This is a genomic window from Pedobacter sp. ASV1-7, from assembly GCF_040203335.1.
Taxonomy (GTDB): Bacteria; Bacteroidota; Bacteroidia; order Sphingobacteriales; family Sphingobacteriaceae; genus Pedobacter.
The window spans coordinates 807,399-922,741 of record NZ_JBEHBV010000001.1 but is presented as its reverse complement, the minus strand read 5'-3'; the positions used below and the strand labels follow the sequence as shown (position 1 = coordinate 922,741).

General features: G+C 37.4%; 90 protein-coding genes (2 of these 90 cut by a window edge). 38 read left to right on the top strand and 52 right to left on the bottom strand.

Going from position 1 to position 115,343, the window contains the following annotated elements; genetic code table 11:
- Both ABDJ41_RS04020 and ABDJ41_RS04015 read left to right on the top strand, forming a co-directional pair.
- A protein-coding gene (locus ABDJ41_RS04020) for a TonB-dependent receptor (RefSeq protein WP_349784449.1) crosses the window boundary here: on the top strand, window positions 1-1,860 show its 3' portion. It extends 201 nt beyond the left edge of the window; 1,860 of the gene's 2,061 nt are visible here — the last part of the coding sequence; its start codon lies beyond the left edge, outside the window; the stop codon is at window positions 1,858-1,860.
- A gap of 22 nt (window positions 1,861-1,882) precedes the next feature.
- Window positions 1,883-2,620, top strand: a complete 738-nt coding sequence (locus ABDJ41_RS04015) for a ThuA domain-containing protein (protein ID WP_349784448.1) — start codon at window positions 1,883-1,885, stop codon at window positions 2,618-2,620.
- A 5-nt stretch (window positions 2,621-2,625) separates the two neighbouring features.
- Here ABDJ41_RS04015 and ABDJ41_RS04010 read toward each other — a convergent pair whose 3' ends face one another.
- The gene (locus tag ABDJ41_RS04010) at window positions 2,626-3,213 is read right to left on the bottom strand and encodes an HPP family protein (protein ID WP_349784447.1); all 588 of its coding nucleotides are present in this window, start codon (window positions 3,211-3,213) and stop codon (window positions 2,626-2,628) included.
- A 297-nt stretch (window positions 3,214-3,510) separates the two neighbouring features.
- Here ABDJ41_RS04010 and ABDJ41_RS04005 point away from each other — a divergent pair, with 297 nt between their 5' ends.
- Window positions 3,511-4,458, top strand: a complete 948-nt coding sequence (locus tag ABDJ41_RS04005; RefSeq protein WP_349784446.1) for a hypothetical protein — start codon at window positions 3,511-3,513, stop codon at window positions 4,456-4,458.
- Complete coding sequence (locus ABDJ41_RS04000) at window positions 4,364-6,697, top strand: hypothetical protein (RefSeq protein ID WP_349784445.1); 2,334 nt, start codon at window positions 4,364-4,366, stop codon at window positions 6,695-6,697. Before ABDJ41_RS04005 ends, ABDJ41_RS04000 begins: the two co-directional genes overlap by 95 nt.
- Before the next feature lie 125 nt (window positions 6,698-6,822).
- Here ABDJ41_RS04000 and ABDJ41_RS03995 read toward each other — a convergent pair whose 3' ends face one another.
- The 8 genes from ABDJ41_RS03995 to ABDJ41_RS03960 all read right to left on the bottom strand — a co-directional run bounded on the left by ABDJ41_RS03995 (window position 6,823) and on the right by ABDJ41_RS03960 (window position 18,132).
- The gene (locus ABDJ41_RS03995; RefSeq protein ID WP_349784444.1) at window positions 6,823-8,082 is read right to left on the bottom strand and encodes an amidohydrolase family protein; all 1,260 of its coding nucleotides are present in this window, start codon (window positions 8,080-8,082) and stop codon (window positions 6,823-6,825) included.
- A gap of 28 nt (window positions 8,083-8,110) precedes the next feature.
- Window positions 8,111-9,247, bottom strand: coding sequence for a redoxin domain-containing protein (locus tag ABDJ41_RS03990; RefSeq protein WP_349784443.1), 1,137 nt, complete (start codon window positions 9,245-9,247; stop codon window positions 8,111-8,113).
- Between the two features lie 12 nt (window positions 9,248-9,259).
- Window positions 9,260-10,369 carry a redoxin domain-containing protein gene (locus tag ABDJ41_RS03985; RefSeq protein WP_349784442.1) on the bottom strand — a complete coding sequence of 370 codons (1,110 nt, stop codon included), beginning with the start codon at window positions 10,367-10,369 and terminating at the stop codon, window positions 9,260-9,262.
- A complete protein-coding gene (locus ABDJ41_RS03980) occupies window positions 10,369-11,766 on the bottom strand; it encodes a RagB/SusD family nutrient uptake outer membrane protein (protein ID WP_349784441.1) in 1,398 nt (465 codons plus the stop codon). Before ABDJ41_RS03980 ends, ABDJ41_RS03985 begins: the two co-directional genes overlap by 1 nt.
- A gap of 17 nt (window positions 11,767-11,783) precedes the next feature.
- A complete protein-coding gene (locus tag ABDJ41_RS03975; RefSeq protein WP_349784440.1) occupies window positions 11,784-15,296 on the bottom strand; it encodes a SusC/RagA family TonB-linked outer membrane protein in 3,513 nt (1,170 codons plus the stop codon).
- 25 nt (window positions 15,297-15,321) lie between these two features.
- Window positions 15,322-16,518: a FecR family protein gene (locus ABDJ41_RS03970; RefSeq protein ID WP_349784439.1), complete on the bottom strand. Its 1,197-nt coding sequence runs from the start codon at window positions 16,516-16,518 to the stop codon at window positions 15,322-15,324.
- A gap of 78 nt (window positions 16,519-16,596) precedes the next feature.
- Window positions 16,597-17,109, bottom strand: a complete 513-nt coding sequence (locus ABDJ41_RS03965) for an RNA polymerase sigma-70 factor (RefSeq protein WP_349784438.1) — start codon at window positions 17,107-17,109, stop codon at window positions 16,597-16,599.
- Between the two features lie 15 nt (window positions 17,110-17,124).
- Window positions 17,125-18,132: a FecR family protein gene (locus tag ABDJ41_RS03960; RefSeq protein ID WP_349784437.1), complete on the bottom strand. Its 1,008-nt coding sequence runs from the start codon at window positions 18,130-18,132 to the stop codon at window positions 17,125-17,127.
- Window positions 18,133-18,307: 175 nt separating this feature from the next.
- Here ABDJ41_RS03960 and ABDJ41_RS03955 point away from each other — a divergent pair, with 175 nt between their 5' ends.
- Complete coding sequence (locus tag ABDJ41_RS03955) at window positions 18,308-18,799, top strand: hypothetical protein (RefSeq protein ID WP_349784436.1); 492 nt, start codon at window positions 18,308-18,310, stop codon at window positions 18,797-18,799.
- Here the strand turns inward: ABDJ41_RS03955 and ABDJ41_RS03950 are convergent.
- Together ABDJ41_RS03950 and panB are read right to left on the bottom strand one after the other, a co-directional pair.
- Window positions 18,796-19,482, bottom strand: a complete 687-nt coding sequence (locus ABDJ41_RS03950) for an RluA family pseudouridine synthase (RefSeq protein WP_349784435.1) — start codon at window positions 19,480-19,482, stop codon at window positions 18,796-18,798. The two genes, ABDJ41_RS03955 and ABDJ41_RS03950, sit on opposite strands and share 4 nt — an antisense overlap.
- A gap of 2 nt (window positions 19,483-19,484) precedes the next feature.
- Complete coding sequence (panB, locus tag ABDJ41_RS03945; RefSeq protein WP_349784434.1) at window positions 19,485-20,300, bottom strand: 3-methyl-2-oxobutanoate hydroxymethyltransferase; 816 nt, start codon at window positions 20,298-20,300, stop codon at window positions 19,485-19,487.
- 309 nt (window positions 20,301-20,609) lie between these two features.
- Here panB and carA point away from each other — a divergent pair, with 309 nt between their 5' ends.
- From carA to ABDJ41_RS03915, 6 genes are all read left to right on the top strand, one after another.
- A complete protein-coding gene (gene carA, locus ABDJ41_RS03940) occupies window positions 20,610-21,722 on the top strand; it encodes a glutamine-hydrolyzing carbamoyl-phosphate synthase small subunit (RefSeq protein ID WP_349784433.1) in 1,113 nt (370 codons plus the stop codon).
- Between the two features lie 96 nt (window positions 21,723-21,818).
- Window positions 21,819-22,589: an ABC transporter ATP-binding protein gene (locus ABDJ41_RS03935; protein WP_349784432.1), complete on the top strand. Its 771-nt coding sequence runs from the start codon at window positions 21,819-21,821 to the stop codon at window positions 22,587-22,589.
- 7 nt (window positions 22,590-22,596) lie between these two features.
- Complete coding sequence (locus tag ABDJ41_RS03930) at window positions 22,597-23,688, top strand: ABC transporter permease (protein ID WP_349784431.1); 1,092 nt, start codon at window positions 22,597-22,599, stop codon at window positions 23,686-23,688.
- Between the two features lie 108 nt (window positions 23,689-23,796).
- Window positions 23,797-24,489, top strand: coding sequence for an aquaporin Z (aqpZ, locus tag ABDJ41_RS03925; RefSeq protein ID WP_349784430.1), 693 nt, complete (start codon window positions 23,797-23,799; stop codon window positions 24,487-24,489).
- Window positions 24,490-24,635: 146 nt separating this feature from the next.
- Window positions 24,636-25,931, top strand: a complete 1,296-nt coding sequence (eno, locus tag ABDJ41_RS03920) for a phosphopyruvate hydratase (protein ID WP_349784429.1) — start codon at window positions 24,636-24,638, stop codon at window positions 25,929-25,931.
- Window positions 25,932-26,065: 134 nt separating this feature from the next.
- Entirely contained in the window at window positions 26,066-26,365 is a 300-nt protein-coding gene (locus ABDJ41_RS03915; protein ID WP_349784428.1) for an FtsB family cell division protein, read from the top strand.
- Here ABDJ41_RS03915 and ABDJ41_RS03910 read toward each other — a convergent pair.
- On the bottom strand, window positions 26,362-26,973 hold the full coding sequence (locus tag ABDJ41_RS03910) for a trimeric intracellular cation channel family protein (RefSeq protein ID WP_349784427.1): 612 nt from the start codon (window positions 26,971-26,973) through the stop codon (window positions 26,362-26,364). The two genes, ABDJ41_RS03915 and ABDJ41_RS03910, sit on opposite strands and share 4 nt — an antisense overlap.
- Before the next feature lie 13 nt (window positions 26,974-26,986).
- Window positions 26,987-29,074, bottom strand: coding sequence for a hypothetical protein (locus tag ABDJ41_RS03905; RefSeq protein ID WP_349784426.1), 2,088 nt, complete (start codon window positions 29,072-29,074; stop codon window positions 26,987-26,989).
- A gap of 120 nt (window positions 29,075-29,194) precedes the next feature.
- On the opposite strand from ABDJ41_RS03905, the gene ABDJ41_RS03900 reads away from it, so the two are divergent.
- A complete protein-coding gene (locus ABDJ41_RS03900) occupies window positions 29,195-29,896 on the top strand; it encodes a L,D-transpeptidase family protein (RefSeq protein ID WP_349784425.1) in 702 nt (233 codons plus the stop codon).
- A 67-nt stretch (window positions 29,897-29,963) separates the two neighbouring features.
- Here ABDJ41_RS03900 and fabG read toward each other — a convergent pair whose 3' ends face one another.
- From fabG to sucD, 9 genes are all read right to left on the bottom strand, one after another.
- Window positions 29,964-30,707 carry a 3-oxoacyl-[acyl-carrier-protein] reductase gene (fabG, locus tag ABDJ41_RS03895; protein ID WP_121269277.1) on the bottom strand — a complete coding sequence of 248 codons (744 nt, stop codon included), beginning with the start codon at window positions 30,705-30,707 and terminating at the stop codon, window positions 29,964-29,966.
- A gap of 21 nt (window positions 30,708-30,728) precedes the next feature.
- On the bottom strand, window positions 30,729-31,799 hold the full coding sequence (locus tag ABDJ41_RS03890; RefSeq protein WP_349784424.1) for an agmatine deiminase family protein: 1,071 nt from the start codon (window positions 31,797-31,799) through the stop codon (window positions 30,729-30,731).
- A 21-nt stretch (window positions 31,800-31,820) separates the two neighbouring features.
- Window positions 31,821-32,696 carry a carbon-nitrogen hydrolase gene (locus ABDJ41_RS03885; RefSeq protein ID WP_349784423.1) on the bottom strand — a complete coding sequence of 292 codons (876 nt, stop codon included), beginning with the start codon at window positions 32,694-32,696 and terminating at the stop codon, window positions 31,821-31,823.
- Window positions 32,697-32,750: 54 nt separating this feature from the next.
- Window positions 32,751-32,954, bottom strand: a complete 204-nt coding sequence (locus ABDJ41_RS03880; RefSeq protein WP_349784422.1) for a cysteine-rich CWC family protein — start codon at window positions 32,952-32,954, stop codon at window positions 32,751-32,753.
- Window positions 32,955-33,166: 212 nt separating this feature from the next.
- Window positions 33,167-35,545: a ribonucleoside-diphosphate reductase subunit alpha gene (locus ABDJ41_RS03875; protein ID WP_349784421.1), complete on the bottom strand. Its 2,379-nt coding sequence runs from the start codon at window positions 35,543-35,545 to the stop codon at window positions 33,167-33,169.
- A 104-nt stretch (window positions 35,546-35,649) separates the two neighbouring features.
- Complete coding sequence (locus tag ABDJ41_RS03870; protein ID WP_349784420.1) at window positions 35,650-36,624, bottom strand: ribonucleoside-diphosphate reductase small subunit; 975 nt, start codon at window positions 36,622-36,624, stop codon at window positions 35,650-35,652.
- 386 nt (window positions 36,625-37,010) lie between these two features.
- Window positions 37,011-37,445: a septal ring lytic transglycosylase RlpA family protein gene (locus ABDJ41_RS03865; RefSeq protein ID WP_349784419.1), complete on the bottom strand. Its 435-nt coding sequence runs from the start codon at window positions 37,443-37,445 to the stop codon at window positions 37,011-37,013.
- A gap of 108 nt (window positions 37,446-37,553) precedes the next feature.
- Entirely contained in the window at window positions 37,554-38,033 is a 480-nt protein-coding gene (locus ABDJ41_RS03860) for a methionine-R-sulfoxide reductase (RefSeq protein ID WP_349784418.1), read from the bottom strand.
- A 158-nt stretch (window positions 38,034-38,191) separates the two neighbouring features.
- Entirely contained in the window at window positions 38,192-39,064 is an 873-nt protein-coding gene (gene sucD / locus ABDJ41_RS03855; RefSeq protein ID WP_349784417.1) for a succinate--CoA ligase subunit alpha, read from the bottom strand.
- 237 nt (window positions 39,065-39,301) lie between these two features.
- Here sucD and ABDJ41_RS03850 point away from each other — a divergent pair, with 237 nt between their 5' ends.
- Window positions 39,302-39,733, top strand: a complete 432-nt coding sequence (locus ABDJ41_RS03850; protein WP_349784416.1) for a hypothetical protein — start codon at window positions 39,302-39,304, stop codon at window positions 39,731-39,733.
- Here ABDJ41_RS03850 and ABDJ41_RS03845 read toward each other — a convergent pair.
- Window positions 39,730-40,416 (bottom strand): substrate-binding periplasmic protein, encoded by a 687-nt coding sequence (locus ABDJ41_RS03845; RefSeq protein WP_349784415.1) that lies wholly within the window; start codon window positions 40,414-40,416, stop codon window positions 39,730-39,732. The two genes, ABDJ41_RS03850 and ABDJ41_RS03845, sit on opposite strands and share 4 nt — an antisense overlap.
- 499 nt (window positions 40,417-40,915) lie before the next feature.
- Between ABDJ41_RS03845 and ABDJ41_RS03840 the strand changes: the two genes are divergently transcribed.
- The 13 genes from ABDJ41_RS03840 to ABDJ41_RS03780 all read left to right on the top strand — a co-directional run bounded on the left by ABDJ41_RS03840 (window position 40,916) and on the right by ABDJ41_RS03780 (window position 62,317).
- A complete protein-coding gene (locus ABDJ41_RS03840; protein ID WP_349784414.1) occupies window positions 40,916-42,136 on the top strand; it encodes an NUMOD1 domain-containing DNA-binding protein in 1,221 nt (406 codons plus the stop codon).
- A 125-nt stretch (window positions 42,137-42,261) separates the two neighbouring features.
- Entirely contained in the window at window positions 42,262-42,876 is a 615-nt protein-coding gene (locus ABDJ41_RS03835; RefSeq protein WP_349784413.1) for an RNA polymerase sigma-70 factor, read from the top strand.
- A gap of 79 nt (window positions 42,877-42,955) precedes the next feature.
- On the top strand, window positions 42,956-44,137 hold the full coding sequence (locus ABDJ41_RS03830) for a FecR family protein (protein ID WP_349784412.1): 1,182 nt from the start codon (window positions 42,956-42,958) through the stop codon (window positions 44,135-44,137).
- 182 nt (window positions 44,138-44,319) lie between these two features.
- Window positions 44,320-47,697: a SusC/RagA family TonB-linked outer membrane protein gene (locus ABDJ41_RS03825; protein WP_349784411.1), complete on the top strand. Its 3,378-nt coding sequence runs from the start codon at window positions 44,320-44,322 to the stop codon at window positions 47,695-47,697.
- A gap of 11 nt (window positions 47,698-47,708) precedes the next feature.
- A complete protein-coding gene (locus ABDJ41_RS03820) occupies window positions 47,709-49,226 on the top strand; it encodes a RagB/SusD family nutrient uptake outer membrane protein (protein WP_349784410.1) in 1,518 nt (505 codons plus the stop codon).
- A gap of 80 nt (window positions 49,227-49,306) precedes the next feature.
- Window positions 49,307-50,506 (top strand): thioredoxin family protein, encoded by a 1,200-nt coding sequence (locus tag ABDJ41_RS03815; protein ID WP_349784409.1) that lies wholly within the window; start codon window positions 49,307-49,309, stop codon window positions 50,504-50,506.
- Between the two features lie 47 nt (window positions 50,507-50,553).
- Window positions 50,554-51,714: a redoxin domain-containing protein gene (locus ABDJ41_RS03810; protein WP_349784408.1), complete on the top strand. Its 1,161-nt coding sequence runs from the start codon at window positions 50,554-50,556 to the stop codon at window positions 51,712-51,714.
- A gap of 56 nt (window positions 51,715-51,770) precedes the next feature.
- Window positions 51,771-52,307, top strand: a complete 537-nt coding sequence (locus ABDJ41_RS03805) for a hypothetical protein (RefSeq protein WP_349784407.1) — start codon at window positions 51,771-51,773, stop codon at window positions 52,305-52,307.
- 53 nt (window positions 52,308-52,360) lie between these two features.
- Window positions 52,361-53,977, top strand: a complete 1,617-nt coding sequence (locus tag ABDJ41_RS03800; RefSeq protein WP_349784406.1) for a sensor histidine kinase — start codon at window positions 52,361-52,363, stop codon at window positions 53,975-53,977.
- 144 nt (window positions 53,978-54,121) lie between these two features.
- Window positions 54,122-56,767, top strand: a complete 2,646-nt coding sequence (locus tag ABDJ41_RS03795) for a zinc-dependent metalloprotease (protein ID WP_349784405.1) — start codon at window positions 54,122-54,124, stop codon at window positions 56,765-56,767.
- A gap of 21 nt (window positions 56,768-56,788) precedes the next feature.
- A complete protein-coding gene (locus ABDJ41_RS03790; RefSeq protein ID WP_349784404.1) occupies window positions 56,789-60,139 on the top strand; it encodes a SusC/RagA family TonB-linked outer membrane protein in 3,351 nt (1,116 codons plus the stop codon).
- A 10-nt stretch (window positions 60,140-60,149) separates the two neighbouring features.
- Window positions 60,150-61,475 carry a RagB/SusD family nutrient uptake outer membrane protein gene (locus ABDJ41_RS03785; protein ID WP_349784403.1) on the top strand — a complete coding sequence of 442 codons (1,326 nt, stop codon included), beginning with the start codon at window positions 60,150-60,152 and terminating at the stop codon, window positions 61,473-61,475.
- A 95-nt stretch (window positions 61,476-61,570) separates the two neighbouring features.
- Complete coding sequence (locus ABDJ41_RS03780) at window positions 61,571-62,317, top strand: LytR/AlgR family response regulator transcription factor (protein ID WP_349784402.1); 747 nt, start codon at window positions 61,571-61,573, stop codon at window positions 62,315-62,317.
- Between the two features lie 6 nt (window positions 62,318-62,323).
- On the opposite strand, the gene ABDJ41_RS03775 is transcribed toward ABDJ41_RS03780, so the two are convergent.
- From ABDJ41_RS03775 to ABDJ41_RS03740, 8 genes are all read right to left on the bottom strand, one after another.
- The gene (locus ABDJ41_RS03775) at window positions 62,324-64,093 is read right to left on the bottom strand and encodes an ABC transporter ATP-binding protein (RefSeq protein ID WP_349784401.1); all 1,770 of its coding nucleotides are present in this window, start codon (window positions 64,091-64,093) and stop codon (window positions 62,324-62,326) included.
- Between the two features lie 2 nt (window positions 64,094-64,095).
- Window positions 64,096-64,872 (bottom strand): tRNA pseudouridine(38-40) synthase TruA, encoded by a 777-nt coding sequence (gene truA, locus ABDJ41_RS03770; protein WP_349784400.1) that lies wholly within the window; start codon window positions 64,870-64,872, stop codon window positions 64,096-64,098.
- Window positions 64,873-65,032: 160 nt separating this feature from the next.
- Entirely contained in the window at window positions 65,033-65,878 is an 846-nt protein-coding gene (locus ABDJ41_RS03765; protein ID WP_349784399.1) for a discoidin domain-containing protein, read from the bottom strand.
- A 42-nt stretch (window positions 65,879-65,920) separates the two neighbouring features.
- Window positions 65,921-66,913, bottom strand: coding sequence for a DUF6528 family protein (locus tag ABDJ41_RS03760; protein ID WP_349784398.1), 993 nt, complete (start codon window positions 66,911-66,913; stop codon window positions 65,921-65,923).
- 11 nt (window positions 66,914-66,924) lie between these two features.
- The gene (locus tag ABDJ41_RS03755) at window positions 66,925-68,475 is read right to left on the bottom strand and encodes a RagB/SusD family nutrient uptake outer membrane protein (protein WP_349784397.1); all 1,551 of its coding nucleotides are present in this window, start codon (window positions 68,473-68,475) and stop codon (window positions 66,925-66,927) included.
- Between the two features lie 17 nt (window positions 68,476-68,492).
- Window positions 68,493-71,804: a TonB-dependent receptor gene (locus ABDJ41_RS03750; RefSeq protein ID WP_349784396.1), complete on the bottom strand. Its 3,312-nt coding sequence runs from the start codon at window positions 71,802-71,804 to the stop codon at window positions 68,493-68,495.
- A 303-nt stretch (window positions 71,805-72,107) separates the two neighbouring features.
- Window positions 72,108-73,337, bottom strand: a complete 1,230-nt coding sequence (locus tag ABDJ41_RS03745) for a FecR family protein (protein WP_349784395.1) — start codon at window positions 73,335-73,337, stop codon at window positions 72,108-72,110.
- 48 nt (window positions 73,338-73,385) lie between these two features.
- A complete protein-coding gene (locus ABDJ41_RS03740) occupies window positions 73,386-73,982 on the bottom strand; it encodes an RNA polymerase sigma-70 factor (RefSeq protein ID WP_349784394.1) in 597 nt (198 codons plus the stop codon).
- A gap of 267 nt (window positions 73,983-74,249) precedes the next feature.
- On the opposite strand from ABDJ41_RS03740, the gene ABDJ41_RS03735 reads away from it, so the two are divergent.
- Together ABDJ41_RS03735 and ABDJ41_RS03730 are read left to right on the top strand one after the other, a co-directional pair.
- Window positions 74,250-74,717 carry a DUF4293 domain-containing protein gene (locus ABDJ41_RS03735; protein WP_349784393.1) on the top strand — a complete coding sequence of 156 codons (468 nt, stop codon included), beginning with the start codon at window positions 74,250-74,252 and terminating at the stop codon, window positions 74,715-74,717.
- A gap of 83 nt (window positions 74,718-74,800) precedes the next feature.
- Entirely contained in the window at window positions 74,801-76,660 is a 1,860-nt protein-coding gene (locus tag ABDJ41_RS03730; protein WP_349784392.1) for a DEAD/DEAH box helicase, read from the top strand.
- Between the two features lie 63 nt (window positions 76,661-76,723).
- On the opposite strand, the gene ABDJ41_RS03725 is transcribed toward ABDJ41_RS03730, so the two are convergent.
- The 4 genes from ABDJ41_RS03725 to ABDJ41_RS03710 form a co-directional block, all read right to left on the bottom strand.
- Window positions 76,724-77,071 (bottom strand): hypothetical protein, encoded by a 348-nt coding sequence (locus ABDJ41_RS03725; RefSeq protein WP_349784391.1) that lies wholly within the window; start codon window positions 77,069-77,071, stop codon window positions 76,724-76,726.
- Window positions 77,072-77,129: 58 nt separating this feature from the next.
- Entirely contained in the window at window positions 77,130-78,128 is a 999-nt protein-coding gene (locus ABDJ41_RS03720; RefSeq protein ID WP_349784390.1) for an NAD(P)H-dependent glycerol-3-phosphate dehydrogenase, read from the bottom strand.
- A 76-nt stretch (window positions 78,129-78,204) separates the two neighbouring features.
- Complete coding sequence (locus ABDJ41_RS03715; protein ID WP_349784389.1) at window positions 78,205-79,554, bottom strand: efflux RND transporter periplasmic adaptor subunit; 1,350 nt, start codon at window positions 79,552-79,554, stop codon at window positions 78,205-78,207.
- 32 nt (window positions 79,555-79,586) lie between these two features.
- The gene (locus ABDJ41_RS03710; RefSeq protein ID WP_349784388.1) at window positions 79,587-81,038 is read right to left on the bottom strand and encodes a TolC family protein; all 1,452 of its coding nucleotides are present in this window, start codon (window positions 81,036-81,038) and stop codon (window positions 79,587-79,589) included.
- 43 nt (window positions 81,039-81,081) lie between these two features.
- Between ABDJ41_RS03710 and ABDJ41_RS03705 the strand changes: the two genes are divergently transcribed.
- The 3 genes from ABDJ41_RS03705 to ABDJ41_RS03695 all read left to right on the top strand — a co-directional run bounded on the left by ABDJ41_RS03705 (window position 81,082) and on the right by ABDJ41_RS03695 (window position 87,192).
- Window positions 81,082-81,732, top strand: a complete 651-nt coding sequence (locus ABDJ41_RS03705; protein ID WP_349784387.1) for a polysaccharide deacetylase family protein — start codon at window positions 81,082-81,084, stop codon at window positions 81,730-81,732.
- Between the two features lie 230 nt (window positions 81,733-81,962).
- Window positions 81,963-84,728 carry a bifunctional aconitate hydratase 2/2-methylisocitrate dehydratase gene (locus ABDJ41_RS03700; protein ID WP_349784386.1) on the top strand — a complete coding sequence of 922 codons (2,766 nt, stop codon included), beginning with the start codon at window positions 81,963-81,965 and terminating at the stop codon, window positions 84,726-84,728.
- Between the two features lie 184 nt (window positions 84,729-84,912).
- Window positions 84,913-87,192, top strand: coding sequence for an aconitate hydratase (locus tag ABDJ41_RS03695; protein ID WP_349784385.1), 2,280 nt, complete (start codon window positions 84,913-84,915; stop codon window positions 87,190-87,192).
- Window positions 87,193-87,241: 49 nt separating this feature from the next.
- Here ABDJ41_RS03695 and ABDJ41_RS03690 read toward each other — a convergent pair whose 3' ends face one another.
- Window positions 87,242-87,685 (bottom strand): putative signal transducing protein, encoded by a 444-nt coding sequence (locus ABDJ41_RS03690; RefSeq protein WP_349784384.1) that lies wholly within the window; start codon window positions 87,683-87,685, stop codon window positions 87,242-87,244.
- A 34-nt stretch (window positions 87,686-87,719) separates the two neighbouring features.
- Window positions 87,720-89,057, bottom strand: coding sequence for a GH1 family beta-glucosidase (locus tag ABDJ41_RS03685; RefSeq protein WP_349784383.1), 1,338 nt, complete (start codon window positions 89,055-89,057; stop codon window positions 87,720-87,722).
- Window positions 89,058-89,190: 133 nt separating this feature from the next.
- Between ABDJ41_RS03685 and ABDJ41_RS03680 the strand changes: the two genes are divergently transcribed.
- Window positions 89,191-90,603 (top strand): alpha/beta hydrolase family protein, encoded by a 1,413-nt coding sequence (locus tag ABDJ41_RS03680; protein WP_349784382.1) that lies wholly within the window; start codon window positions 89,191-89,193, stop codon window positions 90,601-90,603.
- Between the two features lie 27 nt (window positions 90,604-90,630).
- On the opposite strand, the gene ABDJ41_RS03675 is transcribed toward ABDJ41_RS03680, so the two are convergent.
- Window positions 90,631-92,445: a MutS-related protein gene (locus tag ABDJ41_RS03675; protein ID WP_349784381.1), complete on the bottom strand. Its 1,815-nt coding sequence runs from the start codon at window positions 92,443-92,445 to the stop codon at window positions 90,631-90,633.
- 96 nt (window positions 92,446-92,541) lie between these two features.
- Here ABDJ41_RS03675 and rlmH point away from each other — a divergent pair, with 96 nt between their 5' ends.
- Window positions 92,542-93,015: a 23S rRNA (pseudouridine(1915)-N(3))-methyltransferase RlmH gene (gene rlmH / locus ABDJ41_RS03670; RefSeq protein ID WP_349784380.1), complete on the top strand. Its 474-nt coding sequence runs from the start codon at window positions 92,542-92,544 to the stop codon at window positions 93,013-93,015.
- Between the two features lie 510 nt (window positions 93,016-93,525).
- On the opposite strand, the gene ABDJ41_RS03665 is transcribed toward rlmH, so the two are convergent.
- The 7 genes from ABDJ41_RS03665 to ABDJ41_RS03635 all read right to left on the bottom strand — a co-directional run bounded on the left by ABDJ41_RS03665 (window position 93,526) and on the right by ABDJ41_RS03635 (window position 100,056).
- A complete protein-coding gene (locus ABDJ41_RS03665; protein ID WP_349784379.1) occupies window positions 93,526-94,065 on the bottom strand; it encodes a DUF5606 family protein in 540 nt (179 codons plus the stop codon).
- A 26-nt stretch (window positions 94,066-94,091) separates the two neighbouring features.
- Window positions 94,092-94,529 (bottom strand): peptidylprolyl isomerase, encoded by a 438-nt coding sequence (locus ABDJ41_RS03660; protein ID WP_349784378.1) that lies wholly within the window; start codon window positions 94,527-94,529, stop codon window positions 94,092-94,094.
- Between the two features lie 85 nt (window positions 94,530-94,614).
- A complete protein-coding gene (locus ABDJ41_RS03655) occupies window positions 94,615-95,613 on the bottom strand; it encodes a helix-turn-helix transcriptional regulator (RefSeq protein ID WP_349784377.1) in 999 nt (332 codons plus the stop codon).
- A gap of 34 nt (window positions 95,614-95,647) precedes the next feature.
- Window positions 95,648-96,208: a biliverdin-producing heme oxygenase gene (locus ABDJ41_RS03650; RefSeq protein WP_349784376.1), complete on the bottom strand. Its 561-nt coding sequence runs from the start codon at window positions 96,206-96,208 to the stop codon at window positions 95,648-95,650.
- Between the two features lie 29 nt (window positions 96,209-96,237).
- Window positions 96,238-96,942, bottom strand: coding sequence for an HmuY family protein (locus tag ABDJ41_RS03645; protein WP_349784375.1), 705 nt, complete (start codon window positions 96,940-96,942; stop codon window positions 96,238-96,240).
- A 43-nt stretch (window positions 96,943-96,985) separates the two neighbouring features.
- Entirely contained in the window at window positions 96,986-97,651 is a 666-nt protein-coding gene (locus tag ABDJ41_RS03640) for an HmuY family protein (protein ID WP_349784374.1), read from the bottom strand.
- Between the two features lie 29 nt (window positions 97,652-97,680).
- Window positions 97,681-100,056: a TonB-dependent receptor gene (locus ABDJ41_RS03635; RefSeq protein ID WP_349784373.1), complete on the bottom strand. Its 2,376-nt coding sequence runs from the start codon at window positions 100,054-100,056 to the stop codon at window positions 97,681-97,683.
- 353 nt (window positions 100,057-100,409) lie between these two features.
- On the opposite strand from ABDJ41_RS03635, the gene ABDJ41_RS03630 reads away from it, so the two are divergent.
- The 3 genes from ABDJ41_RS03630 to ABDJ41_RS03620 are packed head-to-tail and all read left to right on the top strand — an operon-like array spanning window position 100,410 to window position 103,076.
- On the top strand, window positions 100,410-101,237 hold the full coding sequence (locus tag ABDJ41_RS03630) for a heme/hemin ABC transporter substrate-binding protein (RefSeq protein WP_349784372.1): 828 nt from the start codon (window positions 100,410-100,412) through the stop codon (window positions 101,235-101,237).
- Window positions 101,231-102,277: a FecCD family ABC transporter permease gene (locus ABDJ41_RS03625; RefSeq protein WP_349784371.1), complete on the top strand. Its 1,047-nt coding sequence runs from the start codon at window positions 101,231-101,233 to the stop codon at window positions 102,275-102,277. The genes ABDJ41_RS03630 and ABDJ41_RS03625 overlap by 7 nt, the downstream gene beginning before the upstream one ends.
- Before the next feature lies 1 nt (window position 102,278).
- A complete protein-coding gene (locus ABDJ41_RS03620) occupies window positions 102,279-103,076 on the top strand; it encodes a heme ABC transporter ATP-binding protein (protein ID WP_349784370.1) in 798 nt (265 codons plus the stop codon).
- Here ABDJ41_RS03620 and ABDJ41_RS03615 read toward each other — a convergent pair.
- From ABDJ41_RS03615 to ABDJ41_RS03600, 4 genes are all read right to left on the bottom strand, one after another.
- On the bottom strand, window positions 103,053-104,093 hold the full coding sequence (locus tag ABDJ41_RS03615) for a LacI family DNA-binding transcriptional regulator (RefSeq protein ID WP_349784369.1): 1,041 nt from the start codon (window positions 104,091-104,093) through the stop codon (window positions 103,053-103,055). The two genes, ABDJ41_RS03620 and ABDJ41_RS03615, sit on opposite strands and share 24 nt — an antisense overlap.
- A 143-nt stretch (window positions 104,094-104,236) precedes the next feature.
- Window positions 104,237-105,913: a sodium/sugar symporter gene (locus tag ABDJ41_RS03610; protein ID WP_349784368.1), complete on the bottom strand. Its 1,677-nt coding sequence runs from the start codon at window positions 105,911-105,913 to the stop codon at window positions 104,237-104,239.
- A 38-nt stretch (window positions 105,914-105,951) separates the two neighbouring features.
- Complete coding sequence (gene xylA, locus ABDJ41_RS03605) at window positions 105,952-107,283, bottom strand: xylose isomerase (protein WP_349784367.1); 1,332 nt, start codon at window positions 107,281-107,283, stop codon at window positions 105,952-105,954.
- Between the two features lie 22 nt (window positions 107,284-107,305).
- Entirely contained in the window at window positions 107,306-108,781 is a 1,476-nt protein-coding gene (locus ABDJ41_RS03600) for a xylulokinase (protein WP_349784366.1), read from the bottom strand.
- Between the two features lie 292 nt (window positions 108,782-109,073).
- Between ABDJ41_RS03600 and ABDJ41_RS03595 the strand changes: the two genes are divergently transcribed.
- Complete coding sequence (locus ABDJ41_RS03595) at window positions 109,074-110,255, top strand: asparagine synthetase B (RefSeq protein WP_349784728.1); 1,182 nt, start codon at window positions 109,074-109,076, stop codon at window positions 110,253-110,255.
- Here ABDJ41_RS03595 and ABDJ41_RS03590 read toward each other — a convergent pair.
- The 3 genes from ABDJ41_RS03590 to lpxK are packed head-to-tail and all read right to left on the bottom strand — an operon-like array spanning window position 110,252 to window position 114,124.
- A complete protein-coding gene (locus tag ABDJ41_RS03590; RefSeq protein WP_349784365.1) occupies window positions 110,252-112,276 on the bottom strand; it encodes a putative porin in 2,025 nt (674 codons plus the stop codon). The genes ABDJ41_RS03595 and ABDJ41_RS03590 overlap by 4 nt on opposite strands.
- Window positions 112,276-113,091 carry a purine-nucleoside phosphorylase gene (locus ABDJ41_RS03585; RefSeq protein WP_349784364.1) on the bottom strand — a complete coding sequence of 272 codons (816 nt, stop codon included), beginning with the start codon at window positions 113,089-113,091 and terminating at the stop codon, window positions 112,276-112,278. The genes ABDJ41_RS03590 and ABDJ41_RS03585 overlap by 1 nt, the downstream gene beginning before the upstream one ends.
- Window positions 113,063-114,124, bottom strand: coding sequence for a tetraacyldisaccharide 4'-kinase (gene lpxK / locus ABDJ41_RS03580; protein ID WP_349784363.1), 1,062 nt, complete (start codon window positions 114,122-114,124; stop codon window positions 113,063-113,065). Before lpxK ends, ABDJ41_RS03585 begins: the two co-directional genes overlap by 29 nt.
- Before the next feature lie 115 nt (window positions 114,125-114,239).
- On the opposite strand from lpxK, the gene pruA reads away from it, so the two are divergent.
- Window positions 114,240-115,343: the 5' portion of an L-glutamate gamma-semialdehyde dehydrogenase gene (pruA, locus tag ABDJ41_RS03575; protein WP_349784727.1), read on the top strand. It continues 525 nt past the right edge of the window; 1,104 of the gene's 1,629 nt are visible here — the first part of the coding sequence; it begins with the start codon at window positions 114,240-114,242; its stop codon lies beyond the right edge, outside the window.

Genomic DNA, 115,343 nt, shown 5'->3' with positions numbered 1-115,343 from the left:
GCAATGAATACCATTTCCGGTGTCCGTATGGAAGAGCGTTCCCCTGGCAGTTACCGGCTATCCATCAGGGGAAGTTTATTACGTTCTCCCTTTGGAATTAGAAATGTTAAGATCTACTTTGATGACTTTCCTTTAACAGATGCAGGTGGTAATACTTATTTTAATGCATTAGATGTATCGTCAGCTCAAAGCATCCAGGTATTGAAAGGGCCTCATGGCAATATTTTTGGCGCCAACTCTGGTGGGGTAATATTGGTTCAATCTGCCGGTAGCATTCCCGATAGCACAGCATTGAACCTAAAACTTGAGGGCGGCTCTTATGGGACTTTCAGGGAAAATCTATCTTTAAACAAGCAGTTTAAAAATTACAGCTTTAATATCACTCAGGCCTATCAACGTAGTGATGGCTACCGAGACCATAGTGGAATGGATCGCAAATATTTCCAGACTACCCATAAATGGGATTATGCAAAGAACGCCGCATTAAAGGCATTAGTGTTTTATTCTGATTTACATTACAATACACCAGGAGGATTAACAGCGGAACAATTTGCTTTAAATCCTGAATTATCAAGGCCTGCTGGCGGCGCTTTTAAAAGTGCTATTGAGCAAAATGCAGGAATTTATAGTAAAACGATATATGGAGGTATTTCTCATGATTGGCAGATCAATGAAAAGTTTAAACATGTATTGGCAGTATTCTCTACATATACTGATTTTAAAAATCCTTTTATCACTAATTATGAAGAGCGTAAAGAGTTTACAATAGGTCTGAGATCTTATGTTGAATATCAACAACGCCTAACTAATGCAAATCTAAAATTCAACCTTGGGGTAGAAAGTATGCAGACAGCAACAGATTTCGACAACTATGCTAACAATTCAAGTATTAGAGGGGATCTTACAGTTGCTGATCAGCTAAAAGCCAGGTCTAATTTCGCTTTTGCACATTTTACTGCTGATTTTTTTGACAAGTGGTTATTGGAACTATCAGGTAGTGCTAATTTGTATGGTTATGGATATGAAAGTAGTTTTCCTGTTGTAGTTCCTAAAAAAACGAATAATTTCAATGTTCAGTTTGTACCAAGAGCTGCATTATCATATCTGATTGATCCACGTTTATCACTACGGGCATCAGTAAGTAAAGGCTACTCCCCTCCTACATTATCTGAAGTAAGGGCTTCAGACAATGTAATCAATGTAGACTTACAACCTGAACAGGGCTGGAATTATGAAACAGGGCTGAAATATCAGACTTTAAACAACAGGCTTTATGTTGATTTTACAGGATTCTTTTATAACCTTAAAAATGCCATCGTAATTCGTACAAACGATGATGGTTCAGATTATTTTATCAATGCAGGAGGAACTAAACAGTGGGGATTAGAAAGTACATTGGCTTTCTGGGCGATTCCAGTCAACGCTTCAAACTTTGTAAGAGGGCTACAATTCCGCAATGCATACACCCTAAGCCGATTTAAATTCGACGAATATCAAAATAAAGCAGCTGATTATTCTGGCAATGATCTGACAGGGGTACCTAAAAATGTTTTAGTGAGCAGTATAGACATACAGTTTCCAAAGGATTTCTATGCTTTCCTCCAACATAACTTTACTTCACAAATTCCACTGAATGATGCAAATACAGTTTATGCAAAGAAATATCACCTTTTACAAGCAAAAATTGGCTGTAAAAATCTGCGTATTGGAAAAACCCCAGTTGAACTTTTTATTGGAGCAGATAACCTTTTAAACGAAAGCTACAGCCTTGGCAACGACCTTAATGCAATGGGTGGCCGCTACTTTAATGCGGCTGCAAAACGCAATTTTTATGGAGGAATGGCAGTTATTATTTATTAACTTAGCCAGAAACCAAATAATTATGTCAAAGATTTTAACCTTCTTTTTAACTGCGTCTTTAATAATTGTATTTTTTGCAGCTCCTGTAAGTGCCAAGAAAAAAAGAATACTTGTTTTTTCGAAAACAGCCGGCTTCCATCACTCCTCTATTAAAGCTGGAGTAGCTGCAATTCAAAAATTAGGTTTGACAAATAAATTCGAAGTAGACACAACAATTGATGCTAAAAAATTCACTCCTCAAAACCTGAAAAAATATGCAGCAATTATCTTCTTAAACACCACTGGCGATGTATTAAATGACGAACAACAAACTGCTTTTGAAAAATATATTAAAAGTGGTGGCGGTTATGTAGGTGTACATGCTGCGACAGATACTGAGTTCGACTGGCCATGGTATGGTAAACTTGCTGGCGCCTGGTTTGTAAATCACCCAAAGGTGCAGGTAGCAACTTTAAACGTAGTAAACAGAAATACAATTTCCACTAAACACTTACCCGAGAACTGGATAAAAAAAGATGAATGGTATAACTTCAAAGATATCAACAAAGACATTAAAGTGCTGATTACCATTGACGAAAACAGTTACCAAGGCGGTAAGAATGCCCCTCAACACCCAATGTCCTGGTATCATGACTTTGATGGCGGACGTTCATTTGTTACTGCCATGGGACATGTTGAAGAGTCATATAGTGATCCGCTTTTTTTACAACATCTACTCGGTGGTATCCAATATGCAATGGGAATAAAAAAAATGGAGTAAATATTTTATACAGCGGCTTTCCTTATTGGCCGCTTTCTTTTTAATATAGGTTTGGAAGGATATTCTCTGTGTCTCAAATTATTAAATATCAATGCTACTGCAAATAATATAAGCACACCTGTTAATACTGGCGACAAAACATACAGGTAGCCTAGCTCTTCAATCTTTTTCCCACCAGTAACAGCGATTAATGCAGTGGCTCCCCCTGGTGGATGCAAAGTCTTAGTGATTTGCATTGCAACAATTGATAAAGAAACTGCCAGAGCACAGGCAAGCCAAATTTCATCTGAAATCAGTTTAGAAACAGTAACGCCAATTATAGCACACAATACATGTCCACCAATTAGATTACGAGGTTGTGCAAGTGGACTATTTACAAGTCCATATACCAATACAGATGAAGCCCCGAATGACCCAATCAGGAACAAATTATCGCTAGCCACCAGATATTGACTATTCAACAAGCCGATTAAGCCAATCCCTACAAAAGATCCAATAAAAGTAAGCACATGTTCCTTTGCATCTATTAATGTTTCACGGTATAAAATATACCTGGCTTTACGGTATTGTTTTCTTATGATCTTTTTTGGCATCTACTTCCCTATTTTGCCGCAAAAATAATACAATATCTAGTCATATACTAGTTATTCTTAAATAACTCCAGTTTTCTTTGGGGGAATCCATTACTCAACAGAATATTTATCAGTTATTTAGGTAAAAAGGATAGACAAATCCTCAATAAGCATGTAAATTAAAGCAATTCTGGCGAAGTTATTGATGCATTTCCAGATATGGTTATCGCCCCATCTTTTTTACGTATTCTTGCTATCTCCTGTCTGATTATTATAACAGTTTTTTGTAGTTCCTGTAATAAACCACAAGCTACAAGAATGGCATTTTATTACTGGAAACAGAGTTTTAAATTGGATGAAAAGCAAGAAGGCTTACTTAAAACAACAACATCCAGTAGGCTCTATACTCGTTTTTTTGATATTAAATGGGATAACAAAAAGCAAAATCCTTATCCCGAATCCATTATTAGCTTTAAGGATAAAGCTCCTTCTATTGAAATTATCCCGGTTGTATTTATTACCAATCAGACTTTTGAAAAGTCAGACCAATATGGTGTTGACAGCCTTGCAATAAAATGTAGTGACCTGATTAATCGTATTGCACTTAAACATGGAATAGATTACAAAACCATACAAATAGATTGCGACTGGACTTTGAGCACTAAGGACAAATACTTTAGTTTTTTAAAATCCTTGAAAACACTTAACACGAAAACATTAGAAGTTACCATCAGGTTACATCAGGTAAAATACCAGTTTAAAACCGGAGTACCTCCTGCAGATCGCGGTGTTCTCATGTTTTACAATATGGGACAATTATCTGCAGACTTAAATGTGCCTAATTCTATTTATAACCCGACAGATGCTCAAAAATATGTGAATAGCTTAAATAGTTATCTCTTGCCTCTGGACATTGCATTACCTGTATTTTCATGGGCGCTTCAAATAAGGGATCATAAAATAATTCAGGTATATGGAAAAATGGGCAGGGCTGAACTAAGCAATACAGAGGATTTTAGTCCGATGCCCCAAAAAGACACTTACAAAGCTATACGCTCCTTTTTTACAGGTGGCATTTATGTAAAAGCTGGTGACCTGTTTAAGCTCGAAGAAACAAATAAAGCATTACTCCAACAAGCGGCAAAACAACTTGCTGCTCATCTTAATAAAAATGAAAAAAGAACAATCATCTACTATGAGCTGGGCAATCTCAATTTATCAGCATTTAAAGCACAGGATTTCAAAGAAATTTCTGCTTATTTTTAGTCTCACCGGCCTTACTGCGGGTGGAATAGTGTGGGCATGTGCCGATTATGGCTATGATTATGAATATTCCAGTTTTACCCCTGAAGCATTTGTATCTAAAGAATATACACCATTCTTCTATGCTGAATATATTTCCTATTATGGAGAAACCTACCCTTTTGTCACCAATAACACTCGTTTTAACAATGTAAATATCGACGACTGGTATACCTACTTTAAGAAAAAGATTGATAAGAAGTCTTTGGGATATCTTTTAACAAAAGCCAGCTACGAGAGTATTGACTCAGTATATGATAACCTCAAAGGTAAAATAGCAGTTCTACCGGCTCAAATGCCGCAATTAAAATCTTTAAAATTAGACAGCAAGAAGGCCAACGCTTTTTTCGACTACCTGTTACTTGCTAAATCTGCCGAGGCTTTTTCCACTGCAGATGACAGCTATTACTGGGATCTAAAGGCCCCGGAAGCTCCGTCTATTAAGTTGGAGAAACCAATGATGGCGAGTTTTAAAAATGCAAAAGATCCATTTATTAAACAAAGATTATGGTTTCAAATGGTCAGATATTATTATTTCTTAGAAAAGGGAAATGCTGATGTATCAACCCAGACTTCAAAAACACTAAGCATATTTAACAGCTATAAAGATACTTTTCCAAAAAACATGATGTACTATCGTACTTTAGGCTATGTTGCAGGATGGTATTATAAAAAAGAGGACTATGCACAATCGAACTACCTCAATAGCTTGTGCTATAATTACTCATGGGAAACTAAAATCCCGGCAGAATGGAGTTTTCGTCCGCAGGAAGAAGGTGATTGGAACAAGACCTTAGACTTAGCAAAAAGCACAGCCGAAAAGGTTACGTTATGGCATTTACTAGGTATACACTATGACCCACAAAGAGCCATTCAGGAAATTATAAAATTAGACCCTAAATCAGAAAAGTTAGACCTTTTACTGGCTAGAGTTGTGAATAAGACAGAGTATTTCCTTGGAAGCATTTATCATACGGAGCCTGACTCAGCAGCGAAAGAAAGTTTAAAACAAAATACCGCTCTGGTGAGTGGCATCGCATTAAAGAACAATACTGGCAAACCCTATTTCTGGAACATGGCCGCAGGATATTTTAAAGTGATGAACCATGATTATGCAGCAGCAAGAAGTTTTTATAATACAGCTAAAAAGCAGCTTCCAAAAGGGGATAAACTTATCCTTGCTCAATATAAAATACTAGACTGGACTTTATATGTAAACGAACTTAAAAAGATTGATGCTAAAGTCGAGAGCCAGATCATAGAGCCTTTAAATTGGTTTTCGGATCTTAAAACAGGGAAGGATAGTGTTCCCTCATTGAGATTTTACAAAGCATTAAACGAGAGTATTGATAAGATTTCAGAATTATATAAAAAGCAGGGAGACTTTGTTAAGGCTAATGCTTTTAAAAGCTATGACAATTTCTATACGGATAATAGTAAAATAGAGCAGATGAAAGCTTTATTGCAAAAGGAACAAAAAACACCTTTTGAACAGGCTATGCTTCGTTATTACCCTTTCAACATGAGCGATCTTTATTACCATCAGGCACTTGTTCTTACCTATCAGGACAAAATTGATGAGGCCATAATGATGATGGAAAAATCCGATAGCCAGGGCTTCCTGATGCCTGCGAATCCGTTCAACATTAAAATAAATGATTGTCATGATTGTGACCATGCAAAGAAACAAAGCAAAGACATATATAGTTTTGATTTATTAAAAACCATACAAAGTATGAAAGCTGAAATAAAGCAAGGTAAAAACGTCTATAATAATGCGCTATTACTTGGCAATGTTTTTTATAACATTACGTTTTATGGTAATGCCAGATCATTTTATATGGCTAAAACAATGCAAGCCGAAGGTTCAACACCGTTTGAATTGCCAAGTGCTTTCAGGTCGATGTTGTTATCGAATAAAGTTTCTGAAAAGTATTACCTGGAGGCAGCCAATGCGGCTAAAACCAAGGAGCAGAAAGCAAAGTGTGTTTTTATGGCAAGCAAGTGTGAACGCAATGAAAGTTATAACAGGATTTATAATAAACCGGAAAATGCAAACGCAGGCTATTGGAATGTAGATATTGAACCCGTTTTCTTTGGAAAATACTTCTCTACTTTAAAGAGTCAGTACAATGATACCCAGTTCTACAAAGAGGCTTTAAAAGAGTGTGGCTATTTTAAACGCTATGATGATAAATACTAGATTGAAAAAAATATTTAGTCGCATACAATAATATGCTTTATTAAGCGTCTATATATTTGAGAGCGTTAATTTAGATGGGCGGGAATGACCGGTAGGGTTATTCCCGCTTCTTTTTTATAAGTATTTTACTTTTTAACGATTTCACCTTTCTGGATTACAAACTCTGGTTGATCAAAGGTTTCCAGAGATTTCGTCGGATCAGCATTGAGAATCAATAGATCTGCTCTTTTTCCTGCACGAACTACTCCCCTGTCTTTTAGTCCTGTTACCAAAGCACCGTTTAATGAAGCTGTTTGAATGACCTGAAGATTAGACATGCCACATTTAGCTGCTAATAGTTTCATTTCATCCAGCAAAGGAACACTTTCATTTTTTGAAGGAAAAATCCAATCTGTTCCAGCTACAATTTTTACTCCTAACTCATTTGCACGACGGGTAATCAGTGCTGCATTCATCATCTTGTTATTCTCTGCATGGAAAACAGTTGGGTCTAAGAAAGTACCACGCTTTTTCATTTCCAATAACATCTGATCACGAACATTAGTATCCAATTTCAATCCTTTATAGAGTTGCGCCCATGCTGCGCCTATTTCTATTGTATCACCTTTAATCTGCTGAAAAACCAGATCATTGGCATGCGACATACTATTTACATTAGATTGAGCGACATCCATTGGCTTGGAAGGGAATATAGCACCATGAGCCCAGGCCAATAATCCTTGCTGATGTGCCTCATTGGTAATTTCACGAATCAGCTCTTTGCTAAGACTTGCATATATTTTTATTCCTGTCACACCTGCTTTCTTTGCATCTGCAATTGCAGGTTTTACATCTGCTTTAGAGCGAATAGCCCGGTACCAGGGATTCTTACCTAAGTCTTCTTCACCCTTTCTACCCGCACCCATCATCGCAAAATATCCTGGTCCTGCAAACTGTGCAGCATAATATATATCAGGTCCAGGCACCTTACCATCCTGAACCTTCTTTTTACACTCAGCAAGGAAAGGTGCATTACCTGCCATATCTCTTACTGTAGTGATACCATGGACCAACAGATTCTTCATGATACTATCTGTTGTAGCATATGCCTTTTTAAGATCTGTTAAATCACCTGTTCCTAAATGCACATGCGAATCCATCAAGCCCGGAGTAATAAATTTACCTGTACAATCTATCACCTTTGTTTTGGCATTAATTGTTTTCGGCGCAGAAGCAGATATCGAATAAATCTTTCCGTCTTTTATCAGCACTGAGCCTTTAAACGGCTTAACATTCGCATCACCATCAATAATAGTCGCATTCTTTAACAAGATTGACACAGGAGTCTGAGCATAAACTGCTAACTGCCACAATAATAGTGACATCAATATTTTGATTTTAATCATCCGTTTATTTTTAAAAGTTTAGCCTGTTCTATTTTATAAATTTCTCAAGCGTCTGCTCCAATGCAGCCCCTCTTAAATTCGTCGCAATGATTTTTCCCTTGGGATCTATTAAAAAGTTAGCAGGAATCGCCTTAATTTCATACAGATTGTTTACACCGGCTTTCTTATCATTTAATAATTGTACCCAAGGCATTCCATCTTCCTGAACTGCTTTTCTCCAATCTGCTTCTTTAGCATCTAATGATACTCCTAGCACAGTAAAGCCTCTTGTTTTATAATTATCGTAAGCTTTTACTACTGTAGGATTTTCTTTCCTGCACGGGCCACACCAACTGGCCCAGAAATCTAATAAAACGTATTTACCTTTAAAAGAGGCTAAGTTAACAAGCTTTCCATCCAGGTCTTTTAACTCAAAATCAGGAGCCTGCTGTCCAACTGCAATTGACTTTAACCTGTTTACTTTTTGTTGAATCTGTTTCAGATAATAGCAATTCTGAACAGAAGGATCAAACTCTTTTAAAAAGATTTCCATTTTTGGGATATCATCAGTAGACATGGTATATAAACTTGCCATCACCGCTACAGGCATACTCTTACGATGTTTTGGAATAAGTGCCGTTATTTCCTCTTGCTTTTGCTTGAATAATTTATCCAGTTTATCTCCCGCAGCCTTTAATTTCGCCATATTTTCAGGAGTCTGCGCAATGTTATTATACAAATTGAACGCTTCATTATAAGGTTTAGTTGCAGCTTCAATAGCTTTATTTGCTTTTAAATTATCATATAATTTATTGTACTCATCACTACATGGAGATCCTTTGAGCTTAGTTAGCGTCATATTTTTCTCTTTAACTGTTGCCTGGATTTCAATTTCAGGGCTACACACAAAAAATGAGATTAAAGGTCTGTTCATGGATGGTCCGAGCTTACCTAAAGATGGTGCATGCAGGTAATAATACCGCATATCTCCGATCTCCATGTCTGCTGTAATTTTAAATTGACCATTCCGGGTCTGCGTTTTCATGATAACACTTTGGTCAACATTTAACAGCACCAACTCATTATTTTCAAAGTTTTGTATCTCTCCCTGAATAGTTACTTTTTTAATCTGTGCATTAGCACCTATAGCCAACAGAAGACATAAGCCTGCTATTATTTTTCTCATGATCAATCGCTCTTATTTTAAATTTGTATGTAATATTTCTTCCAATTCCTTTTCAGAAATGTTTTGTGCAATCACCTTTCCTGATTTATCTAAAAGAAAAACTGTTGGTAAGCTTGACACACTATACTGACTTGCAACCGGAGAATCTTTTATGCCGGTTAGTTCTGATACCTGAAGCCAGGGTAAATCGTCCTTCTTTACCGCAGCCTGCCAAAGAGCTTTTTTATCATCCATAGAAACAGAAATGATTTCAAACCCTTTGCTTTTGTACTTATTATAAACAGGTTTTATTTTCTGATTAGCTGCCCTGCATGGTGTACACCAGGATGCCCAGAAGTCGACCACCACATATTTACCTTGTAATGAAGATAGTTTTACACTCTTTCCTGATAAATCTTTGATACTAAAATCAGGGGCTGTTTTCCCCACCAAAGAAGCGGCATTTTTCTTATTATACTGATCGGTTAGCTTTGTATAAACATCTGAATAAGCCAATGACGGAGAAAAGAGTGCTTTCATTTCTGTCAGTTGTTTCAGATTCATTACATCAAAGTGCGGACGCATCATATGTAACATTGCTAATGATGCTGGATACTTACGGATGTATTTATACTTTATTTCCATCTGCTGGTCATTTAGCACATTCATCTCTTCCCCCTCTTTTACTCTTTCTTCTTTGGGCAACTTTTCGTATCGGTGGGACAATTCCTGTAGCTTGGTATTTAAGACTTCACATTCTGCTTCATATGCTCTTTGTATCCCCATTTCAGTTCCTCCGATTACTTCGTCCTTAGTTTTCCAATCAGGATACATCAGTACATTGTATTGCTCATTTTCAAGGAATAGTGACAATGATTTCCTTACTTTCTTAATTTGTATGGATACTGATAGCGGATGGTTTACTTTTCCCCGGAAGCTAAACTCTCCATTATTGGTTACTGTAGTGCTATCAAGCAGCTTCCTTCCCTGATCAAAGCTATAGAGATAGGCCATAGATGGCTGGTTTAGACCAGCCATCTTTCCTTTTATCTGATATCCTTTTTGAGCAAAAGCTATTGTTGTAGCAAAACACAAAGCAACACCTACACTTGTAGATTTAATGATTTTTTTAATGTTGTTCATTATCTCGGATTAGGAATAATACCGGGGTTTAATAGGCGCACATTACCTGGTATTTGCTGAACGAAAATATTAGAACCTGCTTCCAATTTATAAATCCCATCTGTATTTGCACGCACGTAACTTTTTCTGAAACGATTGTCACTGTCCAAACGTTTCATATCAAACCAACGCAGGCCTTTACCAAACAATTCTCTTCTACGTTCATCAATTACCAATTTTAAAGCTTCGTCAGGTGTGGCCGCAGTTAGATCCTTGTAATCTGCGGAATAAAACCGTTTCTTTCTTAAATCATTTAACAATTGTAGCGCTGGAGCAATCTGCTGTGCTCTGGCTTCAGCCTCTGCTGAGATCAGCATCATTTCAGGGACTCCAATATTGTAGTTCAGAGCAGAGGGTATATACAATCGGGCGAGATCTGGATTTGGGTTTCCTTTCCTATCCAAAGTGGTAAAATTAAATACATAACGTAAATCCTTTTCACCCAACAGATCAAAAAAATCCTGAGAGATGGCATGATTAGTTAAAATAGTTCCAAAACCTGTTTCCTTATAAGAAATCATCTCTGGATGTTTATTAATAACTGGCTTATTATTGATACCGGTTAAGGGTATAGCAGGATTGATAAAACTCATGGTACTATAATCAAACAACGTACTTTTCAAAGCCAAGGCCATATTCGCATACTTTTTTGCCTCAGGATAATTATCCATACTTTGATAAACTCTAGCTAATAAAGCAAATGCAGCAGTCTTATTATTACGATACAGATTTTTTGCTTCATCTGGCAATTGGTCTTTAGCTTTCAATAAATCCTGAAGGATTAAGCCATAAACAGCAGCGACAGTTGCCCTGGTAGGTTTTGCTTCCAAATCCGGGATGACAATCAATGGTATACCTAAGTCTGTTTCCGCAGTTTTCGCATCATAATCTTTTGCATACTCGTTCACTAGATTCCAATAAGCATAAGCCCGATTAAAATAGGCATCACCCAAAACTTCCATACGCTGTTTTTCAGTTCCGTCTTTGAGCTTCGAGACTTCCTCAATAATAACATTTGCATTGAAAATGTTGTTATACATAGGATCCCACCCCGTATCAGTTTCAGTCGATAAATAAAATTCAGGTAACCATTTATAGCCCTTTGTAGTTGCACGTGCAAATGAGCTTTTCACCTGTGCATCACTTAAATAAATATTATCAGAGAGCTCTTCCAGGAAAGCATTGCTATTTGTGGAGTAAGAAGGATTTGATGAAAGATCTTCATAATCCTGAATAAACTCAGGAATAAATTTCTTTTTCGGTTTTACATCCAGAAACTTCTCACAGCTAGCGAACACCATCATCGCCACAATAAGCAAACTATATCTTTTCATCACTGTATATCTTAATTGTTTCATTTTTTTATTTCAAATAATTAAAAACCTAAGTTGATTCCGAAAGTAGTCGTAACAGGCTCTGGTAATGCATATATCGAAGCCGTACTTTCTGTAGAGCGCGAAGCAATAACAGCTTCAGGATCAATACCGAATTTATTCTTCTTGAACAAATACAGATTGTTCATCTGAGCTACAACCCTGATCGATTTAAAAGGTGTAGATTTCAACAGGTTAGCATTAAAGCTATAACCCAATTGCACTTCTCTGAGACGTACAAATGATGCATTGATAATGCTATTACTAGATAAAGTACCTGCTCTGGTATAATCATCACTTAAATATTGCATATCGGGCAAGGCCGGAATATCTGTAATAAGCTCATCACCAGGCTTACGCCATCTTTTCGAGATCTGATCATTATAAGCACCAGACCAATCAAATCCATACATTTCTGGCATCTCTCTACGCACTACGTGTCCATAATTAAATACAACGAATGCCATGGCATCAAAACCTTTGTACCTAAAGGTATTGCTCCATCCACCGGTTAATTTAGGTCTGGCTGTACCACTGTATTCTAAGGAACCTTCGACTGGAATATAGACTTTATTTCCTGCCCCATCATATACCTGCGGGCGTCCCTCATTATCTAGTCCAGCCCATTTATAACTCCAGACAGATTCACGTTCATATCCTTCAAGAAATTGCACTACTCCCTTCGGACGGTTAATTGCCGGGCTACTATCCTTTATTCTATTGTGAGTTACCTTATTCTTATTAAAGCCTAGTGTTAAATTACTGTTCCAGCTAAAATTATTCATTCTGATAACTTCAGCTTTCAATCCTAGTTCAACCCCCCGATTCACCATATTCGCGGCATTCACATAAGCCTTTGTTAATCCAACCGTCGGATCAAGATCCTGATCACCTAGTAAATCATAGCTATATTTTCGATAATAATCCATTGACATGGAGATGCGGTCTCTTAAAACACCTATATCTGCACCCAAGTTAAAGGTTCTGGAACGTTCCCAACGCAATTTAGGATTTGGAGGTGAATCTATCCTTGCCACATAATCATTGATTACTGTGTTCAGGAATCTACGGGCAACAAGATAAGTGGTGGAATTATTATTTCTGTCAAAATTACCCGTTAGACCATAAGTCACGCGTAAACCTAAATTAGAAAACAGATCAGACTTGAAAAAAGATTCATTGCTGATATTCCATTTTCCTCCAATTGACCATAATGGTGTCTTTTTAAACTTAGGATCCGCTCCAAATAAATTAGAATGGTCTGTCCTGTAACTACCGGTAAAGGTATAACGCTCATCAAAAGTATAGGCTAGAGTAGAATAAAAAGAGTATTCACGGGTATCCAAAAAATTCAAGTTGGTATAAGAATCCGTATTATATTTATGAATATCTCCATCCCACCATTTAATTCCATCTCCAGCTAAGCTTATTGAATTAATATTCAAAGAACTAAGTAAATCATCATTATATCCTAAATATCTAAGTTGATTAGACTGCGAAGTGGTTTTTCGCAGATCAAATCCTCCAATCACATTGATAAAATGTTTATTATTGATTTTTTTTGAGTAATTGAGCTGATTTCGGAAGGCATAATTTGTATAGTTTGAATTACCCATATCTAGAATATCACCATAAGGAATATTCTGAACCAGTTTATTGTTGTTGTCTACGGAAGTCATATAATTTACCAGGTTTCGCACATAATATCCATTCTTATTATTCAACGTCCTGTTTTCCCTGGTGGTTTTTTCATATATAAAATCATTTGAAAGACTTAAACCATCAAGAATCTTCCAGTCAGCCCCTACTCTTGTTTTCAAACCCCAACCCGACATCTTATTATTGGCTATTCTATTCTCTTCCAGCAAATTGAATCCATTATCCAGATAACCTAAGCCCGTCAGTCTTTTGTTTTCAACAATATTAAAATTTGAATAATCATATACATAATTACCATCTTGATCTAATAGCATTTGATAAGGTAACAAAGCGCGGGTTGCAGATTCAATACCAGAATAGCCTGATTTACCTCCGCTATATATAGCAGATAGATCTGTACGAAGAGTTAAAAAATTAGTTACTGCGTAACTGTTTCTAGAATTAATAGTTACCGCATCTGAATTATTTCCTTTGAAGCCTGATTTGTCAGATTGATAATTACCTGACAAAAAGTATTGTACCTTATCTGAACCTCCTGAGAAAGAAAGAAAATGGCTTTGATTTACACTTGGACGCAACAATAAGTTATCGATCTGATCTCTGTTAGAAAGCCCTGCAAGTTTTCCTAAACGTTCATCTCTTTCAGCTAAAGTAATATCTTTTCTGTCATAATCATTAAAAATCCCAATAGACTCTGAGTAACCGCCTTTATTACCATCAAATATGGGAGCCATGATATAAAACTTATCATATTGTTCTTTTTGATAATCGATCACTGATGCAGCATCAGCACGTCTCAAAGCATTGTAATCAGGTTTATTGGTTATTCTTGTATTACCTGAATAATTCACTTGTAATTTACCTTGTTTTCCCTTTTTTGTGGTGATGACAATTACACCATTAGCTGCTTGAGATCCCCACACAGCAGCGGCAGAAGCATCTTTCAATACCGTCACATTAGCAATTTCATTGATATCAGGATAAATAGTACTCACGAACCCATCGACTATAAACAAAGGTTGAGTTCCAGCCCTTAAAGAGCTTCCCCCTCTTATTTGAAGATCATTTTGACCATTCACTCCTTTATATACACTCAAACCTGGTACTGTACCTTCCAGCAATCTATCTAATGTTACATTATTACGTTGCCCAATTTCGCTCTCAGTCAGAGTTGCAAAAGAACCTGTTGTGTTTTTACGTTGCAAAGTTTGATATCCTGTAACAACTACTTCGTTTAAAAAGCCAACATCTTCTTTCAATAATACATCTAGCTTAGCTTGTCCTTTTACATTAACTTCTTGTTTTTGAAAACCTACATAGCTAAATTCCAATACATCATTATCATGAACATGTATAATATACCTGCCATTTATATCGGTGGTTGTTACAACTTTTGAAAGCCTGGCTTTTACAACTACGCCAGGAATTCCTCTGCCATCCTTATCCGTAACTACACCTCCTATATTATGAGGATCAATATCTCTTTGTGTCTTTAGATTATTGACAGCCTTTGGTTTAATTACCAAATGATTATCTATAAGCTCATAAGTATACTTATTGGCAAGAATAATTTTCATCAACTCATCAAGTGTAGCATTTGATACATTAATATCAATTTTCTTAGCTGCATTGAATTCATCATTGCTATAGAAAAAATCTAAACCTTTTTGTTGCTCTTTCATTATTCTGAAGAGTTCGCGAACAGTTATCTGTTTCTCTGAAATGGTAAATTTCCCCGACTGTGCAAATGCACTTACAGGCAGTGTGCAAATAAAAATGAGGTATAGCAGGCAAAACAACCTGCCAAGTTTTAATAAGCGCCCTATACGCCTACTTTTAGTAAAAGTTTGGTTCATAAATTAAAGGTTAGTTGATTAAGTATTAAGATTTCGTGATATACAATGTTTCGTTTCGGATCTCGAACTTCACATTGGTTGATGTTCCGATAAGTTTAAGTAAAGTATTAAGTGTATTATTCTTTTCTATTGACCCTGTAAAGCGTAATCCTTTTGCTTCAGCATTCGTAAATACAACTTTTATATTGTACCACCTGCTAAACCTTTCTGCTATTTGCTCCAACGGCATATTATCAAACACAAAGACTCCATCCTTCCATGCGTAATCACTATAGATTAAAGCGGTTGGTTTAAGTGCTGGTAATATATTTGGCTTTTGACTACCAATTCTGATTTTTGACCCGGCAAGCATACGCTGTTTATTCCCCAGCTTATCGCTCACATTCACAATCCCTTCTACCAGTGTTGCTTCTGCAAAGCCCGTCCCTTTATAAGCCAAAACATTAAATGCTGTACCCACCGCTTCTACATCCATGTGATCAGTTTTAACTATAAAAGGATGTTTTTTATCTTTTGCTACTTTAAAATAGGCTTCGCCAGTTAGCTTTACTTCTCTGATAGCGGCCTTACTAAAATCAACCCTATAAGTAAGTTCAGATCCTGAGTTTACCCATACATGGGTTTTATCAGGTAAAATAATTTCATACTGCCCGCCATCCGGAACAATAAGTTTATGATAACCTTCTTGCCCGGAATTGGTATTATACACCAGCATCTTTCCATTATTTGTGGCTACTGGTGAATTTTTCCCTCCTGAAATGTCAATCGTAGCTCTATTCTGCAAGCTCACCCGCTTTCCATCAGGAAGTACAAGTTCTGCCCGATTTCCCCCTGGCTGAATAATCTGAGTTGTAAGGCTCTGTTTTGGATCTTTAATTATAGTGGTATAAATTAGCAGTCCAACAGCGGCTACCAATAATATTGATGCTGCATACTTTAATATCGACCATGATCTCTTAGGTCTTAATAGATGAACAGGAGCTTCGGTAAGCTGTAGCTTTACTTTCTTCCATGCAGCATCAGTGTCTGGTTTTTTACTCCCTTTATTTTCAAACAGTTTTTTTACAGCTGCAAGATCATCATGTTCCTGCTGATTTTTTACGTCTAAAGCTAGCCAGGACTGAAGTTCATACCGCTCGTCATCAGTTAACACTCCTGAGGTAATACTCCTGACCATTAGTTCTTTTATCCGTGCTTTATCATTGCTATCCATCTGCTCCATATACTACCATGACAACTCAACAAAAAAAAAGGGTGATGCCTATTTGAAATATTTTATATTATTCTTTTTCCAAAGCAATTAAAGTAAGAAAACAAGGAAAGTTAAATCTTTTAGTTGTGGACGAAGAGTAGAAAATGCTTTGGTCATTTGTGTTTTAACTGTATTTATGGAAATGTCAAGTTGGGCCGCAGCTTCTTTATAACTTTTATCTTCCAATACACAAAGTAGAAAGACTTTTCTGCATTGCGCAGGAAGCTGATCAATAGCATCCATAATCCTTTGCCTTGTTTCTGCTGCCACTAATGAATCTCTTCCTCCATCTGCTTCAGTATGTGTTGAACCATAGTTATCTGCATAGTTCTGCCTTACCTTTTGCGCTTTTACATAATTCAATGCGGCATTTTTAACTGAGCGATATAAATAATGTTCCTGCTGAATTTCAAGTGTATCTGCCTGAATTGCTGCCCAACATTTTACAAAAACATCTTGCACCACATCTTCTGCCGCTTCCATATCTTTAATAACGATATTGGAATAGTAACACAGCGTTTGATAATGTTCCCGAAAAAGCTTTTCAAACTGTTGGTGCATCGGGTTATTTTTAGGTTATTTCATTACTATAATCTTTCCTGGTTCCATCTTAAAATGTACCCCTCCTGCCTTTTCCAGCAGACTTAACACTTTCGATACATGTTCAAAACGAGAAACCTTTACATCAAATATTTTACTGTTATCAATATCCTGATAAAGCACATCTACATCATACCAGCGAGAGATCCTTTTCATGATACTTTCCAAAGGTTCGCTATTGCATATAAATAATCCATTTTTCCAGGCTAACACTTCAGCTGTATCTGCCCTGACTACATCTATACTACCCCCTTTTATAATTCCCTGCTGTCCGGCTTTTAGAATAAAATCTTCAGATGAGGTTGCTTCTTTACCAAATGCTCTCATCTTTAAACTACCTTCAAGAAGTGTTGTCTTTGCAATATGCTCATCAGTATAGTTATTGATGTTAAAATGTGTACCCAGCACTTTTACCAACTGATGGTTTGTACTTACCCGAAAGGGATGCATTGCTCCTCTGGTTACTTCAAGATACGCTTCGCCACTTATTTCAATTCTCCTTTCCTTGTTATGAACAAGATTGAGGGGGAATGTAAGTGTCGATCCTGCATTCAGCCATACCTTACTCCCATCTGGCAAGGTTATCTGATAAGTACCTCCTTTAGGTGTAGTAATCGTATGGAAATCCTCATTTAGATTTCTTGTAGCTTCAATACTGGCTTCGTACATCAGTTCACCATTTCCAGTTTTACGGAATATCAAGCCTGATTCTTCGCCTAACTCGCCATCTGCAGCCTCATTTAAAACAATTGTTTTTCCACTTGCTGTAGTCAGAACAGCCCTGTTCCCTCCCGGAGGCACATCATTATTGATCAGTTCTGCTGCAAGATCTTTCAGCTTTACACCAGGATAATTTTTATGAAACATGGCAGCTATACCAGTAGTTATTAAGGCAATACAAGCTATTGAAAGATATATAAATGCTTTACGTTTATAAAATTGGGGTTGATTAGAAGAATCAGATTGTGAGGTACTATTTTCCACGTTTTAAGTTTTTTTACTAAGCAATGATACGTTAAATCGGCGAATCAGCTAACCAATTATATATATAATTTCTGAATTAAGTACTATTACAGCTCAGTTTCTGAAACAAATGAAGCAGGTAATTTGTTGTTATTTGATCAAAAAGAATAAAAAATTCATTCTAAAAATCTGCTAAATGAAATCATCAATATACACATTAGCTCTCATTGCTATGATATCTTCATCCTGCACAAATGAAAATAAATCAAAAGTGACGAATGATACTACCGAAATCATTGCGCATGACACTACTTTTACTTCATCAACACCTAAAACAAACAGTACTGATTGTTATCAATATATTAAAAATAAGGATACAGCTTCACTTAAAATAAATATAGAGGGTGAAGAACTGACTGGAAATCTTAATTACAATTTATTTGAGAAAGACCGTAATTCAGGAACAATTGCAGGTGAAATGAAAGGTGATACCATTATTGCTGAATACACTTTCGATTCAGAAGGTATGAGATCAGTACGAGAAGTTGTATTTGTAAAGAAAATTGATGGTAACATTTACGAAGGTACAGGAGAAGTAATGGAGAAAGGAGGCAAAATGGTCTTCAAAGATCGTTCAGCTTTAAAATTTAGTCCAGCAATGGTATTTACAAAAACGAATTGCGACTAAAATCCCTCAAACTTTTCCCAGAAACCATCAACTGGTAGCTTTGCAAATATATTTACCGGCTCCTTTTTAACCGGATGAATAAACTGAAGCCTTCTGGCATGCAAACAAATACTGCCTTTACGGCTACCACGAGGATATCCATATTTATTATCACCTACAATTGGACATCCCATAGTAGATAATTGTACTCTGATCTGATGAGAACGCCCGGTTAATGGATCTACTTCAATTAAATAATAACCATTTAATTCACCAATAAGTTTGTAACTCAATTCAGAACGCTGACTTCCAGGCACCTCTGTATTATACGGAGTTACTACATTTTTTTGTGGATTTTTAATTAACCAATGAACTAATGTTCCAGATGCTTTTGCAGGTCTGTTACGTACTACAGCCCAATAAGTCTTTTTAACTTCCCGGTTTTTAAACAATGCATTTACCCTTTCCAGAGCTTTACTTGTTTTAGCGAACAGGATAACACCACTTACAGGCCTGTCCAGCCTATGTACCACCCCTAAAAATGCACTATTGGGCTTATTATACTTGATAGCAAGATATTTTTTTACCTGCTCATCTAATGGCTCATCACCAGTTTCATCAACCTGCACAATATCTCCCGCCCTTTTCATAACGGCAATCAGGTGATTATCTTCGTAAAGTATATCCTTATCTGTTACAGGCATTTTTAATATTGCTCCTTTTCATTTGGAAAATCATTGCCTTTAACATCTCTTATGTAAGATTGTGCTGCTTCTTTTATTCCCTCATATAAATCAAGATACTGACGTAAAAAACGAGGTTTAAATCCTTTTGTCAATCCAATCATATCATTAACGACCAAAACTTGTCCGTCGCAATCGCCACCAGCACCAATGCCAATAGTAGGAATATGTAAACTTTCCGAAACTTCTTTACCTAATGCTGCCGGAATTTTCTCCAGTACTATTGCAAAACAACCAGCCTCTTGCAATGCAAGAGCATCCGTCCTCAATTTTTCAGCCTCAGCTTCGCCTTTAGCTCTAACAGTATATGTACCAAATTTATATATAGATTGAGGAGTAAGTCCAAGGTGCCCCATTACCGGAATACCTGCAGTTATAATGCGTTGAATAGAATCAACTATTTCTGTTCCACCCTCTAACTTTACACCATGCGCACCAGATTCTTTCATGATACGGATTGCAGAGTTTAAGGCTTCCTTAGAATTACCCTGGTATGAACCAAAAGGTAAATCTACAACTACAAAAGAGCGGGAAGCACCTCTTACTACAGACTGTGCATGGTAAATCATCTGATCTAATGTAATGGGCAAGGTAGTCTCATGACCCGCCATAACATTAGAAGCTGAATCCCCCACAAGCAATACATCAAGACCTGCATCATTGAGAATCGTAGCCATAGAATAATCGTATGCAGTTAACATAGAGATTTTCTCTCCACGTTGTTTCATTTCCTGTAATATATGAGTAGTGATTCTCTTTACTTCTTTATTTACCGACATACTTTTATAATTTTTTGTTGAGCAAAATTAGTCTTTACATCCGTAAATAAAGGGATTTTTATTGAAAATTATATTGACATAATACTTAGTTTGAAGTATTTTGATGCCTCATTATCTGCTTAGATTATAATACTTTTAGGAAATCTTAAAAAATTCCTTGAATAAAACACTGTAAAAACATACCTTTGTACTCCGAAATGAATGAGTTACTTAACAGCATTTTTGTTAACAACGTAATCGGGTTTAAAACCGTAGTCAAATCCTCATTTTTCTCTTTTTTTACACCAATTATTTCTGATTATAACTACAATGACTAATTACACCAAGTTACCAGCTATCTTGTTACTTGCCGATGGCACCGTATATTATGGTAAAGCTGCCGGAAAAATAGGCACAACCACAGGCGAGATCTGTTTCAATACAGGGATGACAGGATACCAGGAGGTCTTTACTGATCCTTCTTATTTCGGACAGATTATGGTAACTACCAATTCCCATATCGGAAATTATGGTATTCACAAAGAAGAAATCGAATCTGACAGCATTAAAATAGCTGGATTGGTTTGTAAAAACTACAACATCGGTTTTAGCCGAAAAGAAGCTTCTGAGTCTATCCAGGATTATTTTCAGAATGAAAACATTGTAGGCATTTCTGATATCGATACTCGTGCATTGGTACGTCACATCAGAAACAAAGGTGCAATGAATGCCATAATCTCTTCTGAAATTACTGATCTTGAAGAGTTAAAAAGTAAGCTTGCTGAAGTTCCATCAATGGATGGCCTGGAATTATCTTCACAGGTTTCTACAAAAACGCCTTACTTCTACGGTTCTCCGGAAGCTAAATATAAAGTTGCTGCACTTGATCTTGGAATCAAAAAGAACATCTTACGCAACTTCGAAAAGAGAGATGCTTATGTACAGGTGTTCCCTGCTAAAACAACTTTCGAAGAAATGGAAAAATGGGGCGCTGATGCTTACTTCATTTCAAACGGTCCTGGCGATCCTGCAGCAATGCCTTATGCCATTGAAACTGTTAAAAGCATTTTAGCTGCAGACAAACCAATGTTCGGTATCTGTTTGGGTCACCAGTTATTAGCCGAAGCTAATGGCATCGGAACAATGAAAATGTTTAACGGACACAGAGGTTTAAATCACCCTGTTAAAAATATCATTAAAAATCATTGCGAAGTAACTTCTCAAAACCATGGTTTTGGAGTAATTCCTGATGAGGTTTTAAAATCTGATAAGGTAGAAGTAACCCACCTCAACTTAAACGATAAATCTATTGAAGGGATTCGTGTAAAAGGTAAAAAAGCATTCTCGGTTCAATATCACCCTGAATCTTCTCCAGGCCCTCATGATTCTCGCTACTTATTCGATGACTTCATCGCAATGATTAATGGTGAACTGACCTGGTAATTTATTTTACCGGATCAAAATATCATATTACAGACATTTTAGAAGGTTTGGCCAAATAGCATTTTCTATTTGGCCGAACCTTCTTACATTTATAACATGGACAATAGAAATGCCATTATCAGCGTTAAAAACCTGGTAAAAAAATATGAAGATTTCACAGCAGTTCAAGGCATTAGCTTTGATGTGTATGAAAACGAAATCTTTGGACTCCTCGGCCCGAACGGAGCTGGAAAAACCACAACTTTAGAAATCATTGAAACCCTGCGTGAGAAAACTTCTGGCGAGATCACCGTTAATGGTTATTCTGTTGATAAGGAGGCGAATAAAATCAAAAGAATCATAGGTGTGCAGTTACAAGCCGCTGGTTATTACCCAAACTTAAACCTTGTAGAACTAATGGAACTGTTCTCTGGCTTATACGGGGTAGACATTAAGCCTATGGAAATGTTAGAGAAAGTAAACCTTCAGGATAAGGCAAAAGCCAAATACAAGGCACTTTCAGGTGGACAAAAGCAACGTTTTTCCATTGCCACAACACTTATCAATTCTCCTAAAATAATCTTTCTGGATGAACCAACTACAGGGCTTGATCCACAAGCACGCCGCAACCTATGGGACCTGATTATCCATATCAGAAATAATGGCACTACAGTAGTGCTCACTACACATTATATGGATGAAGCAGAGCAATTATGTGATCGTGTGGCATTTGTTGAACGTGGTGAAATTATAGCACTGGATACACCAGACAATTTGATAGACAAATTGGTGAACAGTGGTTTCGAAAGAAAAAAGGAAGTTAAAAAAGCCAATCTGGAAGATGTTTTCATCAACCTTACCGGTAAAGAATGGCGGGAGGATAATTAAAATAAATATGAGTAAACCTTACAATCATACTAAAGCGACACTAGCACTTGCGAAAGCAAGTTTCCGTTCCATCATGCGGAGCCCCTCTGCAGTAGTTTTCACCCTTGCATTCCCCTTGATTTTCATCCTTGTATTTGGATTTTTAGGTGGTGGAGGCGTAACGGTTGATGTAGCCATTGCACCAGGATCAGATCTCGATAATCCAGTAGTAAATGCTCTGGAAAGTAACAACCTTGTACATGTGCTGACTGATAAAACTCCCGAGGAAATAAAAACAGGCTTAGAAAAAGGGCAAATTGACGCCGTTATTTCTGTTCAAAGGAATGAGGCAGGCAAACCAGCATATCTTGCAGATGTTAAGTATACTTCTGCTTCGATCGATAAAGGAAGTATATTTAAATCGGTATTGCATGACATGCTTTATACCATCAATACCCAAAACACAGAACCTGCTATCGCTAAATTACATGAAAGCACCATAGAGGGACGCGTGTACCGTACAATAGATTTTATATTACCCGGACAGTTAGGCTTTTCGTTATTGAGTACTGGAGTATTTGGAACTGCATTTGTATTTTTTAATTTACGGCAGAACCTGGTTATCAAGCGTTTTTTTGCAACACCTGTACGTAGGTCCAGCATTGTATTCGGAGAAGGTATAGCCAGGATAGGCTTTGCATTATTAGGTGCACTTTTTATCATCCTTCTTGGTCACTTCTTTTTCCAATTCACACTGATTAATGGTGCGGTAACAGTACTAAATATGTTATTGCTTTCTATCATGGGCCTGATCGTATTTATGGGTTTTGGTTTCGTCGTATCAGGAGTTGCAAAAAGCGAGAGTACAATCCCACCTATTTCCAATATTATCACATTACCGCAATTCTTATTATCAGGGACTTTCTTTTCTATTGATGCTTTCCCATCATGGTTACAACCAATCAGTAGAGCATTACCCCTGACATACCTGAATGATGCAATGAGAAAAGTTGCTTTTGAAGGTGCTGGCTTATGGGACGTAAAGCATCAGATTCTGATTATGACCATCTGGGGAATTGGCATTTATGCCATTGCTGTTAAGGTATTTAAGTGGGAATAATATTCTTTGCTGCCTGAATATTCATATTAGGATAATTAGATTATTGTAGTTAAATTCATGATATAAATTAATGAATTCAACCTATAACTAACAAACAACTATCTACTTATGAAAAAATTAGCAGCAGAATTTATTGGTACCTTCTGGTTGGTACTAGGCGGTTGTGGAAGTGCCGTTTTGGCTTGTAATTATCCGGACGCTGGTATCGGATTTTTAGGTGTCGCCCTGGCATTTGGCCTGACCGTTGTAACGATGGCTTATGCTATCGGACATATTTCAGGCGCTCACTTAAATCCTGCAGTTTCTGTAGGCTGCTGGATTGCTGGCAGAATGGAAAGTAAAGATCTTATTGGCTACATTATAGCGCAGGTTTTAGGAGGTATTGTAGCGGCTGGTATTTTATATGTGATTGCTACTGGAAATGGAAGTTCTATTGGTGGTTTTGCCAGTAATGGCTATGGTGACCATTCGCCAGGTAAATATAGTATGATAGCAGCCCTGGTCTGTGAAGTGGTTATGACCTTTATTTTTCTATTGGTAATATTAGGTTCAACAGACAGCAGAGCACCAAAAGGATTTGCAGGATTGGCAATCGGATTATGCTTAACACTAATCCACCTGATCAGTATACCTGTAACTAATACTTCTGTTAACCCTGCAAGAAGCACTAGCCAGGCAATTTTTGTTGGCGGTGAAGCATTAGGTCAGCTTTGGTTATTCTGGGTAGCTCCTATTGCAGGAGCAATTCTAGCAGGAATAGTATTTAAAGCTTTTTTCGCAGACGATTCTGAGACCAGATAATCACCTATAAAAGTATTAAACTTAAGGGTCGTAAGTAATTACGGCCCTTTTTTGCTTATAATTTAAAATTTATTATAACTTTGGATATTGTCTTAGTAATTGTACTTTATACACTAAGACTATTTTACTAATAAAAACCGATAAAAATGAGTTTAATAATCGATGTTCATGCGCGGCAAATACTTGACTCCCGTGGCAATCCTACAATTGAAGTAGATGTAATTACAGAAAATGGCACTCTTGGTCGTGCTGCAGTACCTTCAGGTGCTTCAACAGGTGTTCATGAAGCAGTAGAGCTGCGCGACAATGACAAGGGTGTTTATATGGGTAAGGGTGTTTTAAAAGCTGTTGCCAACGTAAATGATATCATTGCTACTGAATTAAGAGGTGTGGATGTATTTGAGCAAGTTGCAATCGATAACTTACTAATCAAATTAGATGGAACAGAAAACAAAGGAAAACTAGGTGCAAATGCAATTCTAGGCGTTTCTTTAGCTGTTGCTAAAGCTGCTGCTCAAGAAAGCCGTCAGCCTTTATACCGTTATATCGGTGGAGTTAACGCAAATACACTACCTATTCCAATGATGAACATTGTGAATGGTGGTTCTCACTCTGATGCACCTATCGCATTTCAGGAGTTTATGATTATGCCTGTTGGTGCTTCTTCATTCTCTGAAGCATTAAGATGGGGAACTGAAGTATTCCATAACTTAAAAGCTATCTTGCATGATAGAGGGCTTTCTACAGCTGTAGGTGATGAAGGTGGTTTTGCACCAACTTTCGAGGGTACTGAAGATGCTGTTGAAACTATCTTAAAAGCAATTGAAAAAGCAGGTTATACACCAGGTAAACAAATTGCTTTAGCGTTTGACTGTGCTGCTTCTGAGTTCTACAAAGATGGCAAATATGATTACACTAAATTTGAAGGAGATAAAGGTGCTATCCGCAGCAGTGAGGAACAAGCTCAATACCTTACTTCTTTAACTGAAAAATATCCTATCATCTCTATTGAAGATGGTATGCACGAAGATGATTGGGCAGGATGGAAATTGTTAACTGAAAAAATCGGTGACCGTGTTCAGCTTGTTGGTGATGATTTGTTCGTAACAAATGTTAAAAGATTACAAACAGGAATCGACTCTGATACAGCAAACTCTATTTTAGTAAAAGTAAATCAAATCGGTTCTTTAACTGAAACTATAAATGCTGTTTCATTAGCACAAACTAATGGTTATACTTCTGTAATGTCTCACCGTTCTGGCGAAACTGAAGATGTAACTATAGCAGACCTTGCTGTTGCTTTAAACTGCGGACAGATTAAAACTGGTTCAGCTTCACGTTCTGACAGGATTGCAAAATACAACCAGTTATTACGCATCGAAGAAGAATTAGGTGGCGCTGCAAGATTTATCGGCAAAAACTTTAAATATGCTATAAAATAATTTAAGCATCTTTTTTACAAAAGCCGTTCTATGATTTTATAGAACGGCTTTCTTGTTGTTAATATGTTCATAATCTTTTTTTTTAAAATCTCTGGAAATTTAGAACCTTGTGATGTTTTCCTATCTTTGACCATATGAATCGCATATTTGATCTTCTTCGTAACAAATACTTTCTATCTATAGCAGCTTTTGCTGTATGGATGCTGTTTTTTGACAGAAATGATATCGTTTCTCAATATGAATACAGATCAGAAGTAAACAAACTCCAAGAAGAAAAAGACTTCTATGTAAAAGAAATCTCTCTTGTTAAAAAAGATCTGAACGAGTTGAACACCAATTTAAACACTGCTGAAAAATTTGCAAGAGAAAAATACTTTATGAAAAAAGACAATGAAGATGTCTTTGTGATCATTAAAGAAGCACCAAAAAACTAATAGCCAAACTTAGGTAAAGCCAGTTTAAAGCGAACGACCACTACTCTAAGCAGAAATATAAAGGCAATGACCGCTATAGTTGCAACATCGTCTTTAAAATTGAAATACTTTAAAGCATAAAATAACATCCCGCCTAAAATACAAGCGGTAGCATATATCTCTTTATGAAAGATTAAAGGGATGGTGTTGAGCAAGGTATCCCTGATCACCCCGCCAAAACATCCTGTAATAGTTCCTAATGCTACACATATCCCTGGACTTAGTCCAAACATGATCCCTTTTTGAATCCCCAGCATAGTAAACAAGCCAAGTCCTAAGGAGTCGAACAGAAAAAGTGTAACCTTAAACTTTTTAATATGCGTTTTAAAAAATATAGTCAATACACTTGTAACTAAAATCAGCAGACAATAATTCACATCTCTCATCCATGCTACAGGGGTATCACCAATTAAAAGGTCACGAACAGTTCCTCCACCTATAGAGGTGACAAAAGCAATAATCAATACACCAAAGGGATCTAATCTCCGCTGCATAGCAGCAAAGGTTCCCGATATTGCAAATGCAATCGTACCAAGCGTTTCAATGGTTTCCATTGTATCAATCTGCATAGCCTTAATATAACTAAATTTCACCGCTTCTTTTACGGAAAAACCACTCTATCGTAAGTAATGCCATAATTAATGCAAACAACCATTTAAAATTAATCAATTCTTCATACCTACGGTCTTCATAAGTCAATGTTTTAATCTGCTCATTGGCTTTAATGGCAGCTTTAAGATTTAACAAATCCTGCGGCAGGAACATTTTCCCACCAGTCTGCAATGACATGGTATTTAGCAATTGGTGATTAGCCACAGTCTGCTGATACTCAGCAATCATAGAGTTAATATAAAACATTCCCTGTGCCGTATGTGCTTTATTACCCAATGAGGTAGTGGCTAAATAACTATAACTGCCCGCCGGCAATGTCCCCGCATCCAGCTGATATGCCGCATCGGTTCTGGAGAACAGAAACTTATATGCTTTACCTGCTTCATTTTTAATCACCACATTCACATCCGGTGTATTTAAGGGAACATAACTATCATTATACAATACCGCATTAAGGGTTATATTTTCATTTTCTTCAAAGGTATTTTTTGCAGCGTAAACTTTAAATTTCCTCTTATCGTCCTTAACTGATAAATACTGCACTGTTTTTGAGATCAGACTATTAAAAATATTAGTTCCCTGTTGAGCTTCCCCAGCCTCTGAAAGTTTCCATCTCCACAGTCCCTCGCCTATTAAAAACCCGGTTTTACGGCCATCATCCTGCATAAAAAACAACTGCGGATAATCTGTATTAACTTTTCCAATACGTTGTTTTAATACTATCGAGCTATTTCCGTTTATCAACACTTTACCAGAAGGGGTCGACAAAGGGTCAAAATTTTCAATTTGCTTAACCATTACGGGATCTAAATCAAATGCAGTAAAGTTTGTATTTACGACACTAAATATTTCCTGAGTAGTACCGTTATTTCCGCTAATATTAATTTGCTTTTGAAACTGATTGAACAAATTCAGGTTACTTTGCGCACCCAAAATATACCAGATTGCCACATTTGCCGTATTCAATTGGTTTTTAAATACAGTAGCGTCACTTGAAGTCAGGGGAAGCTGATACAAAATTAACAGGCCATAATCATTCAATTTTATGGTATTCAATTCATCCGCAAGCGATACCTTAACTTCAAAATTCTTATTCAATTCTATAGCTTGTTTAAGTGCAGTAATATCAGGATGAGGTCCTGCCGCCGCTATCAGTACTTTTTGCTTCCCATCAATTACATCTATAAAAACAGGTTGTATGTTATTCTTTAACGAAATCTCATTCCCTATCGGACTCAACTTTATGGTATACTTCTGCAAGCCCACCTTTGTAGCCTTAAGTTTAACCGGAATATTCTTTACAAAAGCATTAGAGTTTATAGAGACTCTTTCCTCTTGAACCTTTTTCCCCTCTGTAATTACAGAAAGCATACTTTCTGAACCATTAGCCTCATAGGCTTGCACCTGCACCTCAATTGTAAAATCATTATCCAGATATACCAGACTATTGTGATTTACATTAGCAATCAGTAAGTCTTTTTTAGGAATAGTATCTCCCAAGGCAATTGTATATACAGGTGCTTTTAGTTTATTCAGGTCGTAAAGTGGATTACCTCCATGGTTAAATATCCCATCTGAGGTTAAAATTATTGCCCCGACATTTCTGTTTATATATTCATCATTTAACTTCGAGATCAGCTGAGCAGCATTGGTTAACCTCCCTTTATTTGAAAAGTCAAACCCGGTTTTTATACCATCACTAAAGTTATAAATCTTTACATCATATTCTTCAGATAATTCTGCTGCCAGCATCCGCATTTTTTTTTCATACTGCTGCTCATTAAACTTCGCTGGCTTAATATTGCCTATAGATAACGAGTTATCCTGTCCAATTAAGATAATAGGTTTCTCAGGTTTATAAGATATACTTCTGATTAATGGTGCAAAGAGCAAAATTCCAATTAAAGTAAATACAATAGCACGAGCTGCAGCCAAGCCATAACGCAGTCTTTTATCAAGTTGAGGTGTTTTATGATACAACAACCACGCAAACGCCACCCCAACAAGCAAAGAAGCTAGTAACAATAAAATAGTATATCCGTTAAAAGAATCGCCCATATATGTGTTTGGATAAAGATGCTAAAATTTAAAATAAACTGCTAGCCATTTTATTTAAGTTTGTTTTACCAATTCCCGGAAAACATGAAAGGCTTTCTAAAATTCATTCTATTATTCAGCATGAGCACCCCCACCCTGGCACAATCTAGTTTTAAAGAGCAGCAATTAAAATTCGAAAGAGTAAGAACTGCCTATGATCAAAAATGGGATATCCTTAAGAAAGAATTATCAAAAGAAAACATAAATGGAGCTTTTAACATGTACATTACAGCCTATAAAAGCGAGGGCAAATTAGAGATCTGGCTAAAGAATAAGCCTCAGAAAAAATATAAGCTCTTTAAAACCTATAATTTTAGTGCACATTCAGGCACACTGGGACCAAAAGTAAAACAAGGAGATCTGCAAACTCCTGAGGGTTTTTATAATATCAATGTATTTAATCCAAAAAGTAATTATTATTTATCCTTAGGTATAAACTACCCCAACAATGTGGATTTGTTAAGAAGTGGTCGCGAAAATCCGGGCAACGACATTTATATACACGGTGATCAAGTGACCATCGGCTGTATTCCATTAACAGATGAAAAGATTAAGGAAGTATATCTATTAGCTGTCGAAGCCAGAAGCAATGGCCAGGAACATATCCCAGTACACATTTTTCCCTTTAAAATGACCGAGGCCAACCTAAGAAAATATACCATCCAATACCCAAAACAAATAGCTTTCTGGAAAAACTTACAACCTGGATATACTTATTTCGAAAAACACAATACATTACCTTCTATCGATCAGGAAAAAGGTAGTTATCTTATAAAAAAATAAAGGTGCTCAATTGAGCACCTTTAAAGAGAACAAAAACATTGTTCCTTTATCTTTAATCCTTATCAGATTACAACATCCCTCCGCAAACAGACAATACTTGTCCGGTTACATATGAGCTCATATCTGATGCTAAGAATACGCAAACATTTGCCACATCTTCAGTTTCGCCTGCTCTTTTCAAAGGAATGCCTTCCTCCCATCCTTTAACAACTTTAGGATCCAATACATCAGTCATTTCAGTACGGATAAAACCTGGTGCTACTACATTAGTACGGATATTACGAGAACCTAATTCTTTAGCTAAAGATTTAGAGAACCCTATGATGCCTGCTTTAGAAGCGGCATAATTTGCCTGACCTGCATTTCCTTGCACCCCTACAACCGAACTCATATTGATGATAGAACCCTTACGCGCTTTCATCATGACCTTAGACGCAGCCTTACATACGTTAAACACAGACTTAAGGTTCACATTGATTACATCATCCCAATTTTCCTCACTCATACGCATTAATAACCCGTCTTTTGTGATACCTGCATTATTCACAACGATATCCAAAGTACCGAAGTCGGCAACAATATCATTGATCAGCTGGTCTGCTTCATCAAATTTAGAGGCATCAGAACGATAACCTTTCACTTTGGTACCAAAACTCTGTAACTCTTGTTCCAAAGCCTGTCCTTTTTCTACTGATGATAAGTAAGTAAAGGCCACGTTGGCTCCTTGCTCTGCAAATTTTTCCGCTATTTTGCGGCCTATTCCTTTAGATGCACCTGTAATCAGTGCTGTTTTTCCTTCTAATAACTTCATATATGTGTGGTTATGATCTATTTATTTTTTTATTGCAGGTTCCTGTTGACTTAAACAATGAAAGCTTCCTAATCCCCATATAATATCAGTTGAATCTATTCCAACTACTTTTCTATCAGGGAATACACCTCTTATGATCTCTAAAGCTTTCTCATCATTAACATCCCTGAAAGTAGGAACAACCACTGCTGAGTTTGCAATATAGAAATTTGCATAAGAAGCAGGAAGGCGGGTATCTTCATAAATAACAGGCGAAGGCATAGGTAACTCCACAATATTCAAAGGCTTACCATTCAATAATCGCATCGTTTTTAGTGTTTGAAGATTTTCCTGAAGTAAAAGATAATTTTCATCCAATGGATTACTTTCTACTACAGTCAGCACAGTATCTTCGTTCACAAAACGAGTAATATCGTCAATATGACCATCTGTATCATCACCTACTATTCCATCTCCCAGCCACAATACCTGTTCAGCACCATAAAACTCAGTTAAATACTGCTCAATCTGCTCTTTAGTTAAATGTGGATTTCTATTTTCATTTAACAGACAGGCTGTAGTTGTTAAAATCGTACCAGCTCCGTTAAACTCAACAGCACCACCTTCCATTACAATATCCGGATTGTATAAAGGCAATTCAAAATGCCTGGCTATTTTAGTTGGAATCACATCATCCAGGTCATATGGAGGATACTTATCACCCCAGGCATTATACCCCCAGTCAACCACCGCCTTTTCAGTCCCTTCAGGATTCAATAAAAATGCAGGGCCATGATCACGGCACCAGGCATCATTTGTTGGATTCAGATAAAACTCAATATTATTCAAATCAGCTCCTGCTTTTTCCAATTCTACAATTGCAAAAGCCTTTGTAGCTTCATCGTTAATGTTGATTCTTACCTTTTCACCTTCGGCAACTACCTTAATAAACTGACAATACGGACCATATATGGTTTCCAGTTTACCCGGCCATGAAGCCTCTTTATGTGGCCAGCTTAACCAGGTAGCTTCATGCTTTACCCATTCAGCAGGAAAGCTATAACCCTTCTTCTTAGGACTGCTATTAAATATTACTTCGTTAAATGATGACATTTTTAAATCTTAAACGTTCTCTTAATCTTCGTCAATAAATCTTTTTGTGATTGGCTGATAAGAGTCTATTCTACGATCTCTTAAGAATGGCCAGTGTTTACGGAAGAAATCAGATTCAGATAAATCCAACTCTACTACTTCCGTCTCCTCCTGATCATGTGAACCTAAATAAAGCAGTTTACCTTGTGCATTAGCGGCAAAGCTTCCACCCCAGAACTTCATAGCTCCATCCTGTTCAAAGCCCACACGGTTTACACTCACTACAGGAACACCATTCGCTACAGCATGCGAACGTTGAATGGTTTGCCATGCATTGTATTGATCCTTATTTGTTTCCTCATCCTGATCTGTTGCCCAACCAATAGCAGTTGGATAGAACATAATCTCGGCACCTTTCAACGCAGTAATACGTGACGCTTCAGGATACCACTGATCCCAACAGATCAAAATGCCAATTTTAGCAAATTTTGTTTGGAAAACTTTATACCCTAAATCACCTGGAGTAAAGTAGAACTTCTCATAAAATGCCGGATCATCCGGAATATGCATTTTACGATATTTTCCAAGGTAAGTACCATCGGCATCCAAAACTGCAGTAGTATTATGATATAAACCTGCTGCCCGCTTCTCAAATAATGAAGCAATAATTACTACACCTAATTCCTTTGCTACAACCTGCAAAGCATCTGTAGATGGGCCGGGAATAGCCTCGGCCAAATTGAAGTTATCATAATCTTCAACATCGCAAAAATATAGAGAAGTAAAAAGTTCTTGTAAACAAACGATTTGTGCACCTTTTGCTGCTGCCTCCCTAACTTTTAAAATTGCTTTATCTAAATTTTCTTGCTTATTACTGGTACAACTCATCTGTACCAATCCAACCTGTACTTTAGCCATTCTTTATCAACAAATAATTTCGTGCAAAGTTAGCCAAAAAAAACAAAATGCTTGTTATGAAGCGATACTATCTCTATATTCCTCCTGTAGCTCAAACAAACATTTGGCACAAAGGCATCCATCATACAGCTCACTGATGTACTGCACCTCATTCAAATCTAAATGAACCACACTACACTGGCATTTCGTATACGAATTTGCTTTACACTCTATCGGAGTATGACAGCGTTCGCATGGTATGATTTCGTGTTTTGCCATTATCGTGATAAAAGATTAAGAAACAAAGATTGAAAGCTCAAATATACCTAATGCAAAACTAAGACATTTCAGATACACGTAATATTTGATGGGTAAGATAAAAAAGGCCATTTGTATAGGCATTTTGCAAACAAATTTGTAATATAATTAAAAACAAAAAGGAGTAAGAATTGCTCCTTACTCCTTGATCTATATATATCTTAATCCAGAAACTATCCTGAACAGCTGATGCAGCCCTCTTCCATTGAACAAACCGGTCCTTCTACAATCTCCTCAGCACTTTGCTCAATATGCTCCGGAATTACCGGCTCCATATTTTTACCAGCCTGATTCTCTACAGTAAACTTAACTGCCTGAGAAGCTGCCTGAGTACGCAAGTAATACATTCCAGTTTTCAATCCTTTCTTCCAGGCATAGAAATGCATTGAAGTCAGTTTCGAAGTGTTTGGTGCATTAATAAACAAGTTTAGTGATTGCGACTGACAGATATAAGCACCTCTATCAGCTGCCATATCAATAATGCTACGCATTTTAATTTCCCAAACTGTTTTATATAATTCTTTGATATAATCAGGAATCTCAGCAATATCCTGAATAGAACCATTAGCTAAAATAATTCTATCCTTCATAGCTGGAGTCCACAATCCTAAAGCAACTAGATCTTTTAACAAATGCTTATTCACTACAACGAATTCACCACTCAATACCCTTCTCGTATAAATATTTGAAGTATAAGGCTCAAAGCATTCATTATTTCCTAAAATCTGAGATGTTGAAGCTGTAGGCATTGGCGCAACCAATAAAGAATTGTATACACCATCCTTAACTACTTTCTCACGAAGAGTTTCCCAATCCCAACGATTGCTCTCAGGTTTTACATTCCATAAATCAAACTGGAATTTACCTTCAGATAATGGAGAACCAGCAAAAGTTTGATACGGACCATTCTTAACTGCTAAATCATGGGAAGCAGTCATTGCAGCAAAATAAATTGTTTCAAAGATATCCTTATTCAAGATACGAGCTCCCTCACTTTCGAAAGGCAGACGCATTAAAATGAAGGCATCAGCTAAACCTTGTACCCCTAAGCCTACAGGTCTGTGACGCATATTAGAGTTTCTAGCCTCTTCTACAGGATAATAGTTATAATCAATGATCTTATTTAAGTTTATAGTAGCCTGGTAAGTAACATCATACAATTTCTGATGATCAAATTCGCCGTTAATTACAAACCTGGGTAAAGCTAATGAAGCAAGGTTACATACTGCAACTTCATCTTTAGAAGTATACTCTATAATTTCAGTACAAAGGTTAGAGCTTTTTATAGTACCAAGATTTTGCTGATTAGATTTACTGTTAGCCGCATCCTTATACAACAAATAAGGTGTACCAGTTTCAATTTGCGAATCTAATATTGCAAACCATAATTCTTGAGCTTTTACCGTTTTACGTGCACGGCCTTCTTTTTCATAACGCTCATACAATGCATCAAATTCATCACCAAAACAATCTGCCAATCCTGGTGCTTCATGTGGGCAGAATAAACTCCAATCTCCATTCTCTTCCACACGTCTCATAAACAAATCACAAATCCAAAGTGCATAGAATAAATCACGCGCACGCAATTCTTCTTTACCATGGTTTTTACGCAAGTCAAGGAAACTAAAAACATCTGCATGCCAAGGCTCTAAATAAATCGCAAAGGCACCTTTACGTTTACCTCCACCCTGGTCCACATAACGCGCAGTATCGTTAAACACTTTCAACATCGGTACAATTCCATTACTGGTACCATTAGTACCACCAATATAAGAACCGGTAGCCCTGATGTTGTGAATGCTTAAACCAATACCCCCAGCACTTTGAGAAATCTTAGCAGTTTGTTTTAAAGTATCATAAATACCTTCAATGCTATCATCTTGCATACTTAACAAGAAACATGATGACATCTGAGGTTTAGGAGTAGCAGCATTAAATAAGGTTGGTGTAGCATGAGTAAACCAACGCTCGCTCATCAGGTTATAAGTCTCAATAGCACTATCGATATCTTCCTTGTGAATACCAACAGCTACACGCATGAACAGGTGCTGTGGACGTTCTACAATCTGACCATCAACCTTTAACAAATAGGACTTTTCTAAAGTTTTGAACCCGAAATAATCAAAACCAAAATCCCTGTCATATATAATTGTACTATCTAGAATATCTGCATTTTTCTCAATAATTTCCCAAACATCATCTGCGATTAAAGAAGCCGACTTTTCTGTTTTAGGATCAATATAACGATACAGCAATTCCATCGTTTTAGAGAACGATTTGGTCGTATTTTTATGAAGGTTAGACACTGCTATACGAGATGCAAGCAATGCATAATCAGGATGTTTTGTAGTTAAAGAAGCTGCGGTTTCTGCGGCAAGATTATCTAATTCAGAGGTAGTAACACCATCATACAACCCTTCAATTACCTTCTTAGCAACATCTATTGGATCTACGAGTTCCGCATTAAAACCATAGCATAACTTCTCTATCCGAGCCGTTATTTTGTCGAATCTTACCGCTTCTCTGCGGCCGTCTCTTTTTATTACAAACATATTTTCAGGTATTTATAGTGCATAATGAGTTTAGAGCTACTAACCCAACAGAGGCACCAAATTATTATTTTTGTTATTTTCTTATCGTCTAAAACCGATAAGTACTAAAAGTCATCGTCTAATGAAAATGCTGCTGCCTTGTCTTCTGCTGAAGTCAACACGCCACTTTTCTGATAATCACCTACTCTCTTTTCAAAGAAGTTAGTTTTACCTTGAAGGGATATCATTTCCATAAAGTCAAATGGATTCGTGGCATTATATACTTTACTATAGCCCAGTTCCTGTAACCATCTGTCAGCTACAAACTCGATATATTGAGACATTAGTTTGGCATTCATTCCAATTAATGCGACAGGCAATGCATCAGTAACAAATTCCTTTTCGATTTCAACAGCATCCTTAATAATTCCGTGAACCTGTTCTTCGCTCAGTTTATTTTTAAGCATACCGTATAATAAACAAGCGAACTCACAGTGAGAACCTTCATCTCTTGAAATCAGCTCATTACTAAAGGTAAGTCCTGGCATCAAACCACGTTTCTTTAACCAGAATATAGAACAGAAACTACCACTAAAGAAAATCCCTTCTACTGCAGCAAAAGCAACCAAACGTTCTGCAAAGCTACCGTTGTCTATCCAACGCAATGCCCATTCTGCCTTTTTCTTTACACAAGGAACAGTCTCAATTGCATTAAACAGTCTATCTTTTTCCTCAGGATCTTTAATATAAGTATCAATTAATAGAGCATATGTCTCAGAGTGTATGTTTTCCATCATAATCTGGAAACCATAATAGCAACGAGCTTCAGGAAGCTGTACTTCGCTCATAAAGTTTACTGCAAGGTTTTCATTTACGATACCATCGCTGGCAGCGAAAAAAGCAAGGATGTTAGAAATAAAATGTCTTTCCCCATCATTCAGGTTATCCCAATGCTTCTGGTCATCAGAAAGGTCTATTTCTTCAGCGGTCCAAAAACTCGCCTCACTCTTCTTATACATTTCCCAGATTTCAGGATATTTAATCGGCAAAAGAACAAATCTGTCTTTGTTTTCTTTTAATAATACTTCTTCTTCTTGCATAAGCAGCTGTGTTAATAGGGTAAAAGATAAATTGATTAATAAAGCTTCAATAAACCCAGTAGCCATAACAGCCATACTCAATTGTAAAAAGTTTAAAAGACATCTTATCCTCGCACAACCCTAAACAACTAAATATTACAGCTTTACTAAAAAAATCCTGAGTGGTTTATTAAAGAACTTTATGTAAACAAATATAAAGTACAAGCCACTGATAAGCGAGCAATAGTTGTTAACAAGCGGGCATTTTTATCAACACTAAAAGGAGAAATTGACACACTAATTACCCTAGAAACTTGCTATCTATTTCTTTTTAAGGATGAAAAATATGAAAAAACAGTGTTAATAAATTCAAGAAACTGACTATAACACAGTTAAAGTTAAAGCGGCTAATCTTCTTCAGGAAGATAACTAATTTCTACCTTTGCCACACCCTTGCCAAAAAAACCGAGTGATTTTGCTGCTGCCTCAGAAAGATCTATTTTGAACTTTTTAGAATGCGGGCCACGATCATTTACTTCAACATCTATCGATTTCCCATTTTCAGGATTAGTCACCGTCACTATAGTTCCAAAAGGAAGCTTCATATGTGCAGCAGTCATTTTTGCTTTTCGATACCGAACGCCACTTGCCGTTTTTCGACCTTCAAATTTGCGGTGGTAATATGTTGCGTAAACTGTCTTTGAGATTAATTTAGAAGATGGTTTTGATGAGGTAGCTACCGATGAATCTGGAGCATCATTAGAAGCCAGATCGTCTGAAATATTCTGGGCAAAGCCCATAAAAGAAAGGAGCATACCACATAACAATAAACAATACTTCATATTTTTATGAGTTGGTAAGCTGGCAAACTTAAGTAAACTAAGTTCTTAAAAACAAAAAATGCCCGATAATTTATCACCAGGCAAATAAAAATATCATTTTAATATACATTATTTCTTATCAGGAACAAACTCCATAGAAATAGAGTTCACACAGTGACGCGTATCCTTAGTTGTAAAACCCTCTCCTAAAAAAACATGTCCCAAATGTCCTTTGCAATTTGCACATACAATTTCAGTTCGCATACCGTCAGCATCAGGGATTCGCAAAACTGCACCTTTAATCTCATCGTCAAAACTTGGCCAGCCACAATGTGAGTCAAATTTAGATTCAGAACGATACAACGCAGCATGGCAGCGCCTGCACACATATGTTCCTTTTTCTTTATTATTCAATAACTTCCCTGTACCTGGGTATTCAGTTCCCTTACGTACAATTACATCTTCCTCTTCCTTTGTTAATTTATTCCATTCCATATTCTTTGTTGTATTTTTTGTATCTGCTTTTTTAGGCGACTGAGCACAAGCCACAATCTGCATTAAAATCAACACAGAAACAAGCAAAAACATTTTATTAATAGACTTATTCATAATTATATCCATTAGCTTATACAATATACGTTGTAAAATGCTTTTTGGTTTATGAAAAAGTAAAAAAGCGCATCACTTTATTGTAATAAAAAAGCAAAAAGCTCCGATGAAAGAATATCACCGGAGCTTTTAAATTATACAAGAAGATCTTATTTATATTATTTCTTTAATAGTTTAGCCATTGCAGCACCAATCTCAGCTGGACTCTCAACAACTGTAATACCACATTCAGCCATGATTTTCATTTTAGCTGCAGCAGTATCATCAGCACCACCTACAATTGCACCAGCATGTCCCATTCTGCGTCCCGGAGGAGCAGTCTGACCAGCGATAAAACCAACTACCGGTTTAGTACCATTATCTTTAATCCAACGAGCAGCCTCAGCCTCCATTCCACCACCAATTTCACCAATCATGATGATACCTTCAGTTTCAGGATCATTCATTAGCAATTCAACAGCTTCTTTAGTAGTTGTACCGATAATTGGGTCACCACCAATACCTATTGCAGTAGTAATACCTAATCCAGTTTTCACAACCTGATCCACTGCTTCGTAAGTTAAAGTACCTGATTTAGATACCACACCTACTGTACCTTTTTTGAAGATAAAACCTGGCATGATACCAACTTTAGCTTCATCAGCAGTTATTACACCAGGACAGTTAGGACCGATTAAACGGCAATCTCTGTCAGAAATATATTCTTTAACCTGAATCATATCCTTAGTAGGGATACCTTCAGTAATACAAACAATAACTTTAATTCCAGCCTCAGCAGCTTCCATTATTGCGTCAGCAGCAAATGCAGGTGGAACAAAAATAATAGATACATTTGCGCCAGCCTTATCAACTGCATCCTTTACGGTATTAAACACCGGCTTATCTAAATGAGTTTGTCCGCCTTTGCCCGGTGTTACACCGCCAACAACATTAGTTCCATACTCGATCATTTGAGAAGCATGATAAGTACCCTCATTTCCAGTAAAACCCTGAACAATAACTTTTGAATCTTTATTTACTAAAACACTCATGTATCTTTATTTTTTTGTGCAAATCTAAGCTAATTGAAATGGATTGTCAAATGCAATCCAAATTTTATTAAATTTATTAGCACTATTCCTGTTGAATCATTTCTTCTACCCTCTTATAAGGTATAAACCAACAATTACCACCAATATAACCTGTTCTTGTTCATACACAAAAGATAATATTTAAAGATTAGAAGTTTTATATATTTGACAGCAGCGATGCAACAAGCAGTTTACTTTATGAAACCATTAAAAATCTACTTCAAAATATTAACCGTTGGAAACGGTAAACTTCTTAAGAATAAGAATGTATTAAACAATCTTATTGTTGATGTAATCAATAAAAACCCTAGTCGTCCGGCCACTGAACTCAGACAGTTAGTTTTGAAAGAACTGGCCGTCACTGAAAATGGTAAACAAGCACTCCAAACCAGTAGCCGTTTCTTTATTAACGAAGCAACAGATATAGAGGTAATCATTACCTATTTGCCAAATGAGCGTGCCATACAGGATCAGTTCTACACCCAATGGAGATATGTACAAGTTTCTGAACCCTACAAGCTGGTTCAATACCTGGATGAGAATAAAGTGATTGTGTATAGCGAAAAGACAAAAGTATTACATAGTATAAAGCTCGACAAAGACATTACGATAGTGGTAAATGAAGACTAAAACTGAATCTCACTAAACCACTTTTTATAAATCTGCTGATACGTTCCATTTTCTTTAAGAAGACTTAACGTTTCATTAAATTGGTTTCTAAGTGCAACATCTCCTTTTTTCATAGCAATTGCATATGAAGAATCTGTTTTGGGTAGAAACATTCCTATTTTAAGCTTTTTATTGTTTTGTAAGAAACCACCGGCAATTGGAGAATCATCTATTAGCAGATCAATTTTGCCCGCCTGCAGTTTTCGATACAATTCCTTATTCGTAACAGCATATACTATATTATTAGCTGGAAATTTTGCTCTTACATACTTTTCTGCTTCAGTAGCCTCCCTTACACCTATAGTCTTCCCCTTAAAATGCTGTACCGTTAACAGGTCATCTTCCTGACCTACAACAGCACATAATCTAAAATATAGGTATGGATTACTAAATTCAAGAATGTGTTCACGAGATGAGGTTACCGTCACTGCAGAGCAAATGAGATCAAGCTCTCCTTTAAACAATTTCTCAAGAATGGTAGACCATAAAGAGACCTCATATTGAACCTCTAAATCCAGGTGACTAATTATAGCCTGAAGCAAATCGACTTCGAATCCTTCAAAATTTCCAGAATTATAGTCCGAATGCATAGGAAATGGAGCAGCTGAGTCCAATCCGACTTTTAATATTCTCTTGTTGACCATATAATACAGCTTATTACCTCTAATCAACGCAACAAACGTCACCAAAGCTTAACTTTACATACAAATAACAGCAAAAAAATTTTAATTAATGCTTTATTTAACCCATATTTACAAATAGAAACAAAACAAACGACTCAACTCTCTATATCGCTCACTAAAATGACTCCAAAAAAAACAGAAACTAAACGCATTTCTTATTAGAAACTCAAAATAAATTAACTCACTCACAAAAACACAACATTTTAGCTCATAATCGCCTCATTAGTCAACCCCTGTATCAAGTTTATTTAATGCAAAAAAAGCAAGTTTTTCAAAATCCTGTTTCATTCGTGTCATTTTCTGATTATGAAAAAAATAGACTTAGAACTACAGCGTTAATAAACTATAAATAATCAAAATTGTTTAAATGTCATGACATTGATAAGAATAAAATTAAAACGAAATAAAATTAACCAGATAAGTGCTTTAAAATAATATATTTACATCCAATATGCCAAACATGAATTATCCACACGAAAATCTTTTACCCGATGCTCTTCCGGGTGAACTATGGGCTCCAATTCCAAAACTGGATGCACCATATGAGGTTTCTAATCTAGGGAGAGTGCGTAGACTGGAGAAAAACTCCATCGATAAGAAAGGTATAGCCAGGAAAAAACCAGGAATGATCATTAAAACAATAATTTCCGAAAGCAAGAACTTGCAAACCGGAGATTCTGCAAAATACGCCGGTATTACATTATCAGCAGGCAATAAAAGACATTACCTAAGTGTAGCAAGGCTTGTTTACTACTGCTTTGTTTCACCATTTGACCTTAACAACAAACAACTTCTGGTATTCCCTAAGGATGGGAACAATTTAAATTTAAAAGCTGAGAATCTCCTTTTAGGCACACCAAAAGATAAAGCGGCCAGAATGATCGCCTCGGGAAGACGAAAGAGCTTCTTTCCTGAGTTCAGTGAAGAATCAAAACAAAAGAGTCGTGAAAAAATAAAAGCGACAAAAAATGCAAAAGGGACATACAATGTCAGCCGTTATTCTTTGACAGGTCAGTTGATCGAAACTTATTCAAACGCCAGAATTGCAGCAGAAGCCATGAATACAGCTCAAGGCTACATTTCTATTGCCGCAAGAGATACAGGAAAAGTAGTTACGGCATGTGGTTACTTATGGAGACGCGGAAATGAACCCCAATTGGATATGAAATCCATGCTAAAAGATAGATGGTATGGGCATTCCCCCCTAGCAAAACAACAACACATCATAGGTCAGTACGACCTTGAAGGCAACCTTGTTAAAACCTACACGAATACTGTTGAAGCTGCGAAAGCTGTTAAAGTCCATAAAAATGGAATCAGAAATGTAATCAACGGCAGGGGAATGACTTATGGTGGTTTTATATGGAGTAAAGTAATCAGAAAGAAAATCACTGTCGATCCGAAGATTACCCTTAGCAGATCGGGAATATCCCAGTATGACCTTGATGGACGTTGGATAAAGACCTATAAAAACTGTGTCGCAGCCGCAAGAGAAACGTTGGTCGACAATACAAACATCCACCTGGCAGTAAATGGACATACACTTACCGCAGGTGGTTTTTTATGGCGCAAAGGTCAGCAGCTCCGTATAAATATCAATGAACTACGTAAGCACGAACATTATACTGGCTCAAGTCTGGAAAGACATATGAAAAGGAAGCGAGAACTTGCTACACAATAAATGTAATTTATAAAGTCTTAAATCAAAAAGCCAGAATCATTGATTCTGGCTTTTTGATTTAAGACACATATTTTTTTATCTTTACATCGGGAAAAAAATTCAGGTCAGATGAGCTGAAACATAAAATGACACCATCTAAAACAGAAGCGACTTTTAATGACGAAAAATCTCTTTTACACCAGATTGCTTTAGGTGACGCCCATTCTTTCAGTATTATTTTTCATCGATACAGCCCCAAGGTGTATCAATATGCCTTAAAAATCATCAAATCTGAAAGTCTTGCTGAAGAAATTGCCCAGGAAGTATTTGTAAAAATATGGAAACTCGAAGGACAACTTATTGAGATTAAAAATCTTGATGCATATTTAAGTGTACTCACTAAAAATCACACATTGAAAGTGTTACGCAGAATGGCCCTGGAATTTAAAACAAGTCGAATGAGGGGACATGATTATAAGGAAGAGCACAATGAAACTGAAGAATATATCATATTTAAGGACTCGGAAAAGATCTTGAATCAGGCAATTGAGAAATTACCCGCTCAGCAAAAACTAGTTTATACGCTTTGTCATCAGGAAGGATTAAAATATGAAGAAGTCGCCGAAAAATTGAATATTTCCAAACTAACCGTAAAAACGCACATGCAACATGCTTTACGTTTTCTACGCAATTATGTCAGTACACATACCGATATTGGAATCTTGGTTATTCTCATGACTTTATTGAGCGAATCCCTGTAATATTATTTTTTTTATTTTCCATTACTCCTACCACTTTAGCTATGGGTCATTATAATAAAGGGAGCCTAAACAATAACCCATGATTAACCGATTCAAACATTTGTACAAGCAATACATTGATAATACCTGCACCGAAGATGAGCGGGACGAATTTCTATCAATGGTGGCGGAAAATCCAGATAGTGATATCATGGAAAGCTTATTGGATAACACATGGGACAACCTAAATACAAAAGACCTTAGCTTTCCTCAAGCAGATCATGTACTTGATAACATCTTATCTCAACATCCAAAAGCTGTTGCTAAAAGAATTTCTATCTATCAGTATGTTGCTGCAATTGCTGCGATGGTAGCTATAATTACCACAGGTGTGTATTTCTATCAAAAAGATAAAACTGAACATATAGCTCAATCTGACATAGCAAATATTCCAGCAGGGACAAACAAAGCAACTTTAACACTTGCCGATGGCACAGTAATTAACCTTGATAATGCTACAAATGGAGAGCTGGCACAACAAACAGGTATAAAAATTACAAAAACTGCCGATGGCCAGCTTATATATGACATTGTTGATGACAAAAAAAACACAGCCTCAACTGAAACGGCTTATAATACGATCACCACACCTCGTGGAGGACAATATCAGGTAAACCTGCCTGATGGCAGTAAAATCTGGCTTAACGCTGCTTCATCATTAAAATATCCAATACCATTTGGTAAAGATCATCGCAAGGTGGAGTTAACAGGAGAAGCATATTTTGAAGTCACATCACTATTGAAAGATGAACAGAATACAAAAATGCCTTTTATTGTAAAAACAGATAAACAACAAGTTGAAGTATTGGGCACACACTTTAACATCAATAGTTATACTGATGAAAACCTTACCAGAAGTACCTTATTAGAAGGTGTAGTGCGAGTAACGGGACTATCAGCAGAGCACGCTTCATCCATCTTAAAACCGGGCCAACAATCTGTTTTAAACGACAACACTTTAAAAGTACAAACAGTAGACATTGAAGAAGTTGTTGCCTGGAAAAATGGTTACTTTCAGTTCAACGAATCTGATCTTGGAAGCATCATGAGACAAATATCACGTTGGTACAACATTGATGTTGTTTTCGAGGGTCGATCTCCTAACGATCTTTTTCATTTTAAAGCTCCTAAAGATCAAAACCTCACAGAACTATTAAAAATATTTGAAATCAATGGTATTAACTTAAAAATAGAAGGGAGAACGCTTATAGTAAAATCGTAACTAAATAGATTTTACCTGCATAAAAAACCCGGAAGTGTTTCGACCACTCCCGGATAAATGTTCCAGGTAAATAAAAAATGAATCCTGATAGACCACATTAAATTATCAACCAGATCGTACAACCGATCCTGAATCTCTTAAGAAAGAGAACAGGAATAGCTACGACGAAACCTAACAAAAATATGAATAAAATTTTAGACGCATTAAGGGTCATGAAATTAATTATATGCTTACTAATCATAAGTTTTCAGGCTAATGCAATAGCATTCAGTCAAAGCATCAGCTTGATCGAGAAAGATGCAAGTATTGAAAGTGTTATTAAAAAAATTGAAAAGCAGAGTGGCTATTCCTTTTTTTATAAAATAGACTTACTAAGAAACAATCCTTCAAAAATCAACATTTCACTAAAAAATGTAAGTGTTGACCAGGCTTTACAACAAACATTAAGCAATCAACCGCTAACTTTTGTAATCGTAAACAAAACGGTTATCATAAAGTCTAAAACAGAAAGCAGTAGTTCTGAGTCAAAAAAGCCAATCCGTGGAAAAGTTACTGATGGCAAAGGCCCGCTTCCGGGAGTATCCGTTAAAATTGATGGAACAAATATTGTAACCACCACAGATGTTAACGGAAATTTCACTTTAAACCTTACTCCAGGCACTTATCGTATTCTTTTTACTTATGTCGGCTATGAGAGCAAACGCATAGAAAAGTTAGTGACAGATGGCAGTGACACAGACATTAGTATTGTTTTAAACCCAGTAATTGCACAATTGCAAGAAGCTGTGGTTGTAGGTTACAGTACTAAAAAAGCCAGTGAAATTACCGGTTCCTTACAAACATTTACAGCAAAACAACTGGAAGGTGTTACCAGCAATAGTGTGATCGCTCTGCTAAAAGGAAAAGTTGCGGGCATGTACATTACTGAACCATCAGGAGATCCGAACAGCAAACCTTCTTTGGTAGTGCGTGGACAAGGGACTCTGCCTATTCAAGGCAGTACGACCGGCCGTGTAACCAACAACCTTAATCCTTTAGTTGTTGTTGACGGGATTATTTATGCTGATGTAGCAAATCCCACTGATATTATATCAACAACCGATATAGAAAGTATTACTTTGTTAAAAGATGCAGCTTCTACAGCTATATATGGTTCTCGTGCAAGTCAGGGTGTATTGGTAATCACCAGTAAAAAAGGTGTTGCAGGTGTAACTAAGCTCGATGTAAATAGCACAATTGGTATCAGTCAGCGATACGATGGTAAACTTGAGTTTATGAATAGTCATGAACTATATGACTATCAACGTAAAATGCTTTTAAATTCTTTTGCACTTAAAAATGAAGGCTTGACTCAGGATGCTTACCTGAATAAATATTTACCTAACACTTCTGTACTAGACACCTATACAAACTGGAACGACCAGCTTTACCGTGATGCATCGAACAAAGCCATAAATGTTAGTTTATCCGGCGGAACAGATAAAACACGTTACTATTTTGGCGCTAGCCGCTTTGACGAGCAAGGCCCTTTAAAAGGTAATGATCTTTTGAGAAACAGTTTCAAGCTAAACCTTGATCATAACATCACAAAAAAACTAAGCATCACCGCAAATGTTAATGCCATTTTTGATGAAGGCAACAGAAGTCCGATTAGTGGAATTAATCCACTTTATCTATTGCCGTGGTTTACAATGAACAATGAAGATGGCACGCCTAAAAAAATATTGGGGGCTGATGTATTATCTAATACCTACCAAAACCCTGTTTATGATTTGCCGTTTAATAGCAACATCACAAAATCACAACAGCTGGTTGGTGTATTCTCTGCGAAGTACAAAGTGTTCGACTGGTTAACCTTATCGTCGAACAACTCTTACAATACTTCGTTTTCGAATAACGATAATTACGAAGACCGGTTATCTTTAACAGGTCAGGCTGACAAAGGAAGACTTGCTCAAAGGAAAAACAGCTCTAACTCGTTCATGACATCCAATCTGATTACAGCACGCAAGCAGTTTAACTTGCATACCGTAGGTGGTTTAGCTGGTTTTGAATACAACCAGAACAACTCTGAATATAATGCAATAGCAGTAAAAAATATACCTACAGGTGTAAAAGTGCCATCAGCAGCATCAGAAGTATGGAACACCTACAGTGGAAAATCATTTAGTGGTGAGCGTTTTACCAGAGCATCATACTCACTTTTCTCAGAGGGTAATTACAATTATGATGATCGCTATTTTGCGAATGCATCTTACCGTATGGACTACTCTACTAATTTTGGTGTAGACAATAGGGCGGGTCATTTCTATTCAGTAAGTGGTGCATGGCTTGCCTCCAATGAGCAGTTTTTACGTGGGAATAAATACCTCACGAACTTAAAGTTAAGAGCAAGTTATGGTACAAGTGGCAAAGTTGCTGGTGAAGATTTCTTAACCGAAAGCTTTTATAATTTTAATTATCAGTATGGTGGTGACCCTGCTGCAATTATTAATCAGCTTGGAAACAGACAAATTACCTGGGAACGTGCCTATGTAACTAACCTTGGAATCGACCTGGACTTCTTTAACAGGATATCTTTTTCTGCTGATTTCTACAGAAAAAACAATAAAGATTTACTTCAAAGAATCGCAATATCATCATTATTTGGAGTGCCAAGTCAATATCAAAACTTTGGATCTATGTTAAACAAAGGTATGGAGCTGGTTCTTACTACCAAAAACCTTACTGGTGAATTCACCTGGACAACGGGCATGAACCTTACATTTAACAAAAACAAATTAACCAAACTATATGGAGGCAATATAACCTATGGTTATGCTGGCGTACTTAAAGAGGGCAATGATATAGCTGATATTACAGCTTATAAATGGATGGGAGTAAATGAGCAGAATGGAGCCCCTCAATTTGAACGTTTAGTATTTGATCCTGCATCAAACTCTTATATCAGTACAATCGTAAATAGTTATGATGCTATTTCAGCTGGTTTAACAGGAGATGCACTGAATGTACAACGCCAACATTTAGGTACTACAACACCTAAATATTATGGCGGTATGCTCAATACTTTTGGCTACCGTGGGTTTGAACTTTCAGTCTTGTTAAACTTTGCTGCAGACTACCTTGTATATAACAATTCCAGAACTAGCTATTTCTCTTCAGAAGGTAATAATGTATTAAGATACAACCAAATCAAACCTATGAGTGGTCAGGTAATATGGGAAAAACCAGGAGATAAGGCTACCGAACCGATGATTTATCGTGGCCGTACAGATGGTTCCGATCAGCAACTCATTTCCAGATTCTGGGAAGACGCCAGTCATATCAGAGTACGTAACGTAAGATTGAGCTACTCTCTTCCTGCTCAGTTAATCAATAAAGCCAGATTAAGCAGAGCCACTGTATTCCTGAGTGGAGACAATCTGTACATTTTCACCAAAAAATCTTTTACAGGTGTTGATCCTGAGGGAGGTTTGGCCGGAGATACAAACAGCTATGGAATCAGTGCTGGATATGGCGCCAGCCGTAAATACTTATTGGGTGTACAGTTAACATTTTAATGAAGCAGACGATGAAAAGAAATTATATAATATACATATCTATGTGTTTCGCAGCAATTGTATTGTTTAGCTGCAAAAAGGCTATTGACGAAAACATCAGGCCTTTTAACGATAAAGCCGATACAGAACTTTTAAGTACCCTTGATGGATTAGCCATAGCAACGAATGGCAATTATGCCCTTTTGGTAACCAAATCAGCAGGCGATGCCCAGTATTCACTGAGCTGGTACAATCTGAGTGAATTAAAAGGAAATAACCTCTACGCTGTTGTACGTGCTTATCCACAAACCAGAGATGATGCTTATACCTTTACAAATTCACCAACTCAGGGACCAACTACTGCCTTTTGGAGAATGTCTTACCGCCTGATATTTGGCACTAACAAAGTTATTGATGCTATACCCGAAGGAAAGGGAGCCGCGTATGATCAGATAAAAGGAGAAAACTATTTCCTTCGTGCAATGGCCTATTTTAACCTGGTAAGGGTATATGGTCGGCCATATTATCAGAATAGTGAAACATCATTAGCTGTACCACTTTCTTTAAAATCGATCATTCCTAATGACTACCAACCAGCGCGTAACACAGTAAAAGAGGTTTATGAGCAGATCATTTCAGACCTGGAAAAAGCAGCAGTATTGATGACCCAAACCAAACCAAACAACTATGTAAGCAAAGAAACGGCATGGGCATTATTATCACGTGTTTACCTATACATGGGTGGCACACCTGCAAATCCGCAAATAGATTATAATACAAAAGCTGTTGAGTACGCAGATAAAGTTATTGGTTCCAATAAATACACACTCTTGCAAGGTACTGCTTACAGCAATTCTTTTGCGATAGACAGCAAAACCAGTAAAGAAGCTATCTTCAGTTTCAGACATGATAATGCTAATGGAAATCAAATCAATGAATTCCTCAGTCCAAGAGATGTATTTGGAAATCTAAATTTTGGTGAGTATGGAGCATCACCTGATTATATGGCAATTTTAAACCAGAACCCAGGTGATTTGCGTATGAACTTCATAACCATTGAGGACGACAGAAGAGTAACTACTGGAAATAAGAGCCGCAATACCATCAAAAAATTCAATTTTGAGCAAATTAATCCACCGGGCGGTTTCGCTTACAGTCCGGAAAGTAGAAGTGGTACACCGTATCTCCGCATAGCAGAGATGTATTTAAACAAAGCTGAAGCAGCTGCTAAATTAGGTCATGACAATGAAGCTCTAATTGCGCTTAATGCAGTTAGAACAAGGGCGACAGCACCAGAGTGGACAACTGCAACACTTGCTACAGCAAATATGAGCGTTTTTGAAGCTGCCTTAAATGAACGCAGACTAGAATTGGCCTGGGAAGGACATTCATCTTATGATTATTTCAGAAATGGTATGGATATGATCAGACATTACACGGATTACTCTACAAACAATCCTTTGACGATTAAAGCAGATGATAAACGTGTGGTTTACCCGCTGCCACCAGTAGAAATTGAAAAGAATCCTAACCTGACTCCAAATCCTTAAACATACACATTGTCCCGAACTGTTATTCAGTTCGGGACAATGCTAAATTCCGCTCCAATCAGCAACAAAAAACTAACAACATGAAAAAACTACTTATTGGAATCGCTTGCCTGACCAGCTTACAAGCCATAGCCCAAAACCGGGAGATCTTATTTAAAGATGCAGACTGGAAAACACAACTTGCAACAGCTAAAAAGGATAACAAAATCATTTTCTTTGATGCCTATACCAGCTGGTGTGGCCCATGTAAAATGATGGCAAAAGATGTCTTTACCCGGGATAGTGTAGCAGATCTATTCAATCAAACTTTTTTAAATGTTAAGTACGACATGGAAAAAGGTGAAGGTCCTGCATTGAAAGATAAATATGAAGTCAGGGCTTTCCCTACTTATTTGTTTATAAATGCTGATGGAGAAGTGGTTCACAAAATTGTTGGTAGTATGCCAGCTAAAGACTTCATGGCAGAATCCTTAAAAGCCTTGAATCCTGAAAATACCACTTATGGCCTTGCCAAAAAATTCAATAGTGGTGATCATTCTGAATCTACGGTAATTGCTTACATGGAGGCATTAGAAAAGGCGTATGAAACCAGTAAAATGGGTGTTGTAGCCAAAACATATTTTGATGGTTTACCGCAATCATCTTTATCAGATACAAAAAACTGGGAATTGGCGTTGAAATACCTCAATAATCCATCCTCAAAAGCTTTTGCTTATTTATATGATCATAAAGCTGAACTGGAAAAAAAATATGAAGCCAGTAAAGTAAATATGTATTTCGAACGCACACTAAATATGTCCGTTTATGCTGTAAAAAGTGCCTACGAAAAAAACACCAATCTGAAAGAGGCCAAAGAAATTGCTGCAGCCATCAGAAAAATACAAACCAGAACAACTCCTAATGCTGTACCAATGCTTGCACAATTAGACCTGATTGAGTTTGCCGGGGCTAAGCAATGGGATAAATTTACAGCTAAAGTAGATGCGGTCCTGGCCGATGATAACTTTCCTCGTAAACCAGGTTTCATAGTGACGGCGGCAAATGACATAGTTACCTCAGCACCAGCAAAATACACCCACACAGCCACTAAATGGGCCAATCAATTAGAAAAAAATAGCCCTGACCTTTTCACCAGCATACAAATAGCCGATCTGAGAAAAAGAATATTAAAAAAACAGGGAAAAACTGCTGAGGCAGAAACCATGGCAAATAAAGCAAAGGATTTAAGGAAAGAGGCGATGCAAAAAGGACAAATGACTCCTCCAATGATGAAAGACTAAAATCAAAAAACACTAAAAATTAACTTAAATAAATAAAACAAAACACGATGATTAAAAAAGGTTTAACACTGGCAATTGCTGCCTTGTTAATGGTTAGCAACAGCTTTGCCCAAAAAGGAAAAACCGTGACATTTACAGGAAATGTTAAATTTCGGGATACAGAGAATAAATACCCGATATATCTGGGCAAATATGAAGGTGAAGGCTTTAACAGAGCGTTTAAAGCCATCGATAGTACTTCAGTAGATAAGAATAACAACTTCTCATTTAAAGTACCGGCTGACAAGCCTGATTTTTACCAGGTACGTGTTTATTATTTTGACAGGATCGATTTCTGGGCAGATAAAGACAACATCCATGTAAACGTAAGAGGCATTGATACTGCTAAAATGAAAATCAAGAACCCTCCATATATCTATATGGAAAATACATCGGCAGCAAATGATTTGATTAATGATGTAAATCTGGCAAGTTACCTGCATTATCAAAGCCAGATTGCTGCAGGTCAGGAAATGTACAAAGCCAGTCTTGCAAAAGAACCTAAATGGATCGAATATTCGAAAGATGGCTATGACCGTGTAGGTAAGGATTTAAATTTTCGTATTAAATATCTGATCAATAAGTACAAAGACCAACCATCAGTACTATATGCACTTAATTATTTAAGCCCTAAAAGGGATCAGGAATTGATTATGTCTACACTTGATTATTTGATCAAAAAGTTCCCTAACCTATCACAGGCAAAAGCCAGAAAAAAAGAGATTCTGGACGGAATAGCGCAAGCCGAAAAAATTGCCAATGGCAAAAAAGCTCCTGATTTTGCTTACCCTGATGTGAATGGTAAAAAATGGGGACCTAAAGATTTCAGAGGTAAATACTTGATCATTGATTTTTGGGCTTCATGGTGCGGTCCTTGTCGTCAGGAAATCCCTCATTTAAAAGAAGTATACAAAAAATACAAAGACAAAGGTCTTGAAATTTTAGCTGTATCCGTAGATGCCAAACAAGACGCGTGGAAAAAAGCAATGGCAGAAGAAAGAATGACCTGGCCACAAATTAATGCTCAGGAATCTAAACCAGTAATGGCTCAATATTTATTTAGCGGCATTCCTTATCTGGTTGTTGTTGACAAAGAAGGAAACATCATTGAGAAAAATGTACGTGGTGAATCTTTAGATAAAGCCCTAGAAAAAATATTTGGCAAGTAAAACTATCGGCCAGACCTAAAAGTCTGGCCTTTTTAACAAATAAAGACATCAAGAAAATGAAAAAGATAATATTAGGATTGCTATTGTTAACCAGTGTATCTGCAGTTAAAACATACGCGCAGATGGGAGCCGCTACAAAAGTGAACTGGGACATCGAAAAAAATATTGAAATCAATATGGAGATGGATTTGGTATGGGACATATTCGCCAGCAATGAACAATTACAAAAAGCCTCAAATGGTTATGTAAGTGCCATTGAGGTGGTAGATCCGAACTTCCCTATGTCCAGAAAAATAAGCTTTAAAAACGGTGGTCATCGTTTTGAAAACATCACACAAAGTGAAGCGCACAACAAATTAATAGCCATCAGTTTTTCAGATACAGACCGGCCTAAAGGAATTAAATCCGCACAGTATGCCATATTCATTAAAGCGAAAGGTAACCAAACAAGTGTAATGTGGAGAGCAAAAGTAGATGGTAATCAGGAAGCAAAAAAAGCTTTAGTTGCACAATTAAATGCCGAATATGACAGTTATGCCCAAGGACTGGAGAAGATGACAAAGAAAGTTATTCCTGCGGCACGCATGAATTAGTCACAATAGGAGTTTCAAAAGAAACTCCTATTTCATTTCCTATCTTTGCTACAATGAGGGCCCAGATATACAACTCCAGATACTTTATTGTAATAGGATTATTAATATTCCTATGCTTTACTGGAATATGGGTTTTTATATCAGGCAAACTAACCCATCGAACCCAGCAAATCGAAGTGGAACTTGCTACCAAAAACTATGAATTAAAATCCACTATCATCCGTAATGAGTTTAGCAACTTAATAAAAGGAATCGATAACCTGGAAGCCATGCTTCCTCAAATTCATAGCAGAGAAGATTTTCTAAAACAGCAGCATATTGCAGAAGCTCTGCTACTTAATCATCCAAAAATAGACAAAGGTTGGTATGCAATAGCAAGTAAGCATGACACCATTTACAAGGCGATCCGTAAGGAAGGAAATAATTACCTGCATAGCAACATCCTTAAACATCAGAAAGACTGGATTCAACAACAGTTGAAGCAAGAGCACACCCTTACAAAAAGCGGAACGGTAGTAATGGCCGCTGACACATTACATTGGTTACCTTCTTCAGAATACAAACTTTCTAAATCAGAAACCTTGATATTTGGTCTCGACATCAACCTAAGGGAATTACAACAATACCTTTGGCAAGTAGATGAACGAGGTCGTGCATCTGCATTTTTAATTGATGAAAAAGGACACTATATAACAAACCCTCTAGATAGCCTTATTGGGGTAAAAATGGATGTCCCGGTAAACCAGCAAGTCGAAAGGACTTACCTGTCTGATAGTGTTAGCTTTTATCAACTCGTTACCTCCTCCTACCTTCAACTCCCCGTTTATCGCTACTATACGCCATTAAATATTGCGAACATGAAATGGACAATGGTTATCGAAACACCAGAATTCGTAGCCAGTGAAAGCGCAGCAGGTATTAAGAACTTCATGGCCGTTCTCTTTATTTCTGCAGCTTTCATTATTCTCATCCTTATCGCATGGTCACAGGCAAAATGGCAAAGAGAGTTTATGTTACGACAACGTGTGGAAATAAACAGGCAGGAATTATCCCTAGAAAAACAAGCGCTGAGTCTCATTGCCGAGCGACAACAAAAGGACAATGCATTATTACAATTAAACTCGCTGAAACAAAAAGTAAACCCGCATTTTCTATTTAATTCATTAAGCTCGCTAAATGCATTAATAGAGAAAAGTCCGGAACTGGCAAAGTCATTTGTCGTAAAACTATCAAGAGTATACCGCTATGTTCTTGATTCTTATCCTAATGGACTGGCTACGGTTAGCGAAGAACTTCGTTTTCTCAATGAATATTTTTTTCTATTAAAAATACGGTTTGGAGATGCACTGGAACCTTTAGACATTAACATCTCCTCAGCTCATATGGAACAAAGCATCCCCTTTATGAGCTTGCAAACTCTTATTGAAAATGCAGTAAAACATAACATGCTTTCAAAAGCAAAACCACTTTTAATTAAGATAGAAAGCATAGACAATCATATTATAGTAACCAATAACCTACAATTGCGAAACGATGTCAGAGACTCTGGTAAACAAGGTTTAAACTATCTTCAAAGCACATATGCTTATTTCGGATCTGAATCATTTAAATATGGCGAAGAAGATAATGTTTACAAAGTTACCCTCCCATTGTTAAGTACTCTCGATTAGATAGATAAGCCTCCCCTTGTTAATGATGTTATAACATCAATTTAACATTATTTTCACTCCCTAAAACTGCGCCTTCACTCTATTAATTGCATAGGCTCACGTGCTAGTATTTCATAATCCGCAAACAATCAGGCATTTTAGATTATGATTTTAAATAAGACTTCATTTATAGCTTTATTTATTCTTATCTCCGCGATTGGTTTAAATGCACAAACTCCCAAAACACTTCCTAAAGTTACCCCTAAAAAAGTAAGTACTGATTCTTTAAAAAAGAAAGCAGATCAGGACACAACTAAAAAAAACACTTTAAAGGATTACAAAATCCTTTTAAAGAAAGCGAAAACCACTAACGGTATTTTTAAGGTACACCAGGTTGAAACAGATTATTACTTTGAAATCCCTTTCAACCTGATGGATAAAGACTTTTTATTAGTCAACAAAATCTCATCTGTTCCATTAGCTATCAATGAAGCAGGTGTAAACAAAGGGATGAATTATGAAAACAAAGTCATCCGCTTTCATCCAAATAAGCTGGCAAAAACAGTGTGGGTAAAAACCCTTGTACCACAGGTAGAGTCACCTGAAGGTGATGCCATCACACAATCTGTAAAAGACAACTTTGTAGGTTCTGTAATTGAGTCTTTTAAAATAGAAGCTTATTCACCGGATTCATCAGCAGTGGTAATTAAAGTCAACAAAGTATTTGACGGCACAGAAAAAAGCTTTAACGATGTATTTAATGGAATAGGCTTGGGCACTAGCGCAAAAACAGCTCTTTCTGCCATTGAGCATATTAAAAGCTTTCCTAAAAACGTAGTTGTTCGTTCATTATTAAGCACCTCTGTTACAGAAGGACAAAGTACCATAGCCATCAGCGTCGCTGTAACCACCAATCTACTCTTGCTACCTGAAAAACCAATGACACCTCGTTTTGGTGACAATCGTGTTGGCTATTTCAGTACGCCAAGATGGTACTTTTCAGATGCACAACAAAAACTGGAAACCAGAGAACTGATTACAAAATGGAATCTTGAACCAAAACCAGAAGATCGCGCGCGTTATTTAAAAGGTGAGCTGGTAGAGCCAGAAAAACCCATTATATATTACATCGACCCTTCTACCCCCAGGCAATGGGTTCCTTTCATTGTAGACGGTATCCATGACTGGCAAAAAGCATTTGAAGTAGCTGGTTTCAAAAATGCTATACAGGCAAAATTAGTAACAGATACGGCAGATTTTGATGGTGATGATGTACGTTACTCCGTGGTAACTTATGCAGCTTCTCCAAAGTCAAATGCTATGGGGCCGTCTGTAGTTGATCCACGGTCAGGTGAAATTCTTGAATCAGATGTAATCTGGTGGCACAATGTGATGACTTCATTACAATATTGGATGCGTGTACAAACAGGCATCATTGATACTGGAGCAAGAAAAAACAAATTCAGCGAACAGCAAATGGGACATGCCATTCGTTTCGTTTCGTCACATGAAATCGGTCATACACTGGGTCTGAAACATAATATGGGTTCATCTTTTGCCTATCCGGTAGACTCATTACGATCCCCAAGTTATACTGCCAGAATGGGTGGAACTGCACCTTCTATTATGGACTATGCCCGCTTTAACTATGTGGCACAACCTGAAGATGGTGTAACTAATATCACACCACAAATAGGTGTATATGATAAATATGCAATTGCATGGGGCTACCGTTGGTTAGACACTAAAGACCCGCGTAAAGCACTGGAAACCCAGAAAGAATGGATCGCAAAACATCAGAATGATCCTTTATATCATTATGGTGAGCAACAAAGTCCCTTAAACACAGTAGATCCCAGATCACAGTCGGAAGATCTTGGCGACAATGCCATGAAAGCAGGTGAATATGGTATAAAAAATCTGAAGAGATTGGTCCCACAAATACTGAGCTGGTCAGCCGAACCCGGAGATTCTTACTACCAGGCTGGTAAACTATATATGGCTACAGTATGGCAATGGAATACTTACGCAGATCATGTAATGGCCAACATTGGTGGTTACTATCTGGAAAATCCGGTTGAAGGCGATGGGAAATCTGCTTATACCCCAGTTCCAAAAAGCATCCAGCAAGATGCAATGAGTTACCTGAAAAAAGAAATATTCAATCTACCTGAATGGTTATTTAAGCCAGAATTATTATCAAAAACTTTCGCAATTAAAGATACTCCACTAGGTCCCTTTGAATATGGGCCGTACAATTTAAAACGAGAGCAGCAATATGGCCTCATGTATAGCTTAGTAAACGATGAGCGTCTGTTGAGATTATTAGAAATGGAATCTATCCATGGAAAAGACAAAGTTTACACCGTATCACAGTTACTAAAAGAGATCCGTGAAACAGTCTTCAAACCAACATTGAATGGCAAATCACTAACGCTGGATGAACGCATGACCGAACAGAACTACGTAGATGTTTTACTGGTTAGCGCCGACAAGTTAATGGACAAAATAAATAAAAAGACACTCCAGCCTGTAAGTATAGTTAAAAGCAACTTACCAGAACTATGCGACTTAACTCCTCGTGCATTTAACGAAAACCCTGCTGAAGGCATGCTGAGGAAGCAAGATGAATTGAGAAATGTTCATGTAAACTCAATGACCAGAACATCGGATGTTGCATCAGCAAAAAGGGGCGAATTAATGAGTATCCTAAACATTTTAGAGAAACATAAAGTCCGGGGAGATGAAGAAACCCGAAATCATTACATGGATTTGATGTTAAGAATCCGCCAAAGCCTGAAAATCAATTAAACTATATATAATTTTGTAATAATGAACAAGTTACTACTATTTCTTTTCCTGCTCTCGGTTGGCTTTAAGGGCTACACCCAAGAACAAACCACAGTGACCGGGACGGTACTGTCGGCCGAAGACGGGAAACCAATTCCCGGAGCTTCTGTCTTTGTAGACAAATCCGGAATCGGAGAACAATCCAGCCCTGGAGTGATCCAGAATACTGTAATCGGTGCGATGACCGATATCGACGGACGTTTTAGTCTTAAAGTTCCTGCCGGAACTACTTATTTAAAAGTAAGCTATTTAGGATATACAACTACAACAGTCAACATTACCAACAAAACAAAAGTAACTGTATCTCTAGCCAATGATGATAAGGTTCTAAACGAAGTAATCGTTAACGGATATACTGATATTTCTAAACGTAAAAACACAACATCTGTTGCCAAACTTGATTATGAAACGGTTCGTCAGAGCGGAGTATCAGGTGTTGACCAAATGTTGCAAGGCCAGGTTGCAGGTGTTTCTGTGACCAGCTTAGGTGGTGGTCCGTCATCAGCACCAAAGATTCGCATCAGAGGTACAGTGTCCTTAAATGGCTCACAAGACCCGCTATGGGTATTAGATGGATTACCACTAGAAGGAACAGATATGCCAAAACTTCTGGATAAAGATAACATTGATGAACTACGTAATTTACCTATATCAGGTATTAACCCTGATGATATTGCAGACATTACTATTTTAAAAGATGCCGCAGCAACCGCAATATATGGTGCAAGAGCAGCAAATGGCGTAATTGTAATTACCACAAAAAAAGGTAAAAAAGGTCCTATGGCCATTAACTTCAGCGCCAACTCTTTTATAGCAGAAAGACCTGATTTCAGCAAACTGAACCTGATGAATGCAGAAGAGAAAGTTAACTTCGAACTAGGGCTGGCATCAAGACCAGATCTTATCTATAGGGATAACCTTGGTGGTGTAGCAAGAATCTTAAATAAGACTGGTGAATTAGCTGCATACCGTACTAGTGGCTTCGCAGGTTTAAGCGCCAGTACACAAGCACAAATCAATGCTTTAAAAACTCCAGGTACAGATTGGGGGAAAGAACTCTATCAATCAGCCATTAACCAGCAATATACGCTAGGTTTATCAGGAGGAACAGATCAGGCTACTTACTACTTTTCAGGAGGCTATTATAACGAGAAAGGATCAACCATAGGAACAGGTCTGAAAAGATACAATACTACTTTAAAAACCGACTATCAGATCTCTTCTAAATTAAAAGTTGGAGCAGCATTATTTGGATCAGTAACAGAACAAAACAACTATTTAACTGAAGTAGATGCTTTTACCAGCCCATCGCGTTATGTAAGAAATGTAAATCCTTACCTGACTGCCAGAGATGCCAATGGTGCATATGTATATGATCCAGATATCCAGGGAACGGCAAATTTCGGTGGTGATGTTTACATTCCTTTTAACATTCTCGAAGAACGTGAAAATACCCGTTACAATCTAAGCAACAAAAGCTTCAAAGGTATATTTAATGTCAACTACAAAATTTTTAAAGACTTGAATTTCCGTTCAGAAATGGGCTTACAATTTGAAGAAAATCGTTCTGAGAAATATGGTAGTGAAGATACCTACTTTGTACGTAAAATGCGCGAAGGCACAAGGTATTATAATTCTGCTACTAAAACCTATGAATATTTCCTTCCTCAGGGTGGTGTAATCCAAAATGGAAGCACTTCATTTTTCCAATACAACTGGAAAAATATATTTGAATACAGTAAAGTAATCAATGAGAAACATGAAATTGAAGCACTTGCAGGTTCTGAAATTCGCAGGACTAAAAACCAGGTAATCAACACTAAAGGCTTTGGTTTTAACGACCGCACCTTAACTAATCAGAATATTATATTTCCAAATGCTGAGTTTGCCTCTGATCAAAAATATAGAGGATATGAAAAAACGTGGGTTGAGAATGCTTATGCTTCATTCTTTGGAACACTATCATACACCTATGACAGAAAGTACACGATTTATGGAAGTGTCCGTTATGATGGCTCTGACCTTTTTGGTGTAGATCCGAAATATAAATATTTACCGATATACTCTTTGTCAGGAGCATGGAATGCAAGCGAAGAGGATTTTATAAAAGACATTAAATGGATTTCTAATCTCCGCTTACGTTCATCTTATGGATTACAAGGAAATATCGACAAAAACACAAGTCCATTTGTAATTGGAAAGTATGAAAGTGGAAACATATTACCAGGTGCGAACGAAGAAACTATCATTGTAACCAGCCCACCAAATCAAAAATTACGTTGGGAAAAAACAGCTACATTTAATGCTGCGGTAGACTTAGGCATATTTAACAATGCTGTACAGGTATCATTAGAATATTATAACAGACAAAGTAAAGACCTGATCGGTATTCAGGAACTTCCGTTAGAGAATGGTTTTGACTTTACAAACTCTAACTGGGCGCAGGTAAGCAATAAAGGCCTTGAGTTAACTATTTCGACCAGAAACATCAGCACTAAAAATTTCCAGTGGTGGACAGACTTCAACATTGCCCACAATAAAAGTAAAGTTGAAAGGGAAAAAGTGAGTTTACAATCATTTGCACCTTCAAAAGAAGGCTATGCTGTAAATTCATTGTTTGTGATCAAAACAGCAGGTTTAGATGCTAATGGAATCCCTCAGTTTCTTCAGAATGGCAATATCGTTTCAATGGAAGATTTCTATAAACTATATGACCCATATGCAGATTTCTTTCCCGGACAATTGACACAAAGTAGTTTAACAAACCAGGAATATCAAGGTTTATTTACATATGCTGGAGATCGCGATCCTAAATATACAGGTGGACTGATCAACCGTTTCCGTTATGGTAACTTTGATCTATCTATAGCAGCAAACTTTAACTTAGGCCAGATGGTACTTGCAACTCCTCCTTACAACCCTGCTGAGTTAGACCGTGGACAAAACTTGAGCAAAGTCGCATTAAATGCATGGAGTCCGACAAATACCAATTCAACATTACCTGGTATTTTTAGTAAAGAGACCGGGGATGGCAGCAGATGGATGGCCAATAGCTGGTTAATTGATGACCCTGCTAATTCTTACAACAATCTTGATATCTGGGCAAAAGAAATGAATTATTTAAGAATTAACAGTATGCGCTTAGGTTACACTTTACCAGCTAAAATAGCAGGGAAAGTAAAAGCCAGCAACCTGCGTATAAGTGTTGAAGCTAGAAATATGTTGGTATTCGGGTCAGACTACAATGGTTATTTCGATCCTGAAACCTATGGTAATATTTATGCGCAGCCAGTTACAAAAAGCATATCAATTGGCCTAAACGCAACGTTTTAATTTTAAGTAAATGAAAAAATTAATCATATTAAGTGTTGCATTGCTTACTTTAAGCATGAGCAGCTGTAAAAAATATTTAGAAATTGAGCCGGTTGGAAAAGTTCTCCCTACCACAGTAGAAGATTTCAGGGCTTTAATGACTTCAGCATATGTTACTTTCCCTAAACACAAGGCTTTGCTGGCCTTGCGTACGGATGAATTAGCAGTTGATGAATGGGGCTATGATTATCCAACTATCAAAGACATTTATACCTGGAAAGATGCAAATCAAGATGGACTATCCGTTCCCTATCCTTACATTACGTTTTATACCAGTATTTTCTATGCCAATCAGGTCATTGCAGAAGTAGAAGCAAAAGCAGGTATTTCACCTGAAACTGCTCAATTAAAAGCGGAAGCCTACTTATTAAGAGCTTATGCACATTTTGAATTGTTAAACTTATATGCAAAACCTTATAACAAGGCTACGGCAGCCGCTGACAAAGGTGTGCCAATAGCAACTACAATTGATATTGAACAGAAATTCCCTCAAGCCACTGTAGAAGAAGTTTATACACAGATCTTTTCAGATTTGGCAAATGGCCAGCAGTTGTTGAAAATAGACAAATGGGAAAGTGGCAAAAACTATCGTTTTGGTAAAAGAGCTGCATTAGCATTATCAGCAAGAATTTATGAGTTCAGAGGAGAATGGGACAAAGCCTTAACTGCTTCACAAGCGACACTTGCTCTAAATGCTGACCTTGAAGATTTAAATATAGCAGGAAGCGGATTGCCAAATAATTACCAATCAAAAGAAAACATTATGGCACTTGAAGATGTTATGGATTCCAGAACTTCAAATGCATCATTCATCTCACCCCATTTATTAAGCATCTATAATCAAAATGATGATTTACGTTTTGCTAAATATTTCAGCAAATCTGGGGCTAACTATGTTTCCGTTAAAGGGAACTCAAATGCATTGAAAATCACCTTCCGTAATGGAGAGATGTATTTGATCGCAGCAGAAGCGGCATTACATAAAGGAGACAAAGATCTGGCATTATCACGCCTGCTCGCATTAAAAGCTAAGCGTTTAACACCAGTGTATTATCAATCAGAAGAAACCAGAATATCAGTTTTATCAGAAACTGATTTAATGAATGAAATCCTGGCTGAACGAGAACGAGAATTAGCTTTAGAAGGTCATAGGTGGTATGATTTAAGACGTTATGGGCAGCCTGAAATTAAACATACAACCGGTGGGACAGATTATATTCTTCAAAAAAATGATCCAAGATACACCATCAGATTCCCACAAGGAGCTATAACAAATAACCCGGACTTGTCCCAGTAAATCAATTCAGCTACAAGTACTCAAACTCCGGTCTGTTTCTTCAGGCCGGAGTTTTTTTATACTTTTACATTAAATCGAAAAGTTCAAAAAATTTAATGAGGGTATTAATAATTGAGGATGAAGACCTGGCGGCAGATACGCTGCAGAATATTCTCATGGAAATTAACCCCAATATACAGATACTTGATATTCTAGGTACTGTCGAAGCCAGCGTTACTTGGTTAAGTAAAAATACAGCCGACCTTCTCTTTATGGATATTCACCTTGGCGATGGTGAGAGCTTTGAAATTTTCCAGCAGGTAACTGTAGATAGCCCGGTAATTTTTACCACAGCTTACGATCAATACACTTTAAAAGCTTTTAAAAATCAAGGTATAGATTATCTATTGAAGCCTTTTGATGAAGAAGATGTACGCTCAGCATTGGCAAAACTGAATACCATCCGTAAGGCCTCAGAAATACCATTGCAGGATATTTTGTCCACTACTGGTAACAAATTGCGAAACCGGTTTATGGTAAAAATGGGGCAGCAGATCAAATCTGTGCAAGCAGAAGATGTTGCTTATTTTATGGCCGACGACAAATACCTCTTCCTGGTAACTAAGGATCAGCAAAACTATATCATAGAAGAAACGATAAGCAGTCTTGAGCCTCAATTAAATCCTGCTGATTTTTTCCGTGTAAATCGGAAGTTCATCATTAATATCAGTGCAATTAAAGAGATGTATAAGTTATCCAGAAATAGAGTAAGGATCTTGTTAAACCCAAGTCCGGCCGAAGGCATTGAAGTAATTGTCAGCGAAGAAAGAGCTGAAGCTTTTAAAAACTGGCTTGATCAGTAAAAGATTTTACTTTTCTACTCCTGTTGAATTGAACTGCAAATCATACAGTCTTTTATAATAACCATCTAATTTAAGCAATTGCTGGTGGGTTCCCATTTCCTTGATTTCTCCTTTATCCAATACCAAAATCTGATCTGCTTTTTGAATAGTTGACAACCTATGGGCAATGACAATAGAAGTCCTACCCTGCATTAGGTTTTCAATAGCCCTTTGAATAAGCATTTCAGTTTCAGTATCAACGGATGAAGTAGCCTCATCCAATACCAGAATAGATGGATTATAGACCAATGCACGGATAAAAGAAATTAATTGAGCCTGCCCAGCAGAAAGCGTAGCTCCTCTTTCCATCACATTATAATGGTAACCTCCGGGTAAACGTTCAATGAATTCGTGTGCACCGACTTTTTTAGCGGCATCAACCACCTCCTCCATTGTTATCTCAGGGTTATTAAGTGTAATGTTGTTAAAAATAGTATCTGAGAATAAAAAAACATCCTGCAAAACAGTTGCTATATTCCTGCGTAGATAATTGAGTTCATAATTCTGAATTTTAACTCCATCTATCTTGATTTCTCCTTTCTGGATCTCATAAAAACGATTTAATATGTTAATGGTAGAGGATTTACCTGCCCCAGTAGCACCTACCAATGCAACCGTCTTCCCAGCAGGTACAGTAAAGGAAATATTCTTCAACACGTAGTTGTCATCAATATATGCAAACCACACCTGGTCAAAAGAAATTGCTCCTTCCATTTTTTCAGGAACAAAAGAACCTTTATTTTCTGTTAGTTCATCTGTATCCAAAACTTTAAAAACACGCTCAGCTCCCACCATCCCCATTTGCAGGGTATTAAATTTATCGGCAAGCTCGCGAATTGGACGGAACAGCATATTGATATACAAAATAAATTCGGCAATAATTCCAGGAGTTACATCCAAAGGGTTAGCCAATATACTTCTGGAACCATACCATACTAATAGGCCTAATGACATAGCTGAAATGATCTCTACAACAGGGAAGAAAATAGAATAATACCAGTTAGAACGAATATTTGCATCGCGGTAACGGGCATTAATCTTCACAAATTTCTTATACTCCTGCTCTTCTCTGGCAAAATATTGAATAATTGATACTCCCGAGATATGTTCCTGCAAATAAGTATTCAGATTAGACACCTCAGTACGAATTTGCTGAAAAGCAGATTTAATAGCTTTTTGAAAAATAGAGGTAGCTACAATTAGTAAAGGCATTGGCAATAATACCACCAGGGTTAGTGCCCAGTCTTTATAAACCATCACTCCGATAATCACAATTACCATTAAAATATCGCCGATAATTACGATTAAACCTTCTGAGAAAATCTCAGCAATAGTTTCAAGATCAGAAACAGTACGTGTGATCAACTGTCCGATGGGAGTATTATCAAAGTACTTTAAACGCAATTTAGAAATATGATTAAATACATTAATCCGCAAATCACGAATAGCAGACTGACCAAGAGTATTGGTAAGCAATGTGTGACTAAATTGTATTCCAGCCTGTAACACTAACAGAACCAGCATCAGAATGGTCATAGTTAACAAGCCATTGTAATGCCCTTTCATAATGTAATTATCCAGGGTATGCTGAATAAGAAAGGGCCTTGCAGGAGCAATAAGTGCCAGTAATATTGTTAAGATTATGGATAAAATAAAGATTCTGCGATAAGGCTTTACATATTGAAAAACTCTCTTCAATAAGCTAACATTAAACGCATCACCAGTTATTTTTGACATTTTTATTTTACAAAAGGATAAACAACACTTACTAAATATAAACCACAGGCAGGTACAGACTGCCCTGCACTACTTCGGTTTTTACTCTCCAAAATCTCTTGAAACTGTTGAAGATTCAATTCATTTTTACCGACCAATACCAAAGTACCTACAATGGCGCGAACCATATTTCTCAAAAAGCGGTCTGCCCTGATGGTAAACAGTAAACCTTCACCTTTCTCCTGGAAGAAAGCTTCAACTACTTTACAGTTATTGGTAAAAGTCTGCGTATGAGATTTACTGAAACAAGAGAAATCAGTATGTGCCAGCAACAGCTTTGCCGCTTCATTCATAGCTCCCATATCCAGTTTTCCTTTATATAACCACGATCGATTTAATTTAAAAGGATCTTTATGAAAATGGATATGGTAATGGTAAGCCCTTTCTGTAGCAGCAAATCGCGCATGAGCCTCCTTATCTACTTCAAATACTCGCTTTACCGAAATTTGGTAAGGCAGTAAAGAATTGATTCCAGTAACAGCATTTAGAGGAACTGGTACTTTAACAACAGGCTTTCCCTCTACTGCGGGAAATTCATTATTTAAATCAAAATGTGCATAAAACTGCGTTGCATGTACACCACTATCTGTTCGTCCGCAACCCATCGTAACAATTGGCTGTCTGAAATAAACCGATAAAGCTTTATCCAGACATTCCTGTACAGTAAAAGCATTGGGCTGTATTTGCCAACCATGATAAGTGGTGCCGTCGTACGACAATTCGATAAAATACCGTTGCATATTCAATCCTGCAAATTATCTTTTTTAATCGGATATCGGATTGGCAAGTATCTCTGTTTTGATATATTTATTGAAATTATTGAACTCATATGATACAAAGAGTACAATAATTACATTTTAACACGCCTTAAATGGGAGATTTAAAGCGTGTTAAAATAATCTAGTAAGCTCCGATCTGCTCCATATTTATAAATTGAGTTCCCACTAGATGGGAAGAAACTGCAGAGAATTTTATATACCTCCCTTTTGCTGGTTTAGCCAGTTTAATCACATGCCATACACCAGGATTAGTAAGTTCAATTTCAGTTTCTATTACCTTTTCCCAGTTTTCATTATCTGAACTCACATAGAATTCCAGTCCCTTAACAGGACCGTTATTTGCCGGTCGTTGTTTTAAACCAAAACCATGCATAGTTCGTTCTTCTTTAGTATCAATAACGATCCAGTGCGGAAAAGGTGCAGCAGGAGCTGCATAATTGGAATGCCATATAGCAGTATTATTCAGCAAAACATTTCCCGGCAAATTGGCTGCTGGATTCGATACATTTACATGATAACTACTGTAAGCAATAACCTCCCAGCGTGACCTGTCCTGCAGAAAATCAGGTTGCCATATGGTATTAACATCCAGCGATATCTTTGCAGATTTCTGTCCCAGAACTTTAGCCGTTACCGGATCTCCAGCAGGGTATTTGGTATCCGCCATTTCAACCTTTACGATATTCGGAACAGCTACATTTTCTATTGCAACAGTTCCATTACCATCCGTCAGACCAGCATAAATCAATTTAAAATCCCCCTGACCCCGGGGTTTAGCGTAAACATTCACCTGCACATCTGTCAGCAAGTCATTATTAGCCTTACCTTTCAGGGTAATTGACAAGTTAGCCGAACTCTCCGTGGCCTCATCCTCAAAAACCTTGTCCGATTTTTTACACGATACCAGGCATAGCACCAGCATAACAAGAGCGTAGTTAAGCCCTTTTTTCGTATTTATAAATTTCATCAGTATATAGTTTTACAGTATAATCTGTTTGAAGATTAGAATTTAATTACATTGTTTAATGCTATGGTTCTCAGGATAACTAAATGCATTGTTAACAAACCACCTTGCTTTATATATTTTTAAGTCATTTTCCTGAAAGATACGATTGCCATCTGCATCTTTAACTTCGTCAGACCAGTACTCAACTTTAGGTTTCAAAAGCAACACTGGGAACCCCGGAGGTCCAGACGATACACTTTTAATGTTTGATTGCAAAGAAGTACTCAGTAAAGTAAAGGTCTTTGTATTTATGTTAAACTTGTAGACGTTAGTTGAATTGGACAACCACAATGCATCCTCTCCATATACTGGAAATAAATCATGTGAACTTACTCCTGGTGTAGAAATAGACTCGATTTCAGTAAGATCTGGTTGTGTACAATTGTTGTTATAACTAAATGCTTTCAGACTACTATTGGAAGTAGCCCATAATCGCTGCCTTTGTTTGTCCCAGACTACATTATGCCCATCCTGAATAATAATTGTTTTTCTATAACCCTGATTAGCAGCAACAAGTGTATCTACATGAAACAATGTTAATAAATTCCCTGTACTTGAAGCACTAATGATATTCCCATCCGGTAGCAGCTCTGCTGAATGCGGTTGCCCGGCGGCATTCGCATACCATACTGTCTTTTTATCTTTGATGCGGATAAGCGCTATAGCACCACGTGTAGCGGTCATCAAAACATACTTGTTATTATAAACCGGTTTTACCTCATCAATCAAACCAAACCAGGCTAAATGAGCTGCAGCTACATTTGACTCAGCCGGCTTCCATTCCCAGATAATCTTTCCGGATTTCTGATCAACAATAGCCACACGGTCTTTAAGCTGCTCTGCCAGTATAATACATTTTTCACAATCCTCTACTTTTATCAATTCCGTAGGAACCTCAGGTTTTACAGGCTCTTTAATGCCTTGCTGATCATTCTTTTTTCCACAGCTAAATAAAAGGAATATACACCCAAACAACCATAAATTTATCTTATTCATCTTTATCTTTTTTAATAATTAGGATTCTGTTCTAGAGCATGATTTAAATCACGTTGGGTTTGAGGTATCGGCCACCAGTAATCCCTCTGAGGATTAAATGATCTGGAGAGGATTGCATTACCCGCATAATTATAAATCGGTCCTTTCATCACTGTCTCCGCAATTTTCCAGCGTCTGATATCTGTATAATAAAACCCTTCTCCAGCAAGCTCTATCCGGCGCTCCGATCTGATCACCTCTCTCATCTGGCCTTTTGATAAGCCACCCGGAAGGAGGTAAGGGTTTAAGCCAGCTCTTTTTCTGATGCTTTCAACCGCATCATAAATACTTTGATCAGGCACTGCCAATGCCTCATTTTGAGCCTCAGCATACATAAGCAATACGTCGGCATATCTAATGATCATATAGTTGATATCTGTTGAAGCTGGCATATTTGTATTCGGCTCACTATCATAAATACTATATTTTTTCATAGTGAAGCCCGTATTTACAAATGTACCAGGAGCTACAACACTACCTCTGTAAGTTGATCCTGGATAAACAATAGTTTGCTCAAAACGAGGGTCCCTGTTGGCATATGGACTTGCCGGATTATATAAGCTCGATTCTTCTTTTGTTTTCCCATCTTTCATCCCATAGGCATCCACTAAATTTTTTAATGGGGCTACAGTATTGTACTGTCTAAGCACAATATCGAAACCGGTTCCATATTCAGGGAACTTAAATTGTACATCAAAAACACATTCTGTACTATTCTCATTCGCAGATAAAAATAGATTCCTGTAATTAGAGAACAGCGCGTAACCTGTACCAGGTAATGTCATAACATCTTTTGCCGCTTTTGCAGCCGCAATCCATTGGTCGGTATTACCTGAAGTATTGATTAAAGGACTAGCCTCAAAAAGTAATACTCTGGCTTTTAATGCCATCGCTGCACCCTTCGTAACTCTACCAATATCTGCAGTGGTAGTATAAGCTACTGGAAGTACAGCAATAGATTCATCCAGATCTTTAATAATTTGTTGTACAACCTCTTTTCTACTGGCACGTGGAATATTAGCCTGTGCCATAGCAGGCTCATCCAATATAACTGGAACACCTCCATAATAAGTAGCTAATAAATTGTAATACAATGCACGCAAAAATTTGGCTTCGGCAATCATTCTGGCCTTCAGGTTTGCATTTAAGGGTGATTGTTCCACATGAGCAAGAAAAGTGTTGCATCTGCCAATTCCGCCATAAGCATCTGCCCATCTGGAACTAATGATGGCAGAGTTTGTAGCAGCAGTCTGGGTTCCCAGGGCAATCACATTAAATCCAGCAGAATTATCATAATTATACGCATTTGGAGTAGCTGTTTCTTCCCACAATACTGTTGCAGTACCACCAAAAGTTCCTGTTTTCGTCAAACTATTATAGCATCCGGCAAGTGCTCCAATCGTACCTTTTTCAGAAATCCAGAAACTTTCAACCGTATACCTGTCTGTTGGCTCTGTATCTAAAAGTTTGCCACATGAGCTCAATCCCAAAGCCGCAATCCCTATATATATTATTTTCTTCATTAGCATGATTTCTTCGATTAAAAATTAACATTAAGCCCCATACTTACTGTTTTCAGCATAGGATATTCGTACAAATTATCGGTGGTAATTTTCTGCTCAGGGTCCCACTCTTTGTATTTCGCCAGTGTAAATAGATTTTGGCCATTGATGTATATCTGTGCTTTCTTTATACGAACTTTTGAAAGGATACTTTCTGGAATTGAGTAGCTCAATTGGATGTTCTGAAGTCTCAGATATGAAGCATCTTTTAACCAGAACTCTGAATTTTGAAAATTTTCAGTACCACCTGTTGCTGTAGTAAGCAAAGGGAATTTTGCATTTGGATTTTCCGGAGTCCAGCTATTGCCTACCCATTCTTTAGTTATTCCTGCACCGTTATTAAATGGAAATGCGAGGTTAGCAGTAGGATAAATACTGATTCCACTTACACCCTGAAATAAACTATTCAAACTAAAGCGCTTGTAGCTTAAGTTAATTCCAAAGCTAAAGGTATAATCAGGCATAGATTGCCCCGTAATTATCCGATCATCACCATCAATTTTACCATTGCGATCAATATCTCTGTATCTGATATATCCTGGTTTAACAGCATTGCTAACCGTTGCACCGTAGTTAATATCATCCATATTCTGATAATAACCATCAGTAGCAAGCAAATAATAAGAATCAATAGGATATCCTTCTTTAATAATTCTTGTTCCACTAATTATGGTCTGCCCATCCAGATTAACTACTTTATTTTTTACATAATTGATACTCCCCATCAATTCGTAACCAAAATCCCCAAACTTATCTTTATAGGTAAGTCCGACTTCATAACCTGTATTATCTACGACACCTATATTCTTTTGAGGACCGCCCAGATTACCTATTTGATCTGGAATACTTACCGCACGTAAAATACCTGAAGTCCGACGTTTAAAGACATCTGCTGTGACTCCCATTTTTCCATTAAAAATAACGGCATCTAGTCCCGCGTTATAAGTCGTCGTCGTTTCCCATGAAATATCAGGATCGTTATAAGATGTAACCGCTGCACCTGGCTGGATTATATTTCCGAATGAGTACTGGTAAGATGAACCTGTATTAACTACGCTCAGATAGCTATACAATGGAACCGATTGATTACCCAATTTCCCCCAGGATAAACGAAGTTTAAGTAAATCAAACAGTTTTGATTCTTTCATAAAATCTTCCTGATCAATTCTCCATCCGGCAGATACTGAAGGAAAATAGCTCCACCTGTTTTTTGCTGAAAAACGAGATGAGCCGTCGTAACGTGAAGTAACTTCTAATAAATATTTATCATCATAAGCATAATTTAATCGCCCAAAATAAGACAATAATCTATCTTGTGAAGATGTTCCTCTAGCTACCTGATTTGTCGTTGCTCCAGCGTTTAACTCAGTCAGCTGATTATCGAAAAAGCCATCTCTGAAAGCATCGAAGCTTCGATCCTGAAAACTGATATAACTGGCACCTCCCATAGCAGAAAGATTATGCTTTTGTCTGATGGTTTTATTCCAGCTTAAAGTATGGTATAAGGTAAGATTCAAGTTATTCGAATCCCAATCTCTCACCCTGGGAACTGCAGCATTGAAGGCTCGTTCCTCGCCTGTTTTGGGATTACTGGTAAACATGGCAGGAATGAAATCCTTACTGAACCTATCATGTTTATCGTAACCAATATCACCATTGTAAACAATTCCAAATGGAAGTTTATATTCCGCAAAAATCTTAGTCAGGAATCGCTGATTCTGTCTGAATATAGAGCCTTCCTGAATCTCCATTCTAGGGTTTTCATAATTATTCCTGCCTGGTGTAGGTAACCATGAGTTACCATATTTCCCGTTTGGAAGGGTATCCGTCATAATCGGAAGCGCCCTGAAAACTACCCCCATAATAGTAGCTATACCATAACCAGGCTCATGAAACTGACGAAGATTTCCTGTAACACCAGCACCTACTTTAAGGTTTTTTGTTACCTGAGTAGTTACTTTAAGATCCAGGGAAAATCGGTTTGCCTTATCATTTGCAATCAAAATACCTTTCTGATCCATATATCCTAATGAGATATTGTATTGTGTTTTTTCATTCCCCCCTCTAAATGAAAGGTTATGCTGCTGAATCCGTCCGTTTTCCATGACAATTTTAAACCAGTCTGACGCAGGGTATATAGAAGCATTGGTTCCCAAATTATCACGATACTCCTGAATCTGTCCGCTTGTATAATCACCAATTTGCTTTCCTTCATTTAATACAGCCTGATTTCTCATCTCCATATATTTAATCGGATCTGTAAGTACATCGGGTAATACAGTAGGCTTTTGCAAACCATGGGAGTAACTATAATTGATTTCATCTTTCCCGATTTTACCTTTCTTAGATGTGATCAGCACTACACCGTTCGCTGCTCTGGAGCCATAAATAGCCGCAGCGGCGTCTTTCAAAACGGTCACATTTTCTATATCATTAGGATTCACTTCTCCAATAGAGTACTCCACTCCATCTAACAGCACAAGAGGAGCACTGTTATTTAGAGTTCCAATTCCTCTGATACGGATTGATGCGCCATCCTGCCCTGGTTGTCCACCAGCTTGATTTACCCATAATCCTGGTACACCATGTAAAGCCTGGCTTACATCAGTTATAGGCTGGTTTTCTTTTGTCTTCATATCCACCACTGCTATGGAACCAGTAAGGCTGATTTTTTTCTGCGTACCATATCCCACTACCACGACTTCATCCAGCTTTTTTAAATCCTCCTTTAAAGCAACAGTTATTCTCGAAAGTCCGTTAACAGCCACTTCTCTAGTAACAAAACTCGCATAGGTAATAATCAGAGTTGAATTCTCCGGTACCCCTTTAAAACTAAACTCACCATTTGCATCGGTCATAGTCGCTTTACCTGTTTCTTTAAGCCTGACAGTTGCACCTGGCAATGCTCCACCTTTTTCATCCGTAACTTTTCCACTTATATCTATTTCCTTATTAAGGTCCCGGATGAGGTCGGAGAGCTTATCTAAAATCGTTTTATTCTTTTCTTTAATGGTTACAATTTTATTTTCGATGGTATAATCTAAGGGCTGATTTTTGAAACAAAGCTCCAGTACTTTTTCAAGGCTCGCACTTTTAACATCCAGATTCACAGGCTTTGCATTGTTCATCATCATATCGTAATAAATAAAATCATAACCTGTTTGTCTCCTGATTTCTTTAAATACGCTCACAAGGTCTGCATTACGTTGTTTTATGGTCACAAGCTGTCCATAGCTGCTCGCACTTACCTGCAACAACGTCGTAGTGAGGATGACAATAATTAATTTCATAACCAACAAAATTTTGGCTATGCCTGCCGGTGGCCGGCATAAGCATTTAGTGTAAAAATTCATACATTTGAATTAGTTTAGTGTTGTGGTATGTTTATACTTTTCGAGGGTCTTAACACATCACAATTATTATTTAATCAGTTATTTATGATTACCCAATCATTGGGTAGGAAGGATAAGTCTAAACTATAACCGGGAGTGTCTCATCACTTCCGGCTTATTATCTCTTATCTCTTTAGATGGGATTATGGGTCTTTCTTTTTCATACATTTGGTTTTATTGGTTGCTCGATTAAAGGAATTCCTATTGCATTACGGTTACTGTTTTATGCTCTATTTTAAATTTGATACGGCCGGTAGACTGCAATCCTCTAAGGATTTCAGAGATATTTTTTGACCGGGATACCTGGCCGCTAAAAGTCTGATTCAAGTCTATATTATTATCATATACAACCTTCACATCGTACCATCGCGCTACTTTACGCATAATCTGACTCAGGTTCTCTTTTTTAAATATGAAGTCGCCATTTTTCCAATCTACAACTGATTCTGTTTGAACCTCTACGACTTTCAAATTACTACCATAATTAACTGATTGCTGACCTGGAAAAAGTTTCACAGGATTAGCCGCTGATCCAGACAACTTCGAATCAAATAGAGATACCCGCACCAGACCTTCAATTAAGGTAGTTTTGATATACCTTTCATCTGCATAACTATTTATATTAAAATGGGTACCCAGAACTTCTACCTCCTGATTATTTGCTACAACGATAAAAGGTATTTTGCTTTTAGCAACTTCAAAATAAGCTTCCCCTATTAACTCTACATTTCGAATATCTGATTTAAATGCTGAAGGAAACTTTAATGAAGAAGCAGCATTAAGCCATACACGCGTACCATCAGCTAATACTATTTGGTATTGCCCCCCTTGAGGTGTACTTAGTCTATTTAATTGAGATCCATCTTTGGAACCATCTGTATCAGAAGTTAGATTAATTGAAGCACTATTGATTTCAGTACCGTCATTATAGGCTATTTTACGCTGATCAATTACTACCCCCGTTTTTGCTTCACTTAAACTTATGGTTTTACCACTTGCTAAAACCAGTTGTGCTTTATTTTTTCCGGGCTGAATATCCTCCTGATAGGAAATTATGTCGCTATTTCCAATATTTACTTTGGTAAAGTAGAAGAAAAATGCTCCAATTATTATAAAAATAGCTGCAGCAGCAATACGTGGCCAGTAACTAATACTCTTTACTCTTTTTATTTTTTGTGTCTCCCTGATACGTCCTCTAAATTGTTGCAAAGCCTGCTCAGCATCAATTTCTTCTAATTCGGCTAAACCCTTCGAAAGACTAGTTTCGTCCTTTATTTTATCAAAAATCAAAGCATTACGTTCGCTCTTATCTATCCACAAATTTAATTCAGCCTGCTCTTTAACATCTAGATTGCCAGTTAGAGACAAAGCAATTAGCTTCCCTATCCTGATATCGTTAGTCAGGTTGTGTAAATCTATTTTATCCTTCATTACTATAGAAACGGAGCCAAAACGTTTTTCTCTAAAAGGAATTGAAAATTAGTTTAACAGATCGTTACCAAGAAGAATAATAAAAAGAGCAAAGCCATTTTCTCGCAGGCTTTTCCTCAGCAAGGATAATCCTCTGGCCTTTTGATTATTTACTGTACTTACAGTAATTTGCATTACCTCGGCTATCTCCTTACCTGACATGCTTTGTTCATAACTCATTTTCATGATCTTACGACATTGGTCTGGCAGCAGATCTATTGCATTCCTGATTTCTTGCAATACTTCGGTGTGAATAATGAGTTCTTCAACATTTGACTCTAAATGCTCAGTTTCTAAAAACCAATGATTATCTCTATTGAGTTTCCTCTTTTCTCTATCAATCCCATCCAGACAAGCATTCCTTGTACTGATATATAGAAAAGCTTTCATACTGATGAAAGAATGAAAATCCACCCTTTTCTGCCATAACTTAAAGAGGCTGTCCTGTACAATTTCTTCTGCCATCCCTTCTAAAGGCATAAACCTTCTGGCAAAAAAAACAAGTGCAGCATAAAATTTTCGAAAAACCTGATCGAAAGCCCGTTCATCACCACTCCTAAAAGCTAAAAGTAATTCCTCCTCGTTCGTATTAGACACTTCAATCACAGTCTGCTGGTTTGGTTAGTTTTGCTAAAAAAAGACTTTGTCATTTTCAGACAATAGACTCATCAATAATAAATATTATTTTCTTAAAACCATGTTAATAATAAAACATGATATCTATTAGAATGGGATAAAGATACCCCGACCTGCGGAAATTCACGCCTGGAACTCATCATTTAACACAATGATAACAGAGCAACATTATTTTATCGGATATCGGATTGGTAAATATCTCTGTTTTGATATATTTGTTGAAATTATTGAACTTATATGATACAAAGAGTACAATCTATATGGCTTTTATTGGCGACTTTGGCGTTGATTTGTTTATTATTTTTACCTCTTTTAACAAAAACTCTTGACAATATAGAGTATCGCATCTATACTACCGGCCAGTATCAACATGTAAAAGTAGGAACCGCAGAAGGTATAAAAACAGAAATATCTATTGTTCCAATGGCACTAAATATTGCCGCTGCTTTATTTTGTTTTGCCAGTATATTTCTATTCAGAAACCGGAGCATGCAAAAAAAGGTAATTCTGGTAGCTATTTTAATTATTATAGCACTAAGTGTACTTTGCGGTATCAATACACAACAATTACCTGGTGGTACATCAGGAATATCACTTGAGCCCGGAACATTTTTGCCCTTAATTGCCATCGTATTTTCGATGCTTGCAATAGGCGGAATTAAGAAAGACGAGCAATTATTGAAGTCAGCTGACAGGCTTAGATAATTAATTGATTGATTTTTATTTAGTTACATATAAATAAAAATCCAAAAAATAAACTTACCTTTGCGGCTTAATAAATAAAATACATGATAAACCCATTTAGTAAATTGGGGATAAGTGATGACGTTGTTAATGCTGTAAAGGATTTAGGTTTCGAAAATCCAACACCTATTCAGGAACAAAGTATTCCTGTGCTGTTAGAGGGCAATAACGATTTTGTTGGTTTGGCCCAAACAGGAACAGGAAAAACAGCCGCATTTGGATTGCCGCTGTTAGAATTAGTAGACTTTAATAGCAATAAGCCTCAGGCATTGATTTTATGCCCAACGAGAGAGCTTTGCTTGCAGATTGCTAGCGACATCAAGAATTTCTCAAAAAACATCAGAGGTGCAAATGTAGTTGCCGTTTACGGTGGCGCAAACATTATGCAGCAGCTGCGTGAAATTAGAAACGGTGTACAAATTGTAGTGGCTACACCGGGCCGCATGTTAGACATTATTGGTCGTAAGGCTATTGACTTCAGTAACGTGAAGTTTGTAGTGCTTGATGAAGCTGATGAAATGTTAAACATGGGTTTCCAGGAAGACATTAATGATATTTTGTCTACTACACCTGACGATAAAAAAACATGGTTATTCTCAGCTACAATGCCTCCTGAGGTAAGAAGAATAGCTAAAAACTACATGGACTCACCAGTTGAGTTAACCATGGGTACCAAAAACACTGGTAACGTAAATATCGAGCACGAGTACTATACTGTACGTGCAAGAGATAAATACGCTGCTTTAAAGCGCATTGTGGATTTCAATCCGGAAATTTTTGCAGTAGTTTTCTGTAAAACCAAACTGGATACACAAGATGTTGCTGAACACTTGATTAAAGATGGTTACAATGCTGATGCTTTACACGGAGATTTATCTCAACAACAACGTGATAAAGTAATGCAACGTTTCCGCGAACGTAACATGCAATTGTTAATTGCTACTGATGTTGCTGCTCGTGGTATCGACGTTAATAATGTGACTCACGTAATCAATTACTCTTTACCTGATGAAATTGAAAGTTATACCCACCGTAGTGGCCGTACTGGTCGTGCCGGAAAAACTGGTATCTCTATCTGTATTGTAAATTCGAAAGAGTTAGGTAAAATCCGTCAGATTGAAAGAATCATTGGAAAACAGTTTACTAAAGCTACACTTCCAACTGGTTTTGATGTTTGCGAAAAACAATTGTTTTCTTTGGTACACAAAGTACACAATGTAGAAGTTAACGAAAGCCAGATTGAGCAGTATATGCCGCGCATTATGGATGAGTTTGCTGACCTGAGCAAAGATGAAGTGATCAAACGTTTTGCTTCTTTAGAGTTTAACCGCTTTTTAGAATACTATAAAAACGCACCGGATCTGAACAATGTTGATGACAGAGGTGAACGTGGCGAACGCGGAGAAAGAGGCCCTAGAACTAGCGAAGGTTATACTCGTCTGTTCATAAACCTTGGCTCTGTTGATGATTTTACAAGAGGTGATTTATTATCTTTCGTTTGTAACAACGGTAAAATCAGTGGAAAAGGGATTGGTAAAATTGACCTAAAAGGTGTTTACTCATTCTTCGAAGTTGAAAATGGCTCCGTAGAATCTTTATTCAATAACTTTAAAGGTGTTGAGTTTAATAATCGCGGTGTAAGAATCGAAAAAACTTCTGATAGCGATGGTGGCGGTGGCCGTGGTCGTGGTGGATTTGGCGGTGGTCGCCGTGAAGGTGGATACGGTGGAAGACGCGATGGCGGCGAACGCAGAAGCTATGGTGGAGGAAACAGACGTGAAGGTGGAGATCGTGGTGGTTTCAGAGATTTCTCTGGAAGAAGCCGTGAAGAAAGATCATCTGGCTCAGGTTCTGGAAGACGTGAAGGCGGATATGGTGGCGGAGACAGAAGACGTAGATCTTAATCGCAATCAATACATACTAAAAAGCCTCCGGAAATTCCGGAGGCTTTTCTTTTTTACCCCTATTTAGTTTTTTGTTATAGGTCTTGTTTTAATTTGAGATGCCTTTAAATAAACTTTTGCCCCTTTTTTATTGATGTAATATTTTTTGTTTTTCCCATCTATATATACATCCGAACCATCAGGAGCCATTTTACCTTTAAAAGTCTGATCTGCAACTTTTGCGGTGCCTTTTACGGCTACTTCTGCAGTTTTGTTCCCAACTTTCGTGGCTGTTTTACCAATAGCTTTACCAGTATGGTCTAATGCCTTACCAACTTCAGTTTCTTTTTTCTTCTCTTGCGCAATTGCATTAAAGCTTAGCGAAGCACAAATAGCGAAGGCAAATAACCCTAAAAAATACTTTGTTTTCATAGTCAAATGGTTTTAATATCAACCAGATAACAATAGAAAATAAGATATTGTTTGCTATTTAATTCAATTGTTCGGTAAGTAGACGCATTTCAATCTGAGGTGAATGCTTTTCATATAGGATAGCGTACACTGCACGGCTGATCGGCATATCTACTTTATACTTCTTATTGATGAAATGCATACAGCTAACGGCATAATAACCTTCAGCAACCATATTCATCTCCAATTGTGCCGATTTCACAGTATAACCTTTACCGATCATTTTGCCAAAATTCCGGTTACGACTAAATTGTGAATATGCTGTTACCAACAAGTCGCCAAGATAAGCTGACTCCATAATATCTCTGGAAATGGGATGAACTGCATCTACAAACCGTTTAATCTCACGAATAGCATTGGAAATTAAGACCGCCTGAAAGTTGTCACCATAACCAACACCATGACATATACCACTGGCCACGGCATAAATATTCTTTAACACAGCAGCATATTCTGTCCCGAAAATATCATCAGAAACATTCGTTTTGATATATCTTGTGTTTAAAAGATTGGCAAAAAAGCCAGCTAAGCCAACATCAATTGAAGCAATCGTTAAATAAGATAATTTCTCAAGCGCTACTTCTTCAGCATGACAAGGCCCGCTAATCACTACGATATCCGCTAAGGGCACTTGATACTTTTGATGAAGAAATTCACCAATGATCTGATTTTCTTCGGGCACAATACCTTTAATTGCAGATATGATCTTTTTACCCTGAAGCTGCTCAGGAGTAACATGTTCTAACGTTTCCTTTAAGAAAGCAGCAGGCACATTCAGTATAATATAATCCGCCTCTTTAATAATAAAAGCAATATCATTAGAAATATTGTCTTCGGGTACACGGATTTCAACTGAGCTTAAATAATTTGGATTATGCTTATATTTCTGAAGATGTGAAATGGCTTCAGGATTTCTCATCCACCAGTAGATCTCTTTTGCAGAAAAGTTATCCGTGAGCATTTTTATAATAGCAGTAGCCCAACTACCCCCACCAATCATTGCGACTTTAGGTATCATACATTATAAATAAAAAATCCCGGTTTAATATTATAAACCGGGACTAATTTACTCATTTAAAAAGTATTGATAAAGCCTACTTCTTACCAGGCTCAGCAAACAACTGATCCTTAGACACTTTCTTTACCTTCATACCATCCTTCAATCTATTCTGAATGGCAGAATATGGTCCTGTTACCACTTCCTGACCAGATTTAAGTCCTGTTTTAACAATGATAAACTGATCATTCTGTATACCTGTTGTTACTTCAACCTGTTTAACTGTTTCATCCTTATTGTACAGATAAACATATTGCTTAATTTTTTTATCTGTCAACTTGTTTTTTTGCTTATCCTGGCTATCATCATTTTCAGATTTCTTATCATCCTTCTTTTTATCAATTGTAAAGACAGACTGGATAGGAACTGACAAGCCTTCAACCATATCACTTTCGATATCAACGGTAGCCGATAAGCCTGGTCTGAATGGAGAAGGAAGATCTTTAGCTCCACCGGTTATTTTATCATAAGACTCTGCAAGAATACGAACCTTTACGACAAAGTTAGTCACCTGATCTACTGAACTGGTTGCAGTACCAACATCCTTAGAGGAACTCGCAATTTCGGTAACTGTACCTTTGAATTTTTTATCAGCAAATGCATCAACTTCGATAATCGCATTATCTCCTACTTTTACTCTGTTAATGTCATTTTCGTTCACATCTACATTAACTTCCATTGATGAAAGATTTGAGATGCGCATAATCTCCGTTCCAGCATTTTGAACAGTCCCTAAGATACGATCTCCCAACTCAACTGAAAGTTTCGAAATTACCCCGTCAACCGGAGCAAATATCGTAGCCTTCGCAAGATTTGCACTTGCCTCCTGTACATTTGCACCAGATTGCTCCAAATTAAACTTAGCTGCACTAAGTTCTTCTTTTGCTCTACCCAAATTTGTTTTTGCTGTTAAAAAAGCAGCTTTGGCAGCATCGAATTCCGAAGCTGAGATCACCTTTTTATTAAATAATTCAATATTACGTTTATAAGTAACTTCTCCATTTATAAAATTAGCTTCGGCTTGTTTAAGCATTTGTGCTGCACCTGCAACACTTGCCCTCTGGGAACTATATGAAGCAACAGCTCGATCATAGCCAGACTTGAGCACATCAGGACGTACCTTAACTAATAATTGCCCTTTTTTTACAACATCTCCTTCTTTAACTAACAACTCAGTCACCTCTCCCGATACTTCTGAGCTAAGTTTCACTTCTGTTTCAGGCTGTATCTTTCCACTTGCGGTAACTGTTTCTATAACCTTTCTGTTAGCAACTTTTTCTGTGCTGACTTTCTCACTCTTATCTCCTCCGATCTTCCCTGTGTAAACTCCCAGGCCAAGAAGGGCAATGATTACACCTACTATGATTAATATGGTTTTTAGTTTCATTCCTGTATATATTATATTGATCTCTAAGACCGTTAAAAAACAATTTGTTTACCTAAATAATAATCTATAACCTTTGCCTTGAACAACAGATCATACTTTGCTCTGATCATATCAATCTCTGCTTTATTCTTATTGGTCTGAGAAGTACTATAATCTAATGAATTTACCAATCCAACATTATAACGCTGTTCTATAACTGAAAAAGCTTCTTTTCTTGCATTAAAAGTTTTAGTTGTCGACTCAAAAGTACTTTGAGCTGCTTTTAAGTCTGCTACAGCCTGATAAATCACCTTATTCAGGTTATTTCTCGTCAACTGCTCTTCTGTCTGATTCTGCATGTAATTGATCTTAGCCTTTCTCACACCAGACCTGGCTGTAAAGCCGTTGAAGATCGGAATCTGTAAACTTATCCCTACATACTGTCCGAAATTATCTGTAAGCTGATCTTTAAATTTGTAGTTTTCTGAAAAAGTTTTAAAATCAGGTCCCTCTACGACTTCCTTTGTTGTCCGTATTCTGCCTATTTCTTTGTACCCATTCTCTTGTATAGAAATAACCCTTTCTCTACCACTCGAATAGTTAGTATTCAAACCAGCTCCCAGTGAAAGACTTGGATAGTAACTTCCCTTTGCAATATCTATTCCTTTTTTAGCGGCCTCTGTTCTTAGTCCTGCCAACTTAATGTCTGGGAATAACGCAAGTGCGTCAGCATATACCTGCTCAGGGTCATATATAAATGCAGACTCTTTAAAATTAGATACATCTGGAGCCTTAACCATATACCTTGTCGATGAAGGTATATCCATTAACTGGGCAAGTGTAAGATAAGAAATGATTAAAGCATTATCCGCAGTAGTTACATCAAGTTCAGCCGTGGCCACCAAAGATTTTGATTCAGCTAAATCTGCCAGTGTTTTGTTTCCTACTTCAAGTAATTTCTCTTGTTGTTCTAATTGTTTCTTAGCTACACTCAATTGCTGTTTAGCAGCTTCTAAAAAATCCTTATTGTACAGGATCTGCATGTAAGAAGTAATTACCTGAAGAATCAAATCATTTTTTACTTTTTCCACATTCTTTTGATCAGCACTTAACAAAAGCTTATTCTGTTTAATCTGATTAATCTTCTGAAGTCCTTGAAATAACAATACACTAGTGGAAATTCCCCCGTTAAACGAAGAGAACTGCTGACTGTTGAAAGATTGTGTTGAAGGATCTAAACTTCGTCCAAAATTGGTGTTAAAACTTCCATTTCCACTTAATGTTGGCAACAGTGCATTTTTTGATTGATTCAGATTTTCATCAGATAAGTTTTCAGTAAGCTTTGCTTGTTTAACCTGAAGGTTATTATTTAGCGTTACTTCAATGGCACGTTGTATGGTAATCACCTCCTGGGCAACTGTTTTTTGTGCAATAGTGGTGATGAAAACAAATGTTAAAGCCAGAAGAAGCTTTGGAAAGGCATTATAGGAGATGATTGTCTTCATAGATTTTTTTCACAATATTAAGATAAACAACTTACATTTGAACATGTACCTGGTCAAATCTCCATTTTTATTAAAATGGTATTACCCTTCTTTAACCTGGAATAAAACCCGAAAAGAAAAAGTTATTTATTTAACCTTTGACGACGGACCTATCCCTGATGTTACACCCTTTGTTTTAAAAACTTTAAAAGATTTCAATGCAAAGGCTACATTCTTCTGTATTGGCGACAATATCAGGAAGCATCCTGATATTTTTAAACAGTTAAAAGAGGAAGGACACCAAGTAGGAAATCACACCTTCAATCACCTTAAAGGCTGGAAGACTGAGGATAAGACTTATCTTGAAAATTTTAAAATGTGTCAGGAATTGACCCAAACCAATTTATTCCGTCCGCCTTATGGAAGGATAAAAAAATCACAGATCAAACTTATTCAGTTGGCCATTTCCAATTCTCAGTTTCCAGTTCAAACCGCTAACGCTAAACTGCAAATTGTCATGTGGGATGTCATCACCGGTGATTTCGACCTCAATCTTTCTCCTGAAGAATGCTATCGGAATGCAATTAGACACACTACCAACGGCTCAATTGTTGTTTTTCACGATAGTTTAAAAGCATTCGATAGATTGGAATATGCACTACCACGATTTCTACAATATTTTACTGATAAAGGTTTCAGTTTTTTAACATTATAACACTGAAAGATTCACACCCAACAACCATAATTTAGAACGATTCCAAATTGCTTAATCACCTGCCTAAATTGTACTTAAAGGTTGTTTTTTGCTATTTTTGTTTTGGACAAAAAATTCGTTTTTTTGTCCAAAAATCACGAATTAATACGCCAAAAAATAGTATTCTTTATGTGAAGAGCTGGTGGATATTTCGATCCGCAAAGTTTTCGCAGAAAAATAAATAAACCAAGATGAGTATTTATAACGATTATATCCAGGAGATTGAAGACAGAAAAGCTCAAGGTCTTCACGCTAAACCTATTGATGGAGCTGAATTATTGAGTGAAATCATCACTCAAATCAAAAGTGCAAACAATCTTAGCAGAGAAGAATCTCTTAATTTTTTCATATACAACACCCTACCTGGCACTACCGCAGCGGCCGCTGTAAAAGCACAATTTTTAAAAGAGATTATTTTAGGCGAAGCCGTTGTTGCAGAAATTACGTCTGATTTTGCTTTCGAGCTGTTGTCTCATATGAAAGGCGGACCATCTATTAAAGTTTTATTAGACATCGCATTGGCTGACAATGGGGATAAAGCTAAGAAAGCTGCAGATGTTCTTAAGGCGCAAGTTTACTTGTACGATGCCGATACAGATCGATTGAAAGAAGCTTACAATAATGGCAATGAGATCGCTAAAGAAATATTGGAGAGTTACGCAAATGCTGAATTTTTCACCAAACTTCCTGAAGTACCAGAAGAAATCAAAGTGGTAACTTTTATTGCTGGTATTGGAGATATTTCTACGGATTTATTGTCGCCAGGTAATCAAGCTCACTCGCGTTCAGATCGTGAATTGCATGGCAAGTGCATGATCACTCCCGAGGCTCAAGAGGAAATCCAGGCATTGCAAGCGCAACACCCAGATAAAAGTGTGATGTTGGTGGCTGAAAAAGGCACCATGGGTGTGGGTTCTTCACGTATGTCGGGTGTGAACAATGTAGCACTTTGGACAGGAAAAAAATCTAGCCCTTATATCCCATTTGTAAACATTGCTCCAATTGTTGGGGGTACCAATGGTATTTCTCCAATTTTCTTAACAACTGTTGATGTAACTGGTGGTATCGGTATCGACCTTAAAAACTGGGTAAAGAAAACAGACGAGAATGGTAATGTCGTTCGTAATGAAAAAGATGAGCCAATTTTAGAGGAAGTTTACTCTATCGAAACCGGAACTGTTCTTACGATCAATACGAAGACTCAGAAATTATATAATGGAGATCAAGAGCTGATTAATATTTCAAAAGCACTGACTCCTCAAAAAATGGAATTTATCAGAGCTGGCGGTTCTTATGCTATCGTATTTGGTAAAAAAATTCAAACTTTTGCAGCTAAAACTTTAGGCATCGAAGCGCCAACAGTATTTGCTCCAGCGAAAGAAGTATCTATCGAAGGTCAGGGCTTAACAGCTGTAGAAAAAATATTTAACAGAAACGCTGTAGGCCTAACTCCTGGTAAAGTTTTACATGCTGGTTCTGATGTTCGCGTAGAAGTAAATATTGTTGGCTCTCAAGATACAACAGGCTTAATGACTGCTCAAGAACTAGAGGCGATGGCTGCTACAGTTATTTCTCCAATTGTTGATGGTGCTTATCAATCAGGTTGCCACACTGCGTCTGTTTGGGATAAAAAAGCACAGGCAAACATTCCTAAATTGATGAAATTTATGAATGACTTTGGTGTAATTACGGCTCGTGATCCTAAAGGCGAATATCATTCAATGACAGACGTTATTCACAAAGTATTGAATGACATCACAATTGACGAATGGGCAATCATTATCGGTGGCGACTCACACACTCGTATGTCTAAAGGTGTAGCTTTCGGTGCCGATTCTGGTACAGTGGCGTTAGCATTAGCAACAGGTGAGGCTTCGATGCCAATTCCCGAATCGGTAAAAGTTACTTTCAAAGGCGAAATGAAGCAACACATGGATTTCCGTGATGTTGTTCATGCTACACAATTGCAAATGTTGCAACAATTTGATGGCGAAAACGTATTCCAGGGGCGTATCATCGAGGTACACATTGGCACATTATTAGCTGATCAGGCCTTTACATTTACCGATTGGACAGCAGAAATGAAAGCAAAGGCTTCCATCTGTATTTCTCTGGATGACACTCTAATTCAATCTTTAGAGATTGCTAAAAATCGTATTCAAATCATGATAGACAAGGGAATGGACAACCATAACCAAGTGCTTCAAGGATTGATTAATAAAGCAAACAAACGTATCGAAGAAATTAAAACTGGTATTAAGCCGGCTTTAATGCCAGACGATAATGCAAAATACTATGCGGAAGTAATTATTGATTTAGATTTGATTGAAGAACCAATGATTGCCGATCCGGATGTAAATAATGCAGACGTTTCTAAACGCTATACCCACGATACCATAAGGGATTTAACTTTCTATCGTGGCGATAAAAAAGTAGACCTTGGTTTCGTAGGTTCTTGTATGGTACATAAAGACGACTTAAAAATCGTTTCTCAAATGTTGAGAAATGTAGAGCAAAAAACTGGCACAGTGTCATTTAAAGCACCATTGGTTGTGGCCGCTCCAACTTACAACATCATCGATGAATTAAAAGCAGAAGGCGATTGGGAATACCTCCAAAAGTATTCTGGATTTGAATTCAGCGATGCATTACCTAAAGGCACGGCAAGAACCGAATATGAGAATATCATGTATCTGGAGCGCCCAGGTTGTAACTTATGCATGGGTAACCAAGAAAAGGCAGCTAAAGGTGATACGGTAATGGCTACTTCTACACGCTTGTTCCAGGGTCGTGTGGTAGAAGATAGAGATGGTAAAAAAGGAGAGTCCTTATTGGCGTCTACACCAGTAGTTGTCCTTTCTGCAATCTTAGGCCGTATTCCGAGTATCGAAGAATACAAAGTAGCTGTAGAAGGAATCAATTTAACAAAGTTCAGCCCTATTTCTACAAAACAATAAGAAACAAATAATCACATATTTTGTTAATAATATCAAGAGGGTATCTGACACATCGGATACCCTCTTGATATATGTATGCGAAAGCGCACATAGAATGGTTTTAAATTAAACAATTCTCAAAAAAAATCCGTCAAAAATTGTTTAATTTAGTTTGTTTTATTACTGACAGTAATCTTTAAAAAATATGGCTTTTGATATAGAAATGATCAAAAAGGTGTATGCAAACTTCGGCCCCCGTGTAGAGGCGGCTCGTAAATTAGTAGGCAGACCTTTAACACTTTCAGAAAAAATACTTTATACCCACCTTTGGGAGGGAAACACGAATACTTCTTACAACAGAGGTGTTGATTATGTAGACTTTGCTCCTGACCGTGTGGCCATGCAAGATGCTACTGCACAAATGGCTTTGTTACAATTTATGCAGGCAGGCAGACCTAAGGTAGCTGTTCCTTCTACAGTTCACTGTGATCACTTAATTACAGCCAAATTTGGTGCAGCTATTGATTTACCTGCTGCAAATACAGAGAGTAAAGAGGTTTTTGACTTCCTTGCATCAGTGTCTGACAAATACGGAATTGGTTTCTGGAAACCAGGTGCAGGTATTATCCACCAGGTTGTTTTAGAAAACTATGCTTTCCCAGGTGGAATGATGATCGGTACCGACTCTCACACTGTAAACGCAGGTGGTTTAGGTATGGTTGCTATCGGTGTTGGTGGTGCTGATGCTTGTGATGTTATGGCAGGCTTACCATGGGAACTTAAATTTCCTAAACTGATTGGTGTTAAATTAACAGGAAAACTTAACGGATGGACATCTCCAAAAGATGTAATTCTTAAAGTTGCAGGTATCTTAACTGTAAAAGGTGGTACTGGTGCAATTGTTGAATATTTTGGCGAAGGTGCACAAAACCTGAGCTGTACTGGTAAAGGTACCATCTGTAATATGGGTGCTGAGATCGGTGCAACAACTTCTACTTTCGGATATGACGAGAGCATGGAGCGTTATTTACGTGCAACAAACAGAGCGGATGTAGCTGATGCTGCAAATACAGTAAAAGAACATTTAACAGGTGATGCTGAAGTTTATGCAGAACCAGAAAAATATTTTGACCAATTGATCGAAATCAACCTGTCTGAGCTTGAGCCTTATCTGAATGGCCCTTTCACTCCTGATTTGGCTACGCCAATTTCAAAAATGAAAGAAGTTGCCGCTGCTAACGGCTGGCCAACTAAGGTAGAATGGGGATTAATTGGTTCTTGTACAAACTCTTCTTACGAAGATTTATCAAGAGCAGCATCTATTGCTAAACAGGCGATTGACAAAGGTTTGGTGACTAAAGCTGAATTTGGAATTAACCCAGGTTCCGAGCAGGTACGTTACACTGCGAACCGTGATGGTTTATTGAAAACTTTCGAAGACCTGAACGCAAAAATCTTTACTAACGCCTGCGGACCATGTATTGGTATGTGGGACAGAGTTGGTGCAGAGAAACAAGAAAAAAACACAATTGTACACTCGTTTAACAGGAACTTTGCTAAACGTGCTGATGGTAACCCAAATACATTTGCTTTTGTAACTTCTCCGGAAATTGTAGCAGCAATTGCTATTGCAGGTGATCTTGGCTTTAATCCTTTAACTGATACCTTAACCAACAGTAAAGGTGAGCAGGTTAAACTGGATGCACCAAAAGGTGATGAACTACCAGTAAATGGTTACGCTGTTGAGGATGCAGGTTATCAACAACCAGCAGAAGATGGAAGTGGTGTACAAGTAATTGTTTCTCCAACTTCACACAGACTCCAATTGCTTGATCCATTTAAACCTTGGGAAGGTACTGACCTGAAAGGCTTAAAATTGCTGATCAAAGCAAAAGGAAAATGTACAACGGATCATATCTCTATGGCTGGTCCATGGTTGAAGTTCCGTGGTCACTTAGACAACATTTCTAACAACATGTTGATCGGTGCTGTAAACTTCTTCAACGATAAAACTGATAACGTTAAAAATGAATTGACTGGCGAATATGGCCCTGTACCTGCAACACAACGTGCTTACAAAGCAGCAGGAATTGGTTCAATCGTAGTTGGTGATGAAAACTATGGTGAAGGTTCAAGCCGCGAGCACGCAGCAATGGAGCCTCGTCATTTAGGCGTTCGTGCAGTATTGGTAAAATCTTTTGCCCGTATCCATGAAACCAACCTTAAGAAACAAGGTATGCTTGGTTTAACATTTGCCAACAAAGATGATTATGATAAAATTCAGGAAGATGATAGTATCGATATCATTGGCTTAACAACTTTCTCTCCAGATGTTCCTTTAACATTGGTATTAAACCATGCTGATGGATCTAAAGAAGAGATTTCTGTTAATCATAGCTATAATGCTCAGCAAATCGAATGGTTTAAAGCAGGTGGTGCATTAAATATCATTCGCAGAGAAGCCGCTGCAGCGAAAAATTCTTAATCAGTTACTGATTATAAAAAAAAGGGGTTGCACTATGCAATCCCTTTTTTTATTCAAATTCATATCCACAATCAAAACAATGATTGGTTTTCTTAGCTGCAAAAGGATAAACCAATAATAGTATAGACACAATCATGGTTAAGATACTAAAACGCTTTTTTGTAGCCTGAACATAACCAACATTGGAAGATCCGCAGTTTGGACAAACCTGATCATTCTGTGTATCTCCATTCTGAGATTCCGGTACATCTACTGTTGCTTCACCTAAAGCAATCTGCACATCTTCATCTTGAAGAATACTTCTTGCTGTATTCACATCTTTCTCAAACAAATGCAGCTTTATACCTCCCAAAGCCTGGGTGTATAGCGGATTAATGGTAATCATATTCTCATCGGATAGAAAGCATTGGACACCACTATCCATCAGCCTTGATTTTATAATATTGGCTTCAATAGGGTTATAATAAGTCTCAAATACTACGATCTTGTCCATTCGTCCTGTGCTTGGACATTAATATAAGGAAAAATCAGCGACTTAAGAAATCTTTGAACCAAAGACCTGAGTTCTTGATGATCCTTTGCTGAGTTTTAAAATCATTGTAGACCAAACCAAAGCGCGCATTAAAACCCTCGGCCCACTCAAAATTATCCATCAATGTCCAGGCCATATAACCCGTAATATTAAGTCCCTCCTGCTTTGCCTTTAACACCGCAGCCAAATACTGTTGAAAATAATCTATTCTTTCCTGATCATTAATTTTCTGATTAATAACTTTGTCATGATAGGCCGCCCCATTCTCTGTAATCATTATATTTCTGATTCCTGGATAGGCTGAAAATTGCTTAATAATATTATAAAAACTATTGGGATTGATTTCCCAACCCATAGCTGTATGTGGCCTTTTCCGACTTTTAGCTTTTACCTCCCATGCCTGTACCACCGGAACAAAGGTATTGTACTTTATAGTGAGGGGGAAATAATTCTGAATACCGATAAAATCAAAATCAAAAGTTAAGCGTTCGGTATGTCTCCAGGTCGAATGCTGAATAGAAAACTTCTCCAATACCTCCCAGTCGGCCGTAGGATAGCCCATTCCAAGCAGAGGTTCAACAAATAGTCTATTCATCAGACAATCTACCCGCTTTGCTGCAAGTAAATCTGATTCACGCTCTGTATAAGGAATAATCTCGGAACATGAAAAGCTTGTCCCTATGTTTGCGTCTTTAACCTCTGCCCGTAATATCCTCCCCCCGTCAGCTTGTGCTATAGCCGTATGATGAACAGCAGAAAAGAAATTCGTCAACCCGGTTTTGCCAGGTGCATGAACACCTAACATATACCCCAGTGATGTAAAACCGAAAGGTTCATTGAGTACAATCCAATTCTTTACTTTATCGCCATATTCTTTTGCGCACAATCTTACAAACTGATTAAAACTATGATTTACCGAGAAGGCAGTCCAGCCCCCTTCATCCTCAAGTGCATCCGGTAGATCCCAATGATACAAGGTAACATAAGGTACAATTTCTTGGGCTAAACATTCGTCGATCACCTGATGATAAAAAAGAATCCCATCTTTATTTACTTTCCCTTTTCCGGTTGGCAAAATACGTGGCCAGGAGATCGAAAAACGGAATACCTTGAATCCCAATAATTTTACAAGGGCAATATCATCCTTATAACTATGATAAAAATCACAAGCAGTCGTTAACTGATGCCCCTTTTTAATCTTACCAGATCTTCGGGAAAACGTATCCCAGATAGATAAGCCCTTGCCATAACTCTCAGCTGCACCTTCAATCTGTGCTGCTGCAGTAGCTACGCCCCATAAAAAATCATTCCCAAAATCAGATGCTTTGATCATATATCCTAATAATGAGCAATATGCTAATCATTTATGAAGTTAATGCTAAACTTACAAACCCTTAATATTTTAATATAAATAACTTAACATCAGAAACATACTTTGATTATCATCATAAATATTAAATTTGATCATGAGAAGATTGTATTCAACCATAGCTTTAGTTTTGCTAAGTAATGTTTTGTTTGCTCAGGAACCAGTAGGCACATGGTATGGGAACTTAAATCTTAAAGGTTTACAGTTGCCCCTGGTGTTTCACATTACTAAGAACGGAACTGAATATAGCACAAAGATGGATAGTCCTAATCAAGGCGCTATAGGTATGCCTACCAGTAAAACAACATTAGAGATTAATATTCTAACCATTGAGGCTACCAATATAGGAATGAAATACACAGGTGTATTTATGCCTGACAGCAACAAAATAAATGGGATTTTTGAACAAGGGCCAACACGGGCTCCCTTAATGCTAAGCAACAAACCCAATACAAATTTGCTGGTAAAATCCGGCCCAAGGCCTCAGGATCCTAAAGATTTCCCATACAAACAAGAAGAGATAACCTTTACAAATGCCAATGGTGGTCATACGCTAGCAGGAACATTAACCTTACCTGCCGATGGTAAAGCCAGTAAAATAGTAGTATTGATTAGCGGTTCTGGTCCTCAGGATAGAAATGAAGATTTCCCACCTTTTAATCATCGTCCTTTTTTGGTGCTTAGTGACTACCTGACACGACAAGGAATTGCTGTATTAAGATATGATGATCGTGGCATAGGGAAGTCGACAGGCATTTTTAATAAGGCGACCACAGCCGATTTTGCAGATGATGCAGAATCAGCAGTAAAGTATATACTTTCCCGCCCAGATTTAAAAAACATGAGTATCGGACTAGTGGGACATAGCGAAGGCGGTATGATTGCACCAATTGTTGCCAGTCGCAATCCAAATGTAAAATTCATTGTAGCCATGGCTGGCCCAGGCATTCCAATATATCAACTTTATGCACAACAGCTTGGAGATGCCATGAAACTTGCAGGACTTCCGCCTACTCTTGCTGCCCAAAAGACAGCTATGAATTTAAAAGTTTTTACAACAGTGAAAGACACCAAAGACCTTCCGCTAGATCAGGCGACTGCAGAGGTTGAACGGGTATTCCGCAAAGAATTAAGTTTGCAAACCTTAGATAAGCCAGATAGCACAACTACCGAAGCCATGATTAAACAATCCATCAACAGCTTTAAAACACCATGGTTAAGATATTTTATTGGCTTTGACCCAACAGTATACCTGACTAAAGTTACCTGCCCTGTGTTAGCTATTAATGGCACGCTCGATTTTCAGGTATCTGCTAAAGAAAACCTCGCAGGTATTAAAGCTAGTCTGGAAAAAGCTGGCAACAAAAATTTCGAAATCGTACCAATGGGAGGATTAAATCATCTGTTTCAAAAGGCTGGGACTGGTGCAGCTACTGAATATGGGACTATTGAAGAAACAATAAACCCTGCAGCACTTCAAAAAATTGGAAGCTGGGTTAAAGGCATTTAAAATTTATGCCATTAAAAATTCTTAAGATCAATTTAATGTTAACCCAATCTGTTTTAACAATAAAGCGGCATTAAAAGTCTTACAAGGTCCATGTTTTAATTTGTAGTCGAACTCCATTTCACCTTCTGTAATCTGTATATCGAAATGATAATTACGAACCTTTTCAGGATAGTCATGCTCCATTTCCGATAATTGCAGATCATGAGTAGCAAATAATGCAGGGGTATTTTGTTCAATCAGTTTTTCGATGAACACCTTTGATCCAAGGTATTTATCCTTACTATTTGTACCCCTTAACATCTCATCAATCAATACAAAAGAATTCTGATTGGCCTGTATGGCATCTAAAATCATTTTTAACCTATTCAGTTCTGCTTTAAAGGTAGAAGTCTGATCATTTAATGAATCCTTAATACGCATATAAGAAAGCACTTTAAATATAGATAAGGACATTTGTTGCCCACATATAGGAGCACCTGCAAAAGCTAGTGTCATGTTAATTCCTACAGTTCTTAAAAAAGTACTTTTTCCAGCCATATTGGAACCTGTCACAATATCCACTGTTGGCATATCTTTAACCTCAAAGCTATTTAGCACTCTAACCCGCTCTGGTATAAGCGGATGCCCAAGTTCTGTTGCTCTCAATTCAAATGATGGCATTATAACAGGATAATTCCAATCGGTCTGGTTATAGGCTAGTGTTGCAAAAGATATGAGTTCTTCGAAACGACTAATCCTGGTCATTCCTTCAATAGTCTCCTGAGCCGATTCATCATACCATTTACATAGCGATATAGAGCAACGGATGTCCCACACCATAAAAATATTCAGAAAAGCACCTACAATCACGTTCAATCTGGCATCAAAAGCCTGTATAATTGTCGACAACTTACGGATCTGTTTGCTGATTGGAACTGGGTGAGTATTATGAGTGAAAAAATTTTTAATATACTTACTTTTCCATGTCACATCTTCTGTCCATTTAATGCTACCAGCAAAAGCACTCAGCATCGCCGATTCTCCACTAAAACCATAATATACCTGATTGATGGATTTAAAATTAAAAAAGGTAAGGGCCATATTGATAACAGCAAATACTCCAAAAAGCTGCCATGCCCAGGTGCCAAAGAAAATCCCCATACCAAATAAGACAATCATGATAAAAGGGACAACCTTTATATATAAACGCAATGAGGCTTTACGTGTGAATGCAAGTTGTTCCGGCAATTGCTCCTGAAGTTTACGGATAATAACTTTTAGTTGTCCTGGTTTATGATTTTGAAGTTCCGCACGAAAATGGAAAGTCTGGTCGATATGTTCCTTTAATTCGGCAATAGCTTCTTGTCTTTGTTCAATTTCTTGCTGATTTCCTGGCTCGCTTAAGCTTCTGGCTAGAATATCAAGTCCTTCCTGTGTATTACAACGGTTAACAAACGAGTAAAGTGAGCCCGGGCCGAATATATCAAGATCGGAACTATATGGGTGATACTCATCCGCATAAACAGTCCCATCGCTATAGCCATTCTTACTTTCCTTGAGTTGAGCTATCTCATTTTTATAAACCCATAACAGCTTTTCAGCATAGATCAATTCCTTTTGCACCTTAACTTGTCTCTTTACAAGAAATAAGAATAATACTAATGGTAGAAAAGCCAAAACTGCAAAAAACCATTCGAAACCAAAATTTATAATCAGGGCAACAATAGCTATTTCGGCAATAAAAAGTCCTAATCTGGAAAAAGAGATCCCATTTAACTTTCGTTTAAGCTGATCGATGACTGTTTGTTGTGATTCTACGTTATTTTGATACCTCGTTAAGATGCTATGTTTTGTATTTACCATTATATTTGAATTCCTGAATAATTGAGGGGGCATTTAAACTTTGACCCCGGTATGTATGAGATGTTACGAATTGTTTAGATGATAAAGATAAAATAAATGAAGATCACTTTACTGGTTGTAGGTAAAACAGAAGATAAGTACCTGATTGAAGGGATTGAAAAATACCTGAACAGATTAAAACATTACATTGGCTTTACGCTGCAGGTTATTCCTGAGATTAAAAATACAAAAAATCTTAGCGAGGCACAGCAAAAGGCTAAGGAAGCTGAACTGATCCATAAGCAGATCAGCAATCTGGATACTGTTATTTTAATGGATGAGAAAGGGAAAAAATATACTTCTGTTGCGTTTTCAAATTATTTAAACAAACAAATGATTGGCAGTGTTCAACATTTGGTATTTATTATTGGTGGGCCTTATGGATTTGATGAAAGCATTTATAAGCGTGCGAACGGAAGTCTGTCGCTATCCGACATGACATTCTCCCATCAAATGGTTAGATTGTTCTTTGTGGAGCAGCTTTATCGTGCTTTCAGCATTTTAAAAGGAGAACCTTACCATCACGAATAATTTTAAAAATCATTGTGGAAATTATGCGCTTCAAGCATCATTTAATAAAAGGAGGATATTATGTTACCCGGAGATTATAAAAGAAACTACAAATTCAAGAGCGATAGTAAAAAAGACCGGCTATCTTATATCATTGCTATCGTTATCTCAATCATAGCTTTTTTAGCCATCTGGTTTCTAGTTTAAGAGCTAGCGAAAAACACCCAAAATAGGGCAAAATCCAAAATATCAATGACTCAAGTTAAAGGATTCTTCGGTCATTCTAAATAGTAAGTCCATAGTAAGTCCATAGTACCTCCATGTTAAGTCCATATTTTAATATAAATACATGGATTTATTATGAATTCATTATACATTAAATATAGAGTTATTATACACCATATTCGAATAACAATACTGTTTTAGTACCTAAATCCATCTGATTTTTATATGCATTGACAAAATTATCTTCATAAAAAAAGGCATCCTTTTAGGATACCCTTTTAATAACTTATAGAAATGCAGGCTTAATTAAACTCCTTTTTTACTGGTCATATTAGCCTTTTTAGCTGGCTGTGCAGTTTTACTAGGCGCTTTTGCATTTGATGCCTTAGGCGTAGCCTTTGGTTTTTTGTCTAATTTATCATCTGCTTTCAATGTATCATGTTCATCATCAACAGCAGGAGCTTCTTCTGTAAACAGAGGAAGATCTTTAAGGATATGATACCAGCTTACGATTTTCTTCATATCAGAAGCATAAACTTTTTCTTCGTCATGACCTGGGGCCACTTCTTTGAAGAATGTTTTTAAAACACCCGATTCTGCTTTTGCATCAGGAACATTACCTTTAGAGGCTACCATATTTGCTAAAACATCGGTTAATTTTAAATCATCATCCTCACCATATACTGTAATGTCTTCTAGCGATGCAAGTTTAGTTGTAGTCATATTAGCTACAATTTTAACTTTTTGAGCATCCAGACTTTCAAGAACATATCCTGCTTTATTCTGACCAACAAGTTTAAATAAACCTGGTCTTCCAGATACTGCTACAATTCCTCTTAAATTCATATTGTCTATTTTTGAGTAGATTAGAATTAATCTTCTATTACTTCAATTCCTATAATCTTGTCACCTTGTTTAATGCTGTCTACAACATCAACATTTTCAACAACTTTACCGAAGCAAGTATGATTTCTGTCTAAGTGTGCAGTATTGTCTCTGCTATGGCAGATAAAAAACTGAGATCCACCAGTATTTCTACCAGCATGAGCCATAGATAAAACACCACGGTCATGATATTGGTTCTCGCCTGTTAGCTCACAATCAATTTTATAACCTGGGCCACCAGCACCAGTACCAGTTGGATCACCACCTTGAACAACGAAATTAGGAATTACCCTGTGAAATGTTACGCCATTATAAAAACCATCTTTAGCTAACTTTAAAAAATTAGCAACTGTATTTGGTGCATCCTGATCGTAAAATTGTACGGTCATATCACCTTTATCTGTTTTAATTATTGCTTTGCTCATGATAAAATTTTTGTAGAGGGCAAACTTAGAGAAATTTGCGCTGATATGCAAAAACAGAGCGGGGGAGTTTAATGTAATAAAGCTACTATTCTTCGCTCAACTTTATTTCGCTTGGTAAAATCCCAAAATAGCGCTTAAAAGCGTCTGTAAGATGGCTTTGGTGATTAAATCCAACTGCGGAGGCTACCTGCCCTACTGTTTTTTTCTCTTCCAGAATCAACCTTCGAGCTTCTTCCATCCTCAATCTTGTTACATAACCATAAATTGTAGTTCCAAAATATTCTTTAAAAGCTCTTTTAAGTTTAAACTCATTTAGCGCAATTTGCTTTGAAAGCTCAATGATAGTTGGGGGATAAGTATATTGTGCATCTAAAATATCTCTTGCATGTTCAAGCTTACGCAAGTCATCCTGTTTAATTACATATTTATCAACTTCTTCAACACCAGATTGCATTTGTTCAAGTTGAAGCATCAGTAATTCCAAAATCCTCGATTCAGTATGCATACGTTTTAATTCACCTGATCTTTTGCACTCACAGATATCATTGATCACCCGTTTCATTTCAGTGGTCACCGGTAAATCTTTAGCAGAAAAAGAAGTGTATTTTCCCTTTAAAATCTCCCGCACAAAATCTGTATGTAACAGAGAATGCTGATTTATTAAATGAAAATAATAAGGTTTTGAGAGCACCAATAAGAAATACTTATACTCTATATCAGGCACCATAGGATAACTCCCTTTTATGGAAGGGATATAACGGATATTATGTCTGCTGCCTGTTCTTCTATTATTTTTCAAATCCTTTTTCTCAGGATTAGGATGCGTATCGTAGAAAATAAACTGTGAAGTAATGGTTTCACCTTCCACCTCAGAAAATACTTTTACATTGCTATTAAACTGCATGGTGGAATGCACCAAAAATAGTCCGCCCGCACTAAGCTGATAATTTACCAGCTTCTGAGCAGGCAGACTTTTAATATTTACACTCTTTTCAGAAAGTGGGGTATTGGGCGTATAGTTATCCGCGATCTCTTCGATAAACAACCAATCGTCCGACCCCTCTATTTTAGATTTTATCTTCATCGGAGTGTATCTATTCTATCTTATTATAATGAAATTAAGCTACACTTACCTCACCAAATACTTCTCCGAAGTTCGAAAAAGTTTCATTAGCGGTAGCAATTGCTTGTTGTTCCTCTGCCTCATTATTTGCATTAGCATTTAGTACGGCAACAAATTTACCCCACATCTGTCCAGTCTCAGCTCCGTAACCAGAGAAAAACGAGAACCCTTTAGTGATGCCAAATTTCTCCAACATTTTCACGATGATTGGTCCACCCATGATTGAGCCTTCCATTACATATAATGCTGCAAGAGCCTGGATGGTATTATCTATTTGAGGTGCATTTGCTTCAGGCAGATCATTTACATTTGCTCCCAACTCTTCAATATCTTGTTTGATATGAGAAGAATTACGACGCTCAGCAATATCTGGTAATAATTCATTTGTGATATATGGAGCGATAGCCTTTTCAACCTGGTTGAAATAAGCATAGAAATGCTTTAAAAAATCTGCATAGTCTGCATCACTACGGATGGCTTTCATTTTTTGCACTACCTTTTTTTCAAGATTTAAGTGTGCTTCTTTGGTCGCTTCTTTAATTGAGGTACTTAACATATCTATAAATTTAATGGGTTAAAATAAGGTTATTTAATTTGAAACTTGGTACTTCCTTTTGGTACAACTACATATTCAAACGTATAAAACATGTGAGGTGTATTCATGAACCACTTATCTGCAGTAAAAGCATCTTTATAGCCACTAATCATTTTAATTTTTGCATAGTCGCCCTTAGCTGTGCGAACGATTACAGTACGTTTTTCTGGCATAGCATAAATCACATGTTGCTTATCTGCAGAACCATCACCCCTTATTGTTCCTTTACTGTCATATAAGCACCATCCTATTCCACTACCATAAACTCCTTCTGCATCAAGACCAATTAAATTCTTTCCGGTCTTGAAATCCGCATCAGCAGGTACATCATTCACTTCTTCAAATGGTTTCTCTAATATAAGAATACCACCTTTAGCAGTACTTCCTACCCCATAATTAGCTTCATCAGTACCATTGTTGCCACTAAGCATACAGGTCATTGTACCACCAAAAGCCAAGTCCCAATCGGCCGACTTCACCTGTGACTCTGCAATTTCTTTTTTAGTTTCGAAATTGAAATAGAAAGTCTTTGCTCCAGTAACAGCAGGCGCGAAGTTTTCTACCCGCTCCAGTTTATAATAATGAGTAGGCTCTTCTTGTTCAGGCTCTTTATCTTTTTTACAAGATGAAAGCACCCCTGCCGTCAGCATTAATAAACCGAAGATTTTAATAGTTTTTGAATTTAGATAGTTCATATTATTTAATTGTTAAATGGATAAAAATGTATAATGAATTGATTTAGTCTTTGGTTGAAAGATTTGTACTACCGTCTTCCTGCACAAAGTATCTAAAGGTTAGATATGGCGCAGGCCAGTTGATATCACTCACGACAGCTGGGGCCCCTTTATACATGCTGATCATTTGCAGTTTTGCATATTTTCCATCAGCAGTCTTTAAAATATAAGTCCGATTTTTTACCGGAATTGCGATATGTGTATTCATTTCATAGAAATACCAGCCGTTGCCATCTCCCAGGTCCAATCCTGAAGTATTAACACCCTTGCTCGCAAATTCTGCATCAGAGGGTGCTGTCTTTATCGCATCATATGCCTGGTTTACCACCATCAATGCCCCTTTACCAACACCACCAAAACCGAAGCTTTGCTTATTTGCAGCACTATTTGGTGAGATGTAAGAATTGTATTCATTAGCGAAAGCAATGTCCCATTCAGCGGTAAGCACTTTACTTTTATCGACCTTGCCATTGCTCTTAAAGCTGAAGTAAAAAGTTTCAAATGCCTCACCTCCACCTACAGTATTACCTACATCACCTTCAACATCTTTTACCACAGTGCTTTTACCATCATCTAATTGAGGTTTCAATTCCTCTTTAGTACAAGAAATGCTGAACACAGCTACAAAAGCCAGTATTAATGCTTGTTTTAAATAGTTAGATTTCATCATTTTATTAATTTATTGATTAACATAATTCTTTAGTTTTCCTGTTTAAAAAACCTCCAGCTCAGACCAGCCAGTATGGTTCTACCTTGCTGTGCAGGCATAAGTTGATCACAGTAATTCATGAGATTATCAGCCGTCAGCTGAAATTGTAAACGCTTATTGTAAAATAATTTCTGTACAGATGCATTCAGCAAAAAGAAGCTTCGTACATAGGTATCATAAGGATCAAGGAATTTATTTGCTTTATTATCTTCAGAAAAACCATACTTACTACGGTAGTTTACTCTGAAAGTTCCTGTAATCCCAGACGATTCATGAGCATAACTAATCTTCACATTGGCCATATGACGAGAACGGTTATTCAGTCCGAAATAATCCTTACGGGTTGATGGTCTCAATTTATTCAGATCGGTATCATAGATGGAAGCATATGAACCTACAGCATTTTTTATCGAATCTACTACCCCTTTATCTATAGCATAAAGCAATTGATAACCAGCGGATATGGTTATTGATTTGCTGGCCGACCAGCTCAAACCTATCTCTGCACCTGTTGTATATGCATTGGCGATGTTATTATAAGAGAAAATTTGTTGATCATTTGTTTTAACTGCTACCTGCTCATAATTGATGAAGTCTTTCATGTCATTATAAAACAAGTTTACATCAAGTTTTAAACGCTTCGAAGGCACATAATTAAAACCGGCACTATATGAAACTGATCGTTCTGGTTTAAGTGCTCCTATATTTTGTGCTGATGAAAGGATATTTTGAATTTGGCCAGCATCCTGCAGGATTTTTATTTCACGCCAGAACTCCTCTGCCCCAAGAACAGTATAGCCTGTTTGAAGATTGGTAAATGCGAGATATAGTTGCTGAAAATTTGGCGTTTTAAAACCAGTGGCCACCGCAGCTTTAAGTTTAAAATTTTCGAATAATTGATAATCCAATCCTAGACTGGGATTAACCTTTCCACCATATTTATCATGGTAATCATATCTGGCGCCAGCAACAACCGATAACTTTTCTGTAGCCTGCCAGTTAGCTTGTGTATATGCAAAATAATTGCTCATACTTTTTGAGCCTCTATAAGCATTGTTGTTTAACAATTCGTAAGCTGCACCCACACCACCTGTAATTTCAAGAACATCCGACAAATGTTTAACACCCTGTACCTCTGCCCTATGAACATATTGTTCAAAACGATTACCCGGAATTATAATTCCACTGTTCAGGTCTGTAATGTCCTGTACAGTTTTATAGCGAGTTAAGTAGTACTGACTTTTTAAACTGAATCCATTATTAAAGTTATTGTTCAAAGCGATGGAACCATTTAAGTCCTGCTCATCCAATACATCCTTAGTAGGTTTCGCACCATAAGAGATATGGTTATCAGAATACCTAGTTACATACCTCCCGTTAAAACTCAATGCACTTTTATCACTCAACAGATAACGCCCTCTCCCCTGAAATGCAAAACTTTCAAATGGCGGTGCGGTTTTTCCCTCATCGAGATATGGGTTGGCATTAAATCCATCCGTACGATAATAGTTGCCAGATAAATAAACCGAACCTTTTTTACCTGCGAATGGGGTTTCACCTTCCAAAGTAGCATCAAGCATATTGAAACTCCCGTAACGTAGGGCTGCCATTCCCTGGGGATGATTGATGTTTTTACGGGTTACGATATTAACTACCCCGGCCAGGGCTTCACTTCCAAACAGACAAGAAGAAGCACCTTTGATGATTTCAATCCGCTCTATATTAGACACGGTAATACGTGAAAGATCAAAGTTCCCATTATTGCGGCCAACCATTGGTTGTCCATCAATCATAATCATGGTATAACCGCTGTCGAAGCCCTGCATTTGTAGACCTACAGCTCTGCTTCCAGATCCTATATCGTTAACAATAGCCAAACCTGTCTGCTCTTTTAAAACCTCATCAAGCCTTCGGCTTCCCATCATTTCTATTTCCTGTCTGCTAATTATTTTTGATGGCATGGCAGTTCGGGTCATATCGATGAAATTTTCCGGATTACGGTGAAGCCCATTCACACTCACTTCATTTAACTCCTGATCTCCGCGTTGTAATTGGATGTTTAAAGTCAAAATCTTATTATCCTCAATGTTTACTTCTTGTTCATATTTTTTGAAACCAATAGCATTGATATTTAAGGTGTAAGTCCCAGTATACAACTTACCATCAAAAGAGAATTTACCTTGAGCATCAGTAACCGCTTTTTTATAATCTGGTTGCATAACAACTGTAATTCCCTTAAGAGGTTTACCTGTTTCATCAACAACCAGTCCCGTCAATCCAGCTTTAATATTATTGGCAATTGCTGAGCTGGCTACAAAGATGAAGACCAACAGAAACTGCCATTTTAAAATTGTTGTTTGAAACATTATTACTATTGCATTTATTTTTAATCAGTCTAAATAAGACTGCAAATATGCTTACATTTGTCGTGATAAAAGCAACAATCCTGTAATAATTTTTAACCATTTCGGGAATCTTTTAATGGAATCGGGATGTTTTTATGGAATTAGAGATGATAACCTTGTCTTTTTTGCCATAAAACAATTCAACATAAAAGACTTAAAAACAATTGATTACAGAAAAACAAAAAAAATAGAATAAGAAATCACCCACAGCAATAATAAATTATACCAAATCCGTTAAACAATTGTAGATTATTTGGAATGATTTTAAATAAATCTTCCTTTGTAAAAGAAATTATGAACATAAACACATCCATATGCAAAAGCTTGTAGTTATTTTATTCTCATTAATGCTTGGAATCACTGTATCCGGCAAAGCACAAAAACGTATTATCACTTTAAGTGGTGCACTTACCGAAACAGTAGATGCTTTAGGGTATGGTGCTCAGATTGTCGCGGTAGATGTAACCAGTACTTACCCTGCTTACATCAATAAATTACCTAAAGTAAGTAAAGACCGTGCAGTATCTGCAGAGGGAATTATATCCTTTGCTCCTGATCTGGTTCTTGCTCCTGAAAATGCAATCTCTAAATCACTGGAATATCAATTGAAATCTGCGAAGATTAAAGTAGTTATTATTAAACAAGAATTCAGTGCTAAAGGGGCTCCGATCTTTATCAAACAAGTTGCCGCAGCTTTAGGGAATCCTGCCAAAGGAGAACAACTTGCCAAACAAACAGAAGTCAGCATTAACAAAGCTCTGGCTGATGTGAAGAAGAATCCTAAATCACCTAAAGTATTATTTTTATATGCCCGTGGTACCGGAGTAATGATGGTTGCAGGTAAAGAAACCAGTATGGATGCCATTATCAGATTGGCAGGTGGAAAAAATGCTGCACAGGGCTTTTCTAAATTTAAGCCATACACTACCGAAGCGCTTGTAAATGCCAATCCTGATATCATTCTGATGTTTGATTTTGGCTATAAAAGTTTAGGGGGTATGAACAGCATTTTAAAAATGCCTGGAGTAATGTTAACCAATGCCGGGAAAAATAAGAAGATTGTAGAAATGAATGGAGAGTTGCTGATTAACTTCTCTGCGAGATTAGGTGAGGCGATTAGTGAATTGAATAGTAAATGGTAAATAAGAAGTTTATATTATATCTGTCATTAACGCTTTCATTAATTCTTGCAGCAGCCTTTTCTATGAGCCTGGGGGCAGTAAAAATTCCTTTAACAGACGTAATGGTTATTCTGGGTAAAAAGATCGGACTATTTAGCGGCAGGGAAATCCCAGTTCAATTTGAAGGGGTCATGAATATCGTGCGTATTCCGAGAGTGTTACTTGGCATACTGGTTGGTGCAGCACTTGGGATATCCGGCACTGCAATCCAGGGCATTTTCAGAAATCCACTTGCTGAACCCGGGCTAATAGGCATCTCTGCTGGTGCCTCCTTAATGGCGGTTATCATTATTGTACTTGAAATCAGTTTGCTGACTGCACTAAGTAATATCCTTGGCTATTACCTTCTTGCTTTCGGAGCTTTTGCCGGAGCTGGTATTGCAGCGCTTATTGTCTACCAGATTTCTCGCACAGATGGAAAATCAAATGTGGCGACCATGCTACTGGCAGGAATTGCAATTAATGCACTTGCAGGAGCTCTTACAGGTTTAATCACCTTTGCAGCTGATGATCAGCAATTGAGGAACATTACCTTCTGGATGCTTGGCAGCTTAGGAGGTGCTACCTGGGAAAATATTATGGCCGTATTTCCTTTTATTATCATTCCGGTATTGCTGTTACCACGGATGGGCAAGGCATTAAATGCATTTGCACTTGGAGAAAACCAAGCGGCTCAATTGGGACTGAAAGTCAATACCATAAAAAGAAATGTAGTGATTCTGGCCACTATGGCGGTCGGGGCTGCCGTTGCTGTTTCAGGAATCATTGGCTTTGTAGGTTTGTTGGTACCACATACCATCAGATTACTCATAGGGGTAGACAATAAACACGTGCTTCCTGCTTCTGCCCTGTTAGGTGCACTAATGCTCACCCTGGCTGATATGCTTTGCAGAACAATTATAGCACCTATAGAATTACCTATTGGAGTAATCACTGCACTGCTAGGCACACCTCTATTCTTGTATATTTTAATTAAAGACAAAAAGAAACTCGTATTATAACATGTTGGTAGCAGATTCATTAACATTTAAGGTAGGTAAGCGGGCATTGGTTAAAGACATTTCTTTTAGCTTGCGACAAGGAGAATTGCTGGTTATATTAGGTGCGAATGGCGCTGGGAAGTCGACCTTATTCCGTTTGTTAAGTGGCGACAGGCCTCCATCTTCTGGAAGTGTAAACCTGCATGAAAAAGAACTTGGCACCTATTCATCTTCAGCTCTCGCGTTAAAACGTGCTGTACTCAACCAGCAGAATGTTGTAAACATGGCCTTTACTGTTGAGGAAATTGTGATGATGGGCAGATATCCTCACTACCGTAATAATCCATCCATAGGCGACAATGAAATCTGCATTGAAGTAATGGAGTTGACAGGCATTACAAACCTTGCTGAACGCTCTTACCTCAGCTTATCCGGAGGTGAACAACAGCGGGTTCAATTAGCAAGGGTACTTGCTCAGATCTGGGATGTACCAAATGCTTTGTTATTGATGGACGAACCAGTGGCCAGTCTGGATTTGCAATACCAGCAGCAAACCCTGGCTATTGCCAAAATGTTGACTAAACGCGGCTTTATGGTCGTTAGTATTTTACATGATATAAACCTGGCAGCACAATATGCCGACAGGATCATTATGCTTAAAAATGGAAGAAAGTGGTATGATGGAACAGTTGCAGAGGTCTTAAATACCAAAAACATCTATGAGGTGTTCGAAATCAACTCAGATGTGTACACCAATCCAAGGACATTAAAGCATTTCTTTATTCCCAGGAATGTTTTAATCAATGCTAATGTCGGATAGTAAAGGCAGTCCTGTGGATTCCCTTTCTACAATGGTTGGTTCCAGAACAACATTACGAATACCGTCATTTGGGTTTTTCTGTTTAATCATCTGTAAAAACATGTCCGCACATTCAAGTCCCATTTGATTAGGGTGCTGATCTACGGTAGACAGGGTCGGCGTGATGTAAGCAGAAAATGCTTCGTTTGAGAAACCGATTACTCCTATCTTCGGTGGTACCTGATTAACTTCTTTTAATTTTTTTATTACACCCAAAGCCGTAAAGTCATCTCCGGCAATGATCGCATCAGGCAGGCTGTCTCCACGTAGTAGCCTGCCAGCACCATATCTACCATCTTTTATAGAAAGTCCACCGAGAATAAGTTGTTCTTCATTTACAGGTAGATTGTTTGCCTTCATTGCGGCTCTAAACCCCTCTAAACGATCATCGAATATCTTGACCTTATGCATAGTAGTTACAAACGCTATATTCTTATAGCCCTGATCAATCAGGTGTTGAGTAGCCAGGTAACCAGCATTGAAATCGTTCAATGTAACCGTTGGCACTTTTAATTCTGTGCTGACCCTATCAAATAATATCAGTGGTTTATTCTGTTTTATGATTTCCTGAAAATGAGAAACATCAGTAGTTTCTAAGGATATTGATGCCATAATCCCATCCACCTGTGCTTCCAGCAAAGTCTTCACCCCATTTATTTCGTTTTCTACAGACTCGTTAGACTGGTAAAGGATAATCCGATAGCCACTGTCCTTTAATCCCTTTTCAATACTATGAATAACTGATGCAAAGAAGTGAGCCTGCACACTTGGCACAATAACTCCTACAATAAATGTTTTACCAGATTTTAATGCAGAAGCCAGTTTATTTGGACTATAATTAAGCTTTTTTGCAGTCTCAATTACCATACTCCTTGTTGCTTCGCTGATTGCTGGAAAACCACTAAGTGCTCTGGATACTGTTGACACTGTGATATTCAGCTCTTTGGCAATATCGTAAATCGTTGTTTTCTTTTTCAAGATGTGGCTATAGCTATTTTGTACAATTATAATAAAAATATGTTTAGACCGTAAAGTGGGTAATAACGATCAAACTACAAAGAGCCTGATCATATGATGATTCAGGCTCTTAGATTATATTTCTTAATGATGATGCTTAAGGATTACCAATATACACTGTAAAGGGCAACAAGTAGTCCAACTATAATTAAGGCCCCCACTGCAAATGCAGTAGTTGTTTTAAACATAGTAGCATCGATTTCAAGACCTTTAGGATCTTCTTCTCCTTTATTCTCTATTAAACTGATAATGATCATACCAACAATACAGAATATAAATACAAAGCCCATTCTGTCAATAAATGGAATCTCATAAATACCTACAGAATTTTTAACAGCAAACCCTACTTCCGATAGCCAGGAAAGATCTGTCATGCCTGGTAAAAACTTAAGCAATAATGAAAGTCCGAAGCCACCTACTGTAGCGAAAAGTGCTGCGTTTGAAGTTGACTTTTTCCAGAAGAAGCCGAGAATAAACATTGCAAATATACCAGGAGATACAAATCCTGTATATTCCTGGATGTACTGGAATCCTCCTTTTTTATCGATGCCTAAATGTGGAGCGATCAGCACACCTAAAATCATAGATACAACGATAGCTATTTTACCGGTTCTAACCAAGTTAATCTCTGACGCCTCTGGTTTAAGTACCTTTTTGTAAATATCCAGTGTAAAGATAGTTGCAATACTATTTGCTTTACCAGCTAATGAAGCTACAACAGCTGCAGTCAATGCGGCAAAGGAAAGTCCTTTTAATCCAGCTGGCAATAGGTTAAGCAATACAGGATACGCTCTGTCCGGATTCACCTCGCCATTCTGCAGCATTTCGGTTTGGAAAGCTCCGTCTTTATATAACACATAAGCTGCAATACCTGGAAGCACTACGATAATTGGCATTAACAGTTTTAAAAATGCTGCAAATAATATACCTGCACGTGCAGTTTTAAGGTCAGCACCCAATGCACGCTGTGTGATGTATTGATTACATCCCCAGTAATTCAGGTTCACAATCCACATACCTCCAACCAGTACACTTAATCCCGGTAAGTCAATATAATTCTCATTCTCAGGCTTGAGGATCATGTGAAAATGCTCAGATGCCTTTTCTGTCATCAGACTATATCCTTGTAAAATGCCAGATGTTCCATAATGCTCAGAAACCAGACTTAATGCAAGATATGTTGTTGCCAATCCACCAAGAATCAGGAAAAACACTTGAATTACATCCGTATAACCAATTACTTTCATCCCTCCCAGCGTAATGATGATGGCAAATGCTGCAATGGCATACATACACAACTCAAGGCTGAAACCAGAGATACTGCTCACTGCCAATGCCCCTAAGTAAAGTATTGAAGTTAAGTTAACTACTACATACAATAGCAACCAGAATACAGCCATAATCATAGCTACGGTTCCGTTATACCTTTGGTGAAGGAACTGCGGCATGGTTGATATTTTGTTTTTCAGGTAAACCGGTATAAAGAAAACTGCTACTACAATTAGTGTAGCTGCAGCCATCCATTCGTATGTAGCAATAGCAAGGCCCATTTTAAAGCCTGAACCACTCATCCCAATAAACTGTTCTGCAGAAATATTTGAAGCGATCAGAGAGGCCCCGATAGCCCACCATGTTAAGGAACCTTCGGCAAGGAAGTAATCCTGCGAACCGCTGGCTGCGGACTTTTTCTTATTGTAAATGTACAACCCGTAGGCTGCTACAATTACAAAGTAAACTAGAAATACTATGTAATCCTTGGTATCCAGAATATTGGCTTTCATTTAATTGGCTAGGTTAGGTTTTTGATTTATTTAAGGTTTTAAATATAGCGATTTATTAGATTTTCCAAATACTCTTGTTTTCCGCTGCGAACTTCAGGTTCACCATGATCAGCAGCAAAATTCCTTAAATCTTCCAGACTCAATTTACCTTGTTCAAACTCTGCTCCTTTACCACTATCAAACGAAGCATACCTATCAGTTCTAATCTTTTTATAATCTGATTTCTGAAGAATAGCATCAGCAGTTACCAATGCCCGTGCAAAAATATCCATTCCACCTACATGTGCATAAAACAGATCAGCCATATCAGTTGAGTTTCTACGGATTTTAGCATCAAAATTCACTCCACCTCCTTGTAAACCGCCACCTTCTAATATGATGAGCATAGCTTCTGTCAGCTCATTGATGTCATTTGGAAACTGATCGGTATCCCAACCATTTTGGTAATCTCCGCGATTTGCATCTATTGACCCTAACAATCCGCTATCTACAGCAACCTGTAACTCATGCTGGAAAGTATGTCCGGCCAAAGTTGCATGGTTTACTTCCAGGTTCAATTTAAAGTCTGCAAGCAGATCGTATTCCTGTAAAAAGCCTTTAACCGTCGCTGCATCATAATCATACTGATGTTTAGATGGCTCACATGGTTTAGGTTCAATAAAGAAAGTTCCTTTAAAGCCTTGTTTGCGTGCATAGTCTTTGGCCGTATGCAGAAATTTAGCTAAGTGTTCCTGTTCGCGTTTCATATTGGTATTCAGCAAGCTCATATAACCTTCTCTTCCTCCCCAGAAAACATAATTTTCTCCACCTAACGCAATTGTAGCATCTAATGCTGCTTTAACCTGAGCTGCACCATGAGCCAGCACATGAAAATCAGGGTTGGTAGAAGCTCCATTCATATAACGCTTATGGCTAAACAAATTGGCTGTTCCCCAAAGTAATTTCACACCACTACTGGCTTGTTTTTCTTTTGCATATTCAACCAGCGTCTGCAGTCTTCGCTCATTTTCGGCAATATCGTCTGTATAATCAACAACATCCACATCATGGAAACAATAATATGGTAATTGCATTTTGGTAATAAATTCAAATGCAGCATCCATTTTATCCTTTGCTCTTTCCACAGCATCTTTCTTTTCATCCCATGGGAATATATGTGTAGCTCCTCCAAATGGATCGCCACCGTTTCCATTGAATGAATGCCAGTATGCGCAAGCAAATTTAAAATGCTCGTTCATAGTTTTTCCGGCCACTATTTTATTGGCATCATACCATCTAAAAGCAAGAGGATTATCACTCTGCAAGCCTTCGTATTTGATCTGGTCAATTCCTTTAAAAAACTCTTTTTCTCCTGTTACTACTTTTGTCATGTTTAATATATTATTAGGTCTATTATAATGCTTTGTCTAAAAGTTCTTTCCATTGCGCATATATCGGCTCATATGCTTCAGTATTTTGTGGTTCTACATATCTGATCAGCTCATGTTTGGTAAATGCTTCTTCAGGACTATTGTAAATTCCAGCACCGATTCCTGCGCCTAATGCAGCCCCTACACTGCCATCGTTTTCATAGAGCTCTACCGGGATTCCGGTTACATCTACAAAAGTTTGTGTAAATAGCTCGCTTAAAAACAGATTGGCCATTCCGGCTCTGATTACTTTTGGCTGCATCCCATTCTCGCGCATAATGTCTAATCCGTAACGGAAGGAGAAAGCGATGCCTTCCTGTACGGCTCTAAAAATATCTGACTGAGTATGCAGATTAAGATCGATACCTAATAACTGCCCCCCTGTATATCTATTATTAAGCATACGCTCAGCACCATTGCCAAAAGGCAATACTTTTAATCCTTTGCTACCAATTGGTGCTGTTGCAGCCAGTTCATTAAGCGCATTATATGATAACTGAGGTGCAAAATTATGCTTTGCCCATCTGTACATACTTCCTGTACCATTGATACACAACAACACTCCGGTATGTTTCTTTTTGCTGGAATAGGTTACATGTGCAAATGTATTTACACGTGATTGCGAATCGTAGGTCAGGTCTTCACTAACTCCATAAATTACACCTGATGTCCCTGCTGTTGAAGCGACTTCACCTGGCTTAAGGACATTGAGTGACAATGCATTATTTGGTTGATCACCTGATTTGTAAGCTACAGGAATTCCTGCTTTCAATCCCAATAATGTCGCAACTTCATCTGTAAGTGCCCCATGCACTGAGAACAAAGGTTTTATTTCTGGAATTAGATTTTCATCAAAGCCATAATAATCCATCAATTCTGTGGATAGTTCATCCTTCTGGAAATCCCAAAAAACACCTTCTGACAAAGCCGCCACACTGGTGGTGATTGTCCCAGTTAGTTTCATAGCAATAAAATCGCCAGGCAGCATTACTTTATAAATCTTTTGGTAACATTCAGGCTCGTTTTGCTTTACCCATGCCAATTTAGAAGCGGTAAAGTTTCCTGGAGAATTGAGCATACTTTGTAAACAATGCCCCTGACCTATGGCATTAAATGCCTGATCACCCAGTTTTACAGCACGACTATCACACCAGATGATACTATCCCTTAAAACGTTTTGATCTTTATCCACCAACACCAGTCCATGCATCTGATAGGCTATACCTATGGCACTGATGTCATCAGGATTAAAGCCTTTCTCTGCTGTTACTTTAGAGATTGCTTTAATAACATGATTCCACCAACCTTCAGGCGACTGCTCTGCCCATCCAGGTTTCAGTGATTTAATTTCTGCTTCCTCCTCAGGGTATTGGGCGGTTGCAATCCTTTTTTGGGTAACTGCATCGACCACAGATGCTTTTATAGAAGATGTGCCAATATCAAGGCCTAATAAATACATATGCTCACTGTTGGTTTTATTTATACGTTGTTGGTTTTAAGCTTCCGACTGCAAGTTATGCAACCGTTTGCATAAAAGTAATTGAAAATTCCTAAATCCCATACTTTTTTTGAAAACAATACTAATTTATCAAAATGGAATACCGTTAATCTCTCATAATTTCCTTCTTTTTATACCGTTATATAAGTACATTCGTTCCATAAGTTGCTTTATGAATTCAAAACGATTAAGTCTTTTATTTTTTTTCTTGTTACTTAGCGTTGGACTTAGAGCGTCGTCTATTCTTATATATATGGATGAGGATCAGAAGAACCATCTCAAAGCCTATGGCCTTGCTTATTGGGGCATAAAGCAACAGGCAGACGTAAGCTGGCTTCTAAACTACCGGGGTGGCAGTTTTTTAATTAAGTATAATAAAGCTGTGGAAGAAGAATGTAAAGCCCGTGGAGTATCCTACCAGGTACTTCCTGACGGCAAAGTGACTTCTATTCTGAACGAAATCAGTGATCCCCAGGTTAATATGGAAATGGTAAAACTGGAAAAAGCACCTAAAATGGCTGTATATTCTCCAAAAAGCAAATTACCATGGGATGATGCCGTAACACTAGTACTGACCTACGCTGAGATACCTTATGATGTAATCTATGATGATGAGGTATTGAAAGACAAACTTTCGGGATATGATTGGCTACACTTGCATCATGAAGATTTTACGGGGCAATATGGTCGCTTTTGGAGTTCCTTTAGAAATGCGACATGGTACAGGGAGGATGTAAAAAATCAGGAAGCCGCAGCCAAGCGGAATGGGTTTAAAAAGGTATCTGAAATGAAACTGGCAGTTGCAAAAAGAATAAAAGAGTTTTGCACAGGAGGAGGCTTTCTGTTTGCCATGTGTTCAGGGACTGACAGTTTTGACATTGCTTTAAGTGCAGATGGGATTGACATCTGCGAAAGAATGTTCGATGGAGATCCTGCTGATGCACAGGCACAGGCTAAACTTAATTTTAACAGGACTTTTGCTTTTAAAGATTTCCAGCTAGACTTGAACCCTTCTAACTATGAGTTTTCGGACATTGATGTAACGCAGACCAGAACACTAAAAGAGGATAACGATTACTTTACCTTATTTGATTTTTCGGCCAAGTGGGACCTTGTACCAACTATGCTCACTCAGAACCACGATAAGGTTATTAAAGGATTCATGGGACAAACCACGGCTTTTAGAAAGCGTCTGGTGAAACCTAGTATTACTGTACTGGGTGAAAACAAAGGAGCCGAAGAAGTACGTTACTTAAATGGTGAGATTGGCAAAGGTCAGTTTACTTTTTACGGCGGACATGATCCTGAAGATTACCAGCATGCCGTTGGTGATCCTCCTACTGATTTAAACCTGCACCCGAATTCTCCGGGATACAGATTGATATTGAATAATGTATTGTTTCCAGCAGCTAAAAAGAAACCTCAGAAGACCTAATCGTAGAAATTCCACTGCACACCGAATTTAAACAACATCCTATCTTGCATTGGATATTGATTAATGGTGTAATAACCTTTGCTCGGGAAGCCCTGATTTACATAATCACATTTTACAAACAGATTCGCTTTCCTTAGGCTTGCCTTTACCCAGACATCAACAATTGGCGTAGAATCAAATGTCGTGTTGCTTCCCACATAAAACTGACTTGAAGCTGGAGAATATGAATAGTTCTTATATGGTGTATTATAACGTACATCAAAACCTACATGAGTTTTAAGCGCCTTGAAAAAAGTTTGCCTAACATAAAAGGTATTAAATGTATAGAATTCAGGAGTACGTAGTATAGATGGATTATCTGTTTTCTGATATACAATATAACTTTCCAGATTGAATTTACCGAACTCGAACTTCTTACCTATTGCAATCTTTAATAGATTGATACTTCCATTAACCTGAGCTGGCATAATAGTAATACTGTCTACCATGCTTGTATTTACATCTGTGACTCTGTTTTTAAAATACAGGTAGTTAGTGATCAGATAGTAATTTGCGGTAGCATCTAATTTCAATTTATCATTCAGATACTTAAACGATAGGTTAACCGTTTTTGTTCGGTCAAAATCGTTAAGCCAGCTATAATGATTACCGAAATATCTATTATATATTTCTTCCGGCGACTTGTTCTCAAAATATCCTCCTAATACGACTCTTCCTACTTTATTACTCAGCAATACATTACTTTTTGCCTCGTAAAGGAAGTCACCCATATTCCGGCCCTGAAAAATCTGTTCAACATCGACATTTAAGTCGATCCGATTACTAAATCTATATCCTGCAGAGCCCAGCAAAGTTATATTTTGAAAAGTTGAAGTATAATTATAGAAGTTAGATCTGTCTTTGTACATCCCTAACTGATTATATTTATAATATTCGTGTCTTATTCCCGCATCCAGTTTCAATTCATTTTTAATCACGGAACTCGACTTTGCTCTTAGGAAAAAGCTATACACAAATTCATTATAAATCCGGGAGTAACTGGTGCTATCGTTTGTAAAAGTGCTATCTGCAAATCCTTTTGGAATTACAGAATGATCATCAGCTTCGTCTTTTTGAAAGGCGTATGAATTTTTATCGTACTTAAACGTATAGGTAATTTTATTGGTCGGCAATATTTTGTCAGATATTTCCTGAGCGGTACTATCAATACGTCCAACGAAATAGGACTGTTTAACTAACAACGATCCCTGACGCCATATTTGCCTAGCATTATTTAAGTTGGTTCGCTCTGCTATTCTATTAATTATCTGATCAGCCGGAGCAGTATAAATCTCCTTGTTAGCTACCGAACCATTCTCTGCGGCTTTTAAAGTATTGAACACGGCGTTAGTCCAAAGATTATAACGCTTATTTGGCGATTGGTACCAGGTGAAAAGAGCACCATTCAGGTCATCGCCTCTTTGTCTTGAATACACTCCATTGGCTCCAATCCTATTAAAGTTGGCTCCAATATTAAAATTCTTCTTTACGTTTTGCGAATGTATAACTCTAAAAACCTGCTCTGCATCACCAGCAGCTACATAGTACAAACTGGTAAAAGGCGTTCTGGCTTGATAATATTTAATATCATCGTGTGTAAGTGCATAAAAATCCAATGCGTGAAAGCCCGGGTCGAAGCCGATTGTTTTTACGGGTTCAAATAACATGGGCATGGCTGCCAATCCTAAATTCCCTGTACTTACCGTTGGCATGCGGGGCTGCACTAATGCACTAAAGTTTTGGAAACCATTTAAACTGGTATCTAAAGCAAGTGTCTGAATACTATCCTTGGTTAGCTTAAGCGTGGTATATCGTACATATTTCGAAGTAAACACTACTGAATCCAACCCTTCTTCTTCTTTCTTCCTTAAAGAATCCAGTTCTTTATTGTCTCTTACTGTAGTTTTTAAATCCTGTGCCAGCAAAGGCTCTGCACCAATACTTAACAGTAATAAAACAAATAAAACAATGTGTTTATACATTATAAGGTAGAGATTAACTGGCTCAATATTTTAGTCATCTTCGGTTCAGCAATTTTAGCAGTCTCCAGAATATCTTCCAAACTTACAGGTTTTAATACATCTGTAAAGCCTTCGTCTGTTAAAACTGAAATAGCAAATACAGGTACTGCCATATGGTTTGCAACAATTACTTCTGGTACGGTACTCATGCCTACTGCATCACCACCGATTATGCTCAGGTATTTATATTCTGCTTTAGTTTCCAGATTAGGACCAGTCACAGAAACATATACTCCCTGGTGACAAGTTATCTTTTCAGTTTTAGCTATTTCCAGCGCAGTAGCGATCATTTTACGGTTATAAGGTTCACTCATATCCGGGAATCGAGGCCCCATATCTGCATCATTATGTCCTCTTAGCGGACTTTCAGGTTGTAGATTAATGTGGTCATTAATGATCATCAGATCTCCTTTTTTGAAATCAGAATTCAATGAACCTGCAGCATTAGAAACAAATAAGCGTTTGATGCCTAGAGCTTTCATTGCCCTGATCGGGAAAGTGATCTGCTGCATGCTATAACCTTCATAATAATGTAAGCGGCCCTGCATTGCGATTACCTTTTTACCTTTTAAAGTTCCAAATATGAGTTTTCCAGAATGAAACTCCAATGTAGAAATTGGGAAATTCGGGATATTGGAATACATTAAATTATATTCCACCTCTATTTCACTAACCAGTCCGCCAAGACCTGTTCCCAATACAATTCCGATCTCTGGTTCAAAGTTATCGGTTTTGCGCTTTATATATTCAACGGTTTCGTGTAGTGCTTGAAACATAATTTAAAATCTTTTGATCAAATGTAACTTTATCTTCTTTCTGCAAATCAATTTCTATTGACAAATAAAAGATCGGTAAATTTAACAGTAATTCTTTGAAAGTAATATCTAATAAACGCTGTGCATCCTTTTCTGTTGTTATAATGATTTTTTCTTTTCCAGTTGTGCTGTTAAACGCATTTACAAGATTTTGGATATTCTGCTTGCTAAATCTATGATGATCTGGATAATCATGATGTTGAATGTTTGCAGAATAACCTTTCAAATGATTTACCAAAGGCAATGGATTGGCTATACCAGTGATTAGAAACACTTCTGTATTTTCATGAATCGCATTACAGGGTTTTGTCTCTTCAGAAAACAAATGCTTTAAATTTCCGTAAGTGATATAAGAGAAAGCGATTAACTGATTCGGTTTAGGATTGAACTTTTGACTGCATTTTGATCTTTCTGTACGCTTTAATTCTTCTGGTCCCTTGGTAACCATCAATACATCTGCTCTTTTATATCCATAAAAGGATTCTCTCAGGTTTCCTGCCGGCAATAAAAATTGTGGGTTCTGAAGCTTTTGATATTCAAATAACAGGATACTTAATCCGGGTTTTACACTACGGTGTTGATAGGCATCATCCAGTAGAATTAGATCATGATTATCCTTCAGCAGATTAATTCCTTTTACGCGGTCTTCACATACGGCGACTGTAATATTAGGAAATTTGTTGTAAAACTGCATGGGTTCATCACCTATACTTTGGGCTGTTGCAGTTTGATCGGCCAAAATAAACCCTTTAGTTTGTCGGCCATATCCCCTGCTTAATATTGCGATTTTATGGCCATCGAGTAAGCGGACCAGATATTCCGTAACCGGACTTTTTCCTGAACCTCCTACGACCAGGTTTCCTACACAAATTACAGGAAGATTAAATTGGGTTGATTTGAGCAGGCCGAGATCATACAGCTTATTTCTGAATATAATTACCATCCCGTACAGGATTGAAAAGGGGAATAAAAGTAATCTCAGGTATCTAATCATGCTCAAGGTTCAAAAATAAGAATTATTACAGCGTATTGCATGAATATATTACAGAATGCGCATTACCGACGAAATAAAAATAAACGCTACCTTTGCAGAAACAACTTATTATAACATGCTTAAAGGATTTTTTAACGTACCAGTTCCTGTTAACGAGCCCATTTTGGGTTACGCTCCGGGAAGTAAAGAACGTGAACTTTTAATGGCAGCTATTGCCGATGCCCGTGCAAAACAGATTGATATACCAATGCATATTGCGGGTAAAGAAGTACACACGGAAAATAAAGGAAAGCTTACTCCTCCACACGATCATCAACATATACTTGCTCAATTTAGCAAGGGCGAAAAAGCCCATGTAACTCAAGCTATTGATGCTGCTTTAGCTGCTAAGGCTAATTGGGAAAATCTTGCCTGGGAACATCGTGCGGCTGTATTTTTAAAAGCAGCAGATTTAATTGCTGGTCCTTACCGCTATAAATTAAATGCAGCGACAATGCTTGGACAATCTAAAAATGCTTATCAGGCTGAGATCGACTCTGCATGTGAGCTGATTGACTTCCTGCGTTTTAACGTTAGTTATATGTCTGAAATCTATAAGCAACAGCCTCCTGTTTCTCCGAAAGGTTCCTGGAACAGGGTTGAGCAACGTCCGCTTGAGGGTTTTGTATTCGCTTTAACTCCATTTAACTTTACTGCTATTGCAGGTAACTTGCCTACTTCGGCTGCTATGATGGGTAACGTTGTGGTTTGGAAACCAGCAAATACACAAATCTATTCAGCGAATGTTTTAATGGAAATCTTTAAAGAAGCTGGGTTGCCTGATGGTGTTATTAACCTTGTTTATGTTTCTGGTCCTGATGCAGGTGATGTAATTTTTAGTCACCCTGATTTTGCAGGTATACATTTTACTGGCTCTACCGGTGTTTTCCAAAATATCTGGAATACAATTGGTAATAACATTCATAAATATAAAACTTATCCACGTATTGTTGGGGAAACTGGTGGTAAGGATTTTATCCTTGTTCATGGTTCTGCTGAAGCTGAAGCTTCAAGCACAGCAATTATCCGTGGGGCTTTTGAATATCAAGGACAGAAGTGTTCTGCAGCTTCTCGTGTTTATGTTGCTAAAAGCATTTGGCCTAAGGTTAAAGAATTTATGTTACGTGATCTTGCGACCTTTAAAATGGGTGGCACAGAAGATTTCGGAAACTTTATCAAC

What these genes read in the sequence shown, in the direction of transcription:
- ABDJ41_RS04015 (WP_349784448.1), top strand. Translation starts at nt 1,883, where the DNA reads ATGTCAAAGATTTTAACCTTCTTTTTAACTGCGTCTTTAATAATTGTA.
- ABDJ41_RS04010 (WP_349784447.1), bottom strand. Translation starts at nt 3,213, where the DNA reads ATGCCAAAAAAGATCATAAGAAAACAATACCGTAAAGCCAGGTATATT.
- ABDJ41_RS04005 (WP_349784446.1), top strand. Translation starts at nt 3,511, where the DNA reads ATGGCATTTTATTACTGGAAACAGAGTTTTAAATTGGATGAAAAGCAA.
- ABDJ41_RS04000 (WP_349784445.1), top strand. Translation starts at nt 4,364, where the DNA reads ATGAAAAAAGAACAATCATCTACTATGAGCTGGGCAATCTCAATTTAT.
- ABDJ41_RS03995 (WP_349784444.1), bottom strand. Translation starts at nt 8,082, where the DNA reads ATGATTAAAATCAAAATATTGATGTCACTATTATTGTGGCAGTTAGCA.
- ABDJ41_RS03990 (WP_349784443.1), bottom strand. Translation starts at nt 9,247, where the DNA reads ATGAGAAAAATAATAGCAGGCTTATGTCTTCTGTTGGCTATAGGTGCT.
- ABDJ41_RS03985 (WP_349784442.1), bottom strand. Translation starts at nt 10,369, where the DNA reads ATGAACAACATTAAAAAAATCATTAAATCTACAAGTGTAGGTGTTGCT.
- ABDJ41_RS03980 (WP_349784441.1), bottom strand. Translation starts at nt 11,766, where the DNA reads ATGAAACAATTAAGATATACAGTGATGAAAAGATATAGTTTGCTTATT.
- ABDJ41_RS03975 (WP_349784440.1), bottom strand. Translation starts at nt 15,296, where the DNA reads ATGAACCAAACTTTTACTAAAAGTAGGCGTATAGGGCGCTTATTAAAA.
- ABDJ41_RS03970 (WP_349784439.1), bottom strand. Translation starts at nt 16,518, where the DNA reads ATGGAGCAGATGGATAGCAATGATAAAGCACGGATAAAAGAACTAATG.
- ABDJ41_RS03965 (WP_349784438.1), bottom strand. Translation starts at nt 17,109, where the DNA reads ATGCACCAACAGTTTGAAAAGCTTTTTCGGGAACATTATCAAACGCTG.
- ABDJ41_RS03955 (WP_349784436.1), top strand. Translation starts at nt 18,308, where the DNA reads ATGAAATCATCAATATACACATTAGCTCTCATTGCTATGATATCTTCA.
- ABDJ41_RS03950 (WP_349784435.1), bottom strand. Translation starts at nt 19,482, where the DNA reads ATGCCTGTAACAGATAAGGATATACTTTACGAAGATAATCACCTGATT.
- panB (WP_349784434.1), bottom strand. Translation starts at nt 20,300, where the DNA reads ATGTCGGTAAATAAAGAAGTAAAGAGAATCACTACTCATATATTACAG.
- carA (WP_349784433.1), top strand. Translation starts at nt 20,610, where the DNA reads ATGACTAATTACACCAAGTTACCAGCTATCTTGTTACTTGCCGATGGC.
- ABDJ41_RS03935 (WP_349784432.1), top strand. Translation starts at nt 21,819, where the DNA reads ATGGACAATAGAAATGCCATTATCAGCGTTAAAAACCTGGTAAAAAAA.
- ABDJ41_RS03930 (WP_349784431.1), top strand. Translation starts at nt 22,597, where the DNA reads ATGAGTAAACCTTACAATCATACTAAAGCGACACTAGCACTTGCGAAA.
- aqpZ (WP_349784430.1), top strand. Translation starts at nt 23,797, where the DNA reads ATGAAAAAATTAGCAGCAGAATTTATTGGTACCTTCTGGTTGGTACTA.
- eno (WP_349784429.1), top strand. Translation starts at nt 24,636, where the DNA reads ATGAGTTTAATAATCGATGTTCATGCGCGGCAAATACTTGACTCCCGT.
- ABDJ41_RS03915 (WP_349784428.1), top strand. Translation starts at nt 26,066, where the DNA reads ATGAATCGCATATTTGATCTTCTTCGTAACAAATACTTTCTATCTATA.
- ABDJ41_RS03910 (WP_349784427.1), bottom strand. Translation starts at nt 26,973, where the DNA reads ATGCAGATTGATACAATGGAAACCATTGAAACGCTTGGTACGATTGCA.
- ABDJ41_RS03905 (WP_349784426.1), bottom strand. Translation starts at nt 29,074, where the DNA reads ATGGGCGATTCTTTTAACGGATATACTATTTTATTGTTACTAGCTTCT.
- ABDJ41_RS03900 (WP_349784425.1), top strand. Translation starts at nt 29,195, where the DNA reads ATGAGCACCCCCACCCTGGCACAATCTAGTTTTAAAGAGCAGCAATTA.
- fabG (WP_121269277.1), bottom strand. Translation starts at nt 30,707, where the DNA reads ATGAAGTTATTAGAAGGAAAAACAGCACTGATTACAGGTGCATCTAAA.
- ABDJ41_RS03890 (WP_349784424.1), bottom strand. Translation starts at nt 31,799, where the DNA reads ATGTCATCATTTAACGAAGTAATATTTAATAGCAGTCCTAAGAAGAAG.
- ABDJ41_RS03885 (WP_349784423.1), bottom strand. Translation starts at nt 32,696, where the DNA reads ATGGCTAAAGTACAGGTTGGATTGGTACAGATGAGTTGTACCAGTAAT.
- ABDJ41_RS03880 (WP_349784422.1), bottom strand. Translation starts at nt 32,954, where the DNA reads ATGGCAAAACACGAAATCATACCATGCGAACGCTGTCATACTCCGATA.
- ABDJ41_RS03875 (WP_349784421.1), bottom strand. Translation starts at nt 35,545, where the DNA reads ATGTTTGTAATAAAAAGAGACGGCCGCAGAGAAGCGGTAAGATTCGAC.
- ABDJ41_RS03870 (WP_349784420.1), bottom strand. Translation starts at nt 36,624, where the DNA reads ATGCAAGAAGAAGAAGTATTATTAAAAGAAAACAAAGACAGATTTGTT.
- ABDJ41_RS03865 (WP_349784419.1), bottom strand. Translation starts at nt 37,445, where the DNA reads ATGAAGTATTGTTTATTGTTATGTGGTATGCTCCTTTCTTTTATGGGC.
- ABDJ41_RS03860 (WP_349784418.1), bottom strand. Translation starts at nt 38,033, where the DNA reads ATGAATAAGTCTATTAATAAAATGTTTTTGCTTGTTTCTGTGTTGATT.
- sucD (WP_349784417.1), bottom strand. Translation starts at nt 39,064, where the DNA reads ATGAGTGTTTTAGTAAATAAAGATTCAAAAGTTATTGTTCAGGGTTTT.
- ABDJ41_RS03850 (WP_349784416.1), top strand. Translation starts at nt 39,302, where the DNA reads ATGAAACCATTAAAAATCTACTTCAAAATATTAACCGTTGGAAACGGT.
- ABDJ41_RS03845 (WP_349784415.1), bottom strand. Translation starts at nt 40,416, where the DNA reads ATGGTCAACAAGAGAATATTAAAAGTCGGATTGGACTCAGCTGCTCCA.
- ABDJ41_RS03840 (WP_349784414.1), top strand. Translation starts at nt 40,916, where the DNA reads ATGAATTATCCACACGAAAATCTTTTACCCGATGCTCTTCCGGGTGAA.
- ABDJ41_RS03835 (WP_349784413.1), top strand. Translation starts at nt 42,262, where the DNA reads ATGACACCATCTAAAACAGAAGCGACTTTTAATGACGAAAAATCTCTT.
- ABDJ41_RS03830 (WP_349784412.1), top strand. Translation starts at nt 42,956, where the DNA reads ATGATTAACCGATTCAAACATTTGTACAAGCAATACATTGATAATACC.
- ABDJ41_RS03825 (WP_349784411.1), top strand. Translation starts at nt 44,320, where the DNA reads ATGAATAAAATTTTAGACGCATTAAGGGTCATGAAATTAATTATATGC.
- ABDJ41_RS03820 (WP_349784410.1), top strand. Translation starts at nt 47,709, where the DNA reads ATGAAAAGAAATTATATAATATACATATCTATGTGTTTCGCAGCAATT.
- ABDJ41_RS03815 (WP_349784409.1), top strand. Translation starts at nt 49,307, where the DNA reads ATGAAAAAACTACTTATTGGAATCGCTTGCCTGACCAGCTTACAAGCC.
- ABDJ41_RS03810 (WP_349784408.1), top strand. Translation starts at nt 50,554, where the DNA reads ATGATTAAAAAAGGTTTAACACTGGCAATTGCTGCCTTGTTAATGGTT.
- ABDJ41_RS03805 (WP_349784407.1), top strand. Translation starts at nt 51,771, where the DNA reads ATGAAAAAGATAATATTAGGATTGCTATTGTTAACCAGTGTATCTGCA.
- ABDJ41_RS03800 (WP_349784406.1), top strand. Translation starts at nt 52,361, where the DNA reads ATGAGGGCCCAGATATACAACTCCAGATACTTTATTGTAATAGGATTA.
- ABDJ41_RS03795 (WP_349784405.1), top strand. Translation starts at nt 54,122, where the DNA reads ATGATTTTAAATAAGACTTCATTTATAGCTTTATTTATTCTTATCTCC.
- ABDJ41_RS03790 (WP_349784404.1), top strand. Translation starts at nt 56,789, where the DNA reads ATGAACAAGTTACTACTATTTCTTTTCCTGCTCTCGGTTGGCTTTAAG.
- ABDJ41_RS03785 (WP_349784403.1), top strand. Translation starts at nt 60,150, where the DNA reads ATGAAAAAATTAATCATATTAAGTGTTGCATTGCTTACTTTAAGCATG.
- ABDJ41_RS03780 (WP_349784402.1), top strand. Translation starts at nt 61,571, where the DNA reads ATGAGGGTATTAATAATTGAGGATGAAGACCTGGCGGCAGATACGCTG.
- ABDJ41_RS03775 (WP_349784401.1), bottom strand. Translation starts at nt 64,093, where the DNA reads ATGTCAAAAATAACTGGTGATGCGTTTAATGTTAGCTTATTGAAGAGA.
- truA (WP_349784400.1), bottom strand. Translation starts at nt 64,872, where the DNA reads ATGCAACGGTATTTTATCGAATTGTCGTACGACGGCACCACTTATCAT.
- ABDJ41_RS03765 (WP_349784399.1), bottom strand. Translation starts at nt 65,878, where the DNA reads ATGAAATTTATAAATACGAAAAAAGGGCTTAACTACGCTCTTGTTATG.
- ABDJ41_RS03760 (WP_349784398.1), bottom strand. Translation starts at nt 66,913, where the DNA reads ATGAATAAGATAAATTTATGGTTGTTTGGGTGTATATTCCTTTTATTT.
- ABDJ41_RS03755 (WP_349784397.1), bottom strand. Translation starts at nt 68,475, where the DNA reads ATGAAGAAAATAATATATATAGGGATTGCGGCTTTGGGATTGAGCTCA.
- ABDJ41_RS03750 (WP_349784396.1), bottom strand. Translation starts at nt 71,804, where the DNA reads ATGAAATTAATTATTGTCATCCTCACTACGACGTTGTTGCAGGTAAGT.
- ABDJ41_RS03745 (WP_349784395.1), bottom strand. Translation starts at nt 73,337, where the DNA reads ATGAAGGATAAAATAGATTTACACAACCTGACTAACGATATCAGGATA.
- ABDJ41_RS03735 (WP_349784393.1), top strand. Translation starts at nt 74,250, where the DNA reads ATGATACAAAGAGTACAATCTATATGGCTTTTATTGGCGACTTTGGCG.
- ABDJ41_RS03730 (WP_349784392.1), top strand. Translation starts at nt 74,801, where the DNA reads ATGATAAACCCATTTAGTAAATTGGGGATAAGTGATGACGTTGTTAAT.
- ABDJ41_RS03725 (WP_349784391.1), bottom strand. Translation starts at nt 77,071, where the DNA reads ATGAAAACAAAGTATTTTTTAGGGTTATTTGCCTTCGCTATTTGTGCT.
- ABDJ41_RS03720 (WP_349784390.1), bottom strand. Translation starts at nt 78,128, where the DNA reads ATGATACCTAAAGTCGCAATGATTGGTGGGGGTAGTTGGGCTACTGCT.
- ABDJ41_RS03715 (WP_349784389.1), bottom strand. Translation starts at nt 79,554, where the DNA reads ATGAAACTAAAAACCATATTAATCATAGTAGGTGTAATCATTGCCCTT.
- ABDJ41_RS03710 (WP_349784388.1), bottom strand. Translation starts at nt 81,038, where the DNA reads ATGAAGACAATCATCTCCTATAATGCCTTTCCAAAGCTTCTTCTGGCT.
- ABDJ41_RS03705 (WP_349784387.1), top strand. Translation starts at nt 81,082, where the DNA reads ATGTACCTGGTCAAATCTCCATTTTTATTAAAATGGTATTACCCTTCT.
- ABDJ41_RS03700 (WP_349784386.1), top strand. Translation starts at nt 81,963, where the DNA reads ATGAGTATTTATAACGATTATATCCAGGAGATTGAAGACAGAAAAGCT.
- ABDJ41_RS03695 (WP_349784385.1), top strand. Translation starts at nt 84,913, where the DNA reads ATGGCTTTTGATATAGAAATGATCAAAAAGGTGTATGCAAACTTCGGC.
- ABDJ41_RS03690 (WP_349784384.1), bottom strand. Translation starts at nt 87,685, where the DNA reads ATGGACAAGATCGTAGTATTTGAGACTTATTATAACCCTATTGAAGCC.
- ABDJ41_RS03685 (WP_349784383.1), bottom strand. Translation starts at nt 89,057, where the DNA reads ATGATCAAAGCATCTGATTTTGGGAATGATTTTTTATGGGGCGTAGCT.
- ABDJ41_RS03680 (WP_349784382.1), top strand. Translation starts at nt 89,191, where the DNA reads ATGAGAAGATTGTATTCAACCATAGCTTTAGTTTTGCTAAGTAATGTT.
- ABDJ41_RS03675 (WP_349784381.1), bottom strand. Translation starts at nt 92,445, where the DNA reads ATGGTAAATACAAAACATAGCATCTTAACGAGGTATCAAAATAACGTA.
- rlmH (WP_349784380.1), top strand. Translation starts at nt 92,542, where the DNA reads ATGAAGATCACTTTACTGGTTGTAGGTAAAACAGAAGATAAGTACCTG.
- ABDJ41_RS03665 (WP_349784379.1), bottom strand. Translation starts at nt 94,065, where the DNA reads ATGAATTTAAGAGGAATTGTAGCAGTATCTGGAAGACCAGGTTTATTT.
- ABDJ41_RS03660 (WP_349784378.1), bottom strand. Translation starts at nt 94,529, where the DNA reads ATGAGCAAAGCAATAATTAAAACAGATAAAGGTGATATGACCGTACAA.
- ABDJ41_RS03655 (WP_349784377.1), bottom strand. Translation starts at nt 95,613, where the DNA reads ATGAAGATAAAATCTAAAATAGAGGGGTCGGACGATTGGTTGTTTATC.
- ABDJ41_RS03650 (WP_349784376.1), bottom strand. Translation starts at nt 96,208, where the DNA reads ATGTTAAGTACCTCAATTAAAGAAGCGACCAAAGAAGCACACTTAAAT.
- ABDJ41_RS03645 (WP_349784375.1), bottom strand. Translation starts at nt 96,942, where the DNA reads ATGAACTATCTAAATTCAAAAACTATTAAAATCTTCGGTTTATTAATG.
- ABDJ41_RS03640 (WP_349784374.1), bottom strand. Translation starts at nt 97,651, where the DNA reads ATGATGAAATCTAACTATTTAAAACAAGCATTAATACTGGCTTTTGTA.
- ABDJ41_RS03635 (WP_349784373.1), bottom strand. Translation starts at nt 100,056, where the DNA reads ATGTTTCAAACAACAATTTTAAAATGGCAGTTTCTGTTGGTCTTCATC.
- ABDJ41_RS03630 (WP_349784372.1), top strand. Translation starts at nt 100,410, where the DNA reads ATGCAAAAGCTTGTAGTTATTTTATTCTCATTAATGCTTGGAATCACT.
- ABDJ41_RS03625 (WP_349784371.1), top strand. Translation starts at nt 101,231, where the DNA reads ATGGTAAATAAGAAGTTTATATTATATCTGTCATTAACGCTTTCATTA.
- ABDJ41_RS03620 (WP_349784370.1), top strand. Translation starts at nt 102,279, where the DNA reads ATGTTGGTAGCAGATTCATTAACATTTAAGGTAGGTAAGCGGGCATTG.
- ABDJ41_RS03610 (WP_349784368.1), bottom strand. Translation starts at nt 105,913, where the DNA reads ATGAAAGCCAATATTCTGGATACCAAGGATTACATAGTATTTCTAGTT.
- xylA (WP_349784367.1), bottom strand. Translation starts at nt 107,283, where the DNA reads ATGACAAAAGTAGTAACAGGAGAAAAAGAGTTTTTTAAAGGAATTGAC.
- ABDJ41_RS03600 (WP_349784366.1), bottom strand. Translation starts at nt 108,781, where the DNA reads ATGTATTTATTAGGCCTTGATATTGGCACATCTTCTATAAAAGCATCT.
- ABDJ41_RS03595 (WP_349784728.1), top strand. Translation starts at nt 109,074, where the DNA reads ATGGATGAGGATCAGAAGAACCATCTCAAAGCCTATGGCCTTGCTTAT.
- ABDJ41_RS03590 (WP_349784365.1), bottom strand. Translation starts at nt 112,276, where the DNA reads ATGTATAAACACATTGTTTTATTTGTTTTATTACTGTTAAGTATTGGT.
- ABDJ41_RS03585 (WP_349784364.1), bottom strand. Translation starts at nt 113,091, where the DNA reads ATGTTTCAAGCACTACACGAAACCGTTGAATATATAAAGCGCAAAACC.
- lpxK (WP_349784363.1), bottom strand. Translation starts at nt 114,124, where the DNA reads ATGATTAGATACCTGAGATTACTTTTATTCCCCTTTTCAATCCTGTAC.